Annotated in this window: 101 protein-coding genes, 2 tRNA genes and 1 riboswitch; of the genes, 56 read left to right on the top strand and 47 right to left on the bottom strand. The window is 59.1% G+C overall.

The genetic code is table 11. The annotated features are described in order from the left end of the window. Positions 1–114 precede the first annotated feature (114 nt). The 11 genes from VF684_RS03545 to VF684_RS03495 all read left to right on the top strand — a co-directional run bounded on the left by VF684_RS03545 (position 115) and on the right by VF684_RS03495 (position 13,818). Entirely contained in the window at positions 115–1,263 is a 1,149-nt protein-coding gene (locus tag VF684_RS03545; RefSeq protein ID WP_139441547.1) for an isochorismate synthase, read from the top strand. After that, the gene (locus VF684_RS03540) at positions 1,260–2,906 is read left to right on the top strand and encodes a (2,3-dihydroxybenzoyl)adenylate synthase (protein ID WP_139441546.1); all 1,647 of its coding nucleotides are present in this window, start codon (positions 1,260–1,262) and stop codon (positions 2,904–2,906) included. Before VF684_RS03545 ends, VF684_RS03540 begins: the two co-directional genes overlap by 4 nt. Continuing rightward, the gene (locus tag VF684_RS03535) at positions 2,903–3,826 is read left to right on the top strand and encodes an isochorismatase family protein (RefSeq protein WP_139441545.1); all 924 of its coding nucleotides are present in this window, start codon (positions 2,903–2,905) and stop codon (positions 3,824–3,826) included. Before VF684_RS03540 ends, VF684_RS03535 begins: the two co-directional genes overlap by 4 nt. Further along, on the top strand, positions 3,823–4,590 hold the full coding sequence (gene dhbA, locus VF684_RS03530) for a 2,3-dihydro-2,3-dihydroxybenzoate dehydrogenase (RefSeq protein WP_201998373.1): 768 nt from the start codon (positions 3,823–3,825) through the stop codon (positions 4,588–4,590). Before VF684_RS03535 ends, dhbA begins: the two co-directional genes overlap by 4 nt. 125 nt (positions 4,591–4,715) lie before the next feature. Beyond that, the gene (locus VF684_RS03525; RefSeq protein WP_201912511.1) at positions 4,716–8,705 is read left to right on the top strand and encodes a non-ribosomal peptide synthetase; all 3,990 of its coding nucleotides are present in this window, start codon (positions 4,716–4,718) and stop codon (positions 8,703–8,705) included. Next, the gene (locus tag VF684_RS03520; RefSeq protein ID WP_440173782.1) at positions 8,702–9,571 is read left to right on the top strand and encodes a hypothetical protein; all 870 of its coding nucleotides are present in this window, start codon (positions 8,702–8,704) and stop codon (positions 9,569–9,571) included. The genes VF684_RS03525 and VF684_RS03520 overlap by 4 nt, the downstream gene beginning before the upstream one ends. 268 nt (positions 9,572–9,839) lie before the next feature. After that, positions 9,840–10,928 (top strand): pyruvate dehydrogenase (acetyl-transferring) E1 component subunit alpha, encoded by a 1,089-nt coding sequence (gene pdhA, locus VF684_RS03515; protein ID WP_440173781.1) that lies wholly within the window; start codon positions 9,840–9,842, stop codon positions 10,926–10,928. Next, complete coding sequence (locus VF684_RS03510) at positions 10,921–11,907, top strand: alpha-ketoacid dehydrogenase subunit beta (RefSeq protein ID WP_139730548.1); 987 nt, start codon at positions 10,921–10,923, stop codon at positions 11,905–11,907. Before pdhA ends, VF684_RS03510 begins: the two co-directional genes overlap by 8 nt. Next, positions 11,904–13,004 (top strand): dihydrolipoamide acetyltransferase family protein, encoded by a 1,101-nt coding sequence (locus VF684_RS03505; RefSeq protein ID WP_139730547.1) that lies wholly within the window; start codon positions 11,904–11,906, stop codon positions 13,002–13,004. The genes VF684_RS03510 and VF684_RS03505 overlap by 4 nt, the downstream gene beginning before the upstream one ends. 208 nt (positions 13,005–13,212) lie before the next feature. Continuing rightward, positions 13,213–13,422: a cold-shock protein gene (locus VF684_RS03500; protein WP_005302803.1), complete on the top strand. Its 210-nt coding sequence runs from the start codon at positions 13,213–13,215 to the stop codon at positions 13,420–13,422. A gap of 90 nt (positions 13,423–13,512) precedes the next feature. Beyond that, the gene (locus VF684_RS03495; RefSeq protein WP_108540234.1) at positions 13,513–13,818 is read left to right on the top strand and encodes a hypothetical protein; all 306 of its coding nucleotides are present in this window, start codon (positions 13,513–13,515) and stop codon (positions 13,816–13,818) included. On the opposite strand, the gene VF684_RS03490 is transcribed toward VF684_RS03495, so the two are convergent. Continuing rightward, the gene (locus VF684_RS03490; RefSeq protein ID WP_005334209.1) at positions 13,805–14,053 is read right to left on the bottom strand and encodes a TIGR02647 family protein; all 249 of its coding nucleotides are present in this window, start codon (positions 14,051–14,053) and stop codon (positions 13,805–13,807) included. The two genes, VF684_RS03495 and VF684_RS03490, sit on opposite strands and share 14 nt — an antisense overlap. Positions 14,054–14,298: 245 nt before the next feature. Between VF684_RS03490 and VF684_RS03485 the strand changes: the two genes are divergently transcribed. Then, the gene (locus tag VF684_RS03485; protein ID WP_201912515.1) at positions 14,299–14,847 is read left to right on the top strand and encodes a hypothetical protein; all 549 of its coding nucleotides are present in this window, start codon (positions 14,299–14,301) and stop codon (positions 14,845–14,847) included. Between the two features lie 159 nt (positions 14,848–15,006). Beyond that, positions 15,007–15,399 (top strand): DUF2750 domain-containing protein, encoded by a 393-nt coding sequence (locus tag VF684_RS03480; protein ID WP_005334204.1) that lies wholly within the window; start codon positions 15,007–15,009, stop codon positions 15,397–15,399. Positions 15,400–15,493: 94 nt separating this feature from the next. Here the strand turns inward: VF684_RS03480 and VF684_RS03475 are convergent, their stop codons facing one another. The 4 genes from VF684_RS03475 to VF684_RS03460 all read right to left on the bottom strand — a co-directional run bounded on the left by VF684_RS03475 (position 15,494) and on the right by VF684_RS03460 (position 21,646). Beyond that, positions 15,494–17,344, bottom strand: a complete 1,851-nt coding sequence (locus tag VF684_RS03475; RefSeq protein ID WP_139441537.1) for an extracellular solute-binding protein — start codon at positions 17,342–17,344, stop codon at positions 15,494–15,496. A gap of 127 nt (positions 17,345–17,471) precedes the next feature. Next, positions 17,472–18,218: a DeoR/GlpR family DNA-binding transcription regulator gene (locus VF684_RS03470; protein ID WP_005350628.1), complete on the bottom strand. Its 747-nt coding sequence runs from the start codon at positions 18,216–18,218 to the stop codon at positions 17,472–17,474. Between the two features lie 94 nt (positions 18,219–18,312). Continuing rightward, the gene (locus tag VF684_RS03465) at positions 18,313–20,745 is read right to left on the bottom strand and encodes a formate C-acetyltransferase/glycerol dehydratase family glycyl radical enzyme (protein ID WP_139441536.1); all 2,433 of its coding nucleotides are present in this window, start codon (positions 20,743–20,745) and stop codon (positions 18,313–18,315) included. A 4-nt stretch (positions 20,746–20,749) separates the two neighbouring features. Further along, positions 20,750–21,646 (bottom strand): glycyl-radical enzyme activating protein, encoded by an 897-nt coding sequence (locus VF684_RS03460; protein ID WP_139441535.1) that lies wholly within the window; start codon positions 21,644–21,646, stop codon positions 20,750–20,752. A 128-nt stretch (positions 21,647–21,774) separates the two neighbouring features. Here VF684_RS03460 and fsa point away from each other — a divergent pair, with 128 nt between their 5' ends. Both fsa and VF684_RS03450 read left to right on the top strand, forming a co-directional pair. After that, entirely contained in the window at positions 21,775–22,428 is a 654-nt protein-coding gene (gene fsa / locus VF684_RS03455) for a fructose-6-phosphate aldolase (RefSeq protein ID WP_005334193.1), read from the top strand. Positions 22,429–22,559: 131 nt separating this feature from the next. After that, positions 22,560–22,739: a hypothetical protein gene (locus VF684_RS03450; RefSeq protein ID WP_005344504.1), complete on the top strand. Its 180-nt coding sequence runs from the start codon at positions 22,560–22,562 to the stop codon at positions 22,737–22,739. Positions 22,740–22,757: 18 nt separating this feature from the next. On the opposite strand, the gene VF684_RS03445 is transcribed toward VF684_RS03450, so the two are convergent. Further along, on the bottom strand, positions 22,758–23,957 hold the full coding sequence (locus VF684_RS03445; protein ID WP_005350638.1) for an HD-GYP domain-containing protein: 1,200 nt from the start codon (positions 23,955–23,957) through the stop codon (positions 22,758–22,760). Between the two features lie 168 nt (positions 23,958–24,125). Between VF684_RS03445 and rsuA the strand changes: the two genes are divergently transcribed. Then, positions 24,126–24,818, top strand: coding sequence for a 16S rRNA pseudouridine(516) synthase RsuA (gene rsuA, locus VF684_RS03440; RefSeq protein ID WP_064336826.1), 693 nt, complete (start codon positions 24,126–24,128; stop codon positions 24,816–24,818). A 19-nt stretch (positions 24,819–24,837) separates the two neighbouring features. Here rsuA and VF684_RS03435 read toward each other — a convergent pair whose 3' ends face one another. Beyond that, positions 24,838–25,737, bottom strand: a complete 900-nt coding sequence (locus tag VF684_RS03435; RefSeq protein ID WP_019446127.1) for a DMT family transporter — start codon at positions 25,735–25,737, stop codon at positions 24,838–24,840. A gap of 156 nt (positions 25,738–25,893) precedes the next feature. On the opposite strand from VF684_RS03435, the gene VF684_RS03430 reads away from it, so the two are divergent. Beyond that, complete coding sequence (locus tag VF684_RS03430; protein ID WP_162516413.1) at positions 25,894–27,531, top strand: peptide ABC transporter substrate-binding protein; 1,638 nt, start codon at positions 25,894–25,896, stop codon at positions 27,529–27,531. A gap of 10 nt (positions 27,532–27,541) precedes the next feature. Then, a complete protein-coding gene (gene yfcE / locus VF684_RS03425; RefSeq protein ID WP_139441533.1) occupies positions 27,542–28,084 on the top strand; it encodes a phosphodiesterase in 543 nt (180 codons plus the stop codon). A 36-nt stretch (positions 28,085–28,120) separates the two neighbouring features. On the opposite strand, the gene VF684_RS03420 is transcribed toward yfcE, so the two are convergent. From VF684_RS03420 to flgA, 3 genes are all read right to left on the bottom strand, one after another. Beyond that, entirely contained in the window at positions 28,121–28,537 is a 417-nt protein-coding gene (locus VF684_RS03420) for a flagella synthesis protein FlgN (protein WP_040066163.1), read from the bottom strand. Next, complete coding sequence (gene flgM / locus VF684_RS03415; RefSeq protein ID WP_005334177.1) at positions 28,534–28,854, bottom strand: flagellar biosynthesis anti-sigma factor FlgM; 321 nt, start codon at positions 28,852–28,854, stop codon at positions 28,534–28,536. The genes VF684_RS03420 and flgM overlap by 4 nt, the downstream gene beginning before the upstream one ends. Positions 28,855–28,945: 91 nt before the next feature. Continuing rightward, positions 28,946–29,629, bottom strand: coding sequence for a flagellar basal body P-ring formation chaperone FlgA (gene flgA / locus VF684_RS03410; RefSeq protein ID WP_081042809.1), 684 nt, complete (start codon positions 29,627–29,629; stop codon positions 28,946–28,948). Positions 29,630–29,773: 144 nt separating this feature from the next. Here flgA and VF684_RS03405 point away from each other — a divergent pair, with 144 nt between their 5' ends. The 14 genes from VF684_RS03405 (at position 29,774) to mgtE (ending at position 44,432) form a co-directional block, all read left to right on the top strand. Continuing rightward, entirely contained in the window at positions 29,774–30,685 is a 912-nt protein-coding gene (locus VF684_RS03405) for a chemotaxis protein CheV (protein WP_005334174.1), read from the top strand. A 17-nt stretch (positions 30,686–30,702) separates the two neighbouring features. Next, a complete protein-coding gene (locus tag VF684_RS03400) occupies positions 30,703–31,527 on the top strand; it encodes a CheR family methyltransferase (RefSeq protein WP_005350656.1) in 825 nt (274 codons plus the stop codon). Positions 31,528–31,823: 296 nt separating this feature from the next. Further along, positions 31,824–32,222 (top strand): flagellar basal body rod protein FlgB, encoded by a 399-nt coding sequence (gene flgB / locus VF684_RS03395; protein ID WP_005334169.1) that lies wholly within the window; start codon positions 31,824–31,826, stop codon positions 32,220–32,222. Further along, positions 32,222–32,641 carry a flagellar basal body rod protein FlgC gene (gene flgC / locus VF684_RS03390; RefSeq protein ID WP_005350658.1) on the top strand — a complete coding sequence of 140 codons (420 nt, stop codon included), beginning with the start codon at positions 32,222–32,224 and terminating at the stop codon, positions 32,639–32,641. Before flgB ends, flgC begins: the two co-directional genes overlap by 1 nt. Positions 32,642–32,656: 15 nt before the next feature. Continuing rightward, positions 32,657–33,397, top strand: coding sequence for a flagellar hook assembly protein FlgD (locus tag VF684_RS03385; RefSeq protein WP_107685153.1), 741 nt, complete (start codon positions 32,657–32,659; stop codon positions 33,395–33,397). Between the two features lie 10 nt (positions 33,398–33,407). Continuing rightward, the gene (gene flgE, locus VF684_RS03380; protein WP_374885251.1) at positions 33,408–34,793 is read left to right on the top strand and encodes a flagellar hook protein FlgE; all 1,386 of its coding nucleotides are present in this window, start codon (positions 33,408–33,410) and stop codon (positions 34,791–34,793) included. Positions 34,794–34,934: 141 nt separating this feature from the next. Further along, positions 34,935–35,681, top strand: a complete 747-nt coding sequence (gene flgF, locus VF684_RS03375; RefSeq protein WP_005334159.1) for a flagellar basal-body rod protein FlgF — start codon at positions 34,935–34,937, stop codon at positions 35,679–35,681. 14 nt (positions 35,682–35,695) lie between these two features. After that, positions 35,696–36,484 carry a flagellar basal-body rod protein FlgG gene (gene flgG / locus VF684_RS03370; protein WP_005334158.1) on the top strand — a complete coding sequence of 263 codons (789 nt, stop codon included), beginning with the start codon at positions 35,696–35,698 and terminating at the stop codon, positions 36,482–36,484. A 14-nt stretch (positions 36,485–36,498) separates the two neighbouring features. After that, positions 36,499–37,170: a flagellar basal body L-ring protein FlgH gene (gene flgH, locus VF684_RS03365; protein ID WP_005334152.1), complete on the top strand. Its 672-nt coding sequence runs from the start codon at positions 36,499–36,501 to the stop codon at positions 37,168–37,170. A gap of 8 nt (positions 37,171–37,178) precedes the next feature. Next, a complete protein-coding gene (locus VF684_RS03360; RefSeq protein ID WP_005350664.1) occupies positions 37,179–38,276 on the top strand; it encodes a flagellar basal body P-ring protein FlgI in 1,098 nt (365 codons plus the stop codon). Between the two features lie 43 nt (positions 38,277–38,319). Next, the gene (flgJ, locus tag VF684_RS03355) at positions 38,320–39,393 is read left to right on the top strand and encodes a flagellar assembly peptidoglycan hydrolase FlgJ (RefSeq protein ID WP_139441532.1); all 1,074 of its coding nucleotides are present in this window, start codon (positions 38,320–38,322) and stop codon (positions 39,391–39,393) included. 3 nt (positions 39,394–39,396) lie between these two features. Next, complete coding sequence (locus VF684_RS03350; protein WP_118853612.1) at positions 39,397–41,400, top strand: FlgK family flagellar hook-associated protein; 2,004 nt, start codon at positions 39,397–39,399, stop codon at positions 41,398–41,400. A gap of 4 nt (positions 41,401–41,404) precedes the next feature. Further along, positions 41,405–42,613, top strand: coding sequence for a flagellar hook-associated protein FlgL (gene flgL, locus VF684_RS03345; protein ID WP_118853613.1), 1,209 nt, complete (start codon positions 41,405–41,407; stop codon positions 42,611–42,613). 183 nt (positions 42,614–42,796) lie between these two features. Continuing rightward, positions 42,797–42,966: riboswitch (M-box (ykoK) riboswitch) on the top strand. Between the two features lie 122 nt (positions 42,967–43,088). Continuing rightward, positions 43,089–44,432 carry a magnesium transporter gene (gene mgtE, locus VF684_RS03340; protein ID WP_139441531.1) on the top strand — a complete coding sequence of 448 codons (1,344 nt, stop codon included), beginning with the start codon at positions 43,089–43,091 and terminating at the stop codon, positions 44,430–44,432. Positions 44,433–44,492: 60 nt separating this feature from the next. On the opposite strand, the gene ppx is transcribed toward mgtE, so the two are convergent. From ppx to VF684_RS03325, 3 genes are all read right to left on the bottom strand, one after another. After that, on the bottom strand, positions 44,493–45,983 hold the full coding sequence (gene ppx, locus VF684_RS03335; protein WP_139441530.1) for an exopolyphosphatase: 1,491 nt from the start codon (positions 45,981–45,983) through the stop codon (positions 44,493–44,495). Then, complete coding sequence (gene ppk1 / locus VF684_RS03330) at positions 45,973–48,042, bottom strand: polyphosphate kinase 1 (protein WP_279461887.1); 2,070 nt, start codon at positions 48,040–48,042, stop codon at positions 45,973–45,975. Before ppk1 ends, ppx begins: the two co-directional genes overlap by 11 nt. A gap of 71 nt (positions 48,043–48,113) precedes the next feature. Continuing rightward, a complete protein-coding gene (locus VF684_RS03325; RefSeq protein WP_118853615.1) occupies positions 48,114–48,629 on the bottom strand; it encodes a glycine cleavage system protein R in 516 nt (171 codons plus the stop codon). Positions 48,630–48,825: 196 nt separating this feature from the next. Between VF684_RS03325 and VF684_RS03320 the strand changes: the two genes are divergently transcribed. From VF684_RS03320 to VF684_RS03300, 5 genes are all read left to right on the top strand, one after another. Then, positions 48,826–49,704 carry a DUF2726 domain-containing protein gene (locus tag VF684_RS03320; protein WP_118853616.1) on the top strand — a complete coding sequence of 293 codons (879 nt, stop codon included), beginning with the start codon at positions 48,826–48,828 and terminating at the stop codon, positions 49,702–49,704. Between the two features lie 268 nt (positions 49,705–49,972). Continuing rightward, on the top strand, positions 49,973–51,394 hold the full coding sequence (locus VF684_RS03315) for a sigma-54 dependent transcriptional regulator (protein ID WP_162895325.1): 1,422 nt from the start codon (positions 49,973–49,975) through the stop codon (positions 51,392–51,394). Positions 51,395–51,500: 106 nt separating this feature from the next. Beyond that, entirely contained in the window at positions 51,501–52,535 is a 1,035-nt protein-coding gene (locus tag VF684_RS03310) for a sensor histidine kinase (protein ID WP_118853617.1), read from the top strand. Further along, complete coding sequence (locus tag VF684_RS03305; protein ID WP_279459272.1) at positions 52,532–53,875, top strand: sigma-54-dependent transcriptional regulator; 1,344 nt, start codon at positions 52,532–52,534, stop codon at positions 53,873–53,875. Before VF684_RS03310 ends, VF684_RS03305 begins: the two co-directional genes overlap by 4 nt. Before the next feature lie 141 nt (positions 53,876–54,016). Continuing rightward, positions 54,017–54,778: a Nif3-like dinuclear metal center hexameric protein gene (locus VF684_RS03300; RefSeq protein ID WP_440173764.1), complete on the top strand. Its 762-nt coding sequence runs from the start codon at positions 54,017–54,019 to the stop codon at positions 54,776–54,778. 222 nt (positions 54,779–55,000) lie between these two features. Here VF684_RS03300 and purN read toward each other — a convergent pair whose 3' ends face one another. Further along, complete coding sequence (gene purN / locus VF684_RS03295; protein WP_019446697.1) at positions 55,001–55,639, bottom strand: phosphoribosylglycinamide formyltransferase; 639 nt, start codon at positions 55,637–55,639, stop codon at positions 55,001–55,003. Continuing rightward, on the bottom strand, positions 55,636–56,673 hold the full coding sequence (gene purM, locus VF684_RS03290; RefSeq protein ID WP_021231046.1) for a phosphoribosylformylglycinamidine cyclo-ligase: 1,038 nt from the start codon (positions 56,671–56,673) through the stop codon (positions 55,636–55,638). Before purM ends, purN begins: the two co-directional genes overlap by 4 nt. Before the next feature lie 176 nt (positions 56,674–56,849). Here purM and upp point away from each other — a divergent pair, with 176 nt between their 5' ends. The 3 genes from upp (at position 56,850) to hda (ending at position 59,450) form a co-directional block, all read left to right on the top strand. Then, entirely contained in the window at positions 56,850–57,476 is a 627-nt protein-coding gene (gene upp, locus VF684_RS03285; RefSeq protein WP_005334115.1) for a uracil phosphoribosyltransferase, read from the top strand. A gap of 150 nt (positions 57,477–57,626) precedes the next feature. Then, a complete protein-coding gene (locus tag VF684_RS03280; protein ID WP_107685161.1) occupies positions 57,627–58,646 on the top strand; it encodes a DUF2066 domain-containing protein in 1,020 nt (339 codons plus the stop codon). A 102-nt stretch (positions 58,647–58,748) separates the two neighbouring features. Further along, positions 58,749–59,450 carry a DnaA inactivator Hda gene (gene hda, locus VF684_RS03275; protein WP_013723920.1) on the top strand — a complete coding sequence of 234 codons (702 nt, stop codon included), beginning with the start codon at positions 58,749–58,751 and terminating at the stop codon, positions 59,448–59,450. A gap of 192 nt (positions 59,451–59,642) precedes the next feature. Here the strand turns inward: hda and aceA are convergent, their stop codons facing one another. The 4 genes from aceA to VF684_RS03255 all read right to left on the bottom strand — a co-directional run bounded on the left by aceA (position 59,643) and on the right by VF684_RS03255 (position 63,765). Further along, positions 59,643–60,956, bottom strand: a complete 1,314-nt coding sequence (gene aceA / locus VF684_RS03270; protein ID WP_088869417.1) for an isocitrate lyase — start codon at positions 60,954–60,956, stop codon at positions 59,643–59,645. Between the two features lie 73 nt (positions 60,957–61,029). Beyond that, the gene (gene aceB, locus VF684_RS03265) at positions 61,030–62,637 is read right to left on the bottom strand and encodes a malate synthase A (protein WP_139441526.1); all 1,608 of its coding nucleotides are present in this window, start codon (positions 62,635–62,637) and stop codon (positions 61,030–61,032) included. Positions 62,638–63,324: 687 nt separating this feature from the next. Next, on the bottom strand, positions 63,325–63,465 hold the full coding sequence (locus VF684_RS03260; protein WP_162850464.1) for a hypothetical protein: 141 nt from the start codon (positions 63,463–63,465) through the stop codon (positions 63,325–63,327). A gap of 223 nt (positions 63,466–63,688) precedes the next feature. Next, positions 63,689–63,765 (bottom strand) — tRNA-Pro (locus tag VF684_RS03255). 249 nt (positions 63,766–64,014) lie between these two features. Between VF684_RS03255 and tadA the strand changes: the two genes are divergently transcribed. The 9 genes from tadA (at position 64,015) to VF684_RS03210 (ending at position 75,125) form a co-directional block, all read left to right on the top strand. Then, positions 64,015–64,560, top strand: a complete 546-nt coding sequence (gene tadA, locus VF684_RS03250) for a tRNA adenosine(34) deaminase TadA (protein WP_050498476.1) — start codon at positions 64,015–64,017, stop codon at positions 64,558–64,560. A gap of 204 nt (positions 64,561–64,764) precedes the next feature. Then, the gene (locus VF684_RS03245) at positions 64,765–67,002 is read left to right on the top strand and encodes an ABC transporter permease subunit (RefSeq protein ID WP_019446689.1); all 2,238 of its coding nucleotides are present in this window, start codon (positions 64,765–64,767) and stop codon (positions 67,000–67,002) included. A 32-nt stretch (positions 67,003–67,034) separates the two neighbouring features. Continuing rightward, a complete protein-coding gene (gene pstA / locus VF684_RS03240; RefSeq protein ID WP_005359546.1) occupies positions 67,035–68,684 on the top strand; it encodes a phosphate ABC transporter permease PstA in 1,650 nt (549 codons plus the stop codon). Positions 68,685–68,817: 133 nt separating this feature from the next. Further along, positions 68,818–69,636 carry a phosphate ABC transporter ATP-binding protein PstB gene (pstB, locus tag VF684_RS03235; RefSeq protein ID WP_005334102.1) on the top strand — a complete coding sequence of 273 codons (819 nt, stop codon included), beginning with the start codon at positions 68,818–68,820 and terminating at the stop codon, positions 69,634–69,636. A gap of 85 nt (positions 69,637–69,721) precedes the next feature. After that, entirely contained in the window at positions 69,722–70,432 is a 711-nt protein-coding gene (phoU, locus tag VF684_RS03230; protein ID WP_005334097.1) for a phosphate signaling complex protein PhoU, read from the top strand. Positions 70,433–70,622: 190 nt separating this feature from the next. Further along, positions 70,623–71,942, top strand: a complete 1,320-nt coding sequence (locus VF684_RS03225) for a hemolysin family protein (RefSeq protein ID WP_100654054.1) — start codon at positions 70,623–70,625, stop codon at positions 71,940–71,942. A gap of 19 nt (positions 71,943–71,961) precedes the next feature. Beyond that, positions 71,962–72,504, top strand: coding sequence for a hypothetical protein (locus tag VF684_RS03220; RefSeq protein ID WP_162516411.1), 543 nt, complete (start codon positions 71,962–71,964; stop codon positions 72,502–72,504). A gap of 293 nt (positions 72,505–72,797) precedes the next feature. Further along, complete coding sequence (locus VF684_RS03215) at positions 72,798–73,700, top strand: homocysteine S-methyltransferase family protein (protein ID WP_139441525.1); 903 nt, start codon at positions 72,798–72,800, stop codon at positions 73,698–73,700. Between the two features lie 9 nt (positions 73,701–73,709). Then, positions 73,710–75,125 (top strand): basic amino acid/polyamine antiporter, encoded by a 1,416-nt coding sequence (locus tag VF684_RS03210; RefSeq protein WP_139441524.1) that lies wholly within the window; start codon positions 73,710–73,712, stop codon positions 75,123–75,125. A gap of 83 nt (positions 75,126–75,208) precedes the next feature. Here VF684_RS03210 and VF684_RS03205 read toward each other — a convergent pair whose 3' ends face one another. Further along, positions 75,209–76,048 carry a sterol desaturase family protein gene (locus tag VF684_RS03205; protein WP_139441523.1) on the bottom strand — a complete coding sequence of 280 codons (840 nt, stop codon included), beginning with the start codon at positions 76,046–76,048 and terminating at the stop codon, positions 75,209–75,211. Between the two features lie 168 nt (positions 76,049–76,216). On the opposite strand from VF684_RS03205, the gene VF684_RS03200 reads away from it, so the two are divergent. Next, positions 76,217–77,008: a substrate-binding periplasmic protein gene (locus VF684_RS03200; RefSeq protein ID WP_162516410.1), complete on the top strand. Its 792-nt coding sequence runs from the start codon at positions 76,217–76,219 to the stop codon at positions 77,006–77,008. 107 nt (positions 77,009–77,115) lie between these two features. Here the strand turns inward: VF684_RS03200 and VF684_RS03195 are convergent, their stop codons facing one another. The 3 genes from VF684_RS03195 to VF684_RS03185 form a co-directional block, all read right to left on the bottom strand. Continuing rightward, positions 77,116–77,859, bottom strand: a complete 744-nt coding sequence (locus tag VF684_RS03195; protein WP_111899708.1) for an amino acid ABC transporter ATP-binding protein — start codon at positions 77,857–77,859, stop codon at positions 77,116–77,118. Further along, positions 77,843–78,802 carry an amino acid ABC transporter permease gene (locus VF684_RS03190; protein ID WP_139441522.1) on the bottom strand — a complete coding sequence of 320 codons (960 nt, stop codon included), beginning with the start codon at positions 78,800–78,802 and terminating at the stop codon, positions 77,843–77,845. Before VF684_RS03190 ends, VF684_RS03195 begins: the two co-directional genes overlap by 17 nt. 99 nt (positions 78,803–78,901) lie before the next feature. Then, positions 78,902–79,702, bottom strand: a complete 801-nt coding sequence (locus tag VF684_RS03185; RefSeq protein ID WP_162516409.1) for a transporter substrate-binding domain-containing protein — start codon at positions 79,700–79,702, stop codon at positions 78,902–78,904. A 513-nt stretch (positions 79,703–80,215) separates the two neighbouring features. Between VF684_RS03185 and VF684_RS03180 the strand changes: the two genes are divergently transcribed. Further along, complete coding sequence (locus VF684_RS03180) at positions 80,216–81,352, top strand: GGDEF domain-containing protein (RefSeq protein WP_139441520.1); 1,137 nt, start codon at positions 80,216–80,218, stop codon at positions 81,350–81,352. 18 nt (positions 81,353–81,370) lie between these two features. Here the strand turns inward: VF684_RS03180 and VF684_RS03175 are convergent, their stop codons facing one another. The 8 genes from VF684_RS03175 to VF684_RS03140 form a co-directional block, all read right to left on the bottom strand. Next, complete coding sequence (locus tag VF684_RS03175) at positions 81,371–82,705, bottom strand: MFS transporter (protein WP_021231028.1); 1,335 nt, start codon at positions 82,703–82,705, stop codon at positions 81,371–81,373. A gap of 21 nt (positions 82,706–82,726) precedes the next feature. Continuing rightward, positions 82,727–84,247 carry a signal transduction histidine-protein kinase/phosphatase UhpB gene (gene uhpB, locus VF684_RS03170; RefSeq protein ID WP_440173752.1) on the bottom strand — a complete coding sequence of 507 codons (1,521 nt, stop codon included), beginning with the start codon at positions 84,245–84,247 and terminating at the stop codon, positions 82,727–82,729. Further along, positions 84,244–84,834, bottom strand: a complete 591-nt coding sequence (gene uhpA / locus VF684_RS03165; RefSeq protein WP_040099798.1) for a transcriptional regulator UhpA — start codon at positions 84,832–84,834, stop codon at positions 84,244–84,246. Before uhpA ends, uhpB begins: the two co-directional genes overlap by 4 nt. A 192-nt stretch (positions 84,835–85,026) precedes the next feature. Continuing rightward, positions 85,027–85,422, bottom strand: coding sequence for a nucleoside diphosphate kinase regulator (rnk, locus tag VF684_RS03160; protein ID WP_139730529.1), 396 nt, complete (start codon positions 85,420–85,422; stop codon positions 85,027–85,029). 245 nt (positions 85,423–85,667) lie between these two features. Next, the gene (locus VF684_RS03155; protein ID WP_139730528.1) at positions 85,668–86,405 is read right to left on the bottom strand and encodes a substrate-binding periplasmic protein; all 738 of its coding nucleotides are present in this window, start codon (positions 86,403–86,405) and stop codon (positions 85,668–85,670) included. Between the two features lie 82 nt (positions 86,406–86,487). Continuing rightward, the gene (locus VF684_RS03150) at positions 86,488–87,174 is read right to left on the bottom strand and encodes a hypothetical protein (protein ID WP_139441569.1); all 687 of its coding nucleotides are present in this window, start codon (positions 87,172–87,174) and stop codon (positions 86,488–86,490) included. Positions 87,175–87,246: 72 nt separating this feature from the next. Then, entirely contained in the window at positions 87,247–88,638 is a 1,392-nt protein-coding gene (locus VF684_RS03145) for an alkaline phosphatase (RefSeq protein WP_139441518.1), read from the bottom strand. An 11-nt stretch (positions 88,639–88,649) separates the two neighbouring features. Continuing rightward, positions 88,650–90,047, bottom strand: a complete 1,398-nt coding sequence (locus VF684_RS03140; RefSeq protein WP_107685189.1) for an alkaline phosphatase — start codon at positions 90,045–90,047, stop codon at positions 88,650–88,652. 323 nt (positions 90,048–90,370) lie between these two features. Here VF684_RS03140 and ylqF point away from each other — a divergent pair, with 323 nt between their 5' ends. Next, positions 90,371–91,321, top strand: coding sequence for a ribosome biogenesis GTPase YlqF (gene ylqF / locus VF684_RS03135; RefSeq protein WP_005334061.1), 951 nt, complete (start codon positions 90,371–90,373; stop codon positions 91,319–91,321). 158 nt (positions 91,322–91,479) lie between these two features. Here ylqF and VF684_RS03130 read toward each other — a convergent pair whose 3' ends face one another. From VF684_RS03130 to dinG, 3 genes are all read right to left on the bottom strand, one after another. Further along, positions 91,480–92,376 carry a histone deacetylase family protein gene (locus VF684_RS03130; protein ID WP_201998354.1) on the bottom strand — a complete coding sequence of 299 codons (897 nt, stop codon included), beginning with the start codon at positions 92,374–92,376 and terminating at the stop codon, positions 91,480–91,482. A gap of 181 nt (positions 92,377–92,557) precedes the next feature. Then, positions 92,558–93,217 carry a YccT family protein gene (locus VF684_RS03125; protein ID WP_042655856.1) on the bottom strand — a complete coding sequence of 220 codons (660 nt, stop codon included), beginning with the start codon at positions 93,215–93,217 and terminating at the stop codon, positions 92,558–92,560. A gap of 142 nt (positions 93,218–93,359) precedes the next feature. Beyond that, positions 93,360–95,432 (bottom strand): ATP-dependent DNA helicase DinG, encoded by a 2,073-nt coding sequence (dinG, locus tag VF684_RS03120; RefSeq protein ID WP_139441514.1) that lies wholly within the window; start codon positions 95,430–95,432, stop codon positions 93,360–93,362. A 395-nt stretch (positions 95,433–95,827) separates the two neighbouring features. Between dinG and VF684_RS03115 the strand changes: the two genes are divergently transcribed. Then, the gene (locus tag VF684_RS03115) at positions 95,828–96,877 is read left to right on the top strand and encodes a porin (RefSeq protein WP_005344614.1); all 1,050 of its coding nucleotides are present in this window, start codon (positions 95,828–95,830) and stop codon (positions 96,875–96,877) included. Between the two features lie 557 nt (positions 96,878–97,434). Here VF684_RS03115 and tyrA read toward each other — a convergent pair. The 12 genes from tyrA to hinT all read right to left on the bottom strand — a co-directional run bounded on the left by tyrA (position 97,435) and on the right by hinT (position 109,890). Beyond that, the gene (gene tyrA, locus VF684_RS03110) at positions 97,435–98,562 is read right to left on the bottom strand and encodes a bifunctional chorismate mutase/prephenate dehydrogenase (protein WP_005344616.1); all 1,128 of its coding nucleotides are present in this window, start codon (positions 98,560–98,562) and stop codon (positions 97,435–97,437) included. A 135-nt stretch (positions 98,563–98,697) separates the two neighbouring features. Continuing rightward, entirely contained in the window at positions 98,698–99,771 is a 1,074-nt protein-coding gene (locus VF684_RS03105; protein ID WP_440173748.1) for a 3-deoxy-7-phosphoheptulonate synthase, read from the bottom strand. Positions 99,772–100,178: 407 nt separating this feature from the next. Next, positions 100,179–101,480: a glucose-1-phosphate adenylyltransferase gene (gene glgC, locus VF684_RS03100; protein WP_005334047.1), complete on the bottom strand. Its 1,302-nt coding sequence runs from the start codon at positions 101,478–101,480 to the stop codon at positions 100,179–100,181. Between the two features lie 289 nt (positions 101,481–101,769). Next, entirely contained in the window at positions 101,770–102,687 is a 918-nt protein-coding gene (secF, locus tag VF684_RS03095; protein WP_005334046.1) for a protein translocase subunit SecF, read from the bottom strand. Positions 102,688–102,837: 150 nt separating this feature from the next. Then, on the bottom strand, positions 102,838–104,640 hold the full coding sequence (gene secD, locus VF684_RS03090; RefSeq protein WP_139730518.1) for a protein translocase subunit SecD: 1,803 nt from the start codon (positions 104,638–104,640) through the stop codon (positions 102,838–102,840). Between the two features lie 158 nt (positions 104,641–104,798). Continuing rightward, positions 104,799–105,233: a hypothetical protein gene (locus VF684_RS03085; RefSeq protein WP_005334044.1), complete on the bottom strand. Its 435-nt coding sequence runs from the start codon at positions 105,231–105,233 to the stop codon at positions 104,799–104,801. Between the two features lie 96 nt (positions 105,234–105,329). Beyond that, positions 105,330–106,187, bottom strand: a complete 858-nt coding sequence (locus VF684_RS03080) for a DUF6279 family lipoprotein (protein ID WP_139730517.1) — start codon at positions 106,185–106,187, stop codon at positions 105,330–105,332. 3 nt (positions 106,188–106,190) lie between these two features. Beyond that, positions 106,191–107,015, bottom strand: coding sequence for a phosphotransferase (locus VF684_RS03075; protein WP_240037389.1), 825 nt, complete (start codon positions 107,013–107,015; stop codon positions 106,191–106,193). Between the two features lie 10 nt (positions 107,016–107,025). Next, positions 107,026–107,622 (bottom strand): penicillin-binding protein activator LpoB, encoded by a 597-nt coding sequence (gene lpoB / locus VF684_RS03070; protein ID WP_005334041.1) that lies wholly within the window; start codon positions 107,620–107,622, stop codon positions 107,026–107,028. Next, positions 107,622–108,020, bottom strand: coding sequence for a YcfL family protein (locus tag VF684_RS03065; RefSeq protein ID WP_139730515.1), 399 nt, complete (start codon positions 108,018–108,020; stop codon positions 107,622–107,624). Before VF684_RS03065 ends, lpoB begins: the two co-directional genes overlap by 1 nt. An 83-nt stretch (positions 108,021–108,103) precedes the next feature. After that, entirely contained in the window at positions 108,104–109,540 is a 1,437-nt protein-coding gene (locus VF684_RS03060) for a COG3014 family protein (RefSeq protein ID WP_162516039.1), read from the bottom strand. Continuing rightward, positions 109,540–109,890 carry a purine nucleoside phosphoramidase gene (gene hinT, locus VF684_RS03055; protein ID WP_005334033.1) on the bottom strand — a complete coding sequence of 117 codons (351 nt, stop codon included), beginning with the start codon at positions 109,888–109,890 and terminating at the stop codon, positions 109,540–109,542. The genes VF684_RS03060 and hinT overlap by 1 nt, the downstream gene beginning before the upstream one ends. Positions 109,891–110,142: 252 nt before the next feature. Between hinT and VF684_RS03050 the strand changes: the two genes are divergently transcribed. Beyond that, positions 110,143–112,155, top strand: a complete 2,013-nt coding sequence (locus VF684_RS03050; protein WP_100646263.1) for a methyl-accepting chemotaxis protein — start codon at positions 110,143–110,145, stop codon at positions 112,153–112,155. Positions 112,156–112,226: 71 nt separating this feature from the next. Here VF684_RS03050 and VF684_RS03045 read toward each other — a convergent pair whose 3' ends face one another. Beyond that, positions 112,227–113,102 carry a 6-pyruvoyl trahydropterin synthase family protein gene (locus VF684_RS03045; protein ID WP_042053203.1) on the bottom strand — a complete coding sequence of 292 codons (876 nt, stop codon included), beginning with the start codon at positions 113,100–113,102 and terminating at the stop codon, positions 112,227–112,229. An 80-nt stretch (positions 113,103–113,182) separates the two neighbouring features. Here VF684_RS03045 and VF684_RS03040 point away from each other — a divergent pair, with 80 nt between their 5' ends. Further along, entirely contained in the window at positions 113,183–114,526 is a 1,344-nt protein-coding gene (locus tag VF684_RS03040; protein ID WP_139730514.1) for a dihydroorotase, read from the top strand. A 112-nt stretch (positions 114,527–114,638) separates the two neighbouring features. Beyond that, a tRNA-Pro gene (locus VF684_RS03035) sits at positions 114,639–114,715 on the top strand. Positions 114,716–114,775: the final 60 nt, after the last annotated feature.

Raw genomic sequence — 114,775 nt, 5'->3', positions numbered from 1 at the left:
ATTGATCGTTATTTCGCTCCTTGTTAGGATGCCGTTCACCCTGACATCTGGTGAGTCAAATGACTCACCTCAAGTCGTGTCAGGCAGTGATTCATTCCAAGGAGTAGCACCGTCATGTGTGACCATGCACCGGAAGGAGAGTGGCCCGCAGCAACTGCCGGGCTGGATAAAGTGTGCTGTTTTGCCAGCGGTGACCGGGTTCTGGTCGCCTCCGGTATCAACGACAGTTTTACCGGCATCCCACCGGAGAAGCTGCTCGCCCATCTGCGTCAGTTGCGCCAGCAGGGAATGGCCAATCCCATCGCCATCGGCGCCATTCCGTTTGATACCCAATCCCCCTGGCATCTGGTGATCCCGGCGCAATCGCAGTGGGTCAAACGGGATGCACTGTTACCCACCCGCTGTTGCCAGCTCCATGGCGAGGTGAGCGAAGTAACGGGTGCTGCCCACTATCAGGGGGCGGTGCGGGCAGCGTTGCAGCAGTTCAGCGAGGGTCAGCTCGAGAAGGTGGTGCTGTCGCGCGCCATCGACGTGCAGAGCGCAGAGCAGACCTCACCCGCACACGCCTATGGCTCTCTGCTGGCCCAGAATCCGGGCGCCTATGTGTTCCAGATCCCGCTGCCGGAGGGGGAGACCCTGCTTGGTGCGAGCCCCGAGCTGCTGGTATCGCGCAGCGAGATGGCGGTGGTGAGCAATCCGCTGGCGGGCTCCCGTCCGCGCCACGCTTTTTCCGATCAACAGGCGGCCAGTGCCGAACTGCTGGGGGCGCAGAAGGATCGCTATGAACATGCGCTGGTGGCCGATGCGGTCGCAGAGGCCCTCGCTCCCTTCTGCCGCGAGCTGGACGTCCCCATTGAGCCGCAGGTGATCGCCACTCCTACCATGTGGCACCTCTCGACCCGCATCGCCGGATGGCTCTATGAACCCTCTCCCGTGCTGGCTCTGGCGCTGGCACTGCACCCGACACCGGCGGTGTGCGGCACGCCGCTCTCGGCAGCGCGTCAGGCCATCGCCCGGCTTGAGGGGTACGATCGCCGTTTCTACTGCGGCGCCGTTGGTTGGATGGATGCCGACGGCAATGGCGAGTGGGTGGTCACCATTCGCTGTGGCGTGCTGGCCGGTAGGCAGCTGCGGCTCTATGCCGGTGCCGGGGTGGTGGTGGGCTCCTCGCCGGAAGCAGAGTGGCAAGAGACCGCCGCCAAACTCGGCACCATGCTGCGGGCGTTTGGCCTCGAGAGCCGGGAGCCGGAGGTAACTGCATGAAGCCGCTGGTGCCCTTTACCCCCTGGCCTGTAGAGCTGGCAGCCCACTACCGTGCGCAAGGGTGGTGGCGCGGGCAACCGCTCACCGCCCTGCTCGATGACTCTGCAGAACGTTATCCCGAGCGCACGGCTCTGATCTGCGGCGAGCGTACCCTCAGTTATGGCCAGTTAAAGCGTGAGGTCGATGCGCTGGCGGCGCGGCTGGCAGCGCGCGGGCTGGGCCATGGCGATACCGCTCTGGTGCAGTTGCCCAACTGCGCCGAGTTCTATATCTGCTGGTTTGCCCTGATCCGCTGCGGAGTAGTGGCGGTGCATGCCCTCTACAGCCATCAGCGGCGCGAGCTGGTGGCCTTTGCCCGCCAGATTGAGCCCGCCTTGCTGGTACTCACCCCCTCCCATCCCGGCTTTGCCGGTGAAGCGGGGAGCTTGGCGGCCCTTGATGAGCTGATATCTCCCTCCTGCCAGACACTGCTGTTCGAGCAGGCAGAAGGCTCCGATCTTCAGTCAGGATTTGCATGGTGTCAGCCTGACCCGATAGCTCGTGCTGATGGTTCACCGCTGACGGCTATCGCGCCAACTCCTACCCCGGCCGATCAAGTCGCCTTTTTCCAGCTCTCCGGCGGCAGCACCGGCACCCCCAAACTGATCCCCCGTACCCACGATGACTATGGCTACAGCGTGCGCCAGAGCGTGGCGGTGTGCGGTTGGGATGAGCGGGTGATCTATCTATGCGCTCTGCCAGCGCCCCACAACTTTCCCCTGAGCTCCCCCGGGGCACTCGGAGTGTTTTATGCCGGTGGCTGCGTGGTGCTGGCAAAGGATCCCTCTGCGGCAACCTGTCTGCCGCTGGTGCAGCGCTATCAGATCAACTGGGCGGCACTGGTGCCACCGGCCCTGGCGCTCTGGCTGGAGGCGGCCAGCCACTATTCGCAGACCTCTCTGGAGTGTGTGCAGGTGGGCGGTGCGCGCCTCTGCCCGGCTCATGCCGATGCGGTAGCGAGCCGCCTTGGTTGCCGCTTGCAGCAGGTGTTTGGCATGGCCGAGGGGCTGGTCAACTACACCCGCATCGAGGATGACCAGTGGCACATCGTCAATACCCAGGGCCGCCCGATGAGCCCGGGCGACGAGGTCGAGGTGCGGGATAGCGACGGACGCCCCTTGCCAGATGGCGAGTGCGGCGAGCTCTGGACGCGTGGCCCCTACACCTTTCGCGGCTACTTCAAGGCCGATGTCCACAATCAGCGGGCTTTTGATCGGGACGGTTTCTACTGCACCGGCGATCTGGTCTGCCGCTTGCCCAGCGGTCATCTGATGGTGGTGGGGCGCAACAAGGATCAGATCAACCGGGGCGGGGAGAAGATCGACGCCCTCGAGATTGAAGAGCTGCTGCTGACCCACCCGGAGGTGCGGCAGGCGGCACTGGTCGCCATGCCCGATCCCATGCTCGGTGAGCGCAGCTGCGCCTTTTTGATATGCCGCGAGCCCCTCAATCTGCCCCGCTTGCGCCGTTTCCTGCGCGAGCAGGGGGTGGCCGATTACAAACTGCCCGATCGCCTGGTGCTGGTGGAGCAACTGCCCCACACCCCGGTCGGCAAGATAGACAAACAGACGCTGCGCGAGCAGCTCGCCAAGGAGTGTGCATGACCATTCAATCCCTCGCCGCCTATCCGCTGCCTACCGCAGAAGAGCTGCCAACCGGGCGGGTGAACTGGCCCTTCGAACCGGGCCGTGCAGCCTTGCTGGTCCACGATATGCAGCACTATTTCGTCGACTTCTACGGGCCGGACAATCCGCTGATCAATCAGGTCATCGACCATATCGCCACCCTGATCCGTCAGGCGCGAGCTCTTGGCATGCCGGTGGTCTATACCGCCCAGCCCGCCGAGCAGAGTCAGGCCGATCGGGCGCTGCTCAATGACATGTGGGGGCCGGGGTTGACCCGAGCGCCGGAGCGCCAACCAATCGTTCCGGCGCTGGCACCCGAGCCGCAGGATACGGTGCTGACCAAGTGGCGCTACAGCGCTTTTTGCCGTTCACCGCTGGCCGAGCTGATGGCCGGATGGGGGCGGGATCAGCTGGTGATCTGCGGCATCTACGGCCATATCGGGGTGATGCAGACGGCGGTCGATGCCTTTATGCGGGATATCCGTCCCTTCCTGGTGGCAGATGCCATCGCCGACTTCTCACGCGAGGATCATCTGCTGGCGCTCTCCTATGTCAGCCGCAATGCCGGTCGGGTGATTACCGTGGCCGAGGTGATGGCTGCCAGCAAACGCCCCCTGACTCGAGAGTCACTGCGTGATCTGGTGTTGGCACGGCTGCCCGCCGAGATGCAGCAGGAGCAGCCCACCGAGAATGACAACCTGCTCGACTACGGTCTCGACTCGCTGGCGGTGATGGGGCTGGTGGAAGAGTGGCGTCAGCAGGGGCTGGTGGTGGAGCTGGCCGAGCTGGCCCGCACGCCGACCCTGGCCCATTGGTGGGCGCTCCTCTCCCGTGTCAGTCAGGACACGGCTTATCAGGTCAACGAAGAGCACGTCAGCGAACCGGAGTGCACCCCATGAGCGAGTGGCAAGGCAGAACCGTCTGGGTAACCGGTGCAGCGCAGGGAATTGGTCATGCGGTGGCGCGCACCTTTGCCGAGGCAGGGGCCAGCGTGGTGGCGTTCGATCTGCAACTGGCCGAGGCGCCGCCCGGCAATGTGAAGGGGGTGACTCTCGACGTGAGCGACAGCGAGGCCGTGACCCGCTGCTGCGAACAGCTGCTGGACGAGGGGCTGGGGCCCGATGTGCTGGTCAATGTCGCCGGCGTACTGGCGACCGGCAGGCTCGATGAGGTGGATGACGCCCTCTTGCTGCGCACCTTCGCCGTCAACACCTTCGCCCCCTTCTACCTGATGCGGGCCCTGACCCCCTGGTTTCAGGGACGGCGCAGGGGCGCCATCGTCAATGTTTCCTCCAATGCCGGTCGGGTGCCGCGAGTGGGGATGGGCATCTATGGCGCCTCCAAGGCGGCGCTGACCAGCCTCACCCAAACGGCAGGGCTGGAACTCGCCCCCTATGGGGTGCGCTGCAATCTGGTGTCGCCGGGCTCGACCCGAACCCTGATGCTGTACGGCATGTGGCAGGAGGGGGAGGCGGAGCAGCGCGAGGGAGAGCAGCGCACCATCGCGGGTCTGCCTGGGCAGTTCAAGCTGGGTATCCCCCTTGGCAAACTTGGGACCCCCGACGAGGTGGCTGCCTGCGTGCTGTTTCTCGCCTCTGATGCCGCCAGCCATATCACCTTGCAGGATCTGGTGGTCGATGGCGGTGCCACTCTGGGGGTCTGATCTTCGGCCTGCCGGTGTGGAGGGTACGACTCTCTCTTTATCGAGGAGGCCTTGCCTCCTCGCTTTTCAGCCATGCGGGCAGGGGCAAGCCACTGCTCGCTCGATGTTTGCGCAAGGACATTCCCATGGAACAGACAATGGCGATGCGCGCCACCCACCAGCGTGGTGAGCACCCACGCTGGCCACTTACCACTGCTCAGGCGGGCATCTGGTTTGCCCAGCAAAAATACCCGCAGAGCCCCGCCTGCAATACCAGCGAGTACTGGCTGCTGGAGGGGGCGCTGGCTCCCCATCACTTCACCCGTGCGGTGCGCCAGACTATCGACGAGATCCCCGGTCTGCACTGCGCTTTTGCGGCCACTGCCGATGGCCCGCAGATGGTGGCCAACCCCGCCTGCTGGCAGCTGGCAGAGCGGGATCTGCGCAGCGAAGCTGATCCGCTTGCGGCCGCGCAGGTCGAGATGCGTGCGCAGTTGGCCGTCCCCTTCAATCTGGCCGGGGGGCCGCTGTTTGCCACCACCCTCTATCGCCTTGGCGAGGGGCGGTGGGCCTGGTTTATTGCCGTGCACCATATCGCCATCGACGGCTTTGGCTTGAGTTTGCTCTGCCAGCGGGTGGCAAATTGGTATGAGGCGCTCTGTGCCGGCGAGCAGCCAGCACCCTGCCGTTATGTGTCCCAGCAGGAGTTACTGGCAGAGGAGGCGGCCTATCAGGACTCGCCCCGCGCCGCGCGGGATCGCGATTTCTTCGTGCAGCAGCTGGCCGGGGTGGAGAACCCTGCATCGCTCTCCCGCCGTCCGGCGCAAGGGCCGGGCCCTACATATCGTCTTGAACAGCGTCTGGCTGGCCACCAGTGGCAGGCTCTGGTGGCACGGGCGAGTCGCTCGGCCTGCCACCCCTACAGCCTGCTGCTGGCGGCAGTGGTCAGCTATGTGCAGCGGATGAGCGGCGCTGGCGAGGTAGTGCTGGGTATTCCGCTGATGGGGCGGCTGGGCTCAGCGGCGGCCGATACCCCCTGCATGAAGGTCAATGTGGTGCCCCTGCGCATCGAGCTGAGCGGCACCAGCCGGGTAGGGGAGTTGCTGGCACAGGTCGAGCGGCAATTTGCCGCCCTGCGTCGTCATCAGGGCTGCCGTCAGGAGTGGTTGCAGCAGCGTCAGCCGGGCCATCCGTTGTTTGGCCCTCAGGTCAATTTGATGCCCTTTGCCCGCACCCTCAGCGTTGGTGAAGGACACAACCAGGTTCGTGGTGAGGTGCAGGTGCTGGCGGCGGGGCCGGTGGAGGAGTGCGCCTTCTACTTTGCCGAGGAGGCAGGCGCTATGACCCTGACCCTCGAAGCACATCAGGGGCGCTTCAGCCAACAGGAGAGTGAACGTCATCTGGCCCGACTGGTAGCCTATCTGGCCGCCTGGAGTGAGGTGGCTGACGAGACCCTGGCGGTGCGCTTGCCGCTGTTGCTGCCTTGCGAGCAGGCTGAGCTGGCGCGCTGGAACCAGACCGACTATCCGTTGCCGACTACCACCTTGAGCGCATTGCTGGCCGAAGGGCTGGCGGCGGCGGATCAGAGCGCCATCGCGCTGGAGTGTGGTGCCGAGCGCTGGCGTGTGGCCGAGCTGCGTCAGCGTACCCGCCAGCTGGCATGCTATCTGGCGGGGAGGGGCGTGGGCCCCGGTTGTCGGGTGGCGGTAGTGATCCCGCGCTCTCCCGAGCTGATTCTCGCCCAGCAGGCCATCATGGCGGTAGGTGCCGTCTACGTGCCCGTTGACCCGGACTATCCGGCGGAGCGGATCGGCTACATTCTCGCCAGCAGCGACCCTGCGCTGGTGCTGACCAGCCATACGCTTCAGATGCCGCTCGACGTGACGGCGCCACTTGTCTGCCTCGATGCCCCCGGTGTGGCAGAGCAGCTGGCGGCGGTAGAGTTGGCAACGACAGTACCTTGTGAGCTGGCAGCTCCCAAACCGGAAGATGCGGCCTACATCATCTACACCTCAGGTTCGACCGGTCGGCCCAAAGGAGTGGTGGTGAGCCATGGTTCCATCGTCAACCGACTGCTCTGGATGCAGCACATGTATCCCATCGGCCCGGCGGATCGGGTGCTGCAAAAGACCCCGGCCGGTTTCGATGTCTCCATTTGGGAGTTCTTCTGGCCCTTTATGACCGGTGCGCGGCTGGTGCTCGCCAAACCGGGCGGCCACAAGGATCCCGCCTACCTTGCCGATCTGATTGAGCAGGCCGGGATCACCACCTTGCACTTTGTCCCCTCCATGCTGCAGATCTTCGTCGCGCAAGCCGAGCCTGCACGTTGCCGCGCACTGCGGCAGGTCTTCTGCTCCGGCGAGGCGCTGCCCGCCGATCTGGTGCAGCGCTGGTATGGGACATTTTCAGCCCCCCTGCACAACCTCTATGGCCCGACCGAAGCGGCGGTGGATGTCACCTGGTATCCCTGCCGGGCAGACGAGGCGGTGACCAGCGTGCCCATCGGCCATCCGGTCTGGAATACCTGCATCCACATTCTCGACCCCTGGTTGCAGCCGGTGCCCCCCGGTGTGGCGGGGGAGCTCTGGATCGGCGGCGTGCAGGTGGCGGAGGGCTACTTTGGTCAGCCCGAGCTCACCGCCGAGCGCTTTATTGCCAATCCCTTCGGGGCGGGACGGCTCTATCGCAGCGGCGATCTGGCCGCCTGGCGCGAGGATGGCGCCATCGAGTATCTGGGGCGACTCGATTTTCAGGTGAAGATCCGCGGCCAGCGCATCGAACTGGAGGAGATCGAGCAGGTGCTGCTGCGCCATCCCCGGGTGGCGCAGGCGGTTGTGCTGGCCCCCGAATTTACCCCCGGCGATCGCCGTCTGGTGGCCTACGTGGTGGCCGCAGATAGCAGAGCGCTGACGCTGGCCGAGCTTACACCCGCCCTTGGCGCTGCCTTGCCTGACTACATGGTGCCGGGGCTCCTGGTAAACCTGGCCGAGCTGCCGCTCACCCCCAATGGCAAGCTGGATCGCAAGGGGCTGCCCCTGCCCGATATGGCGTCGGTGGTGGGTCAGTCACTGCCGAAAAACCTGCTGGAGGAGCGGCTCTGTCGCCTCTTCGCCGAGGTTCTGGGGCTGGCGCGAGTCGGCGCCGACGATAACTTCTTTGCCCTCGGCGGCCACTCCCTGCTGGCGGCGCAACTGGTGGTGCGCATTGAAGAGTCGCTCGGACAGGCTCTCACTCTGGCCAGCCTGTTCGAAGCACCGAGCCCCGCCCAGCTGGCGCGTCGTCTTGGCGGCGAGCGGGAGGCCATGCCCATGCTGTTGCCCCTGCGGGCGCATGGTGCGCAGTCTGGCACATCGTGCCCCACCCTCTTTTGCGTCCACCCCGCAGGGGGGCTCGGCTGGTGTTATGCGCCGCTGGTGCCCCATCTGCCGGCCGACATGGCGGTCTATGCCCTGCAGGCAAGGGCGCTCTGCCAGCCGGATGCCCCGCTGCCCGCCAGCTTCGACGAGCTGGCACTCGATTATGTGACCGAGCTGCGTCGTCAACAGAGCGAGGGGCCCTACTGGCTGCTCGGCTGGTCCCTCGGGGGCATGCTGGTGCACCGGATGGCCGCCATGCTGCAAGAGCAGGGACAAGAGGTGGCCATGGTGCTGCTGCTCGACGCCTACCCCTGCCAGCAGTGGCAGACCCAGCCGTTGCCCGACGAGCAGCGGATGCTCGATGCGCTGCTGCGAATGGGGGGGATTGCGGTTGCGGACGAGGCGCTCGATTCCCTTACTCGGGGCGACGTGGTGGCCCGACTGGGGGCAGAGGGGAGTGCACTGGCCATGCTCGACGAGCAGGTTGTGAGCGCCATGATTGAGCTGGTGGGCCACAACAACCGGCTGATCCGTCAGCCGGTCGACTACTGCTACCACGGGGAGGTGATCTTTATCGAGGCGTCAGCCTCCCGCCAGCCCTGGCTGGATGGACGTGGCTGGGAGCCGCTGACAAAAGGGGAAATCAGCTATGAGCGCTTCCCCTGCCTGCATCAGGAGATGGTGCATCCCGACTGGCTGGCAAAGATCGGCGCTTTTATTTGTGAGCGGGTCGATGGGGTCGGGCAACAACCGCACATCCGGCAGGAGGGGGACGCATGACCCCTGTTGCCGCTATCCGGGAAGCCTTGCTGGCGGGCAAGCTGGTGGGGCTGGGGGAGCCGCACTGGCACCCGGATTTTATCCGGCGCCAGCACGCCTGGCTCTGTGATCCGGCGCTCTGGGGAATCATGACCGATCTGGTGATGGAGTGCGGCAACTGCCGCCATCAAGGCTTGCTCGATGCCTGGTTGGCGGGGGAGGAGAGCTGGCAGGGGGAGCCGCTGACGCTGGGGCGGCTCTATCCGGTCTGGCTCGACTCCTGCGCCTTCTCCGCCTGGATGGCCCCCGAGTTTCCGGCCCTCTTCGCCGCCCTGCGCCAGAGCAATCTGGCGCGCCCCGAACATGTGCGGCTGCGGGTGCATCTCTGCGAGCCCTTATTCGAGTGGCAGGAGATGAGCCTGGAACAGTGGCAGCAGCACAACAGGGGGCGGGATCTGGCGCTGGCCGACTATCTTCTTGCACTTCCCCCGCGTGGCGTGGTGGTGCTGGCGGGGGCGCGCCATCTGTTCAAAGTCGCAGGGGATCCCCACTTTGCGCAGCCGACGCTGGGCCAGTTGCTGGAGGCAGCACGGCCGGGTTGGTTGCATGTCCTTCACCCCTGGCCAATGGCTGATGGAAAGGGAGATGAGGAAGAGGAGCGGGTGTGCGAGCTGGCCGGGATCGCGACTGCCGACCTCTATCCCCACTGGCCGACGCATCCGCCGCTGGAGACTCTTATCGACAGGTTGGTGCGCGTGACTGACCGGGGACGGGAGATGCGAATTTGCCCGACTTTGCTGGCCGAGCCCTGGCGCAGCCGCTTGTTGAGTCGCGCTCACTTGCTGCCAGTTGGCATGGCCCGCCAGCTGCAACATTGGCTGGCGTAACTGCTGGCTGGCGTAACCGCTGACTAGAGTAACAGAAGGGGGGCAAGGCTCCCCTTTTTCACATTTTGCATCCTGCATTCAGCGCTGCAAAGTTGCACTATTTACGGCATGTCTTGCCACTCATCGCCGAAAATTCAGCTCCTTCGCTACTTTAAAGAAGTTTCTACTGGTCTTACCTGAGTAAATTCCTTTGCTTTTTATTTAACAAGGTATTTACATCTAAGGTGTCACCAGCATCGGTGACGCCTACAACGGCAAGGAGCCAGTTATGACCCATGTCGACATCCCTTTCCTTCGTTACCTCGATGCGGCAGGGTGCCCGGTCGCCACCTTACCGACCTGGCTGGACAAGGCGATATTGCACACTTTCTACCGCAATATGGTGATGGTGCGCAGCTATGACAAAAAAGCGATTGCGCTGCAACGAACCGGCAAACTCGGTACTTTTCCCTCCCATCTCGGCGCAGAAGCCGTGGGGATTGGCATTGGTCTCGCCATGCAGCCGCAGGATGTCTACGTCCCCTACTATCGGGACATGCCCACCCTCTATGTGCGGGGCGTACCGATGGAGAAGAACTTGCAATATTGGGGTGGGGACGAGCGGGGGAGTTATTTTCTCAAACCTGATGGGATCCCCTCTGAAGATCTCCCCATCTGCGTTCCCATCGCCACCCAGATCACTCACGCCTGTGGCATTGCCTCTGCCTTCAAACTGCGTAATCAACCGCGTGTCGCTGTAGTCACTATCGGCGATGGCGGCACCTCCAAGGGGGATTTTCTGGAGGGGCTGAACTGCGCCGGTGTCTGGCACCTGCCGATGGTCATCATCGTCAACAACAACCAGTGGGCTATCTCGGTGCCGCGCAAGCTGCAATCGAGCGCTCCTACGCTGGCCCAAAAGGGGATTGGCGCAGGGGTGCGCAGCCTGCAGGTGGATGGCAACGATGTGGTTGCGGTCTACGATGCTGCCCGCAGTGCCGTCGAGCGGGCCCGCAGCGGCAAGGGGCCGACCCTGATAGAAGCGGTCAGTTATCGCCTCGGCGATCACACCACGGCCGACGATGCCACTCGCTATCGCGATGGGGCCGAGGTCGAGGCAGCCTGGGCGAAAGAGCCGGTCAAGCGGCTGCGCCAGTTTATGCATAGCAAAGGCTGGTGGGATGAAGAACAGGAGCAGAGCCTGCTGGCGGAGGCTACCCGAGAGGTCGAACAGGCGGTCGCCCGTTATGAGGCGATGGCGCCCCAGCCGCCGGAGGCGATGCTCGATTATCACTACGCCAGCCTGCCCGCCGAACTCTTGCCCCAGCGCGAGCGAGTGATTGCCAAGGGGATGAAGCAGGAGGTGGGCCATGAGTGAGATCAGTTTGCTGGAAGCGGTCAACATGGCCCTTCACTACGAGATGGAGCACGACCCGGATGTGGTGGTACTGGGCGAGGATGTGGGGGTCAACGGCGGGGTGTTTCGCGCCACCGTGGGCCTGCGCGACAAGTTCGGTTTCAAGCGGGTGATCGACACTCCGCTGGCCGAGGGGCTGATCGCCGGGGTGGCGGTCGGCATGGCGACCCAGGGGCTCAAGCCGGTGGCTGAGTTCCAGTTTCAGGGCTTCATCTTCCCCGGGATGGAGCAGATCATCTGTCAGGCGGCGCGGATGCGAAACCGCACCCGTGGCCGCCTCTCCTGTCCCCTCGTCTATCGCTCCCCGTATGGCGCGGGCATTCATTCGCCTGAACATCACAGCGAGAGCGTCGAGGCGCTGTTTGCCCATATTCCGGGGCTACGGGTGGTGATCCCCTCCAGCCCGAGACGCGCCTATGGCCTGCTGCTGTCGGCCATCCGCGATCCGGATCCCGTGATGTTTTTCGAACCGGACCGTATCTATCGCTCGATGAAATCCGAGGTGGTGGATGACGGTGTTGGCCTGCCACTGGATGTCTGTTTCACCCTGCGCCCGGGCCGGGATATCACGGTAGTGGCCTGGGGGGCCTGCATTCAGGAGGTGATGCGGGCGGCGAACCTGCTGGCCGAGCAGGATATCCAGTGCGAGGTGCTGGATCTGGCCACCATCAAGCCGCTGGATATGGAGACCATCCTCGCCTCGGTACGCAAGACCGGCCGCTTGCTGGTGGTACACGAGGCGTGCGGCAGCTTTGGGGTCGGGGCTGAAATTGTGGCGCGGGTGGCCGAGCAGGCACTTCCCTGCCTCAAGGCGCCGCCCAAGCGGCTGACCGGTGTGGATGCCGCCGTCCCCTACTATCGCAACGAAGCGTATTACCTCATCACCGAGCAGGATATCGCCGATGCCGCTCACCAGCTGATGGAGAACCAGTGGCTATGAAATTTTTCAAATTACCGGATCTGGGTGAAGGGTTGGCCGAAGCCGAGATCGTCGAATGGAAGGTGAGCGCCGGTGATACCGTTGCGGTCGATCAGGTGCTCTTGTCGGTGGAAACGGCCAAGGCGCTGGTGGATGTGCCCTCACCAGTGGCTGGGGTGATCGCCCGTCTTTGTGGCGCCGAGGGGGATATCCTCCATATCGGTGCGCCGCTGGTGGAGTTCGAGGGTGGGGAGGATGATGGCACCGTGGTGGGCAAGGTGAGCGCCCATCAGCAACATATCGAGGATCACTTCGTGGTGGGGGCCATTGCCCCGGGGGGATCGCTGGTGCAAGCCATGCCTGCGGTGCGACTGTTGGCACAAAAACTGGGTCTGGATATCGACCGGATCAAGGGAAGTGGCAGCGGCGGCATGGTGACCGAGCTGGATGTGCAGCAGGCATTCGAGTCACAGCAGAGCAGTGGCAACGAATTCCTCAAAGGGTCACGGCGTGCCATGGCCAAGGCGATGGAGCTCTCTCATCAGACTGTGGTGCCGGTCAGCATCACCGATGAGGTGGATTTGCGTCACTGGCGCCCTGATGAGGATGTGACGGTGCGCCTTATCAAGGCCATTGGCGTGGCGTGCCGCGCCGAGCCCTCGATGAACGCCTGGTTTGATGGTGAAACCCTGTCACGGCGGCTGTTCAAAGAGATCAATGTAGCCATCGCGGTGGATTCAAAGCATGGCCTTTATGTGCCGGTGATGGAGAACGTGGCCGAGCGGGAGGGGGCAGATATCCGGCAGGGGCTGGATCGGATGATCGCCGATGTGAAGGCGCGCGCCGTGCCGCGCGAGATGTTGCAGGGGGCGACCATTACGCTCACCAACTTCGGTGCCATCGCAGGCCGTTATGCCAGCCCCATCGTCACGCCGCCGCAGGTGGCCATCATAGGGGCAGGCAAACTGTTCGAAAAAGTGGTGTTCATCCACGGTGAAGCGCGTCCCGTCAGGGCATTGCCGCTGTCGATGACATTTGACCACAGAGCCTGCACTGGCGGGGAGGCGGCTCGTTTTCTCAGAGCGCTGGTCGAAGCGTTGGAAGCAGCCACCTTATAACGGTTTGTGCCCTGTCATTGGCAGGGCACAAATTTGTTTGCGTAATCTACAAAGCCACGTATAATCCAAACCAGCTTGAAAGGGCGATAGTTATGTCAATGAATACGATGTTTCACATCTTGTCCTGTTGTTCATAAGTTAATCCCGTTTTTTGAGCTTTACCCGCTGAAAAGCATAAGTAATTATTTTGAATACAGGTTTAAAAGATATGTCTAACATGATCACCGGTACCGTTAAGTTTTTCAACGAAACCAAAGGTTTTGGCTTCATCCAGCAAGAAAACGGCCCGGACGTTTTCGTTCACTTCAGCGCCATTCAAGGTAACGGTTTCCGTACCCTGGCTGAAGGTCAGCGCGTACAGTTCTCTGTGACCCAAGGTCAGAAAGGCCCGCAGGCCGAGAACGTAACCGCTCTGTAATTCTTACAGAATTTAAGAAAGCCGTGGTACCTCTGGTGCCACGGCTTTTTGTTTATATGGCTTTTGCTACTACTTCCTATGTGCTGAATCATGCTGCTATCGCTCCTGCTTGCTGCCACCTTGACTCCGACGTCCGATGCGCCGGTACCGGTTCAATCCGCGATGGAAGCGCAGGTGATCTGCCAGCAATTTGTCCAGGTCCGGATGGGCACTGCACAGCAACCCGATGAGGTGAATGCGCGACTGGTGCCTGAAAGGGAGGGGGAGTGGCTGGTGGATGGCAAAGTAAAAGGACCCGAAGGTCCTTTGCTGTTTGCCTGTCATCTTCACCAAGGGGAGCGCTGGGAGCTACTCAACTTTTCGCTCTGGGCACCACAGCCGGTCAAAGCGGTTTGAGTGCGACCAACAGATGTTGCAGGTGTTCAACCATGGTCATGCCAAACGGGGTGAGATAGCCGCCATCTTCTGCGCTGATGAGCCCCTGTTGATGCAGACGGGCTGCCGCTTGGCACAACTCTTCAGACATATCGCTGCGTAATTTAATCCCTAGGCTCATGTTGGCCGGATCAAAGCATGCCAGTATTTTCAAATCGTTCACGAATTCGTTAGAAACCTGGTCGATCCCAATCATGGATTTACTCCTTACGCTAAAGATGTATGCAAACTAGCATCCCCGGATCCACTTTAGTGGGCGCTGGCTCAAATTATTGATCTTTGGCTGGATGCTGCGTTTCAAATGCTGTTTTTTTCGGCGTAATCAGATGGTTGGCTGACAGCTTCGTCAAGGGCCGAGCCGGACCAAACGTGGTAGGATAGGGCACTTCTTTATATCGGACGGTCTATTGGTGGCTGTTCGCCCTGTTCAAGGTATCGCTCATGGTCAAGATCACTCTGGTATCCCTGCTGCATTCACTTTGTACCCGCTTTCCGGTTTACCCCGCTGTTTCGTTGACGTCCCTGTTGGATGCCCATCAGGGCGAGGTGTGGTTACCTACACGCAAGGGGGCCGACATTGCGCTGTTACGCAAGCATGCCAAGGGGGCTCATGAGCTGGCGTCACTCGATGCGGGCTGGTGTGATTTTGCCGCCAGCGACAGCGGTGATACACCCGAGCTGGATGCACTGGCCAACTACGACAGCGAGATGATGGATAACCTGCTGATGTACTGGCACACCGCCGCCAAGATCAACAGCCCGATCACCGATAACCTGTTCGAGCTGCGTCGCGAAGTGGTGGATGAAGCCCACGGTGCCAAACTTGCTGCCGCTTGGGAGCAACAGCAACAGCAGCGTTTTGAGCAGCTGATGGCTATGGTGGCCAATGGCCAGGATCTGCTCTGCTTTGTCGAAGTGGAGTCCGCCTACTGGCTGCGGCAAAAGCTGAGCGAGCAGCCTGATGTGGAGCTGATCACCCCTGCCTTGTAAAAGGGGCAATATGATGGCTGGCGGTCTCGCTATCGAGGAGGCTGCTCTATCCTTATTTGCGTCATTGTCCTCCCCATCCGGTGCCAAGGGGCTGCAAGCTGGACAAGCTGACGACAAGATGTGAACATGGCGCCCTTTATCGAGAGAGAGACTTGGCCAATGAGCTATGAACTGAGCGACACCGAGCGCAATGCCGCGCTGCAACTGAACGCTGATTACCGTTACGATCACTTCATCAGCAAGCTGGTCGAGCATGAAGAGCTGTTCGTCCTGACTGACGAGCATGGCGTCATGATGCTGACCACCGACGATGAAGATTGCATCCCGGTATGGCCGCACCCGGAGTACGCCAAGGCGTGGGCCGAAGGTGAGTGGGCCGATTGCAAGCCGCAGTCCATCACCCTGAAGGTGTGGCTGGAGCGCTGGGTTGACGGTATGGAGCAGGACGAGCTGTGTGTTGCCGTGTTCCCGACCCCGGATCAGGAAGGCATCGTACTGGAGCCGGCCGACGTGGCTGACGCCATTGCCGAGAAGCAGGCCAAACGCGGCTGATCACTGCGCGATTCGCAACACCGGTTGCCAACAAAGACCCCGCTATCTGGCGGGGTCTTTGTTTTAGGTCTGTTTGCCAAATGAGTTGTCGCTATCAAGGCTGGCGATAGGTGGTGTCGATGATAGGCTCGGCCGGGAAAGTCTTGCCACTCTTGATGGCTGCCCTGGTCTCGGATTTTAGCTCTTCATCAATCCATAGCAGACCGCCATAGCTGTAACCGCTGTTGTCGCCCCCAAGAGGCCAGTAAAGCTGCTCGCTCTTGGGTGTTGCAGGTACTTTTGGCAGTTTTATCCAGCGCCATGCCCCTTCCCGGGTGTAGGGTACCTGATAGGCAGGCACGAAGCTTGCCAGCTCATAGAGCCGCTGCTGGATCTGCCGTGACAGGGCCGCCTTTTTGGCAAAGTCGAACTCCTTGTCATACTGCTCCACCAGAGCCGTGATGGCATCGTCATCGATGTTCATGATGTTGTTGGTCTGGGGCTTGTTGGCGTTGACCTTGTGGAAGAACTCCCAATAGGCGGGATAGCGGCTGCCCGCCCAGGCCATCCAGGCGCTCTGGTGCTTTTTCTCCAGCATCGATTTGAAACCGGCCGATGCATCCATCAGGTTGAGCTCCAGATTAAGCCCCGCCTTCTTGGCCTCTTCCCGCAACAGCGTGAGCCGCTGGGCATGCTCTGCGGTGGTGTAGGTGATGGCGAGGGTCAGTGACTGCCCCTTGTCGTTTTGCAAAATCCCCTGTGGCCCTACCTTGTTAAAGCTTGCCTTGGCAAAGTATTCCCGTGCCAGTTTGGGATCGAACGGACGGGCCTTGATCTCGCTGTTGGTAAACTCACCCTGACCTGAGCCATAACTGTTGAGTCGCTGGTAATCCCCCCGCAGCAGGGTGGTGAGCATCTTGTCGAGGTTGAGGGCATGCTGGATCCCGAGCCGCACATCTAGATTATTCAGCAGCGGATCGGCGGTGTTGAGATAGAGCCCCATTGGCGATTGCGGGGTCTGGTTGTAGAACCAGGTACGCGCGATATAACCCTTCTCGAACTCCGCGGTTTTGGTCTTGTCGTGCCACCAGTTGGGCATCACCAGCGGGAAGGTGTCGAGATCGCCGCGCAGGAAGTGCTGCCAGGCGATGTTCAGATCCCTGAGCACCTTGATCTCGATCCGCGCAGGATTGAAGCGATGCTGGAAGTAGCGCTCGTCATCCCCCCACCAGTTTTCAATCCGCTTGAAGGTGACCGATTTACCCTTTTTCACCTGATCGATCTGATAGGGTCCGGTGACCGGCAACACCTTCCAGTTGTACTCATTGACCCAGTTGGCGGTGAGCTTGATGGCGTGGCTCGGCTCCGGGCTGATGGGCAGCGATTCGAGCAGATCCTGGCGGCTCTTTTCGGTGCCGCTGGTGATGGCCAGGGTGTGATCATCAAACTTGGTTATGTCTGCTATCTGGGTGCTGTAGTAGTTGTTGTACCAGGGGTCGTTGATCTCCTTGCTGCGCATCATCTTGAGGGTAAAGAGCCAGTCATTGGCGGTGACCGGTTGGCCGTCTGACCAGCGCGCTTTGGGATTGATGCGAAAATAAAGGGTCTTGTTGTCGGCGCCGAAGGCCCACTCGTTTGCCAGCATCGGCATGGGGTTGCCGGTGACGGGATGAGTGCTCAGCAGTGGCAGGTTGGTTTCCCGCACGTAACCGGCAAAGCCGCCGTTGGAGTCGGGGCCATATTTGCGCAAAGTCAGGGGGAAGCTGGTCATAAAGGTGCGAAAGGTGCCGCCGCGTTTGGCGGTCGGATCGGCATAGAGAGGATCCTGGTTGTTGCTCTCCCACTTCAAGTCGGCGGGCAGCGTGGCACTCCAGCCAAACGGGCTCCAGCACAGGGTCAGGGTGATGGCGGTGGCGCGAATGATAGGGGAGAGTCTGCGCTCCCCGGCGGTGATGGTCGATGGCATGTCCTTGCTCTCCTGAAGTCTGCTTCCTGCAGATCACGCACTGGTGATGTCAGTCCCGATGGGGACTGGCTCATCATGAAAATTTTATTCTGTCAGGTCAATGAAATAGCGTGAATTAGCGGGTGGCCTAGGCCGCAACGCAGTGCAGGGTGATCCCCTTGGCCGCAATGGCAGCCCGCATGGGGGCGGGCAGGGCATCGTCGGTAACCAGTACGTTGATCTGGCCCGGCGCGCCAAGCTGGCTCGGGTGGATGGCGCCAAATTTGCTGCTGTCGGTGATCACCACATTGGTCATCCCCTTGGCCAGCACGCTGTTGACCACGTCGGCCCGCATCATATCGCGGCCGGTGAAACCCATCTCGGGATGAAAACCGTCGACCCCGATAAAGGCCTTGGAGAAGTGCACCTGCTCGATACAGAGGCGCGTCAGCGGCCCCACCACGCTCTCGCTCTGATGCTGGAACAGCCCGCCAAGCAGCACCACCTGAGCCGGGGTGTCTTTGAGCAGATGGGCGATATAGCTGCTGATGGTGATGATGGTGACCCGTTTGTGCAGGGCCAGATGGCGCGCCAGCATGGCGTTGGCGCTGCCCCCCTCGATAAAGACCGTCTCGCCATCTTCCACCAGCTGGGCGGCCCGCTCGGCGAGGCGCTCCTTGAGCAGGTAATTGATGTTCATCCGGGCATCCGGGTCATCGGTCTCCAGCGCCATGGCCGAGCCGTGTACCCGTCTGAGCAGTCCCTGTTTCTCCAGCGCGGTGAGGTCGTTGCGCACCGTCACCTCAGACACGCCTGTGTGTCGGGAGAGTTCACTCACGCTCATCTTGCGAGCCTGATGGACCAGAGTGAGGATCAGTTGGTGGCGTGGATTCATGGTGCGCTCGCATGCAAGGTGGTGGATAGCGGCAAGCCACCCGAGGGTGGCTTGCCAATCATATGACGTCACAGGCGCCATGGGGTGCGCCCCGTCAGAGACTGTGCTCGGTGCGGGCGATGATATCATCTTGCGCATCCGGGGATAAGGCGGTGAAGAAGGCCGAATAGCCCGCCACCCGTACCACCAGATCCCGGTACTGATCGGGATGGGCCTTGGCTGCCAGCAGGGTCTCGCGCGAGACGATGTTGTACTGCACGTGCCACCCCTTGTGCACCTCGAAGAAGGTGCGCAGCAGGCTCATCAGCTTGGCCTTGTCCCGCTCGTTCTCAAGGCTCGCCGGGCTCAGCTTCTGGTTGAGCAGCACCCCGCCGAGAATGGCCGCCGTGGGCAGCTTGCCGATGGAGTTGAATACCGCCGTCGGGCCGAGACGATCCGAACCCGACGAGGGGCTGGCCCCTTCCGCCAGCGGCGTGCGGGCGTGGCGGCCATCCGGGGTAGCCATGGTGGCGGCACCGAAGGGCACGTTGGCGGAGATGGAGGAGGTGCCGGCATAGTAGGTGCCGCCGATGGGGCCACGGCCGAAGCGGGTATTGTGCAGCCCCTTGAGCTCGTCGATGTAGCTCTGGTAGGCCTGTACCAGCAGCATATCTACCTTGTCCAGATCGTTGCCATATTTGGGGGCGGCGTTGGTGAGGCGCTGGCGCAGCTGCTCCCCTGCCAGCCCGGCAAAATCTTGTTCGAGTGCTTCGGCCAGCTCTTGCTGATCCACAATCCCCTGCTCGAACACCAGTTTCTTCAGGGCTGCCAGGCTGTTGCCGAGGTTGGCAATTCCCACCTGTAGACCTGAGACCCAGTCATAGACGGCGCCCCCCTCCTTGATGGTCTTGCCGCGCTCGATGCAGTCATCTACCAGGGTGCTGCAGAGGATGTCATGGGCTTGGGCTTCCAGCACGCTGTCGACCACGCAGTCGATCTCGATGGATTTGCGGGTGAAGTAGCGCACCTGCTCATCCCAGCGGGCCATCACCTCGTCAAAGTTGCCAAAGTTACCGTCTCGCAGCGATTGGGTTTGGGGCAGGAAGACCTTGCCGGTGGTGGCATCGCGGCCGCCATCGAGGGAGGCCAGCAGGATGCGGGCGAAGTTGATAAAGCTCATGCCGGTGCAACGGTAGCCCCACTTGCCGGGCACGGCGGTCTCGATGCAGCCGATGGCGGCGTAGTGGTGGGCATCCTCCACGCTCACCCCGAGCTTGATGAACTCGGGGATCACCACCTCGTCGTTGTTGAAGGCGGGCATGCCAAAGCCGCAGCGGATCACTTGAATGCAGGCGTCGAGGAAATCCTCGCTCATCCCGGCGTGGTAGCGCACCGAGAGGTTGGGCTGGGTGGAGCGCAGCTGGCCGCAGGACTCCAGAATCGCGTAGGAGAGGCCATTGACCGCGTCATGGGCAGCGCCATCCCGCCAGTTCTGGCCGCCGATGGTGACGTTCTGGTAGAGCGGGCTGCCAGCAGAGGCCTTGGAGTGGGTGCCGGAGCGGATCTTGTTCACCTCCAGCAATTTCAGCCAGCACCCTTGCAGCAGTTCGATGGCGCGGGGGCGTGACAGGGATTCTGACAGCTCCACTTCGCGGCGATACCAGGGATAGAGGTACTGATCCATCCGGCCGAACGACACCGAGTGGCCGTTGGATTCGATCTGCAGAATGAGCTGGATAAAGTAGCAGAGCTGCAGTGCCTGCCAAAAGGTTTCGGGTGGCTGGTGGGCGATGTGGGCACAGTTGAGCGCTATGGTCTCAAGCTCGTTTCGGCGCTCGGGGCGAGATTCTTGTGCTGCCATATCATGGGCAAGTGCGGCGTAGCGCGAGATGTGAGCGCTGACCGCATCCAGAGTGATGGCGACGGCGTGCAGGAACTGCTCGCGCTGCAGGTCGGCCCAATCCGCCAGATCCAGCCGACTGCGCCGCTCGGCCACCTTGGCCTTGAAGCCATCGAGCCCCAGCGTGAGCAGCTCCTCATAGTTGACCGCGAGGTGGGCATCCCCCGAGGTCATGTTGCCCTCGGCCTTGATGATGCCGCTCTCCAGCAGCGCTTTCTGCTCATCGGTAAAGAGGCCAAAGCAGCGATCCTGCACCGTCTGGCCGCGCCAGAAGGGGGTGAGGGCGTGGATGATCGCCTTGTCGGTTTCGCTGACTGCAAAACCGGCACCGGGGCGGTCTGCCAGCTCGTCGATCTCCTTCTCAATCCAGCTCACAGTGTATTCGGGAAATAGCGGCGCCGCCCGTACCTGACTGGCCTGATTGCCGACGATAAGCTCGTCGTGCTTGATCCAGATGGTGCGCTCCTTGAGGTGATGAGCCAGCGCCAGGGCGCGGCGCACCGGCAGCGGGCGGGCGAGGTTAGCCTGATAGGCCTCGGTGTAGTGGCGGGCACGCTCGGTGCAAACCGGTGGCTGAACGATGTGGATCAGGCTCTCTTTGTGGGCGCGGATCCGTGGGCTGAGGGTATTGAGGTCGAGCTGGGTCATGATCTTATCCTCTGGTCACAGGGGTCAGCCCCTGACGTTGGGCGTATGCATGGGCAAAGTGGAGTAAATCGGGGTCGTCGAGCGGTGTCTCCGGCGCCTGATAGGGCAGATCCAGCAGGGCATATTTGCCCATCCCCAGGGTGTGGTAGGGGAGGAAGTGGATCTCCTGCACGGTGCCGAGGCTGGCGGCGGTGTCGGTGATGGCGCTGATCGATGCGCGGTCGGCATTGAAGCCGGGAATGAGCGGCACCCGGATCTGCATCGGCATGCCGTATTTGGCGAGGCGTTTGAGGTTCGCGATGGGCAACTCCACTTTGCCGCGGGTCCAGTGGAAGAATCGTTCTTTATCCACGTGTTTGAGATCTGCCAGCACCAGATCCAGTGAGGGGAGGCTTGGCTCAATCTGGTGCCATGGCACATGGAGGCAGCTCTCGACCGCGGTGTGCAGCCCTTCGGCCTTGCAGCGGGCCAGCAAAGCGGCGGCAAAGTCGGGCTGCATAAAAGGCTCGCCACCGGAGAGGGTGACGCCACCGCCGCTGCGCTCGAAGAAGGGGCGATCCCGCAAGATGGTGTCCATCAGGGTGTCCAGGGGTTCATCGCGGCCGCACACCTGCAGCGCTTCGCTGGGGCAGAGGCCGCGCAGCCGTTCCATATCATCGGCCTTGAGGGTAGAACGGCTGAGCTGGATGCCCTGGCTGTCACGCAAGATTGCCGGACAAGCCTGGCTGCAGAGCTGGCATCCCTCGATGCACTGGCGCCGGTCGAGTAGTATGTCCGGCTTGGGAGAGCGGCTTTCCGGGTTTTGACACCACAGACAGGCCAGCGAGCACCCCTTGAGAAACACCAGGGTGCGAATGCCGGGGCCATCGTGAGTTGAATATCGTTGCAGGTCAAAAATCATACCGCCTCCTTTTGTATTTGCATTCTATTTGCTTTCATTCGAAAGTTGATTTGATTTCGATCAAGCTATTTGCAGATGTTTTCTCGCTAGAATGGCGACATATTGAACATCCCGTTAAGGAGTTAGAGATGGAGCTGTATCTCGATACCGCTGATGTGGCGGCAGTGCGTCGCTGGTCACGGATCCTGCCGTTGGCCGGTGTCACCACCAATCCTTCCATTACCGCCGCCGGGGGATTGCCGCTCTGTGAGCTGCTGCCCGCCCTGCGCGACGTGCTGGGGCCCAAGGCGCGCCTGTTTGCCCAGGTGATGGCCAAAACCGAAACCGAGATGGTGCGCGAGGCATTTGCCCTGCGTGAGCTGGACCCGGATCTGGTGATCAAAATCCCGGTATGCGCAGAGGGGCTGGCGGCCATCAAGAGCCTGACCGCTAACGGTGTGCCGACTCTGGGCACCGCTGTCTATACCCCGCTGCAGGGTTGGTTGGCGGCGGTGGCGGGGGCGGAATATGTCGCGCCCTACGTTAACCGGCTGGATGCCCAGGGTGGCGATGGCATTGCTACCGTGCAGGAGTTGCAACAGCTGCTTGCGCTGCACGCGCCGAACAGCAAGGTGCTGGCAGCGTCATTCCGCACTCCCCGTCAGGCGCTCGACTGCCTGCTGGCCGGTTGCCAATCGATCACCTTGCCGCTTGATGTGGCCGAGCAGTTGCTGAATGTGCCTGCGGTGGATGCGGCGCTGGTGAAGTTCGATCAGGATTGGCAGCGCGCTTTCGGTCGCTGATCCCGGTGGCAAGCTGATTGCCGTGATTGAGGGGGGAGGGTGAAGAAGCGCGGGTGATGGGGATTGACCGACTAGACTGGAAAGAGGTGGCTACATTCGCTGGCCGCCTTGCAGTCTACCGGAGGTATCCCATGAGCGACCATCTGCTACTCCCCCATGGTGAAGATTTGCGTCGTGCGGTGCTTTGGCTCAGCGAGCATCATCAGCACGATATCGCCGCCATTGAAGAGGCCAGCCTGCGTTTTGATCTCTCGCCGCTGGATGAGGAGTTTCTGATCCGGCACTGGCTCGACAGCCAGCGCCAATCATGAATATCTGAGGTGATAGGTTTAGAAGAAGTTGGCGAGGTTGATGCCAAACTCTTTGGGGTCGACTGTATTCTCGATGCTCTCCTGCACCCCTGACTTGGCCAGATCCAGCCACTGTACGTCGAGGTAGTGACGCTGGGTGGCGTGATAGATCACCTTGACCACCGGCTTGAGCGGCTGCTGCTCGTTGCGCTGCATCACGATAGCCAGGCGCTGGTTTGAGAGCTGTACCAGAGTGCCCACCGGATAGACTCCCATGCACTTGATGAACTTGGTAACCAGTTCAGCATCGAAGTGCTGATTGATCCCCTTGAGCAGAATGCGGAAGGCCTGGGTCGGCTGCATACCTGCTTTGTAGACCCGATCCGCGGTGATGGCATCATAGACATCGACGATGCCGCTCATCCGGGTATAGAGAGAGAGCTGCTCCCCCTTGAGTCGCTGCGGGTAGCCGGAGCCATCGAGCCGCTCGTGGTGGTTGGCGGCCACCTCCAGCATGGTGGGGGTAATGCCAGGGGTATTGCTGAGGATCTCGTAACTGTGCACCACATGCTGACGCATGATGGCGAACTCCTCGTCGGTCAGCTTGCCCGGTTTGTGGAGCACCTCGTCCGGGGTCATGATCTTGCCCACGTCGTGCAGCAGGCCACCCAGGGTCAGCTCCTTGAGCACGCTGCGCTCCAGTCCCAGATAGCGGCCGAAGTTGGCCAGCAGAATGGCCACGTTCATGGAGTGCTCCATCAGGTAGGCATCCTTGGCGCGAATACGGGCCAGACAGAGCATGGCATCGCCGTGGGTGAACATGGTGTCCACCATCTCTTCGGCGACTTCGGCCAGCGGGGTGATGTCGATGGGTTCACCCGCTTTGAGATGGCGAATGAATTTGCCTTGCAGCTCGCGCGCTTCCTGATAGAGGCGGCGAATTTTAAGCTCCCGTCCTTCGCCGTTGGCACTGGCACGGCGCCCTACCTGGGCGCTGTTGGCATTGAGATCGGGGGAGGTAACGGCGTCACTTTCGGCACTGCCCAGTTTGCTGCGGGCCAGATCGATGCGTACCGTGAGCACCCCCTGACGCACCAGATTGGCAATTTGCGCCACGCTGGTCACCAAGCCCATCTGGGCGATCTCCATCCCACCTGTCTGGCTGGCGATAGCAATCACATACATGCCGGGTTTCAGCTGGTTGACGGGAATGACGGGATAGGATGCTTGAGACTTCATGAGGGCTTCCTGACTCTTATTATTATGAGTATCGTTCGGATGGGTCACACCGGAGAAGTGTAACATCGGATGACCAGTTCGTCATAATTGGTACCCCCTTAACAGTGGCGTTGTCGCCCCCGCCCGATATAATGACGCCCCTTTACTTGTTGGACTCCGAGGTTGTGAATGCGGCTTGATAAATTTCTGTGCGATTGTTCCGATTTGACCCGCTCGCTGGCAGGCAAACTGATCCGTCAGGGCGAGGTCATGGTGGATGGCATTGTGGTCAAGCAGCCCGCCTTTCATATCAATGAGCAGAGCCAGATCGAGTTTGACGGCGTGCTGCTGACACTGGAGCAGCGCAACCGCTATTTCATGCTGCACAAGCCGGAAGGTTATGTCTGTTCCAACGAGGATCCGGATCACCCGACCGTCTTCTTCCTGATGGATGAACCGGCGATGGGCAAGCTGCACGTAGTGGGTCGCCTCGACCTCGATACCACGGGGCTGGTGCTGGTGACCGACGATGGTCAATGGTCCCACCGCATCACCTCGCCTCGCCACGAGTGTGCCAAGACCTATCACGTCTGGCTAGCCGATCCGGTGAGCCCGGATGCAATCGCGCTGTTCGCCGAAGGGGTCTACCTGCGTAACGAGACCGATAAAACCCGTCCTGCCCAGCTGGAAATTCTCGGCGAGTGCGAGGCCCGCCTGACCATTCACGAAGGCAAGTACCATCAGGTCAAGCGGATGTTTGCCTCCATCGGCAACAAGGTCGTTGGCTTGCATCGCGAGCGGGTGGGCGGTCTGACGCTGGATGAAGATCTGGCCCCCGGTGAATACCGCGAGCTGACCGCTGAGGAGATTGCCCTGTTCTGATCTGGGATGGTGCCGGGTGTCAGTGAGTGCTGAAGCCCAGCACCAGCGCGGTGCCCAGGGTGGCAATCAGTGCCCCCGCCCAGGCGGCAATGGATGGCCGCTCCCCCGAGTGCCACCACAACAGCGGCAGCAGCAGTACCGGCGTGGTGGAGGAGAGAATGGCCACCATGCCCACCTCGCCCTGCCGCAACGCCATCAGGATCAGCGTCATCCCCAGCCCCATCGCCAGAAAACCGTTGGTGGCAATCATGGCGAGGATATGGCGATTGACCGGTTTGAGCGGCATGGCCAGCGGCAAGCGCCCCAGCCGCAGGACGCAGTGGGCCAGCAGGGCACTGCCCATCCGGATACCCGATGCACTCACCGCATCCACCTCACCACTCATCATCACCGGCTTGGCGATGATGGCTCCCACGCTTTGACACAGTGCCGCCGTCAGGCCAAGGCCAATTCCCAGCGCCAGATTGCCACGGATCTGCTCCCACTCGTTACTGCTACTGCGTCTGCCAAACAGGATTGCCAGCATCACGCCGGCAAAGACCAGCATGGCCCCCAGCAGTCGCCAGCCCGTCAGCTGTTCATTGAAGAGCCATAGCCCAAGCAGGGCGGAAAACAGCGCATGGCAAGAGAAGAGCAGGGCACTGCGTCTTGGCCCCAACCGGTTCATGCAGGCAAACAGCGCCGTATCGCCCACGAAGATGCCGACCAGCCCCGAGATGGCGAGCAGGGGCAGGGCGCTTGCGGTGAGGGTTTGCCAGCCACCGGTGAGCAGACTCATGGTGCCGAGCATCAGGCTGACCAGAAACATGCGCCAGCGGCTGTAGGCAAATGCGCCGAGATGACGGGCCGGTTTGACCGAAATTAGCGCTGCAACTGCCCATAAACTGGCCGACGCGAGGGCCAGCCACTCATAACCCATAAAAACTCCTGAAAAAATTAACCCGAAAGACTCCATCTCCCGGGCAAGCCCGATACAATACGGGGCGTTTTCGGGGATAACAAGAGCGGCATCAGGCATTCATCAGGCGCGCCGTCGGCCTTCCCCTCCTGCAGTGGTGTTATTCGAGGTTTGGTCATGAGGTATGGTTTCTTCCCCAAGCTGGCGCAACGCTGGCTCTCCCCGCTATTGCTTGCCGTGCTGGCAGGGCCCCTGGCCCATGCCACCACCGTTGAGCAGCAGCCCCTGCTTGCCGATCGGCAAACCCTGGTAAAGGGCAACGGTGCCGAGCCGGAGTCGCTGGATCCGGCGCTGGTGCGCTCCGGTTTTCCGGGGGAGGCGGTACTGGTCGATCTGTTTGAAGGGCTGGTCAGCGAAGATGGTCAGGGGCATATCGTTCCTGCTCAGGCACAGCGCTGGGAGGTGAGTGAAGATGGGCTGGAGTGGCGATTCTTCCTGCGCCCTCAACTGAAATGGTCCAATGGCGAGCCGCTGGTGGCCGCTGATTTTGTCTATGCCTGGCGCCGTCTGCTCGATCCGGCCATCAACTCCCCTTCTGCCGGATTGCTGCTGGCGACGGGGATCAACAATGCGCAATCCATCTATGCCGGTGCGCTGGAGCTCGGCAATCTGGGCATTGAAGCGCAAAGCGATCAGATCCTGAAAATCACTCTGGAGCGGCCGGCTCCCTATTTCCTGCAGCTCATCAGTCAGCGCCCCTTTGTGCCGGTCAATCAGAAGGCGATAGCCAAGTTTGGCAAACAGTGGACCGAGCCTGGCAAGCTGGTGAGCAATGGTGCGTACCGGCTGGCAAGCTGGACGCCGAACGAGCGGATCGAAGCCGAGCGCAATATCCACTACTGGGATGACCTTCACAGCCGTATCGGGCGGGTCACCTACCTGCCGATCACCTCGCAACATGCAGAGCGGCTGCGCTATGAGGCTGGTGAAATCCAGCTCACCAACAAGGTCTCCCTCGGCTATTACCAGAAGATGAAGCGCGAATCTCCGGAGCGGCTGTGGGGGTTGCCGCTGTTTGGCACCTATCTCTATGCGTTCAATTTGAAGCGCCCCGAACTGCAGGATGTGCGGGTGCGTCAGGCGCTCTCCATGGCGGTTGATCGACAGCAGCTCATTGGATCGGTGAGCGGGCAGGATGAACAGGCGGCATGGTCGCTGTTGCCGGAGATGCCGGGTTACCCCCGGGTGATATTGCCTGTGGCGCTTGAAGATATGCCAACCCGCCAGGCCAAAGCGGCAGCGTTGTTGTCAGCGGCCGGGTATAACAGTGCCAATCCACTCAAGCTGAGCATTACCTACAACAGCGCAGAAACCCACAAGCAGATGGCGATGGCCATTGCCGCCATGTGGCAGAAGCTGGGGGTACAGGTCACCCTCAACAGTCTGGAGTGGGGTGCCTATCAGGTGGCCAAGGATAGCGGTGATTTCCAAGTGGCCAGAAGCTTCCTGTTTGGCGATTACGTGGAGCCGTCTGCCATGCTGGGCAGCTTCCGTTGTCAGGATCTGCGCAACGAGAGCGGCTACTGCAATCCCGACTTTGATCTGTTGCTGGAGCAGGCAGCCAATACTCTGGACAGCGCGAGCCGGGTTGAACTCTACCGGCATGCCGAACAGTTGCTGCTTGAGGAGGCGCCGATCCTCCCCGTGTATCATTACAATCAGATGAGACTGGTCGATCCCACCCTGCGGGGACTGCCCAGCCAGAATTTGAAAGGGACGATTGCCACCAAGGATCTCTATTTCAGCCCGCAGTGAGGAGCATTTCATGAAACTTGCCATCATTTCCGACATCCACGGCAGCATCATTGCGCTGGAGCGGGTGCTGACACAACTTGAGCCCTGGCAGCCGGATCACTATCTGCTGCTCGGCGATCTGCTCAACCATGGCCCGCGCAATCCTCTGCCGGAAGGGTATAACCCGGCCGCTGTGGCCGATCGGCTTAACGAGTTGGCTCCGCAAATCATCGCGGTGCGGGGCAATTGTGATTCCGAAGTAGATCAGATGCTGTTGCGCTTTCCCATCACCGCCCCCTACAACCAGTTGCTGATCGATGAGCGGCGCTGGTTTGTCAGCCACGGCCATCTTTATCGCCCAGACGAGGTACAGCTACCGCCGGGTAGTCTGTTCCTGAGCGGCCACACTCATGTGCCGGTGCTGGAGTGGCAGGGGGAACGGATCTTGATGAACCCGGGGTCAATTTGTTTCCCGCGCGGCGAGTTGCCTGCCAGTTACGGGAGCTATGAGGACGGAGTACTGCGCGTCAATGCGTGTGAGGACGGGCGAGAGTTGTTGCGACTGGAGCTTTAAAACGGAGAGCAAAAATGCAAGGCCTGATAAGAGATATCAGGCCTTGATACCGTAGGATCGGGTGCCAGAGCGAGTATTACCCTTGGCGTCATAGGTCAGGCTGTTGCGATCGCGCAGCTGACTCAGAAAGGTTGCCAGACGACGGTTTGAGACGATGCTCAATTCAAGCAATCGACCGTTGATATCATTTTGTGCCTGGCAAGCATCCAGTTTTGCACGAAGCTGCGCCATCTCGTCGGGATAGGCTGCCAGCTGCAGTGCCAGTTCCGGCATCTCTGCCAGTGTCTTGTCCAGAGTTTCTATCGCAGCAAGCAACTGCTGTTTGCGCTCGGTCAGTGCGGGCAGGGCCAGTGCCTGATGCTGTTCGAGCAAGCTGAACTCCTCTTCCAGAATGCCTTGCATCTGGCTGAGGTAATCATCTTGGGTGTGCAGTAACGAAGGTAAGTCCATCATCCCAGAACTTTGTCCAGATTGGCCTCGAAACTGAACATCTTCTTGGCCACAGCGTCGCTGTTAACCTGATATTCGCCACTCGCGACGGCTTTTTTCAGCCGTTCGACCTTGCTCTCATTGCCGGTCGAGGCGGTATTGAGGTTTTGTTGCATCTTTTGCAATTGTTGCGCCTCACTGGTCAAGGAGACGGAGTCCAGCTTGACAGTAGCCGCTTTGTTTTCGGGCGATGAGGTGACTGACTTGCTGCCTGTCCCCTGGCTATTAGCGGTATTTTGCAACCGATTATTCGCCAAGTTGTTGATATTGTTGATGGCCATTTTAGTTACCTTCGTCTGCTTTAAGGTTTGCTTACCTGTTTATCGGTGCGGCAGATCAAAACTTTAGAAAAAAGTTGTCAAGGATCCGGATTTAAAAAGTGACCGATACGGCGCCTACCGCACTGACTTTACCCTCAACGGTTTTGCCGGAGCGAATATTGACGAGTTTGATGATCTCTCCGAAGCTGCCATCTTGCAAGGCTCGGGCCATGGTTTTGATCTGGAAGTTGCTATTTTCTGCCGTCAGGGTGACCTGATCCCCTTTGCACACTACACAAACCTGGCTCAAACGGATGGGTTGCCCAGGTTTTAGCTCCCGCTTGCTGCGTACTCCGACAAGAGGGGCGGTGTCAGTCAGGTAGTCGCCGCGGATCAGGGTCTGATCTTGATAGGCCAACACCAGCTGGCTTTCACTCAGCAGGTCCCCCTTGGCGATGGGGTTGGTCACAGTGACATAGGGTTTTTGAATGCTGACCCGTACCGGGAGATAGACGTCCCAGGGTTTGTCTTCCTCACATTTAAGGTAAACTGTTGTATTACGGCGAATTTCCATTTTTGCTGGTAAGCTGATAGTGAGCAGATCTTCGCAGCGGGTCAGTGGGAGCCGTTCATCCAGTGTGGCAGAGGTGACCTCGGCTCTGGCATCCAACGGAATATCCAGCTGGCTGTAAACGAACTCTTGTGCCTTTTCTTGCAGATAAGTAGTGACGTCCGAGGCGTAGCTGGAAGATATGCTGCCAAAAAAGAGGCTGATGAGTAAAAGTCGGTTAATCATTTTCGCTCGTTGGTCGATAAGTTGTTCACGCATATCACCATATTTAACTATGATTGCTTCAGAATCTGTTCGTTGTCACATCGATAGTCTGACGCAATCCATCACGCATGCATGATTAATGCCAAGCGTTTTTAGGGAGTGTTTATGGCCAGTATCCTGGACTCGGTCAACCAACGTACCCAGCTAGTGGGGCAAAACCGGCTGGAGTTGTTGTTGTTTCGTCTCAATGGACGTCAAAGATTTGGCATCAACGTATTCAAAGTGCGTGAAGTGTTGCAGTGTCCCCCCTTGACCGTGATGCCCAAACTGAACTCCTGCATCCGCGGGGTTGCACATATTCGTGGCCAGACTATCTCGGTCATCGATCTCAGCATGGCTGTTGGCAAACGCCCGATTGATGATCTGAGCAAATGCTTCATTATCATCTCCGAGTACAACCGCTCTATTCAGGGCTTCTTGGTGCATTCGGTCGAGCGCATCATCAATATGAACTGGGAATCCATCCTGCCTCCGCCCAAAGGTGCAGGTCGCATCAACTACATGACAGCCGTGACTGAAGTCGACGGCGAGTTGGTCGAAATTCTTGATGTTGAGCGGATATTGAACGAAATTTCGCCGGTTGCAACGGATGTGAGTGAGGAGTTGGTTCAGGCCAGTGTCGACCACCCGACTCTGGGGCGTCCTGTTCTTGTTGCGGATGATTCCTCAGTGGCACGCAAACAGGTACAACGTGCGCTTGAGGCTATCGGTGTCGAGTGCGTGTTGGCAAAAGATGGCCGCGAAGCATTGAACATGCTGCTGGAAATGACCAAAAATGGTCCTATCAAGGATCAGGTTGCGCTGGTTATTTCGGATATCGAAATGCCGGAAATGGATGGCTATACCTTCACTGCCGAGATCCGGAATAATCCCAATCTCAAGGATTTGCATGTTATTCTGCATACCTCGCTCAGTGGAGTATTCAACCAGGCAATGGTGCAGAAAGTTGGTGCGAACAATTTTATCGCCAAGTTCCAGCCTGATGAATTGGCCAAGGCCGTACAAAACGCACTCTAATAAAGAAGAACAGCTGCATGAAGACACTTTCGGACGACTTATACAAACAGTTCAGCAACTTTCTGGCGGTACAGAGCGGAATTGTGCTGGGGGATAACAAACAGTATCTGGTGAAGAGCCGTCTTTCACCTTTGATGGCGCAGTTTGGCATCGAGAGTCTGTCTGATCTGGTTACCCGTGCAATGAGTGTGCGAGAGCGTGACCTGAAAATGGCCGTGGTGGATGCCATGACGACCAACGAGACCCTCTGGTTTCGTGATACCTATCCGTTTCAGCTTCTTACCGACAAGATTTTCCCCGAGTTGGGGAAAAGTGGCCGCCCCATCAAGATCTGGTCGGCTGCATCCTCGTCAGGTCAGGAGCCCTATTCCATTGCCATGACGGCACTGGAGCAGCAGATGAAAAAGCCGGGGACCTTGCCTGGTGGCGTGCAGATTGTCGGGACGGATATTTCGACTACCATGCTCAATCAGTGTAAGGAAGGCGTTTACGATAGCCTTGCTCTGGCGCGCGGTTTGTCACCGGAGCGCAAGAAGATGTTTTTTGAGCCCTACGGTGATAACAAAATGCGGGTTGCTGAGCGAGTCAGAAAATTGACCACCTTCCGGCCACTCAACCTGTTGGAGAGTTATAGTCTGCTCGGCAAGTTTGACATTATTTTTTGCCGTAACGTGCTCATCTATTTTGCGCCGGAAGTGAAGTCGAAGATCCTCAACCAGTTTGCTGCCAGTCTCAACCCCGGTGGATATCTGATGCTGGGAGCGTCGGAGTCACTGGCCGGGTTGACCGACCGGTTCGAGATGATCCGTTGCAATCCGGGGATTGTCTACAAGGTCAAATAGGCCTCATAGCCTTGATATTCGGGGTTCTACCGGATATTGCCAGTTCATGCAAAGAGGGAAGCTACGAGCTTCCCTCTTTCTTTATCTACTGCTCGGTCTTTCTATTTACCTGCCATATCTCGCCACTGCAAAAGTGGTTGCAACCTTAAGGTGGCCAAATGATGCCGTCTGACTCAAGGCACGAGATGCTCCTGCCGTTTTCGGTCTGAAATGTGCTCATACCCAAACCATCGATCTGATAGATTTGCTTATGGCACACCTCTTGCAGGCAAAATAAACCAAGCAGGAGGTGTGCTATGGCTCTTTCATTTGACAAGGCATTCGGTGTGCATCAACACACTATAAGCGTTCGCGCCAAGCGTGCTGAGGTGCTTTCCAGCAATATTGCCAACGCAGATACCCCGGGCTTCAAAGCTAGGGATATCAATTTTGCTCAGGCATTGCAGGAGGCCCAGTCGCATCAGGGGTTTGGTTTGGCAACGACCAGCGAAAAGCACTTTGCCTTGAATATGGACGCCCCAGGTACCGTGCAATATCGCAACCCGCTGCAACCGGATACCGGTGACGGCAATACAGTCGATGTGCAGCAGGAGCGCAGCGAATTTCTGCGCAATAGCCTCGAGTATCAAACCTCCCTTGAATTTATGAATAGCAAGATCAGTGGCCTGCTCAAGGCCCTGAAAGGAGAGCAGTGATGAGTTTGTTCAAGGTCTTTGACATAGCAGGCTCGGCTATGAGTGCACAGTCAGTGCGCCTCAACACGGTTGCCAGCAACATGGCCAACGCGGACAGCGTCAGCTCCAGTGTGGAAAATACTTACCACGCCAGGCGGCCAGTCTTTGCCGCCCAGCTCGATCAGGCGATGTCTGACAAGCAGGGCTCGGTCGGGGTTGAGGTGAAGGGGATTGTCGAGAGCAAGGCGCCACTGCTCAAGGAGTACAACCCCAACCACCCGATGGCGGATAAAGACGGTTTTATCTTCAAGCCAAACGTCAACATGGTTGAAGAGATGGCCGACATGATCAACGCCTCGCGCAGCTACCAGACCAACGTACAGGTTGCAGATTCGGCCAAAAAGATGCTGCAGCAGACGCTCCAGCTTGGCAAGTCCTGATAGGAGGGATGCAGCATGGTCGATACAACCAACAGTGCTAACGGTATAAGCCGTACCACGACCCAGACGACAGGCATAACCACGACGCCCAAGAAAGAGCTGGATCAGGCTTCATTTATGAAACTGCTGACCATGCAGCTGTCATATCAGGATCCCTTCAAGCCGGTCGACAATGCCCAGATGCTTTCCCAGATGGCATCCATGTCGACATCCGAGGGGATCAGTAGTCTGTCTACCCAGATGGGCAAGCTTAATGACCAGATGATATCCAGCCAGGCTCTCCAAGCGTCTTCTCTGGTGGGCCAAAATGTATTGCTACAGGGCAATACAGGATTTTTAGACAAGGATGGTTCGTTATCTGCGGTCGTTGCTGTAGGCACAACGAATAAATATGCGGGCGTCAAAATTACCGTTGAGGATGAAAAGGGACAGGTTATCAAGGAGTTTCCCCTCGAAGGCGACCAAAAAGGTAATGTGGAAATTGCTTGGGATGGTAAAGACAAGGCCGGTAACCGAGTCGCCGCAGGCAAGTATGTCATCAAAGCCAGCGGCACTCTCGATGGCAAGTCGGAAAGTATTGCCACATTTGCTTATGCCAAAGTAGATAGCGTTGCTTTGGGCAATGCCACCAACCCGACTCGTCTCAACTTGAGAGGGCTGGGGAGCGAATATCTGAACAATATTCTGCAAATTTCAGGCACCAATTCAAATCCGACGGTTACACCGTCAAAAACCACGTCGACAGCATCGATCTAAGGAGCTGGATATGTCATTTAACAATGCCTTGAGCGGTGTCAACGCGGCACAAAAAGACTTGAACGTCACCGCCAACAACATTGCCAACGTTAACACCATGGGCTTTAAAGAGTCCCGTGCCGAGTTTGCGGATGTCTACGCCAACTCCATCTTTGTCAATGCCAAGACCCAGGTCGGTAACGGTGTGGCAACCGGTGCGGTTGCCCAACAGTTCCATCAGGGGGCGCTGCAATTCACCAATAACGCACTGGATCTGGCGATTCAGGGGAATGGATTCTTTGTGACCTCCGATGGCCTGACCAACCTGGATCGCACCTATACCCGTGCGGGTGCCTTCAAGCTCAATGAAAACAGCTATATGGTTAATAATCAGGGTCATTACCTGCAAGGCTATGAAATTAACGCCGATGGCACCCCGAAGGCGGTCAGTATTAACTCTACCAAGCCGATCCAGATCCCTGATAAGGCGGGTGAGCCTGTGAAAACGACCAAGATCGAGGCAAGTTACAACTTGCCAGCTAATACAAAGCCGCTTCCGGCCGGTGCTACGGCACCAACGGTTCCTGTTCCTAACCCGCCTGATGCATCTACATTTAATCGAAAAGACTCAAATACCTATTCTGCGTCCACGTCAATTACGGTTTACGATTCGCTTGGTGAGCCACATACCATTACCCAATATTTTGTTAAAGAAGCAGATCCTGCCAATCTTGCTAACCCAGCAAATCCTACAGCATGGCGCATGTATCTTTACCAGGGAGATAAGCCTATTGATATCGATGGTGCTGGTGCGGTTACTCCGACGATGGCACCTGGTTTGGATCAGGCTCCTGCTGGTGCGAGAATCACATTTGATGCTGATGGAAAAATGATTTCACCGACTGCACCGGCGGTTATCAAGACCGAAGCATTAGGAGCTGGCGCAGGGATAATCAATAATGGTGCAGACCCTACCCAAGTCATTGAAATTTCTTTAGGTAATCTTACCTCTTACGCTTCTCCTTTCGAGGCCTATAAGTTGACGCAAGACGGCTCGACAGTCGGTCGTTTGACCAAAGTTGAAATTACCCCTGACGGTATTGTGTCTGCAACTTATAGCAATGCGACTACTGTCAAAGTTGCCATGGTGGCAATGGCCAAGTTTGCTAATGCGCAAGGACTAACTCAGGTCGGAGATACTTCCTGGAGACAATCGTTGCTTTCCGGAGACGCGTTACCGGGTATGGCAAACTCGGGCACTTTCGGGACCATCAAATCATCGGCGCTGGAGCAGTCCAACGTGGATTTGACCTCGGAGCTGGTGGACCTGATCACTGCCCAGCGTAACTTCCAGGCCAACTCCCGTTCTCTGGAGGTCAACAGTTCGCTGCAGCAAACCATCCTGCAGATCCGTTAATCTCGCAATACATGATAATGAGAGGGGGCTTGGCCCCCTCTCTGTTTCTGTCGCATTCCCATCCTTATCCCCCCATATTTCTGCTATTGGCACTCTAATTGCATTTCTCCTGTCAGAGTCATCTGTTTGACGGAGAATTCCATGGATCACCTGCTTTATATCGCCATGTCCGGGGCCAAAGAGACCATGAACAGCTTGGCTGTTCGCGGCAACAACCTCGCCAATGCCAATACAACCGGCTTCAAGTCCGATTTTGAGCAGGCCAGAAGCATGCAGGCATTCGGAGAGGGCTTGCCAAGCCGGGTGTTTGCCATGGCTGAGCGCCCGGGTCAGAACCTGCAGCATGGCATGCTGATGACCACCGGACGGGATCTGGACGTGGCGGTAGATGGGCCTGGCTGGATTGCCGTGCAGGATCCCAAGGGGGGTGAGGCCTATACCCGCATGGGGAATTTGCAGGTCAATGCGACCGGCAACTTGCAGACCTCGACCGGTCTGAATGTGGTGGATGACGGTGGTCAGCCAATCGTGTTGCCTATGCCGATGGAGAAACTCGAGATCAATCGGGATGGCACCATCAGCGGTCGTCCTGAGGGGGCTGCCGCCAACTTGCCGGAAGATTTTCAGCGGATCAAGCTGGTCAACCCGGCCGCCGATGCGGTGGAGAAGGGGCAAGATGGTCTGTTTCGCCGCAAAGATGGCCAGAATGAACCCGCCTCTGCCAATGTCGGCCTGATTGCCGGCTCCCTTGAGGGGAGCAACGTCAATGTGGTGGATGAGATGACCAACCTGATCCGGCTGCAACGCCAGTTCGAAACCCAGGTCAAAATCATGAAGACGGCCGAAGAGAATGATGAAGCTCAAACCCAACTGCTGCGAATCAGCTAATCAAGGAGTTACCTATGAATCCCGCACTCTGGATCAGCAAGACTGGGTTGGATGCACAGCAGACCAATATTTCGGTCACCTCGAACAACCTGGCGAACGCCAGCACCGTGGGCTTTAAAAAGTCACGGGCCATCTTTGAAGATCTGCTGTATCAAAACATCAACCAGCCCGGTGGCCGCTCCTCTGCCGATACCGAGCTCCCCTCCGGCCTGATGCTGGGGGCGGGAGCCAAGGTGGTGGCAACCCAGAAAAACCACAGCCAGGGTAACGTACAAACCACTGACAACTCGCTCGATTTGATGATCAGTGGTCGTGGCTACTTTGAAATTCAGCTGCCGGATGGCAGTGCAGCCTATACCCGCAACGGTCAGTTCACCCTCAACGATGAAGGGACCATAGTGACCCCGGGTAATGGCTACCCGCTGCAACCGGAAATCCAGATCCCGGAAAACGCCCAGAGCGTTACGGTGGGTGAAGATGGCCAGGTCTCGGTGCAGCTCAAGGGCGATGGCGCTTCTCAGGTCGTCGGTCAGATCAACATCTCCGACTTCGTCAACGCCAGCGGCTTGCAGCCGATGGGGGAGAACATGTTTGTCGAGACCCAATCCAGCGGTGCTGCCGCTCAGGGGACGGCCGGTGCCGATGGCTTGGGGGTGATCAAGCAGGGGATGCTGGAGACTTCCAACGTCAACGTGACCGAAGAGCTGGTGAACCTCATTCAGGCTCAGCGGGTCTACGAGATGAACTCCAAGGTGCTCTCCGCCGTGGACGGCATGATGTCCTTCCTGATCCAGCGTACCTAATTAGGAGGTGCATGATGAAAGCCGTATGGATGCTGGGATTGCTGGTGCTGGGAGGGTGTAGCAGCACTCCCAATACGCCCAAGCCTGATGATCCCGAGTTTTCCCCCGTCTACGGGGAGTCGGAGCCGGTTTCGGTGCGGCCGACAGGGGCTATTTTCCAGCCGGATCAGGTCAATGGCATCTATTCGGATATCAAGGCGCACAAGGTAGGCGATATCATTACCATCGAGTTGTCGGAGTCGACCTCCGCCTCGAAAAAGGCCAATACCCAGAGTGGCAAGGACAATAAATTCAATCTGGATCCGGTCAAGCTGGGTGGCGTGCCAGTCACCGCCAGCCCCTATGATCTTTCGGCTTCCATTGGTCAGAACAGCGCGTTCAAGGGGCAGGCCAAAGCGGACCAGAGCAACAGCCTGCAGGGCAATATTTCGGTCAGCGTGGCCAAGGTGCTGCCCAACGGCAATCTGGTGGTGCGCGGCGAGAAGTGGATCATGCTCAACAATGGCAATGAATATATCCGGATCACCGGCCTTATTCGCCCGGAGGATGTGACGTCTGACAACAGCGTTTCGTCCCAGAAAGTGGCCAATGCCCGCATTTACTACGGTGGTACCGGCGATCTGGCCAATAGCCAGGAGCAAGGGTGGCTTACCAGCTTTTTCAATGGTCCCTGGTGGCCGCTCTAGGAGATGTTATGAAGTCACTCCGTCTTGTCACTCTGCTTTGCTGTCTGCTGCCCTTGGGTGTGGCCAATGCGGCCCGGATCAAGGACATCAGCTCGGTTGAAGGGGTGCGTAACAACCAGCTGATTGGTTACGGTCTGGTGGTGGGGTTGCCCGGCACTGGCGAGAAGAACAACGCATTCACCGAGCAGACCTTCCGTACCATGCTCAACAATTTTGGCATCAAGGTGCCGGATAACATCAAGCCCAAGATCAAGGATGTGGCGCCGGTGGCGATCCATGCCGACCTGCCCCCCTTCTCCAAGCCGGGCCAGACCATCGACGTGACGGTCTCTGCCATCGGCGAGGCCAAGAGCCTGCGGGGCGGCACTCTGCTGCAAAGCTTCCTGAAAGGGCTCGATGGGCGGGTTTATGCGGTCGCCCAGGGCAGTCTGGTGGTCGGTGGTCTGGGGGCCGAGGGGGCTGATGGTTCCAAGGTAGTGATCAATACCCCGACTGTCGGGCGGATTGCCAACGGTGCGACCGTGGAGCGGGAGGTGCCCAACTCCTTCAGTCAGGGGGACACTATCACCTTCAACCTTAACCGACCCGACTTTACTACTGCGCGCCGTCTGGCCGATGTGGTCAACGATCTGGTGGGGCCCAATACCGCTCAGGCGCTCGATGCCACCTCGGTCAAGGTCTATGCCCCGCGGGATCCGGGTCAGCGCGTCTCCTATCTAGCCACTATCGAGAATCTGGAGGTGGATCCGGCCAACGAGGCGGCCAAGATCATCGTTAACTCCCGCACTGGCACCATAGTGATCGGCAGTCAGGTCAAGCTCAAACCGGCGGCCATCAGCCACGGCGGGTTGACGGTGACCATCGCCGAAAACCAGCAGGTCTCCCAGCCCAACCCGCTGGCGGGAGGAGAGACGACGGTGACCAACAACTCGACCATCAATGTCCAGCAGGAGCCGGGGCGGATGTTCAAGTTTGATACCGGTGCGACCCTGGACGATCTGGTCCGGGCGGTCAATCAGGTCGGGGTCGCCCCGGGTGATTTGATGGCCATCCTTGAGGCGCTGCAGCAGGCAGGCGCCATCGAGGGGCAACTGGTCATATTGTAACAAGCGGCAAGTGGTTGCCACGGGTGGCAATGAGGTAAGCAAAATGGCGGAGTTTGACAGCAACAGCGGCATGAATCTCGGGATGGTACAGGACATCAAGAACCTGGACCGTCTGCGCCAGATGAGCCAAAGCAAAGAGGGACAGGCCGAAGCGCTCAAGAGTGCGTCGCGCCAGTTCGAGTCAATCTTTACCCAGATGCTGTTTCAGAGCATGCGTCAGGCCAACGGGGTGTTGACTCAGGACAACCCGATGAACAGCAGCTATACCCAGTTCTATGAAGGGATGCTGGATGAGCAGCGAGTTGCCGACATGTCCAGCAAGGGGGGGCTGGGATTGGCTGACATGGTGGCCAAACAGCTCTCTCCCGAGACCTTTACCCATCAGGATGGACGGGTGCTCAAGATGCCGCAGCGCACCGAACGGACCTACAAACCCTATCAGCCCCCTACGGCGGCTGCCGATGATTTGATCGCAGCATCAAAAGTTGGCAAAGATTTTGCTGAAAAAGAGATGGCCGAGGGAGCCAATGAGAGTCACGCACTCACTATGCCCCGTCGACCGCACCGCAGCATTCCGCCCATGGGACGCATGGCCAGCGAAGAGGGCTGTGCCACCGGTAGTGGGGGCAAAGAGTTCGATACGCCCGAAGAGTTCGTTAATCGCCTGATGCCGCTGGCCAAGAAAGCGGCCGACAAGCTGGGGTTAAGCCCGGCGGTACTGGTCGCTCAGGCGGCACTGGAGAGCGGTTGGGGCAAGCGGGTGATCAAGGATGGCGAGGGGCAGGTGACCCATAACCTGTTTGGCATCAAGGCCGATCCGCGCTGGGAAGGGCCCAAGGCGGTGGTCAGCACGCTCGAGTATGAGCAAGGCGTTGCCTCCCGCCAGAAAGCGGCATTTCGCTCCTATGAGTCGTTTGAAGAGAGCTTCAACGACTATGTGGACTTCCTCACTTCCGGCTCTCGCTACAAGGGAGCCCTAGCGAAGGTGGATAGCCCTGATCGCTACTTCGAGGCGCTGCAACAGGCGGGTTATGCCACCGACCCGCACTACGCCAGAAAATTGAAACAGGTATTGCGCAGTGATGCCATTGCCCAATACAACGAGATGGAGCTGTAACGTATGGCAAGCGACCTGCTTGGGATTGGTTCATCGGGCGTGCTGGCACAGCAACGCCTGCTGCAGACCACCAGTAACAACATAGTGAACGTCAATAGCCAGGGCTATGTGCGTGAGCGTACGCTGGTGTATACCAATACCATCGGTCTTGGGACCGGTGACATCAAGACCCAGCGGGTGATCAATGACTATATGCAGGGGGAGGTGCGCCGTGATACCTCCGCCTATCATGCCTCCCTGACCCATTATGAGCAGCTGGCTGGCGTTGACAGCTTGCTTGGGGATACCAGCAATAGCGTGGGGGCGGCCATCACCTCCTACTTCAAGTCATTTCACTCAGCCAATGAATCGCCTGCCGAGATCGGTGGGCGCAAGGTGGTGATGACGGAGTTGAGTGGCATGGTCAACCGTTTTCATACCCTTTCGGCGCAGCTCGACAAGCAGAGCGATACCCTCAACACCCGTATTGAAGATGAAACCAAGCAGCTCAACAGCCTGCTCACCAGCATCAATGATCTTAATCAGGCCATCATCCGCACCCAGGGGTCACCCGAAGAGAACCTGATGCTGTTTGATCAGAGGGATGAGGCGATCCGCCAGCTGTCGGAAAAGATGGATATTCGCACCGTAGCCCAACCCAACGGCAGCATGCTGGTCAATATGAGCACTGGCCATTCGTTGGTACTAAACGGCGGCGTGGCTCAGTTTAAAGTGATGCCCAGTGATCCTGATTCGAGAGATTTAGAGCTGCAATTAACTTTGGGTGATAATGAAGCGCTTATTGACAACGAGACCTTTGGTGGCGCCGTGGGAGGCCTCTTCAAAGCACGTAACGACCTTGAACCTACCAAGCGCGAACTGGGGCAGCTGGCCGTGGCGATGGCCGATGCAATGAACCAGCAGAACCGCCTCGGGATGGATCTGGATAATGAAATTGGCGGTGATATCTTCACCCTGCCAACCAGCAAGGGATTACCCTACGACGACAATACAGGAACTGTTGAGGCTAATGTCAGCTTCGTGCCGGGCAAGGGGACATCAGTGACCCCGTTTGATTACGAAGTGCGCTTTAGCAGCGCCACCGGTTATGAGGTGTTCTCGCTGGACAAGTCTGGTAATCGAACCTCTGTGGCGACTGGCACGACCCCTCCTGCAACGTTTGAACTCACGGGTCACGGAATTTCAATCGATCTCACCGGTACGCCGGCTGCGGGTGACAAACTGTTGCTGCAACCCACCAAAAGTGCGGCCGCCGGTCTGGGTCAGCTGATCACCCGACCGGAAGATTTGGCTCTGGCCTCTCCGCTTAAAGCGGAAAAGACCACCAATAATGGCGGCGGGGCAGATATCAAACTGGGTGGCGTATTCAATACAGGTGCAGGGTCAGGTTTTGGTACCAATAGTCTGAGCCCGACAGCGCCCCAGGTGGTCAAAATTGATGGCAGTGGTAACTATCAGGTGTTTCAAGCCGATGGTACTACCTTGATTGGCACTGCCCCTGCGAGCAGCAAAGGGCAAAACCTGATGTCTGCGATCGTCAACCCTTTTCCCGCCGGAGCCGCAGTCTATGCCAACCCGAAACAGGCCCCCGGCTACGAGTTCAGCATCACCGGGACGGTGGATGCCGGTGACAGCTTCAAGCTCAGTTACAACAGCAATGGCTTTGCCGATAACAGCAATGGCCTGGTTCTGGCCGAGCTGCAAAACAAGGATCTGGTGCGCAAGAGCACCAATGGTGGGACGACCAACGACAAGATGACCTTCAATCAGGCCTATTCCGGGTTGGTGATGGAAGTGGGTAACAATACCAGTCAGGCAAAAACGCTGCTCAAGGCCAATGAGTCCAAGCTTATCCAGAGCACCGGCATCTTTGAAAGCGTGTCTGGGGTCAATTTGGAGGAGGAAGCTGCCAATCTGATCCGCTTCCAGCAATCCTATGCGGCATCGGCGCAAATCGTCAGCACGGCCAAAACCATTTTCGATACACTGCTCTCTTCCGTGAGGTAACGTCATGCGCATCACCACCAACATGATCTACGACCGGAATTTATATTCCCTCAACAGTGCCAACGAGCGGTTGAATACTGCCTATCAACAGTTGCAAACCGGCAATAAATTTCAGACTGCCGGCGAAGATCCCGCAGGGATGAGCCAGAAGATGGCTCTGACCAAGGAGATTGACCTGTTCAAGCAGTACAGTGTCAATGGCAGCTTGCTGGAAAACAGCCTGGGGCATGAAGAGACAGTATTGGATTCTCTTAATACGGCAATGCTCAGTGCCCAGACCCTGATCCAGAAGTCAAATAACGGCTCTATCAGTGACGATGATCGCAAGGCCATCGCCAGCGAGCTTGAAGGGTTGCAGCAGCAGATGTTCGACCTGATGAATAGCAAAAACTCATCGGGTGAATTTATATTTGGTGGCAATCAGAGCAAGACCCAGCCATATATAAAAGACGTCAACGGAAAATATATTTATCAGGGTGATCCAGGTCAGCGAAATATTCAGGTCTCACCCACAGTACAAATCGCAGCCAATGATTCCGGGCAGGATCTGTTTGAAATCGTGGCGACCAGAAGAACCGCCAGTGCAACCACCGCAAATATCAAGGTCGGGGTCGGCGATCAGGGTAACTTTGATAATTTCTATAAGTCCAATTATAACTCGGCACTGCCCAGCAACACTTATACCGTATCAACCACCATAGGCCCGCCGGATACCTATGATATCAAGGATGCCGGTGGCAATACGTTGCAAACGGGTAACTATACTGCTGGCACCAAGATCCCCTTCAATGGTCTGGAGTTGACCCTTGATTTGCCTGCAGGTGGTGCGGCTCAGCAGTTTGACCTTAATCCACCGAAGAATGACAACATATTGAATGGTATGTCGGATTTTATTACCGCCTTGCGTGATCCTGCTATTACCGCTGACAACTTTGCGCTGGAAGTAGCCGATGCCACCGTTCATATGAAAAATGCCCGCCTGAATATTGACCATGGATTGGGTGAGTTGGGCGGCCGGATGAACAGTCTGGAGCAGGCTATGGGCTCCAATGAGGGATTGAGTACCCTCAACGCCGAGGCGAGAGCCAAGGTATCGGAAGCAGATCTCTATGAAGTGATTTCCGCGCTGTCAAAAGAGGATGCGGCATTGAGTGCCTCGCAACTCTCTTTCAGCAAAATAAGCCGTCTGACACTGTTTGACTATATTCGCTAATTAAAGAAGGGGCCCTTTGGGGCCTTTTCTTTTATCACTGTTCTGTAAATTGGTTCCGTCTCATCTCCTGTCAATTGTAACAAGCTGTTGCCGTTGCCCATTTAATGGTGGTTGCGGGGTTGACCTCCCTGCGGGATTGGATAATCATGCCGCCCGCACAACAGAGGGTTGTGCGAATTATTTGCAGCATCTCGTTAGGCGAGGCTCCTGTATAAACACAGGCCACTGATCTCACGACGTCCAGAGACGCCCAAGATCAGGACAGTTTTCATCGGATTAAGGTGTAAACCCAAGTGGCTTCCGGCATGCCGGATACGTTATACAGTGCTAAAGCTGGTACGTGGGGATGATGACACGCCGAACGGCGTCATTTCCTGCCTATTACTCGTCAATCAAATTGCTGTTTTCTTGTCGTTGCCTCCGGCTATTTCCGGAGGCATTCAGGCTCGCCTGAAATCACATGAGGATATCTGTGATGAAGAAAACACATACCATTCTTAACCGTCACCAACTGCTCGATCTGGCCGCCCTGCAGGGTTGGCTGGAACATAATCTGGATCCGGTTCAGCGCGCCGATCAACTGTTGACCCTGCGTCCGGAAGAGCTCAACTGTATCTTTGATACCCTGCCAATCCCGCAAGGTGCCGAACTGCTCGGCTCACTCTCGGCCGAGAGTGCCGGGCGCCTGTTGCAGCGGCTCCATGGCAGCATCGTCAGCGTGTTGCAGGAGGCCATTCCCCGCCGTGATATGGTCGCCATCCTGCGCAAACTGAGTCGTCAGGATCGCACCATGTTGCTGGCTCGCTTCCCGCCCCAGGTGCAGGCCATCTACTACTCCCTGCTGGATTGGCCCACCGAGTCGGTGGGGGCCAACATGCGCCACGAATATCTGGCGGTGCGGGAGGAGGACACGGTCGGTCACGCCAAACAGCTGATCCACGATGCCTGGGACAATGCCCAGCTGTTTCGCCATATCTATGTGGTCAACGGGGATGGTCGTCTGCAAGGGAGCCTCTCCCTCAAGACCTTGCTGATTGCCGACCCGCTGGCCAGTGTTGCGACCCTGATGGATCGGGAGACTGTGCGGATCAACGCCCGTGCGGATCAGGAGCTGGCAGCGCGCCTGCTGATCGACCGCGACCTGTCGGTATTGCCGGTCGAGGATCAGGGGCGACTGGTCGGTATTTTCCACGTCGATGATGCAGCGGATATTCTGGAGCTCGAATCCACCGAGGATGCCGAGATGCAGGGGGGCTCATCACCGCTCGATACCCCTTACTTGCAGGCGACGCCCTGGCAGCTGTGGCGCAAACGGGTGGGCTGGCTGCTTATCCTGTTTGTGGCGGAAGCCTACACCGGCACCGTGCTGCGGGCATTCGAGGAGCAGCTGGAAGCGGCCATCGCGCTGGCCTTCTTTATCCCCTTGCTGATCGGTACTGGTGGTAACAGCGGCACCCAGATCACCACCACCATAGTACGTGCCATGGCGGTCGGGGAGGTTAGTCTGCGCAATCTCGGTACCGTGCTGAAAAAGGAGCTATCCACCGGTCTGCTCATCTCGGGGGCCATTGCCATGGCGGCCTGGGTACGGGCATGGAGTCTCGGCGTCGGTCCCCAGATTGGTATGGTAGTGACCTTTACCATCATCGCCATCGTGCTCTGGAGTGCCACGGTCGCATCCATTATTCCCATGGTGCTGCGCCGTTTTCGCATCGATCCGGCGGTGGTCTCTGCGCCATTCATCGCGACATTGGTGGATGGCACCGGTCTTATGATCTACTTCGAGATGGCCAAGTGGTTGTTGCCCGAGTTGCAGTAACCGGGAGATTGAGATGCAAAAGGCAGCCAGTGGGCTGCCTTTTGCATTTATCTTTTCGGTTTAGCCGAGCTGGAACAACAGTGGCCAGCCCTGCTCCTGGCAATAACGATGCTCCTTCTCCAGATTCTGCATCAGGAGACGGTTCTCCTCGCACCAGTCGATCGGCAGGGTCACGACCAGCTGATCCCCTTGTATCGCGACTTTCCACTCGGGCAGCAGGTTGTCCTGGCGCTTGTGGTGAGCGGCGACTGCGAGGCGCAGGATGCGGATGCAGCGCAACACCGTTTGCATGTCGTGGTTGGGCAGGGGAGGCAGCTCGGAGAGCTTGAGCCCCTTGCGCTGAAAGCGTACTAGCGCGGCCAGCAGAGCCTGATCGTCCTGGTTGAAGCCAGGCAGGTCGGTGTGTTGCAGGATATAGGCTGAGTGGCGATGAATGCCGCTGTAGTTGATGGCAAGGCCAATTTCGTGCAGCCGCGCCGCCCAGCCGAGGATGGCGCGATAGGGCTCTATCTCCATCTGCCAGGGCTCTTGCAAGGCATCAAACAGGGTCAGCACGCTCTGCTCCACCCGGGCTGCTTGTTTGCGGTCCATCCGGTAGTGGGTGCCGAGCGCCTGTGCGGTGCGCTCGCGAATATCGTGGTGCTGCAAGCGCTCCTCGAACTCATACAGCAATCCTTCGCGCAGCGCACCATCGGAGTAGTCGAGCCGCTCGATGGGCAGCGAAGTAAACAGCCCGAGCAGGATGGCTACCGCAGCGGCAAACACCTCCTGACGCTCCTCGGTAAGCCCGACCAGTTTGAGGTTATCGACTCGCTTGCGCTCAATCATCAGCGCCTTGAGCCGCTCCAGCCCCTCCAGCGTAATGCTGCCGTCAGTCAGCCCTTCGCCTTGCAGTACATCCCGTACCGTACGAATGGAGCCTGAGCTGCCAAGGCAGCTCTGCCAGCCCAGCTTGCGGTACTGGTTGACGATGGGGGCGAGCTGGTGCTGCGCCTCCAGCACGGCATTGGTGAAGTGCTTGTCGCTCAGCTTGCCGCTGGCAAAGAAGCTCTGGGTAAAGCTGACGCAGCCCATCTTGCGACTGGTAAGGGCCTTGTGTTCAAACCCTTCACCGATGATGAGCTCAGTGCTGCCGCCGCCGATATCGATCACCAGTACCTGGCCCTCGATATGCTGGGTATGGGCAACCCCCTGATAGATGAGCCGTGCTTCTTCCTGCCCGCTGATGATCTCGATGGGGTGGTTGAGCACCTTGGCTGCTTCACTCACAAATTCGCGCGCGTTGCTGGCACGGCGCAGGGTATAGGTACCTGCGATGCGGATCTGATCCGGCTTGATATTGGTGAGTCGCTCGGCAAACAGCGAGAGGCAGGCGAGGCCGCGTTCCATCGCCTCCGGGCTCATCCGCTTCTGCTCATCCATCCCTTCCGCCAGACGCACCCGCTCTTTGATGCGATCGACGATGCGAAAACGCCCTTCGCTCAGATGGGCTATCACCATGTGAAAACTGTTGGAGCCGAGATCCACGGCGGCATAGAGACTATTGTCCATTGTTTGACTCGATACGTTTGAGATAGTCGTAAATCGCCACCTGAGAGCGGATCTTGCGGCGGTTGCCCCGCTTCACATATTCGTTCTGCTGGTCGGCATCAATGACCCGCGCCTTGCAGGTATCACTCAGTTGTAGTTCGAGAATGTCCATGATGCGCTGCTTGAGGCGCTCATCATAAATGGGGGTGCCCACCTCAATACGGCCGTCGATATTGCGGCTCATCCAGTCGGCGCTGGAGATATAGAGCTGGGGGTTGCCCTTGTTGTGGAACACCATCACCCGCGGGTGCTCGAGGAAGCGGTCGATGATGCTGATCACCTTGATGTTGTCACTGAGGCCCGGCACGCCCGGACGCAGGGCACACATGCCCCGGATGATCATCTGGATCGGTACTCCCGCCTGACCGGCGGCATAGAGGCGGTTGATGAGATCCTTGTCCACCAGATTGTTGATCTTGAGGATGATGCCGCTCGGCTGGCCCGCCTTGGCGTTGGAGAGCTCGTTGTCGATGAGGCGATAGAGCTGACGGCGGCTGTTGATGGGGGAGACCAGCAGGTGGTTGAACTTGTAACGCTTATAGGGGTACTCGATGTATTCAAACACCCCTTCCACTTCGGCGGTGATATCCGGATTGCGGGTCAGCAGCGAGAAGTCGGTGTAGGTCTTGGCGGTCTTCTCGTTGAAGTTGCCTGTGCCGATATGGGCATAGCGCACCGGCTCGCCATTTTCGTGGCGGGTGATGAGGCAGAGCTTGGAGTGGATCTTGAGGCTTGGTACCCCGAACACCACCTTGACTCCGGCATCGGTAAGGATGTTGGCCCAGTCGATGTTGGCCGCCTCGTCGAAACGGGCGCGCAGCTCGACCACCACGGTCACCTTCTTGCCGTTGTTGGCGGCATCGATGAGGGAGTGGATGATCCGCGACTTCTTGGCCACCCGGTAGATATTGATGCGAATGGCGCTGACCGCCGGATCGAACGCCGCTTGGCGCACCAGTTCGGTGAAGTGGTGGAACTTGTGATACGGGTAGTAGAGCAGAATATCCTGCTTGGTGATGGCATCGAAGGCGTTGACGAAGCCGTCAAAATCGCGGCAATCGAGGGCCGGCAGTTTGGGGTTTTCCAGATAGTCACGGCCCACATTGGGGAAACCGATGAAATCCTTGAAGTTGTGATAGCGCCCACCCGGCATGATGGCGTCGTAGGAGCTGATCTGCAACTTGAGCTTGAGGAAGCTTATCATGGCAGCGGGCATCTCCCGCTCGTAGACGAAGCGCACCGGCATGGCGGTAAGGCGCTGCTTCAAGCCGTCACTCATCTTGTCCACCAGGCTCAAGTCCAGCTGGTCGGAGAGATCGTATTCGGCATCCCGGGTCAGCTTCACCGCATAGGCGGCAATCTCGTCGTAGTCGAAGAAGCCTTTGAAAATCTCGTCGAGACAGAAGCGGATGACGTTATCCAGAATGATGATCTGCTTCTTGCGGCGGGTCCCTTCCGGCGGCAGCTGGAAGAAGCGGGGCAGGTCGTCGGTCGGCACTTCCACCAGGGCGTACTGGATCACCTGACCGTTCTTCTTCATCTCGATGGCCAGATAGGTGTACTCATCCTTGAGGAATTTGACCGGATTGACCTCCTTGTTGAGCAGGATCGGGATGATGTGACGCAGCACCTTCTCCTTGAAGAAGACCCGCAGCCACTTCTGAATGGCATCGGAGAGCTGGTTCTCGTTGACCAGGAAGATGTTGTGGCGAGCGAGCGCAATCAACAGCTCCTTGTAGGTGTTGTCGAACGCTTCACCGAGCGTCATCACTTTTTGCTGGATGGCACGCAGCAGCACTTTCGCTTCATCGTCGCCACCATGTACTTCATTGATGAGGATGCGGCGCTTGACGTCCGATACCCGTACCTTGAAGAACTCATCCTGGTTGGAGGAGAAGATCCCCAGAAAACGAACCCGCTCGATGAGGGGCACCGTCTTGTCCATTGCCTCTTGCAACACCCGTTCATTGAATGAGAGCCAGCTCAGCTCTTTCTCTTCATACTGCTTGTCGGTGCTCATCTTGTGCCTCTGTTTCAGGTCGCGTCTGCGCGGCAGTTATGGCGTTAATATATGACAAATAAATGACAGGATTATGACTCGCTGAACGCTTCGTCGATGTCGACCACCAGATCGTCGGAGAGGGATTCCAGCGCGGTGATAAGCGTATCCATCGCGAGCCCGTCGGGCAGGGCAACCAGCGCATGGGCATAGAAGAGCGGGGCGCCGGAGTGGGGAGCCGGTTCACAGCCGGTGGTGAGATCGGCCACGTTGATCTCGAGCTGGCGCAGGATGCTGGCTACTTCATGGACGATGCCGGGGCGGTCGTTGCCGGTCACTGTCATCATGACTTGATGAGCTGGCTCGGCGGTAGGTGTCCCTTCGGCAAAGCTGATGGTCAGACCCGGTAGCAGGGCCAGTGCTTCGCACAGGCTGCGATAGTGCTCATCGGGGACAGAGGCATGGAGGATACCGGCAAATTGGCCCGCCAGTTCGCTCATGGCGCTGCCCAGCCAGTTGCCCTGCTCGCGGCTGATGACTGCTGCCAGACTCTCGACGATCCCGGGTTTGTCTGCACCGATCACGGTGACCACCAATTGCTTTTGCATCCTGCTCTCCTTGAAATGGATTTTCTTACTCTATCCCTATTGTGCCTGCTGGGGCTGGTCATATGAACCCCCGCCTGCTGACAAATAGATAAAAAGACGGGACTTTTCACTTTCTATACACGGGTCTGCTGCCTTGCTCCGTGGCGGCTGTGGTAAAGTAATTCCCCTTTCGTGTCGTGAACTGGATCGTGCTCTCATGAATACCCTTGTCCTATCGGGATTGTTGTTGCTGGCGCTGCTTGTGCTGGCGATCTTCTGGAGCAGAGGCAGACAGCAAAAGCGCCTGCCCTATGATATGCAGGAGACCCTGTTCAGTCCTGCCGAACGATCGTTCCTTGGGGTGCTGGATCTGGCGGTGGGTGACAAGGCCCGGGTCTTTGCCAAGGTGCGGGTGGCCGATGTGCTGACGCCGCAGGCCGGGATCGGCAAGAGCAAATGGCAGCAGCACTTCAACAAGATCAGTGCCAAGCATTTCGACTATCTGCTTTGCCACCCCGCGGATCTCTCCTTTATCTGCGCCATCGAACTCGATGACAGCTCCCATCGTCACCAGAAGCGCAAGGCGCGCGACCTTTTTCTGAAAACCGCCTGCGACAGCGCCGGTCTGCCGTTGCTGCAGATCCCAGCAAGTGCCAGCTATCTGGTGGAAGAGCTGCGCGAACAGATCCTGCCGCTGCTGGTCAAAACCAGCGAACCATTGATCGACGATTTGCCGCACGGGGCGCGCCGCGAGCCGACGTTCAACCCTCTGCTGCTGGACGGTGTGGATGTAGGTGCCGGGATGCGTGGCCGTACTGCCCATGCCGAGGCGATCTCGCCTGCGTCGCTCCACGAGCCCGCCATCCAGCCCAAGGGGGTGATGGAGGCGCCACAGAGTGAGGGGGAGCTGGTCGATAGCCTGTTCGCCGATGTAGAGGATGACGAGGAGCATGAAGTACACCACTGCCCCCGTTGCAATGCGCCGCTGGTGGAGCGGGAGGCGAAAAAAGGCCCCCACGCCGGTCGACTCTTTCTGGCTTGCAGCCGTTTTCCAGAGTGTCGTTACGCGGCGCCGCACCACCATAATCGCCACTGAGTGCGCTTCACCGTGTTGCATGCTGCCCTCTGACGAGGGCAGTTTTCTTTCCGCCATTGGCGGCGTTTGTTAACGGCGCCAATGCAGAAAATTCCTCGGCAAAATTTATCTAATCTCCCGTTTCTGTCGATACACTTAGCCTGAATACGACAATTTTTGACAATGTGTCGGAATTTTGGCACTTTGTGTGCCAGCAAAAAGACAGTCGGTAGCTGTTTTATCATCAAATAAAACAATAAGTTAGTTCAGGACATCGCGAGGAATGGATATGGTGGAGATGGGCGTGTTGATTGTTGATGCCGATGCGCAGCGGCGCCAACAGTTGGGAACCGTGCTCTCGTTTATGGGGATCCCGTGGCAGGAGGTGGCACAAAGTGATCTGGATGTGGCCATCGAATCCTCCGGTCCGCTGCAAGGGGTGCTGGTGGGTGAGCTGACCGACCGTCCCTTGTCAGATCTGCTGGCCGCCTTCCCCCGTACCCCCTTCCTCTCGCTGGTTGAGGCCGATCTGCCCAACAGCAACTTTATCGGGGTCGCGATCTCGCCCTTTACCTATGAATCCCTTACTCGTCATCTGCACTTCTGTCAGGCCTTTGTATCCTTGCATCCCCGTCAGCAGACCCATGACAAGGGGCAGGCCCTGCTGCGTTTGCTGGTGGGCAAAGGGAAGGGGATCCAGGAGGTACGCCGCCTCATCAGCCAGGTGGCCGAGACCGATGCCAACGTGCTGATCCTCGGGGAGTCTGGCACTGGTAAAGAGGTGGTGGCGCGCGCTATCCATGAACTCTCTTCCCGCAGCAGTGGCCCCTTCGTGCCCATCAACTGCGGCGCTATTCCGGCCGAATTGCTGGAGAGCGAACTGTTTGGCCACGAGAAGGGGGCGTTTACCGGTGCCATCGCGGCTCGTCGCGGTCGCTTCGAGCTGGCGCAGGGGGGCACCCTGTTCCTCGACGAGATCGGCGACATGCCGATGCCGATGCAGGTCAAACTGCTGCGGGTGCTGCAGGAGCGGTTGTTCGACCGGGTCGGTGGCGGCAAGCCCATTCAGGCCGATGTGCGCATCATAGCGGCGACCCACCGGGATCTGGAGGCGATGATCCGCACTCAGGGTTTTCGTGAAGATCTCTACTACCGCCTCAACGTCTTCCCCATTGAGACGCCGCCGCTGCGGGATCGCATCGATGACATCCCGCTGCTGCTGCAGGAGCTGCTCAACCGCCATGCCGAGCAGCACCATGGCTTTATCCGGTTGACCCAGCGGGCGCTGGAGTCACTGATGCAGTACCCCTGGCCCGGCAACGTGCGCGAGCTCTCTAACCTGCTGGAGCGGCTGTTGATCCTCTATCCACACCAGATCGTCGATGTGGCGGATCTGCCGAGCCGTTATCGCCTGCTGCCGAGCGAGCCGCGGGATGAGCGGCTGACCGAGATGGATGAACGGGATGCGCTGGCGGCGGTGTTTCAGGATCCGCCCGAGCTGGATCACTCCCTCGCCTCGGCCCGCACCATGCAGCTGCCGGAGGAGGGGGTCAACCTCAAAGAGATGCTGGCCGACCTTGAAGTGGAGCTGATCCGTCAGGCGCTGGAGTCTCAGGACGGGGTGGTGGCCCGCGCCGCCGATCTGCTTGGCATGCGGCGTACTACCCTGGTGGAGAAGATGAAAAAGTACGGGATGAGCAAGGACGTCTAAGGGTCAAAGCCTTGACGCTAATGCGCAATTCATTGTTTTAATTCATATAATTTAGTGGCATGAAAATTGAATAACCTGACCCAATAGCCAGTTTGAGGTCAGGTTTATGACAATCCAGCAGCAGGACATGCCACTCCAGTCCCACGAAGTGAGCCAGCTCTATGCCATCTTCAAGGCGCTCCCCACCGGGGTGTTGCTGCTTGACGGGGCTGGAGTGGTCACCCGCGCGAATCCGGCGGCCATCTCCCTGCTGGGGGAGCCGTTGGAAGGGGAGCTCTGGCGCCACATCATTGCCCGCTGCTTCGAGCCGCGCGAGGATGATGGCCACGAGATCTCCCTGCGCGACGGGCGCCGGGTCCAGCTCTCGACCCAGCCGCTGCCGGATCAGCCCGGCCAGCTGGTCTTTATCAATGACCTGACCGAAACCCGTAAACTGCAAGACCGCATCAATCACATGAAGCGGCTGTCGGCGCTCGGCAATATGGCGGCCTCGCTCGCCCACCAGATCCGCACACCGCTCTCCGCTGCCATGCTTTATGCCGCAAACCTGGCCAACCGCACCCTCAAGCCGGAATCCCGCACTCAGTTTCAGCAAAAGCTGATGGCCCGTTTGCAGGATCTGGAGAAGCAGATCAACGACATCCTGCTGTTCGCCCGCAACGGTGACAATCAGGTGGTCACCCCGATCTCGGTACAAGGGCTGCTGGCCGAAGTGCAGGCCGGTGCCGAGGCCTTCTGTCAGCAACAGGGCTGCGAGCTGCACATGGAGGCGCCAGAGCCCGATCTCTGTCTGCTGGCCAACAGCAGCGCGTTGGCGGGAGCCATCAACAATCTGATTGCCAATGCCCAGCAGGCGGGGGCCACCTCACTCTTGGTCAGCGCGGTGCGCAGCGGTGCCCGGGTGGAGATGCGGGTCATCGATAATGGCAAGGGGATCCCTTCCCATCAGCTCGGTCAGGTATTCGAACCCTTCTTTACCACTCGCTCCCAAGGCACTGGTCTCGGACTGGCGGTGGTGCAATCTGTAGTGCGTGCCCATCAGGGGGAGGTCGGTGTGGCCTCGGTTCCCGGTGAAGGCACCTGCTTTACTCTGTCGTTCCCCCTGCACCAGCAAACGGTGCAGCTTGGAGGTGTAGCATGACACAGGCCAGGATCCTGGTAGTTGAAGATGACAATGGCCTGCGCGAAGCGCTGGTGGATACCTTGTTGCTCGGCGGTTATGAGTGCCGTGAAGCGGACAGCGGCGAGCGGGCTCTGCTGGCCCTCTCCCGTCAGCCGTTTGACATGGTGATCTCCGATATCCAGATGGGGGGGATGGACGGCCTCACCCTGTTGGCTACCATCCGCCAGCAATATCCACAGATACCTGTGCTGCTGATGACCGCCTACGCCAATATCGATGGCGCGGTGCGCGCCATGCGTGAAGGGGCCATCGACTATCTGGCCAAGCCATTTTCGCCAGAGGTGCTGCTCAATCAGGTCAGCCGCTATGTGCCCGCCCAGAAGGTGGAGAAGCGCGCCGTGGTCTACGGGGATCCCAAAACTGCCGAGCTGTTCCAGCTGGCGACCCGGGTGGCCAGAAGCGAAGCGACCGTGATGGTGACCGGCCCGAGCGGGACGGGTAAAGAGGTGCTGGCCCGTTACATTCACGATAACTCCAGCCGCGCCGAGCAGCCCTTTATCGCCATCAACTGTGCCGCCATTCCGGAAAACATGCTGGAGGCGACCCTGTTTGGCTACGAGAAGGGGGCCTTCACCGGTGCGGTGCAGGGGTGCCCGGGCAAGTTCGAGCAGGCGCAGGGAGGCACCCTGCTGCTTGACGAGATCACCGAGATGGATCAGGGGCTGCAAGCCAAATTGCTGCGGGTGTTGCAGGAGAAAGAGGTGGAGCGGCTCGGCAGTCGCAAGATGATCCCGCTGGATGTGCGGGTCATCGCTACCAGCAACCGGGATTTGAAAAAAGCGGTGCAGGATGGCCTGTTTCGCGAAGATCTTTACTATCGTCTCAACGTCTTTCCGCTGCGCTGGTCTGCCCTCTGCGAGCGGCCCGGGGATATTCTGCCGCTGGCGGAACATCTGCTGGCGCTTCATGCCAGTCAGCAGGGGTTACCGACACCACAGTTGACGGACGCCTCGCGGGAGCGACTGCTGGCCCACCCCTGGCCCGGCAATGTGCGGGAGCTGGACAACGTGGTACAGCGCGCCCTGATCCTCAGCCCCGATGGGGTCATTGATTGTGACCACCTTATTCTGGAAGAGCTGGACGAGCAGGAGATGGAGTTTGTCAGCGTGGAGCGCAGCTATGGCGGCGATCGCCTCGGCAGCGAACTCAAGCAGCAGGAGCACCAGATCATCCTCGACACCCTGCAAGATTGTAACGGCAGCCGCAAGGCGGTGGCCGACCGACTCGGCATCAGCCCGCGCACCCTGCGCTACAAACTGGCCCAGATGCGGGAGGCGGGGATCGATCTGCCAGCCTGAGGCCGGGAGGGAAACCGCACTGTGTGGGGGCTGTCATGGTCTTGATGGCCCGGCTCGATTATCATGGGGCCCTTGGCGCTTTGAGCCTGGGCCCTGTTTTTATTGGTAAAGCAGGGGACCGAGCCTTAATAAGGGACCCCTATGATCTCTCATCGAAAACTCGAAACCGTACTGAACCATCTGCTCGAACCGCACGCTATCAAGGATTACTGCCCCAACGGCTTGCAAGTGGAGGGGCGTGAGCGCATTCGCAAGGTAGTGACCGGTGTCACCGCCAGTCAGGCGCTTATCGACGCGGCGGTGGCTGCCGAGGCCGATGCCATTCTGGTCCATCACGGCTACTTCTGGAGCGGTGAACCGGCCCAGATCACCGGCATGAAGCAGCGTCGGCTCAAGACCCTGCTGACCCACGATATCAACCTGTTTGCCTACCACTTGCCGCTGGATGTTCACCCCGAGGTGGGTAACAACGCCCAGCTCGCCAAGCTGCTCGACATCAAGGTACGCCGTGGTCTGGAGCCGTGGAACAGCAAGAGCGTCGCCATGGTGGGCAAGCTGGAAGAGCCGATGAGCGGCGCCGACTTTGCCAAACTGATTGTCGAGCGCCTTGGCCGTGAACCACTCTATTGTGGCGACAGCGGCCCCGAGCTGATCCGCTCCGTGGCCTGGTGCACCGGCGGCGGTCAGAGCTACATCAATCTGGCGGCGGAGCAGGGCATCGATGCCTTTATCTCCGGTGAAGCCTCCGAGCAGACCATTCACACCGCTCGCGAGATGGGGATGCACTTCTACGCCGCTGGCCATCACGCTACCGAGCGTTACGGCGTCAAGGCGCTGGGGGAGTGGCTGGCGACTGTGCACGGGCTGGATGTGACCTTTATCGATATCGACAATCCGGTCTAAACCTGTCCACGATCTGGCTACGAAACCGTGATCAAGGCTCATGTGCTGCTCGGAATCCTCACGTATGTCTATACGCTCCGGTTCCTGGGCAGCTTGTAACCTTGTTGACGGTTTCTCGCTGCAGGTCGTGAACAGGTTTAAGCCTGTGCCTGTGGTGGGAAAATTCAGGAAATAAAAAGGAGGCCATCGGCCTCCTTTTTCACATTTCGACAAGACGTCTGCTTACTCGCAGGCGTAACCAGCGAGGCCCAGCAGGGCGCCATCCAGTTGCACAGCGCCGTCCACCATCTGCAGCCTGCCTTCGCAGAACCAGCGCACCACCAGCGGGTAGATGCTGTGCTCCTGCGCCTGTACTCGTGCCGCTACCTCGTCCGCCGTGTCTCCTTCAAAGATGGGCACGCGGGCCTGCAGGATCACCGGGCCGCCATCCAGTTCTTCGGTCACGAAGTGGACACTGGCGCCGTGTTCACTGTCACCGGCATCTATGGCGCGCTGGTGGGTGTGCAGGCCCTGATACTTGGGCAGCAGGGAGGGGTGGATATTGATCATCCTGCCGGCGAAATGGCGCACCAGATCGCCGCTCAATATCCGCATAAACCCGGCCAGCACCACCAGGTCAGGCTGATAGTCTGCCATCAGCGCCAGCAGGGCGGCGTCATACTCCTCCCGGCTGGCAAACTGCTGCTGGGCCAGAATGGAGGTCGCCACGCCAGCTTCTTTGGCGCGAACCAGACCATAGGCATCGGCCTTGTTGCTGATAACGCCGACCACTTCACCGGCAATCTTGCCGCTGGCGCAGTGGTCGAGGATCGCCTGCAGGTTGCTGCCGCTGCCAGAGATTAGGACGAGGATCCGCATCATTTGATGACGACCTGCTCCTCACCGTCTGCTGCCTTGGCGATATGACCGATGTGCCATGCGTTCTCGCCTTCCGCCTTGAGCAGGGTCAGCGCCTTCTCCAGCTGGTTGGCGGGCAGGGCGATGATCATGCCGACGCCGCAGTTGAAGGTGCGATACATTTCGTGACGGGTGACGTTGCCAGCCTGCTGCAGCCAGCTGAACACTGCCGGCCACTGCCAGCTCTGCTCGTCGATCACCGCTTGGGTGTTGGCGGGCAGGACACGGGGGATGTTCTCCCAGAAGCCACCGCCGGTGATGTGGGACAGGGCGTGGATCTCGCACTCCTTGATGAGCTTGAGCACAGGTTTCACATAGATGCGGGTCGGCTCCAACAGGGCGTTGGCCAGGGTGGTGTCACCCAGCGGCTGATGCACGTCGGCTTTGGAGACTTCCAGAATTTTACGGATCAGGGAGAAGCCGTTGGAGTGAGGGCCGCTGGCAGCCAGCGCGATCAGGGCATCCCCTTCACCGACCTTGCTGCCGTCGATGATTTCGCTCTTCTCCACCACACCGACGCAGAAACCGGCGATGTCGTAGTCTTCCCCTTCATACATACCCGGCATCTCGGCGGTCTCGCCGCCCACCAGGGCACAGCCTGACTGCTCGCAACCGGCACCGATCCCGGTGACTACCGCGGCTGCGGTGTCCACGTCCAGCTTGCCGGTTGCATAGTAGTCGAGGAAGAACAGCGGCTCGGCGCCCTGTACGATCAGGTCATTGACGCACATGGCCACCAGATCGATGCCCACGGTGTCGTGCTTCTTCAGGTCGATGGCCAGCCGCAGCTTGGTGCCCACACCATCGGTACCGGAGACCAGTACCGGCTCCTTGTAGCCCGCAGGGATTTGACACAAGGCCCCAAAGCCGCCAAGACCACCAAGGACTTCAGGACGACGAGTGCGCTTTGACACGCCCTTGATACGTTCAACCAGTGCATTGCCGGCATCGATATCTACGCCAGCATCCTTGTAGCTCAGTGAGGTTTTGTCAGTCACGAGTATTCCCCGTCATGTAAAGAAGTGGAGGGTAAAATTCGGGGCGTATTCTAACAGTGGCGGTGAAAAACCAGAAAGGAAATCGTTTGCGCGTTTTTGCGCGGAAATGCTCTACAAGCGGTGGCTTTTGTTGTATGATTCCGCGATTTTTTTGCGGCAGGTTAGAGGAGATAATAATGAAAGTCGTTGAAGTCAAACACCCCCTGGTCAAACACAAGATCGGTCTGATGCGCGAAGGCGATATCAGCACCAAGCGTTTCCGTGAACTGGCCAAAGAAGTGGGCAGTTTGTTGACCTATGAAGCGACCTCTGACTTCGAAACCGAGAAGGTTATCATCGATGGCTGGAATGGGCCAGTAGAAGTTGACCAGATCAAAGGCAAGAAGGTAACCGTCGTACCCATCCTGCGTGCCGGCCTTGGCATGATGGATGGCGTGCTGGAGCACATGCCGAGCGCCCGCGTCAGCGTGGTCGGTATCTACCGTGATGAAGAGACCCTGCAACCGGTTCCCTATTTCGAAAAGATCGTCAGCAACATCGAAGAGCGTCTGGCGCTGGTCATCGATCCGATGCTGGCCACCGGCGGTTCCATGATCGCCACCATCGATCTGCTGAAGAAGAAAGGCTGCCAATCCATCAAGGTGCTGGTACTGGTTGCCGCGCCGGAAGGGATCAAGGCGCTGGAAGCCGCACACCCTGACGTAGAGCTCTATTGTGCTTCTGTCGACCAGGGGCTGAACGAGAAGGGCTACATCGTGCCGGGTCTGGGCGATGCAGGCGACAAGATCTTCGGTACCAAGTAACTTAATGCTTTAACCTGCTTCCCATGTGGAAGGGGTGATCGGAGCCGGCGCATCGCCGGCTCTGCTGTTTGTGGCCGCTTGTGCCAGCCTTGCCGCAGGATGCGCCTTGCCGCTACCATAAGCACACTCTCCCATTTCGAGACTCTGTTCATGTTCAAACGTGTTGTGACCGCCCTCTGCTGCGGCTTGTCATTCATGGCCTCGGCCGCTCAGGTGACCGACCTCTATCAGGGCAAGGCCCCGACCAGTGGCGACATGGTGGCCGCTCAAGGGCAGGCACTGGGTCAGGTGCTGATCAAGGTGACCGGCAAGCGCGACATCCTCACCCAGCCGGTGGTGGTCAAGGCGCTGGCGGCCCCGGGCGATTATGTCAAAAGCTATGGCTATCAGGATCAGGACGCCGTCAAGTATCTGAAAGCCGAGTTCAAGAGTGATAAGGTCAACAGCCTGGTCTCCGAGAGCCAGTTTGCCCTGCTTGGCCCTGCGCGTCCCCAGATGGCCATCTGGCTGGTGGTGGATCAGGGTGAGCGTCGCTTGCTGGCGGATCAATCCAGCGATGGTTGGGCGCAAGCCTTGCGCGAGCAGGCCCAGACGCTGGGGCTACCCATCAGCATTCCGCTGATGGATCTCGATGACAACATGGCGGTCAGTGCCACCGACGTCTGGGGACGCTTTGCCGACCCGATTTTGCAGGCAAGCCAGCGCTATGGCGCCGAGATGGTGGTGTTGGGCAAGCTGACACCGGAAGGTGACAAGTGGAGCATCGATTGGGGACTCTACGGCCCCAAAGCGGCCGGTGAAGTGGCCGAGCTGACCCGTGGCAATAACACCGGCACTCAGGCCGAAGTGGCGCAAGGGTTCGCCGATACCCTGGCGGCCTGGCTGGTGAAAAACTACGGTGCCCGCATTTCGGGTCCGGCAACCAGCCAGACCCTGGTGGTGGATGGCCTCTCCGAAGTGGACAGCATGATCGCCGTGCAGAAGATGCTGCAGGGGATGGCCAACGTCAGCAAGGTGGCGATCGGCAAACTGGAGGGGGACCAGGTCACCTTCAACTTTACCCTGCAAGGGGAGCAGGCCGAGCTGGTGCGGGCGCTGCAGCTTGAGAGTCGTTTGCGCAAGGTTGACGATAATGGCAGCGGTTTGCGTTACCAATGGTCGCAGCCCTGATTTTATAAGGCTTTTGTAGACCGCCCGGCTTGCCCGGGCGGTTCTCTATCTGCCTTTGCGATGATACACTTAGCCACAAATGTCACAGTCAAAGCCCAACGAGTGAAGCAACCGGCCCAACTGTCTTTAGCCGTACAACTACCGGATGATGAAACCTTCGTCAGTTTTTATCCCGGCAACAATGCTCATCTGATCACCGCCCTCAAGAATGCGGCCATCGGTCAGGGATCGCCTTTCCTCTATTTCTGGGGAGCCAAGGGATCCGGACGCTCTCATCTGCTCCACGCCACCTGTGCTGAGGTCAACGCCCGCGATGCGGCGGCTGCCTATCTTTCTCTCGATCAGTTTGAACAGCTCGATCCCAGTATGCTCGATGCCCTCGAAAGCTTGCCGCTGGTCTGTCTCGACAGCCTTGAGGCGATCGCCGGCAATGCCGTGTGGGAGCGGGCGCTGTTCGATTTCTACAACCGCTGGCAGGAGAAGGGCGAGGGGACGCTGGTGGTCACCGGCTGCAGCGCACCGCGCAAACTGGGGCTGCAACTGCCGGATCTCGCTTCGCGCCTCGACTGGGGGGTGAGTTTCCATCTCGAAGAGCTGGATGACGAAGGCAAGCTCAGTGCCCTGCAGCTGCGTGCCGAGCTGCGGGGCTTCAAACTGCCCATCGATGTGGGCCGCTTCCTGCTCAACCGACTCTCCCGCGATATGCGAACCCTGCTCACCACTCTCAATCAGCTCGACAACGCCTCATTTCGCGCCAAGCGCAAGCTCACTATTCCCTTTGTCAAAGAGATCCTCGAGCTCTGAGAACCTAGCCACGTTCTTACTGCGAGGCCGTGAGCAAGGCTCATGTGCTGCTCTTCACCTTGCTGACGACCTCTCGTCACAGACCGTGAAGAGGTTCTATCGCTTTGTTCCTTCTCCCTTCGGGAGAAGGGCCTTTCAAAAAGAAACCCCGGCATCAGGCCGGGGTTTTGCTATTTCAAGGCAGCTCTCTTATTAGTGGAACTGATCTTCTTCGGTGGAGCCGGTCAGGGCGGTGACCGAGGATTGGCCACCCTGAATGACGGTGGTCACCTTGTCGAAGTAACCGGTACCGACTTCCTGCTGGTGGGCTACGAAGGTGTAGCCACGGCTGGCGGCGGCAAATTCCGGCTCCTGCACCATCTCGACGTAGTGCTTCATCCCTTCGCCACGGGCGTACTGGTAGGCCAGTTCGTACATGTGGAACCACATGTTGTGGATACCCGCGAGGGTGATGAATTGATACTTGTAGCCCATATCGGAGAGCGCCTGCTGGAAGCGGGCGATGGTGGCATCGTCCAGATTTTTCTTCCAGTTGAAGCTCGGGGAGCAGTTGTAGGCCAGGATGCGATCCGGGAACTTGGCCTTGATCGCTTCGGCAAATTTACGCGCCTCGTCCAGATCCGGCTTGGCGGTTTCACACCACACCATGTCGGCGTAGGGGGCGTAAGCCAGACCGCGAGCGATGGCCTGATCGATACCGGCCCGCACCTTGTAGAACCCTTCGGCAGTGCGCTCGCCAGTCAGGAAGTCTGCATCGTACGGGTCGGCGTCGGTGGTCAACAGATCTGCGGCGTTGGCGTCGGTACGGGCGATCACCAGGGTGGTGGTGCCGCACACATCGGCTGCCAGACGGGCTGCAACCAGCTTCTGTACCGCTTCCTGAGTCGGTACCAGCACCTTGCCGCCCATATGGCCGCATTTCTTCACCGATGCCAGCTGATCTTCGAAGTGCACGCCGGCGGCGCCCGCTTCAATCATCCCCTTCATCAGTTCGAAGGCGTTCAGCACGCCACCGAAACCGGCTTCCGCATCGGCCACGATCGGCAGGAAGTAGTCGATAAAGCCCTCATCCTGCGGCCCAACCTTGTTGGCCCACTGGATTTGGTCGGCACGGGCGAAGGAGTTGTTGATGCGCTCCACCACGGACGGTACCGAGTTGGCCGGGTAGAGGGACTGATCCGGATACATGGTGGAGGACAAGTTGTTGTCTGCAGCCACTTGCCAGCCGGAGAGGTAGATCGCCTCGATCCCCGCCTTGGCCTGCTGCACCGCCTGACCGCCGGTCAGGGCGCCGAGGCAGTTGACATAGCCTTTCTTGGCGTCGCCGTGGATCAGACCCCACAGCTTGTCGGCACCACGCTGGGCCAGGGTGTGCACCGGCTGCAAGCTGCCGCGCAGGTTTACCACATCTTCGGCGCTGTAGCCGCGCTTGATCCCTTTCCAGCGGGGGTTTTCCGCCCAGTCTTTCTCGATAGCCTGGATCTGTTGCTCACGGGTCAGTGCCATATCAGTTCCCTCTTTCATTGATTTCACGTTTCCATTGACTTGTTATTGGCGAGCCCCGCTGGGGGCCCGTGATTCAGAGCCGCTCGTAACCGGGCAGCGTCAGAAAATCGATCAGGGTGTCGGCGCAGGTGATCTCTTCCATCAGCTCGCTCGCCTCGGCAAAGCGTCCTGCCTGCCAGCGTGCGGCGCCCACCTCGGCTTTGACCACCTCCAGCTCCTCGGCCAGCATCTGGCGGAACAGCTCTTTGGTCACTACCTTGCCATTAGACAGGCTCTTGCCGTGGCGGATCCACTGCCAGATGGAGGTACGGGAGATCTCGGCGGTGGCGGCATCTTCCATCAGACCGTAGATGGGCACGCAGCCGTTGCCGTTGATCCAGGCCTCCAGATATTGCAGGGCAACCCGGATATTGGTGCGCATCCCTGCCTCGGTGCGCTCGCCCTCACAGGGTGCCAGCAGGTCGGCGGCGGTGATGGGGGCATCCTGCTCGCGCAGCACGCCGATCTGGTTCTTGGCACCAGCCGCAATGGTGGCGTTGAACACCGCCATGGCGGTGTCGGCAAGGCCGGGGTGGGCGACCCAGGTACCGTCGTGGCCGTTGTTGGCTTCGCGCTCCTTGTCGGCCTTGACCTTGGCGAAGACCTGCTCGTTGACGGCCGCGTCCTTGGCCGGAATAAAGGCGGCCATGCCACCCATCGCCAGCGCACCGCGCTTGTGACAGGTCTTGATCAGCAGCCGCGAGTAGGCGGAGAGGAACGGCTTGTCCATAGTTACCACCTGACGATCAGGCAGGACGCGATCCGGATGGTTCTTCAAGGTTTTGATATAGCTGAAGATGTAGTCCCAGCGGCCGCAGTTCAGCGCAACGATGTGATCCTTCATCTGATAGAGCAGCTCATCCATCTCGAATACGGCCGGCAGGGTTTCAATCAGCACGGTGGCCTTGATGGTGCCGCGGGGCAGACCGAACTTGTCCTCGGTCCAGGCGAACACTTCGCTCCACCAACGCCCTTCCAGATGGCTCTGCAACTTGGGCACGTAGAAGTAGGGGCCGGAGCCTTTGGCCAGCAGCGCCTGATAGTTGTGCAGGAAGTAGAGGGCAAAATCGAACAGGCCACCGGGGATCGGCTCGCCATCAAAGGTGACATGTTTTTCCGGCAGGTGCAGACCGCGCACCCGGCAGATGAGGACGGCCGGATCGGCGTTCAGGGTATAAGCCTTTCCTTCCGGACTGGTGTAAGAGATGGTGCCGTTGACCGCATCGCGCAGGTTGATTTGGCCCTCGATCACCTTATTCCAGGCGGGGGCCAGTGAGTCCTCGAAGTCCGCCATGAACACCTTGACGTTGGCGTTGAGGGCGTTGATCACCATCTTGCGCTCGACCGGGCCGGTGATCTCCACACGGCGGTCTTGCAGGTCGGCGGGAATGCCGCGAATGGTCCAGTCACCTTCACGGATGTGGGCGGTTTCCGGCAGGAAGTCCGGCAGCTCGCCGCCATCGATACGGGCCTGGCGTGCCACACGTTGTTTCAGCAATTCCCCTCTTTGGGGAGCAAAACGTTCCACCAGTTCGGAGACCAGAGCCACCGCGTCCGGCGTCAGAATTTGCGCGTATTCGGGCAGCATCTCGCCCTGGATGCGAAGGCGGGCGCTGCAGTGGGTCTGAGCCGGTGCCGACATAAGGTTCACTCCTTTGAGAATTACATTTTGAACTTACTAACTACGACTAAAGTCGAATCCCTGTTCCTGAAACGTTCCCGCAACAACGGGATAACACGATTGATAAGGTGCGAAATATTGTTGATTACGTCAACAGTTTTTTTAAACGCCTGTTTTTTCGATATGGTTAAGTTGATGTTTTTTATTGCTTTATTGGGTTGGTGTAAAAGCTCTACGCAGATGGTTATGCTCCTGCTTTTTTCCATCGGACAACGGCTAATTTGGGCCGTTACCCTGCCCCTCATTTTGTAACTTATTACGTAATAAAATTACAAATGCAAAAATAAATCCCGACCTAACTCCAGGCTTTGCCAAAACAGCCGTATAAATTGCGTTTGAATGTGGCAATGAATGTTTTGCTATTGCTGGACCTAGTTGGTGAACGTGCGTTTTAAACTTGGTGTGGTGATGCAGGCTCTGTTGGTACCAGCGGTTGCAACGATGAAAAGTGAAGCGCAATAACGTAGGTTTGTATCAATTGTCGGGGGGGATGCTGGAGAGGGAAGGGGGAGACGCATCAGTCAATAATACTGCCATCCTTGATAGAATTAGCAGTTTGTCGTTTTTTGCGGATTTCTCGCCAAGGGTGTGAAACTGAGTGTGTTGTACAGGCGATGCCCCAGTGATTGAGCGGCCATCTGGCCGGGCTCAATAGTCATCATCCGGTTCGGCCAGATCGATCACATCCAGCTGGATGACCTGTTCATTTTCGCTTTCGGTGTGGCAAGGGGTGTCGTGAGGAACGGAATAAAGCGTAATGACGGGTGCGAAATCGGTGTTCTGGTTCATGCCTGGTCCTGTGTTGCACGCAAGCCGGACAGTGATCCCTTCACTCGTGTTTCCACCTCCCTGTGTTGTCTACCGGCGGAAAGTTGCGCATCTTAATGAGTTTGGCAAAAAGATTCAAGTGGTTCTGAGTGTTTTTTGTTCTTGGTAGACTGGCGTTGTCAGGAGGATAAATCGGAGGCAAAAAAATAGCCCAGTCCTTTGACTGGGCTATTCTCGGGGAAAATGGTCGGTGTGAGAGGATTCGAACCTCCGACCCTCTACACCCCATGCAGATGCGCTACCTGGCTGCGCTACACACCGACGGAGTCAGACTCGGCTGACGGGGAGGAAGTCTAATAGCATGACCAAACGGGTGCAACTCCTTTTTTATCATAGAGATGCCGATTGCTTCTTTATTGCTCAGTCGGGATGCGGCTTGGGTCTGACGTGCAGATTTGGCATAATCGCCGCCCTGTCACTGCGAGCGATCATGCCTGCTATCTATGGATTCACCTGACAGGTATGAATAGCGAGAATGCAAACAGCACAATTGAACAATATAAAGAGGGGATGGGCGTGAAACCATCAGAGGTCCCAGAAATACCGAGTCAGACCGAGCAGGACGAACAGTGGATGCGCCATGCCATGGCATTGGCCGCCCGGGCCGAAGGGATTGGCGAGATCCCGGTCGGTGCCGTACTGGTGCTGGATGGTCAGGTGGTGGGAGAGGGGTGGAACCGCTCCATCAGCGAACACGATGCCTGTGCCCATGCCGAGGTGATGGCAATCCGGGCGGCGGGCAAGCAGCTGGCGAACTACCGGCTGCTCGACACCACTCTTTATGTGACGCTGGAGCCCTGCTGTATGTGTGCCGGTGCGCTGATCCATAGCCGGGTCAAGCGGGTGGTTTACGGCGCCCGAGATCTCAAGACCGGTGCCGCGGGGTCGGTGTTCGAGATCTTGCAGGACCCGCGCCACAATCACAGCGTCGAGCTGACCGGCGGTGTGCTGGCCGATGCCTGCTCGGCCCAGTTGTCGGCCTTCTTCAAGCGCCGTCGCGCCGAGAAAAAGGCGGCCAAACTGGCGCTGCAACAATCAAACGATACCCTTTCCTGAATCATTCGGGGGCAGCGCAGGCTGCCCTTGCTGATTATCAGCATAAATATCCCTTTATAAACAATATATTACGATCGACCGCCTTCGAGGGGATCCCCGCCCATTCTTCCGTTAACAACCTCAGTTAAAGCGTTCTCGATGTAACAAAACTGTCATGCAACCGCCATATAATGCCGCGAAGCCTAGCTTACATTGAGGTCTTGCATGTCATCGGAATCGTTAAACCTGGTCATGGCGGGCAGTAGAAAACGCCGGATCAAGGATAAATTGGCCAAATATGGCGTCACCACAGGCGGAGCCCTGGTACTGGTGGCGCTGCTGCTTATCTTCTTTTATCTGCTCTATGTGGTGAAACCCATCTTCAATGGCGCCTCCATGGAGCCGACCGCCTCGTTTACCCTGCCTGCCGCAGGGAAGACCGCCTGGCTCGGCGTGGAAGAGCAGAACGAGATCGGCTATCGCTTCAGCGATAAAGGGCAGGTCAACTTCTTTGCGGTGCAGGGAGATGACAAGATCAAGGTCGGCCAGTCACTGGGTCAGGCTCAGGTTGCTGGTGACATCACCACGGTAGCGACCCCGGCACCGGGCCAGCGGCTGATCGCTTACGGCTTTGCCGATGGCAAGGCGCAGGTCGTCCAGCCAGCGTTCAAGGTCTCCTATCCCAACGATGTGCGGGTGATTGAGCCCAGCCTGCAATATCCCTTCGGCGAAGAGCCGGTGGTGATCGACCCGCAAGGGAAGGCGCTGCAACTGATGGTGTTCGAAGCCACCAAGGACAAGATGGCGACCGCCGCCGTGACCGAAGATGGTCGTGGTGTGATGACGGTGATGAGCGGTGAGGAGAACTTCATCTCCGGGGAGATTGAGTGGAGCAGTGAAAACTACACGATTCCCTCCCTGCCGCGCCATGTGGATCAGATGTTGCTGACCCCCAATCTGCGGATCCTGTTCGTGCGCGAGGGCAATCGCCTCTCCGTCTATGACATTCATAACCTGAGCGAAATCTCCCTGCGCAACGTGCTGGAGATCAATGCCCCCAACGCCAATGTGACCCGGGTTCAGCTGCTCTCCGGCGCCTCTTCACTGCTGGTGGGTAATGACAACGGCGTGATTTCACAGTGGTTCGAAGTGGCGAAGGATGGCAAACGCCAGTTCACCCAAATTCGTGACTTCAAGGGCGATGGCGCGGTAGATCTGCTGACTCCCGAGCACTTTCGCAAAGGCTTCATCAGTGCCGACAAGGACGGCATCATCAGTTTCTTCCATGCCACTGGCGAGACCAAGCTGCTGACCGAGACGGTGGAAGGGGGCGAACTCTCTGCCCTGGCCATCTCCCCCCGTCACAACCTGTTGCTGATGCAGCAAGGGAACAGCTTCAAGCTCTTCTCGGTGGAGAACGAACACCCCGAAGTGACCTGGTCTGCCCTCTGGCAACAGGTGTGGTACGAAGGCTATCCGGAGCCCCAGTATGTGTGGCAATCCACCTCCGCCAGCAACGACTTTGAAGCCAAGCTGAGTTTGGTGCCGCTGGTATTCGGTACGCTGAAAGCCTCTTTCTACGCCATGGTGTTTGCTGTACCGCTCGGCGTGGCCGGTGCCATCTATACCGCCTACTTCATGTCGGCGGGGCTGCGCAAATACGTCAAGCCGACGGTCGAGATCATGGCGGCGCTGCCGACTGTTATCTTGGGCTTCCTAGCGGGTCTGTGGCTGGCGCCGATCATCGAGGGTGCGTTGCCCGGGGTGATCCTGCTGCTGATATTGCTGCCGATGGGGATGTTGCTGACTGCACTGCTCTGGAACTATCTGCCGGAGCGCGGCAAGTCCTGGCTGCCGGAGGGGTGGCACGCCATCCTGCTGATCCCGGTGCTGCTGCTGATTGGCTGGGGGGCCTTCGCCCTGAGCCCGCTCATCGAGAATGCCTTTATGCACGGCGATTCGCGCATCTGGCTGACCCACGAAATGGGTATCAAGTTTGACCAGCGCAACTCGCTGGTGGTCGGTATCGCCATGGGCTTTGCGGTCATCCCCACCATCTTCTCCATTGCTGAAGATGCGGTTTTCTCGGTGCCCAAGCATCTGACCCAAGGCTCGCTGGCACTGGGGGCCACCCCGTGGCAGACCCTGAGCCGGGTGGTGATCCTCACTGCCAGCCCGGGCATCTTCTCTGCGGTGATGATGGGGCTTGGCCGCGCCGTGGGCGAGACCATGATCGTGCTGATGGCTACCGGCAACACCCCCATCATGGACTTCTCCATGTTCCAGGGGCTGCGCACCCTCGCCGCCAACATCGCGGTGGAGATGCCGGAATCGGAAGTGGGCAGCTCCCACTATCGGGTACTGTTCCTCGCGGCCTTCGTCCTGTTTGTGTTCACCTTTTTGTTCAACACCCTGGCCGAGTTTGTCCGTCAGCGGTTGCGTGAAAAATACAGCTCGATGTAAGGGGCGACTCTGTAATGGACAAGGAATCGACAATGGGTAAGTGGTTTAAATCAGGGGCCCCCTGGATCTGGATGACCGGCGGTGCCGTCAGCCTGAGTCTGGTGGCGGTACTGGGTCTGCTGCTGCTGATCGGCTGGCGTGGTCTGGTCTACTTCTGGCCGCACCCCATCTATGAGTGGCAGCTGGAAGACGCCAGCGGCAACAAGAGCGTACTGATCGGCGAGATCAACGATCGCGAGCAGGTACCGGTGGAGCGACTGCGCGCCGCAGGTCTGGCGCTGGAAGGGGAAGAGCGCGAGCTGCTGACCCGCTATCTGGTCAAGACCGGCAACCGCGAGTTCGTTGACCTCGATTTTCGCTGGGTGCTGGAGACGGACATCAAGTCCCAGAGCCAGCCGGCTGAGCTGGCCATGGTTGAGCGTGCCACCAACGGCAACTTCTATGGCTATATCGTCGGGGTGAAAGAGGATGGCCGCGAGCTCACCTCTGATCTGCATCCTGCCCTGCAGCGGGTGCTGGCGCGAGCCAATGCCCTTTCAGAACAGGCCAACGATCTGCAAAAAGGGGACATCGGCAGCATCAACTATCAACTGGAGCGGCTGCGCCTGAAAGAGCGCAAGGCCGAGCTGGATGACAAGCTGACCGATCAGCTCAAAGCCGAACTGGCCAGCGAGCGTCAGGCCCTCAACGATCGCTATCAGGTGCTGGAAAAAGAGCTCTTCTCACTGCGTAGCCAAGCGGACCGCGACGCCATCACCGTCAAGGATATGCGTGGCGAGCTGGTGACCATGCCGATGTCCAAGGTACTGGACGTGGTATGGCCCAACGACATGAGCCTGCTGGCCAAGGTGGGTCACTGGTTCCACCAGATCGGCAAGTTCGTCTCTGACGATCCCCGTGAAGCTAACACCGAGGGCGGGGTGTTCCCGGCCATCTTCGGCACTGTGTTCATGGTGTTCCTGATGGCGATCATCGTGACCCCGCTGGGGGTGGTAGCGGCAGTCTACCTGCACGAATATGCGGGCAAGAACAGTCTGACCAAGATCATCCGCATTGCGGTGATCAACCTAGCGGGCGTGCCCTCCATCGTTTACGGCGTGTTTGGTCTGGGCTTCTTCGTCTACACACTCGGCGGTTCGTTAGACCAGCTGTTCTACCCGGAAGCGCTGCCGAGCCCGACCTTTGGTTCACCCGGCGTGATCTGGTCGGCGCTGACCCTGGCTATCCTGACCCTCCCGGTGGTGATCGTCTCCACCGAAGAGGGGCTGGCGCGGATCCCGAGCACCATCCGTCAGGGCTCGCTGGCACTGGGCGCGACCCAGGCCGAAACCCTGTGGCGCATCGTGCTGCCGATGGCGAGCCCGGCCATCATGACCGGCCTTATTCTGGCGATTGCCCGTGCGGCCGGTGAAGTGGCGCCGCTGATGCTGGTGGGGGTGGTGAAACTGGCACCGACCCTGCCGATGGATGGCAACTTCCCGTATCTGCATGTGGAGCGCAAGTTCATGCACCTGGGCTTCCACATCTATGACGTCGGCTTCCAGAGCCCCAACGTCGAGGCGGCCCGCCCGCTGGTCTACGCCACCTCCTTCCTGCTGGTGACGGTGATCGTGGGTCTGAACCTGACCGCTATCGGTATTCGTAACCACTTGCGCGAGAAATTCCGGTCGCTGGAGCATTAATCCGGCGCCGCTTGAGTGATACAAGAGTGAGATAACAGAGGGGCGGCCGAGCGCGAGCCGCCATCTCTCTGCACCAATACGTGAGGGGCGCCGGCAGCTGTCCGGCCACTCCAGATAGATTTTGAGGTAACAGATGATCAACGTAACGACCACGTCTACCCAGCACACCGCGCTGGACCTGCTCAACCTGACCCCGGAGCAGACCGCGCTGGAGGTGAAGGATCTCAACCTGTACTACGGCAGCAAGCAGGCGCTGTTCAACGTCAACATGAAGATCCCCAAAGGGCAGGTGACCGCCTTTATCGGCCCGTCAGGCTGTGGCAAATCGACCCTGCTGCGCTGCATCAACCGGATGAACGACCTAGTGGAGATCTGCCGCATCGAGGGAGAAATCCAACTGCACGGCCATAACATCTATGACAAGAGCGTTGATGTTTCCGCCCTGCGCCGTCAGGTGGGCATGGTGTTCCAGCGCCCGAACCCGTTCCCCAAGTCCATCTACGAGAACGTGGTCTATGGTCTGCGCCTGCAGGGGATCAACGATCGTCGCACTCTGGATGAAGCGGCCGAGCGCTCCCTGCGCGGTGCGGCCTTGTGGGACGAGGTGAAGGATCGTCTGCATGACAACGCCTTCGGTCTCTCCGGTGGTCAGCAGCAGCGTCTGGTGATCGCCCGTGCCATCGCCATCGAGCCGGAAGTGTTGCTGCTCGATGAACCGACCTCGGCGCTCGACCCCATCTCCACCCTCACCATCGAGGAGCTGATCAACGAGCTCAAGAGCCAGTTCACCGTGGTGATCGTGACCCACAACATGCAACAGGCTGCGCGTGTGTCGGATCAGACCGCCTTTATGTATATGGGCGAGCTTATCGAGTACTCGGATACCAACACCATTTTCACCACCCCGGCCAAGAAAAAGACCGAAGATTACATTACCGGTCGTTACGGCTAAGGAGAGGAGAGGATGAATCTCAGCAAACAGATTGGCAGTCGGTTCAACGGCTAAGGCATAATCGGAGCAATCAAGGATTATTTGTATGGACAATATGAATCTCAATAAACACATCTCCGGTCAGTTCAATGCCGAGCTAGAGAGCGTGCGCAACCAGGTGCTGGTGATGGGCGGTCTGGTAGAGCAGCAGCTCACCGACGCCATCGCGGCGATCCACGATCAGGATCTCGATGCGGCCCGCAAGATCGTGGCCAACGACCACAAGGTCAACGCGATGGAAGTGGCGATCGACGAAGAGTGCACCCGCATCATCGCCAAGCGTCAGCCGACTGCCTCCGACCTGCGACTGGTAATGGCCATTATCAAGACCATCACCGATCTGGAGCGCATTGGCGACGTGGCCGACAAGATCGCCCGCATGCTGACCGACAACGCCAACAAGCCGCAGCCGCCGCTGGTGTCGCTGGAGAACATGGGCCGTCGCACCATCAAGATGTTGCACGATGTGCTCGACGCTTTCGCCCGCATGGATCTGGATGCGGCGCTGGCGGTCTACAAGGAAGATGACAAGGTAGACCGTGAGTACGAGTCCATCATCCGTGAGCTGATGACCTATATGATGGAAGATCCCCGCACCATCCCCCAGGTTCTCAACGTCCTGTGGGCGGCGCGTGCCATCGAGCGGGTCGGCGATCGCTGCCAGCACATCTGCGAGTACATCGTCTACTACGTGAAAGGCAAGGATGTGCGCCACACCAAGGCGGATGATCTGGGCACCTTGCTGGGCAAGGGCTAACCGGAAGTGAATAAAAAGGCGCGTGAAGCGCCTTTTTTGTTGCATAACTGGTCGGAGTAAGATAAAGCCCCCAACTGGCTGTTTTCTGATAGAATACTCCCCCTGTGTGAGTCCCGGATGGGCTCACGGTCCGGTCTCCCGGGCCCAGTTTGCCGTCTTGTGCTAAGGCGGGTGTAGCAATAGGTTAATCATGAGTTTTGCCGATAGTTTGTTCTTTTTAATGCTGCTGGTTGGCGGCAGTGTGTTCTTCTCCCTCTCCGAGATCTCTCTCGCCGCGTCTCGCAAAATCAAATTGCAGGTGATGGCGGATGAAGGAAATCGCCAGGCCGAAAAGGTGCTGGCCCTGCAGGCCCAGCCGGGCAACTTTTTCACCGTGGTGCAGATTGGCCTCAATACCGTCGCCATTCTGGGCGGTATCCTGGGTGAGTCTGCCCTCAACCCCGCCATCAAGGGGATTGTCACCCAGTTCTACCAGGGCCCCTGGCTTGGCGAGATCAGCTCCGGTGCCTCCTTCGTGTTCGTCACCGGTATGTTTATCCTCATCGCCGACCTGATGCCCAAGCGTCTGGCCATGACCATGCCCGAGCAGATTGCCGTGGTGGTGGTGCGCCCCATGCTCTTCTTCGTCACCGTGTTGATGCCGCTGGTGTGGGTCTTCAACGGATTGGCGAACTTCCTGTTCCGTCTGATGCGCGTCTCCACGGTGCGTAACGACGAGATCACCTCCGACGATATCTATGCGGTGATGGATGCCGGTGCTGAGGCGGGGGTTATCCAGCGCGAGGAGCATCAGCTCATCGAGAACGTGTTCGAGTTGCAGTCCCTTGGTGTCACCTCTGCCATGACGGCCCGCGAGAGCCTCATCTACTTCACCCTTCAAGAGAGTGAAGAGAGCATCAAAGCGAAGATCGCCGAACATCCCCACAACAAGTTTCTGGTCTGTGACCACAACCTCGACAGCATCAAGGGCTTTGTCGATGCCAAAGAGCTTCTGATCCGCGTTATCGGCGGCCAGAGCATCGACCTGATCGGTGGCAACCTGGTGCAGAACGTCATCATCATCCCCGATACCTTGAACCTCTATGAGGCGATGGAGTACTTCAAGAATCATCGTGGCGACTTTGCCGTGGTGATGAACGAGTACGCGCTGGTGGTGGGGATTGTCACCATGAATGACCTGATGAGTACTGTCATGGGCGAGTGGGCGACTCACGTGGTGGAAGAGCAGATCGTCCAGCGCGACGAGAACTCCTGGCTGGTGGACGGGGTTACCCCCATCTCCGACGTGATGCGCGCCTTCGATATCGAAGAGTTCCCCGAGAACCAGAACTACGAGACCATCGCCGGCTTTATCATGTATATGCTGCGCAAGATCCCCAAGCGCACTGACTCGGTCAAATACGCCGGTTACAAGTTCGAAGTGGTGGATATCGACAGTTACAAGATTGATCAGCTGCTGGTTACCCGGGTCGAACCGGCGGTGGCCGAGAAGCCAGCTCAGGAATCGTAAAAGGAGCGACATAAGAGTCATGAAGATGCAGTCTCATTCCCGTGCGCTGGCCTGTGTCGCGCTCGCCCTGGCACTGGGTGCCTGTAGCCAGAGTGCGCCGCGTAAAGCCACTGTGGTAGCCAAGCCGGTTGCCCCCAAGCCTGCCGTGGTGGTGCCGCAGCCGGATCCCGATGCGGTGGTACAAAGCGGCATGGCCGAGCCGAGCCCGGTCTTTGACGAGCAGTATCACGGCCCGGATCAGGGGTCGCTGGAGTCGGTGACCGCCCTGTTTGCTCGTGGCTACATCGAGTCCGCCATGCGCGAGACCATGCTGGCGGCGGTGCACAACGACTATCCGCTGCTCGGCATGCGGGATGTGCGGTTGACCGATCCGGTCTCCAAATTCCTCACCTCCGAGCATGCGGCCACCACGGCCCATGACTACCTCTATGCGGGTGTGCAACGTCGCCTCGGTCGTCCGCTCAGCCCTGCCCAGTGGGAGCAGATCTGGCGCGGTTTGCCGCAGCAGGGTCGGGTCTCCGACTGGGTCAAACAGATTAAGCGAGTGCTGGCCGGGCGTTAAGTTACCAGCGGATCAAGATTGTGATGAGGCCACCTTCGGGTGGCCTCTTGCATTTCTGCGTTTGCCTCGCCGTTTGCACGCTGATTTCTGCTGATACTGATTGCCGCCCGTGGCGCTTTGCTTTATCTTGTTTTGGCCATCTAAACATCCATATGTTTTTATGGCTGTGTAATAAAAGGGCTTCCCAGGATGAAGCAGGACGATCTGCAGCGATTCGATGTGAAACCGCAGATCAACAAAACAAACAGAAAAATACGCAAATAAACAACGCACATAACTAAGAGACACGACAGATGGAAACCAGGAAATTGTGGGTGCTGGATGGGGGCATGGGGCGCGAGTTGGCACGGCGGGGGGCACCGTTTCGTCAACCCGAGTGGTCGGCGCTGGCCTTGATGGAGGCGCCAGAGACTGTGCGTGACGTGCATCAGGCCTATGTGGCGAGCGGTGCCCGGGTCATCACCACCAACAGCTATGCGCTGGTGCCATTTCATATCGGCGATGAGCGTTTCTTTGCCGACGGTGAGGGGTTGGCGGCGCTGGCCGGGCAACTGGCCCGCGAGGTGGCTGACGAGCAGAAGGGCGCCGTGCAGGTGGCGGGTTCCCTACCTCCGCTGTTTGGCTCCTACCGTGCCGATCTGTTCAAGGCGGACAAGGTGAGCGAGCTGGCTATCCCGCTTATCCGGGCACTATCCCCCCATGTGGATATCTGGCTGGCCGAGACCATGAGCCTCATCGCCGAGCCACTGGCCCTCAAAGCGCTGCTGCCTGATGACGGCAAGCCGTTCTGGGTCTCTTTCACCCTGGAAGATGAGGCGCCGGGCAACGAGCCGCTACTGCGTTCCGGTGAGCGGGTAGCCGATGCTGTGACTGCGCTGGTGGCGGCTGGAGTGGACGCCATCCTGTTCAACTGCTGTCAGCCCGAGGTGATCGAAGGGGCCCTCGAGGTTGCCCGCACCCGATTGCAGACGCTGGGCCGCGCTGACATTCGCCTCGGTGCCTATGCCAACGCCTTCCCGCCGCAACCCAAGGAGGCCACCGCCAACGACGGGCTGGACGAGATCCGCACCGACCTGAGACCGCTGGATTACCTTGGCTGGGCCGAACGCTGGCGTGCGGCCGGGGCGAATCTTATCGGTGGTTGCTGCGGTATCGGCCCCGAGCATATTCAGGCGCTGAGCAGCCGGTTGCGCTAAGGAGTCCCCATGAAAGAGAACAAGATTGGGCTCTGGTCTCTCACCGCGCTGGTGTTCAGCTCCATGGTGGGGGCGGGGATCTTCAGCCTGCCGCAGAACATGGCCGAGGTGGCAGGCGCGCGCGCCGTGCTGATCGGTTGGGGCGTGACCGGGGTGGGCATAGTGGCGCTCGCCATGAGTTTTCTCTATCTGTCGCGGTTAAGGCCGGATCTCGATGGCGGCATCTACAGCTATGCCCGCGCCGGTTTCGGCGATCTGGTGGGCTTCTTCTCCGCCTGGGGTTATTGGCTCTGCGCCACCATCGGCGTGGTGGGTTATCTGGTCATCGCTTTTGCGGCGCTGGGCAGTTTTATCGATACCCCCGAGCAGATCTGGTTTGGTGACGGCAATACCCTGGCGGCGTTTGTCGGCGAGTCCTGCATCCTCTGGGCGGTGCACCTGCTGGTGGCCCGCGGCGTGCAGCAGGCGGCGCTGTTCAATCTGGTGGCGACTCTGGCCAAGAGCCTGCCGCTGCTGCTGTTTATCCTGTTTGCCTGCTACTTGTTCGATCCGGTCACCTTCGCGGCGGATCAGCAGGGCAGTAGCCTGGCGGTGCCGGTTTCCGAGCAGGTGCGCAACACCATGCTGATCACTCTCTGGGTCTTCACCGGTATCGAGGGGGCAGCGGTGCTGTCGGCCCGCGCCAGAAACCGGCGGGATGTGGGCACGGCCACCGTACTGGGGGTCGTGTTGGCACTGCTGCTCTATGTGCTTATCTCGGTGCTGGCGCTCGGAATATTGAGCCGACCCGAGCTGGCGGCGCTGCCCAACCCCTCCATGGCAGGGCTGATGGCCCAGATGACCGGCTCCTGGGGCAAGCTGTTCATCAGCGTCGGCCTTATCGTCTCGGTGCTCGCCTCCTACGTGAGCTGGACCCTCTTCTCGGCGGAGGTACCGTTCAGCGCGGCCCGACACGGTGCGTTTCCCGCCATCTTCCGGCGCCAGAACCGCAACGGGACGCCTATCGCATCGCTCTGGCTCACCAGCCTGACGGTGCAGACTTGCCTGCTGCTGGTGTGGCTGCTCGGCAAGGGCTACACCAGCCTGCTGCTTATCTCTACCTCGATGATTTTGGTGCCCTACCTGCTGATCGGCCTGTTCTTGCTCAAGCTTTCGTTCAGCAGGAAGGGGGATCGCGGGCAGGGCCGAGGCCTGATGCGGGCGGTGGCACTGGTGTCGAGCAGTTACGGCTTCTGGCTGCTCTATGCCGCCGGGGTGGAGTATCTGCTGCTGTCGTTGTTGCTCTACGGGCCGGGTCTGCTGCTGTTTCTCTACAGCCGTCGTCAGCTGGGCGCAGATCTTTGCCTGAGTGGTCGCGAGCGGCTGTTGGCCGGAGTGACCTTGCTGAGCCTGATCCCCGCCGTCTGGTCGTTTGCCCATCTCTGATATCGAAGATATGACTGACCATAAAAGAGAGCGCCACCGTGGCGCTCTCTTGTTATCAGGGACTTGCTATCCGGTGCGAAGGCTCAGCTGCTGGCAGGTCCGGCCGGTTTGCCAAACAGCACCGCGAGTTTTTGTCGCCAGGGTAGGCCACGGGCGTCGCGCAGCATGTCGCGCCACTCGTGGAAGGTGAGAGTGAGGGGGTTGAAGCTGTGGATCGGCTTAGTGATGCCGAAGCGGCACGGCTCGGCAGGGTCTTCTTCCACAAAGGTGCCAAACAGCCGATCCCAGATGATCAGCACCCCGGCGAAGTTGCGGTCTATGTATTTGGCGTTGCTGGCGTGGTGCACCCTGTGGTGGGAGGGGGTGTTGAAGATCCACTCCAGCCAGCCGAGCTTGCCTACCACCTGGGTGTGGATGAAGAACTGGAAGCCCAGGCTCAGCAGCACGGTGGCGACCACCGCCTCGGGCGGGAAGCCGATGACAATCATCGGGATCCAGAACAGCCACATGCCGGAGATGGGATACATCAGGCTCTGGCGAAAAGCGGTGGAGAGGTTGAGCCGCTCCGAGCTGTGGTGCACCACGTGGGAGGCCCACAGCCAGCGAACATGGTGACTGGTGAAGTGGAACAGCCAGTAACAGAGATCCTGCAACAGGAACAGCAGTAGCACACTCCAGAGATTCAGCTCGATATCGAACAGTCGCCAGCCCCAGAGGGTGTCATACAGATAAGCAATGGCGATGGCGGCCAGCGCATCGCCCCCTTGGTGCATCAGGGCCAGCGCGGCGTTGGCGAACAGATCCCGCCACTGGTAGGTGGCGGTGGGAAAGGCCGCGCCATGTTTGCGCAGGTAGAGCATCTCCCAGCCGATAAAGGCCAGAAAAATCGGGGAGAGGTAGAGCAAAAGCAGTTGCACATCCATATGCGGCCATCCATTCAGAGCAATTGCTCTCCAGCATAAAGGATGGTTTTAATATTTCATTAACATTTTTCAGCCAACGAAGAGATGGCATGAAATATGGCGCGGCAGCAGAGGAAGGCGCGCTGGATGGCTATGCTTGATGCAGGCTTTTTCAGGAGGTGCTGGCTTATGCGCGTCTGGTGTTGCTTGTTGCTGGGGTTGTGCATGATGGCGCACGCCAAGACCCGGGTCGAGATCCTGGCGGATGCCGCCTATCCTCCCTACTCCTGGCAGGAAGGGGAGGAGGTCAGGGGGATCTATGCCGACATCATCCGAGAGGTAACCTCTGCCATGCCTGACTATGAGGTGGTGCTCAAGCCCATGCCGTGGCGGCGCGGTCTGAGCATGGTGGAGCAGGGGGCTGCCTTCGCCATTTTTCCACCCTACTACATGCCCGATACCCGCCCTTATATGTGGCCCTACTCCCAGCCGATGCTGGATGAGGAGCTGGTGGTGATGTGCGGCGCCAGTGTGGCGGCCAATACCCCGCAGGCCAGCTTTCCGCTCGACTATCATGGTTTACGCTTTGGCATGAACGCCGGTTTTGCCGTCGGCGGCGATGCCTTTTGGCAGGCAGTAAAAGAGAAGCAGATCGACGTGGAGGAGGTGAAAAGCAATCGGGAGAACCTGCTCAAGATTGTCCGCGGCCGGGTCGATTGCACCATCAATGATCGCCTCTCCCTGCTCTATGAGTTGCTCAACATGATAAAGGCCGATCAGCTGGCGGTGGCCGATATGTCCCTGCTCAAACAGGGGCCGGTGCTCAGCAAGGAGCAGGGGTTTCTCGGCTATAGCCGCAAGGGGGAGTACCCCTACAAACAGGCCTTTATCGACCAGTTTGACAAGGAGCTCTATCAGCTCAAAAAACGTGACGGGGTAAAAGTGATCGTGGAGCGCTATCTGGGAAAGTCCCCGCGCTGAGCCGATGAGATGGGCACTCGGGTTCAGCTGGGTTAAGCCTGCTCAGCGTGACACACAAGCAGAGGGACCTTGCGGTCCCTCTTCGTTTATCCAGCAGAGCGTGTTGGCTACAGCACCTGACTCAGGAACTGGCGCAGGCGCGGGGAGGGGGGATTGTCGAAGAAGTCGGCCGGTTTTTCATCTACCAGCAGTTCGCCACTCTCCATAAAGAGCACCCGATCCGCTACCTCGCGGGCAAAGCCCATCTCGTGGGTCACCACCACCATGGTCATCCCCTCGCGAGCCAGCCCCTTCATCACATCCAGCACTTCCCCCACCATCTCGGGGTCCAGCGCACTGGTCGGCTCGTCAAACAGCATGATGCGCGGCTGCATGGCAAGTGCCCGGGCAATGGCCACCCGCTGTTGCTGACCGCCGGAGAGTTGGGAGGGATAGCTGGCCGCTTTCACCGACAGCCCCACTTTCAGCAGCAGCGCCTTGGCCCTGTCTTCGGCCTCACGGCGTGACAGGCCACGCACCTTCTGCGGAGCGAGGCAGATATTATCCAGCACCGTCAGGTGGGGAAAGAGGTTGAAGGACTGGAACACCATGCCCACCTCTTCCCGCAGCTTGTTGACATCGCCCGGCTCGGTCAGGCAGATACCGTCGACCACGATATTGCCGTCGTTGATGGTCTCCAGCTGGTTGAGGGTGCGCAGGAAGGTGGATTTGCCCGAGCCGCTGGGGCCGACGATCACCACCACTTCCCCTTCGGCCACCTCGGTGCTGACATTTTTCAAGGCATGTACTTCGCTGCCGTAGAACTTCTCTACGCCGGTCGCCTTGATGATGGGATCAGTTGCTGCGCGCATATTTCACCTCGAGACGGCGTACCAGAAAAGAGAGGGTGCCGGTGAGCACCAGATAGAGCAGCGCCACGGTGAACCACACCTCGAACGGGCTGAAGGTAGAGCTGACCACCTCGCGTCCCGCCTTGGTCAGATCGGTGATGGAGATGACCGACACCAGCGAGGAGTCCTTGATCAGGTTGATGAACTGACCCGCCAGTGGCGGCAGCACCCGTTTGAACGCCTGCGGCAGGATGACGTAGCGCATGGTCTGGGCCGAGGTGAGGCCCAGACTGCGACCCGCCTCCATCTGCCCCTTGTGAATGGAGCTGATGCCGGCGCGGACGATCTCCGCCACATAGGCGCCGGTAAAGACGGCCAGCGCGGCGACCCCGGCAGTGAAGCGATCGAGGTTCAGCACGGTGCCGATAAAGAAGTAGACGATGAAGATCTGCACCAGCAGCGGGGTGCCGCGAATGAGCTCCACATAGGTGACGGCCAGATTGCGCAGGGCCGGGTTGGGGGAGAGTCGGGCCAGCCCGGCCAGGGTGCCGAGCAGGATGGCGAAGATGCCTGCTACCAGCGAGAGCTTGACGGTGACCCAGACGCCCCAGGCGATGGGGCCTGCGGTCCAGCTCAGTTGGGTGTCGAGGGTATCGCCACGAAAAACGGTATCCCCTTCGGCGACTTGTACGCCAGTGCTGGCGATGGCTTGCCGCACATTGGGGTCGAGATCGTCTTGCAGGAACAGCTTGCCCTTCTCGGCCTCACTGGTACCCGCGATCACGGTGCCGTCAAATTCGGCCAGATTCTTCTGCTCCGCCTGATAGGCGATGTATTGGGGAATGCGTTCCCAGCGCCAGGTGTAATCCACTGACTGGACAGCCTTGTAGATGCCGAATACGGCAACCAGCAGCATCAGCAGGAAAACCCCATGCCAGAGCAGCTGATTGGGCTGTTTTTCCATCTGTCTTGTCGGTTTGGGTGTGTGCACAGTCACAACCTCTTCTCGTTATTGTGTGGGGAGCTGCGTGGTGCAGGGGCGGCATGTGCCGCCCCCCGGAGGTTATTTGAGCTGATTCAGCCAGGCGTTGGATTCGAACCACTTCTTGTAGAGACGGTCGTAGCTGCCATCGCCCTTGATCTGGCGCAGGTAGTTGTTGAACCAGTTGAGAGTGTCCTGCTCCCCTTTGCGGATGGCCCAGGCCAGCGGCTCGAAGGTGAACGGCTTGTCGAGGTGCACCACGGCGCCCTGATTCTGGGAGGCAAAAATAGCGTTGTAGGGCAGGTCATAGACGAACGCATCGACCTTGCCGTTGATCACTTCCAGCTTGGCGTCATCCTGGGTTTCAAACTGCAGCAGGGTAGCTTTGGGGATCAGGCGCTTGACTGCCTGCTCGCCGGTGGTGCCGAGCTTGACCGCGATCTTGTATTTCGGGTCGTTGAGGTCGGTGAAGGATTTGATTTCGCCCGCCTTCTCTTTGCGCAGGACGATGGTCTGGCCGACCACGATGTAAGGATCGGCGAAGTTGACTCGCAGGTTGCGCTGGGGAGTCACGGTCATGCCGCCCATGATGACGTCGAACTTGTTGGTCAGCAGCGCCGGAATGATGCCATCCCAGGCGGTGTTGACGAACTCGACCTTCACGCCCATCTCTTTGGCGACCATCTTGGCGAGATCCACGTCAAAGCCGATGTACTGGCCCTGCTTGTTGGTCATCTCGAAGGGTTGATAGCCAGCGTCGAAGCCAACCCGCAGCACGCCGCGTTCGAGCACGGCATCCAGGGTGGAGGTGGGGGCAGGGGTCGGGGCCGCCGTGGCGATCCCGCAAAACAGCAGGGTAGAAAGAATCAGTTTTTTGATCATAAGTGACGTCTCTGTCGGTGGTGTGTTCGGCCTTGAACCTGATCCCGTGCGACTCCGTGGCACAAGAGACTGCTGCATCCGGCAACAGGCAAGACAGGATGAATGTCTTGTGCGGGACAAAAGCCCCATATGAGATGCTATGAATAGTGGTTGAGTGAAAAATGTACCAAAAACAGATTGTGTCAGAAGACTCAACAGGTTAGAGACATTTATTGCTCATGGCTTCATTCATAAAATCACACGAAAACAACATATCTATCTAATTGAGTGGGTTCAAGCCCAAATTATCCCCAAGACATTTTGTTACATAGAGAGGGGCTCGTATGTGGCTCGAGTCTGGTTGGGCTTATCTTTCTTGCATATCTCAAACCTGCTATAGCGGAATGGTGTGAGTTATCTGGTGGTGTGAAAAACAGACGAACAATATGTTTTTATTGTGAAAACAGTCAGGGTCTCTGGGTCTTGGCAAACGGTTCTCATATACTCACTTACCTCCCTCTGCCTGGTTTTGATATGCATGTCTCGTTGTTGCTGAAGCTGGATGTATTTACCCTGATGGTGATGGCATTGGGGGGATATAGCCTCGGGTTTATCACGCTCTCCATTATCTGGTCGACCCACCGGGAGATCCCGGGCATCGGGTTATGGTGGTGGTCCAGTCTCTGTGCGCTGGTGGCCCAGATACTTTTCTCGTTACAGGCATTTTTCCCCAGCCCCTCCGGCATCTGGCTGGCCAATACCCTGATCACGTTCTGCATTGTGTTGATGCCGCCGGCGCTGCAGCGCTTTTTCGGACAGCCCCCGAACTGGCGTGCCGGGGGGCTCTTCATGCTGGTCTATCTGCTGCTTCTGAGCTGGTGCATTGTGGAGGGGGGGATGGCATCCCGGGTGTTGCTGGCTTGCTTGAGTTACATGGTGCTGGGTGCTGTGATCGTCTATCTGGTCTGGCGCCACGGTTACCCCCACTATCTGCCGGCGGTGATGGTCTTTACCCTGGTCAACGTGCTGCTCTACGCCTTCTACTTGATGCGGCTCTGGTTCCTCTGGCAGGACAACGTACAGATGCTGATGGATAAGAGCGGGGTCAATGTGCTGCCCTTTCTCTCCATGCTGATGGGGAGCTATCTCTCCACCTTCGGGGTGCTGCTGCTCTGTACCCAGTACCGTGCGCTGGCTTTGCGCCAGCAGGCTAGCCACGACCCTCTTACCGGTCTGCTCAACCGGCGTGGCTTTATGGAGCAGCTGAAGCAGCAAAAGTGGGGTGACAGTGGCGCGCTGGCGGTGCTCGACATCGATGATTTCAAGCAGATCAATGACCAGCATGGCCATGAGGTGGGTGATCGGGTGCTGGCCGAGCTCGGTGCCTATCTGGGTAGTCAGCCCGATCTGGTGTGCAGTCGTTTCGGTGGCGAGGAGTTTGTGCTGCTCTTCTCGCAGCCCGGCGTGCTGGCCCTGCAGCGCTGCGAGGGATTGCTGGAGGAGGTCGCGAACCGCAACATGGGCGGCCTCTCCATCACGGTCAGCATGGGACTCTCCCACTGGCAAGGGGAGTGGCACTTTGACCCTCTGTTCACTCAGGCCGACCATGCGCTCTACAGCGCCAAGCGGCAAGGCAAGAACCGGGTCTGTCAGGCTGGTCGGGAGGTGTAACTCCCGTTAAGTCCGGTATTACGTTATCTCGGCAGGCTGGGGGCGCGGTGCCTGCGCCTTGAGGAAGGGGAGCAGCAGCAGTGCCGAGACACCCGCTGCCACCGAGATCACCACGAAGAAGCCGTTCCAGTGCCAGATCTCCATCACCTTGGCCAGCGGATAGCCCGACAGCGCCGCCCCCATGTAGGCAAAGAGACCGACAAAGCCGGTGGCCGCTCCCGCCGAGTTTTTGTGGGAGCACTCCGCCGCTGCCATGCCGATCAGCATCTGCGGGCCAAACACGAAAAAGCCGATGGTAAAGAAGCAGGCCGCCTGCATTACATAGCTGAAGAAGGGCATCAGCCAGAGTGACCCCACCGCCAACAGGATCCCCACCGCAAAGATGAGGTTCATCGGGCCACGGTTGCCGTTGAACAGCTTGTCCGATCCCCAGCCCGCCACCAGAGCACCGATAAAGCCCCCTACCTCGAACATGGATATGGCCGAGTTGGCGCTCATCAGATTGAAGCCGCGCTGCTCGGTCATGTAGAGATTGCCCCAGTCATTGATGGCGGTGCGCACCACATAGACCAGCACGTAACAGCAGGCGAGCAGCCAGATATAGGGGTTGCCCAGCACATATTTGCGCAGGATCTGGCGATGGGAGAGCCCCGCATCCTGAGTCTGCTGGGCCAGCTCCATCGCATCCTTGCGCCACTCGCCCACCGACGGCAACCCCATGGCGGCCGGGGTATCACGCAGCCGCCAGCAGAGGAATAACCCCGCGATGATGGCGATAAGGCCGGGCACTATCATGCCGTAGCGCCAGCCATGTTGCAGGGCGATGGTGCTGACGATAAGGGGGATGAGCGCGCCGCCGACGTTGTGGGCAGTGTTCCAGGCCGACCACCAGACGCCACGCTCGGTGCGCGAATACCAGCTGGTGAGCAGCTTGGAGCAGGGGGGCCAGCCCCAGCCCTGGAAGAAGGCGTTGGCGACCCAAAGGGCGGCAAACATCCAGAGTGCCGACGAGAGGCCGAACAGTATGTTGATAACGCCGGTGGCCATCAGCCCGACGCCCATGAAGTAGCGCGGGTTGGCGCGGTCACTGATGATGCCGGAGAAGAACTTGGAGCAGCCGTAGGTGATGTAGAACAGGGTCCACAGCATGCCAATGTCGGACTTGTCCAGCATGCCGCTCGCCAGCATGTCCGGCATGGCGAAGTTGAAACTCTTGCGGGTGAAGTAGAAGACCGCGTAGCCCAGATACATGGTCAGCAGCAGGTGCAGCCGCCAGTGGCGATAGGTGGCATCGATCTCGGCCTGATCCCGGATAAGGGGCCGGGGCGGCGCGCTTCTCATAAAACTCAGCACAGGCAGGCCCTCTGGTGGTGATTAGCCATGACTCTCTTCCCGTCTGCGACTGGGCAGGTTGACCGTCAGCTGGGTGCCGTGGATGCAGGAGAGTTGCAAACTGCCCCCGAGGGCCTGTACCCGCTCGCGAATGCCGAGCAGGCCATAGCCCTGTTGCGGGCGGCTTTCCGGCAGACCGCGGCCATCATCTTCCAGCACCAGTTGCAACTGCTCGCCGCTGGCACGGGCGCGAATGGTGACCGAGTGGGCGTTGGCATGTTTGACCACGTTGTTGAGCCCCTCCTGACAGACCCGAAACAGGGTGACCCGCTGGGCATCCGAGAGATTCCCATCCGCCAGCTGCCATTCCAGACGGGTGACGATGCCGTGACGTTCCAGCTCCAGCTCTCTGAGCAGTGCCCGTACCGCCTGTTCCAGAGTCATGTCGTCGAGCTGGCGCGGGCGCAGCCGCCCGAGCAGGCCGCGCACCGCGTCATAGATCCCGAGCGACAGTGTGTCGATCAGGGCACTGCTCTGACCGACACCTGCGTTATCGGGGGCGAGGCGGCGCACGATCCCGGCCTGGGTACGAATGGCTGTGATGGTCTGGCCGATGTCGTCGTGCAGCTCGCGCGCTACCTCCTTGCGGATGCTCTCCTCTGTCTCCAGCAGCCGCTCGGTGAGCTGGCGATTGTGGGCGAGCTGGCGGGTCAGCGCCTGATTGAGTTCGCGCTGGCGCTGGATCCCGGCGCCGAGCAGCAGGCCGGTGAGGCTCTGGGCCAGCAGGGAGAGCAGCAGATCCAGCGGGTGATCGTGCCAGGCCTGACTGGCCAGCAGGGCGATGGTGTTCATCAGGGTGGCGAGCAGCGCCCCTTGCCAGCCGTAGCGCCACGCCATGGCGATGATGGGGATGGCCAGACAAAACGGGGTGAAGCGTACCAGCGAGTTGGGCAATCCCAGTTGCAGCCAGAGGCTCAATACGAACAGCAGCAGATACCAGACCAGATGGCGAAAGCGCCACTCCACCGGCTGATCCACCAGCGCAGGCCCCAGTGGCACCCAAGTGGCGCGGGTGAGGTAGTGCCAGATCAGCATGCAGGTGGAGGTCAGCGTCAGCCCGCCGGTGAGGCTGAGCAGCAGGGCCGAGAGGCCATCTTCCCCGGCCAGATGCCAGAGCAGGGCTTGCAGCAGCGCCGCCGCCGTGACGGTGGCGAGCAGCAGCAACAGTTGCTGCCAGTCGTTGCGCACCTGCTGGCGGCGGGCAATCAGCAGCGGTATCAGGGTCAGCAGACTGCCCACGACCAGCCAAGGCCAGTGGGGCAGCCCCACTTCCAGATTGAGCCAGTAGAGCAGCAGCCCTTCGCACAGCAACAGCGGCGGCCAGTAGTGGCCGGGACTTTGCAGCAGCAACCCGAGGCGCAGGCCGAAGGGGAACAGCAGCACCGCCAGCGCCGGGCCACCCGCCAGATGCAGGCTGATGCTCCAGAGGCAAAACCAGCCGGCGGCAAAGATGAAACAGGCCGCCAGCGCGATGGCGACATAGCTGGCAAAACGGGAGATCACCAGCTATCCAGCATACGGTGGGCCAGCTCGACGTTGTTGCTGACCTTGAGCTTGTCCATCAGGTTGGCGCGATGGACGTGCACCGTCTTGGGGGAGAGGCCGAGCTGCTCGGCGATGGCCTTCACCTCCAGCCCCTGTGCCAGCAACTGGGCAATCTCCCGCTCCCGATTGGTGAGGGGATCCCGGCTGCTGCTGGCCAGTTTCTGGGCGATGTCCGGCGTAAGATAACACCCCCCCTGGGCGGCGGTGCGCACGGCAGCGATCAGCTCGTCCGGACTACAGCGTTTGGAGAGAAACCCCTTGGCGCCGGTTTGCAAGGCCTGCTCGATGAGGGCCGGGCTGTCGTGCACCGAGAGCATCACCACCGCAAGGCCGGAGGGGAGCAGCTTGAGCAGATCCAGTCCCGACTGGTCGGGCATCGAGATGTCGCAGACACAGACCCGCGCCCCGCTGCCGGGCAGACCGGCAAGGGCGTCGCTGGCGGAGCCGAATTCGGCGACCACCTGCAGGTCGGGCTCCAGATTGAGCAGTTGGGCAAAACCGGATCGGACGATCTGGTGATCGTCGATGAGGGCAATTTTTATCATGATGTCAGCCTGAAATTCGGTGCGTCATGACCATGACGCGGCCAACAAGATACCTGCCCCCCGAGTCAGGCTCAAGCAGCAGCAGGAAAAGGGGCTAAAAACCGGGGGCAAGGTGCGCAAAGCTTGATCGGGATCAGCTGGCAAGGGCGAGCAAGCGGGCTGATCAACAGGGGGATGACCAGCCCGAGGGACTCAGCGGTGCAGCTCGCCGGCGCGCTCCGGCTGATAGACCACTTCCAGAATTTCTACCTCGATGGTGCGACCTGCCGGGCCCGGCCAGGCGATGCTGTCGCCCACTTTCAGGCCGAGCAGGGCGCTGCCTACCGGCGCCAGTACCGAGATGTTGCTCTCGTCGCCCTCGGCATCGCGCGGATAGACCAGGGTGAGGCAGAACTCGTTGCCGCTGCTCTGCATCTTGAAGCGTACCTTGCTGTTCATGGTGACCACGTCCGGCGGCATGTCGGCCGGTTCGCGGATCTCGGCGCGGTCCAGCTCCTCTTGCAGGGCCAGATGTTGCGGGTGGTTGCCAAGCAGTTGTTCGATACGATCCAGATCAAGGCTGGAGATAACCAGATGAGGTTGTTTCATAAGATATTCCTTATCAATAGCGGATAGGCCCATACCGGCGGGTGCAGGTTGGCCATCACGCAAAGTGTTACAAAAATGGATTCAACAGGTTCAATCGATTGAAAATGCCATGCCCCCAAGCGACTCGCGGCCGAAGGAGCGAGGCGGGGGCTCAGCAGGGTGTGAGCAAATGCGAGGAAATAGCGAGTATTTTCATGGGGCTACCATAACCATTCTGGCCGGCCTTGGCAACCGTGATTGAGTGACTACTCAGGAGCCTGATAGTTGTACTGACGGATGATCCGCGCCAGTGTGCCATCATGGCGCATCTCGTCTATCACGGCTTGCCAGCGCTGCGCCTGTTTGAAGGGGAAATCCTTGTGAGCGGCCAGAAACAGTTGGGTGTTCATCAACACTTCCCCGCGAACCAGCTGTTGTGATGAGCGTTTGTCTTGTTGTTGGGCATACAGGATGACATTCCATGCGGCGACCCAGGCATCAATGCGACCGCGATGGAGTTTATGAGCGTTTAGTTGCTCATCTGCCACTGTCTCTCCCCGGATCCCGATGCGTTGCTTGAGTAGGTGTTGACCAAACGAGTAGCGCAGCACGCCCACATCAAGGTTTTTCAAATCGCTGCTTTTCAGTGCTTTTGGGTGAAACCGGCGATCGCTGACGATCAAAAACTGTTCATCGAGGATGGGCGTTACCCACTGATATAGGTGCTCTCGCTGACTGCTTCGCACGGGCGGTATCATCAAGACATCGGGGCGGTGAATTGTCTGGGTCAGTGCACGTGGAAGTGGCATCAGCTCGATAGTAAGCGGCTCGTCTAGACGGCGGGCTGCTTCCTCCATGATCTCGATACCCACCCCGCTGGGTTTACCATGGGAGGACTGAATGACGTAAGGGGGCAGCTCGGCCGCCACCAGTACAATAGCCTGGGCACCGGTGTGTACCAGCAATAACAGCAGGGCAAAAAAGGGCAGGCAGAGAGCGCGCATCAAGGTCGTGAGCCAGAGTCGAATATGCAGAGTGTAACATTCCTGCCTGCGTTGTCGTTGTGCCCGCTTAGGGGTTGGGATCTCAGTCGAAGAAATCCCGCAGATCGCGCACTTCGTAATCAGCGAGTTGCTGCCAGGGGAGCTGAGCAGGCAGCTTGCGCAGGGTTACCTCCATCCGGTAGCTGCGATAGCCGTCGAGACTGGCCGATTCGACTACCAGCGGGATCTGCCACTGACTCGACCAGAGAATGCGGGTTCGTTGCTGCCCTTCGCGCTTTTCATACCAGCGGGCCTGCTCGGGGGCGGCCTCATCCAGCGGGGTCATCCCCTCGATCAGCACCGGGTTGACGAGATGGCGGATCCGCAGCCAGTCGGGCTTGAAGGCCACCTGGCCATACTCTTCCACCGGCACCTCAACCAGCTGGTTGTGCCAGCTGTCGGCATAACGCAGCTGAAGTTCACCCTCATCACTGCGACTGACCCAGCGGGCCGTCATCTGGTGGGTAAAGTGCTTGTGGCCGGGCGTGGCGTCGTGAGTGGCGTGATAGGCACGGGCAAGGGGGAGGGGAATGAGCCGCTGGCTCCACACCTGATTGCCCACGCGCAGCCACTTCTCTTGCCAGACACTCTCTCTGGCGATGCCATCGCTGCCGGTGTTCCGGTCGTGATAGCTGATCCGGGCGGCGAGATCCGGGGGCGTGTCGTCAGCATGCAGGGGGAAGGCGAGGGGGCTGCCAAGCAGCCATAACGAAAGCAAAAGTCGCATCATCATCTGTCGCTCGAAAGAGCCGGGGCCCGGGCCGCTGAGTCAATTGCTCAGATGCACCCGGGCCCCTGCTGCTTACAGGCCGAGCGCCTCCCGCAGTTTGCCAAACACCTTGGTGTTATCCAGAGTGCCTTTGAAGCGGTTGCTGCCGGCGCCATCGGCAAACAGCATCACATCGCCGCCGCCGTGGGTTTCCGATGTCAGTTTGACGCCGGTCTCCTGCAGGTAGTCATTGGCCATCACCTGATCGCTGGTGAGGACGGGGCGCACATCGGGGCGGTTGGGGCCGTTACCGAACACCAGGGTGGTGAAGGGCTTGCCATCCACGTCGTTCTGGGTCGAGCCATCGCCATTTTTCACCAGATCCAGCACCGGATTGCCCTTGGCGGAGTAGCCGTTAATGGTCATGGTGTGGTCATGGTCGGCGGTGACCACGATCAGGGTATTGCTGAGATCCACTTTACCCAGCGCCGTCTTGACCGCCTCATCCAGTGCCACCGCGTCGGTGAGCGAGCGCTTGGCATTGGTGCCGTGCAGGGCATGATCGATCCGGCCGCCTTCTACCATCAGGAAGTAACCCTGACTGTTCTTGCTCAGCAGGTCGATCGCCTTGGCGGTCATCTCGGAGAGCGACGGCTGGGTATTGGCAGCCCCCTTGGCGACCCGATCCAGCTCGTAGTCGAGGTGGGATTTGCTGCTGAACAGACCGAGCACCTTGCCGCTGGTGACCTTGGCCAGTTCGCTTTGGGTGGTGACATAGCTGTATCCCTGCGCCTTCATCTCTGCGGTCAGGTCGCGGTTGTCATTGCGACCGCCCTTGTTACTGGCGCTGTAGGGGGTCCAGTGGTTGGCACCACCGCCCATCAGCACATCGACCCCATCCCCAAGCGCCTGGTTGAAACCAGCGCCTCCCGGAACAGCTTGTGCGGCGATGTCATAGGCGGCATCCCGATGGCAGATGTGGGCGTAGGTGGCCGCCGGAGTAGCGTGGGTCAGCTCGGTGGTGGTGACGGCCCCGACCGATTTGCCTGCCGCCTTGGCCAGCTCCAGGATGGTGGGCACCGGCTTGCCGTTGTCGCTGCTGCAATTGTTGACGGTTTTGTTGCCATTGACGTCTTTGCCGGGGGCGACGGCTTTGGTGTCGCTGCTCATGGCGATCACCTCGTTGTTCATCTTGACCCCGGTGGTGTAGGCCGCCATGGAGGGGGCCGAGTCGGTGGTCTGGGCATCGTTGGAGAAGGTCTTGATGCGGGCACTGCGCGGCAGTTTCATCATCTCCAGATTGCCCTCTTCCCCCACCTTGAACAGGCGGGTGGCGGTGAGCACGGTGGGGCCCATGCCATCACCGATAAAGAGAATGACGTTTTTGGCATCACCGGCCTGTGCCTGGGAGGTTGCGCCCAGCGCACTGAACAGGGCGGCGCAGACCAGCGTGTGCTTGATGGATGTGTTCATCTGTTTGCTCATGAAAGTGCTCCTTACAGCTTGGCCGCAGCCTTGATCTTGCCGAACACGGCGGTGTTATCGAGTGAGCCATGGAAGCTGTCAGCCCCCTTGCCGATGGCGCCGAGGAAGACATCTGTGCCGCCGTGGGTCTCGTTGCCGATTTCGCCTACCTTGACCACCACTTCCTGGTGGTAGTCATTGGCGGAGACGGTGGCATCGTCGAGCGGGGCGACGCTGCTGCGCGGGCCATCCACCCGGTTGTAGCCGTTGCCAAAACCTATGATGGTGTAGGGCATGCCCTCGCTATCCTTGCTTGGCTCGCCAGTCTCGTAGTTCTTCACCAGCCCGAGTACGCCGGGGTTGTCGGCGGTGGTCTTGCCAGTGCGCTTGGCATAGCCGTTGAGCACGAGCGTGTGGTCGTGGTCGGCGGTGACCACGACCAGGGTGTTTTTCAGCTCGGGGTCGCTCTTTTTCACCTCGTCGATGGCAGCCTTGATGGCGTTGTCGAAGGCGATGGTGTCCTGCAGCGCCCGCTTGGCGTTGGTGTCGTGCAGGGCGTGGTCGATGCGACCCCCTTCCACCATCAGGAAGTAACCCTTCTCCTTACCCTTGAGCTGCTTGATGGCGGCCAGGGTCATCTGGGCCAGTGACGGCTCGCTGGCAGGGCGGTCCAGGTCATATTTCATGTGACTGGAACCAAACAGTCCCAGCAGCGGCTTGCCCGCATCGGCCTTGTTCAGCTCATCCAGATTGCTGGCAAACTGGTAGCCCTTGGCCTGCATTTCGCTGATGAGGTTGCGGCCATCCTCCCGCTTGCCCTTGTCGGCTATGGGCAGGAAGAAACTGCTGCCGCCACCGAGCACCACATCCAGCCCCTCCTTGAGGGCGCTGTTGTAGCCTTTGCCGCCCGGTACCAGCTGGACGGCGATATCCGCTTCCAGATCCCGGTTGCAGATATGGGCATAGGTAGCCGCCGGGGTGGCGTGGGTTACCCGGGTACTGGTCACCACGCCGGTACCGCGGCCATCGGCTTTGGCCAGCTCCAGCAGGGTGGTCACCGGCTTGCCGGCGCTCTTGCTGCAGTCGCTCTCATAGGTGGCGTCGCCGTCCATGCTGATGACGCCGTTGTTGCTCTTGACCCCGGTCATGTAGGCCGCCATGGAGGGGGCCGAGTCAGTGACCTGGGCATCGTGGGAGAAGGTCTTGATAAAGGCCGTCTCTGGCAGGGTATCGATGGTGAGATCACCCTCTTCGCCGACACCGTAGATGCGGGCCGCCGTCAGGGTGTTGAGGCCCATGCCGTCACCGAGGAAGAAGATGACGTTGGTGGGTTGGGCTGCGGGCTTGGTCGCCACCGTGTCATTGTCTGATTTGCAGCCGGCAGCCAGGGCGGCGCCGATCATCACTGCAAGTCCTGCCATTTTTCTCATTGGGGTTCGCTCCTTGTAAAACCTGAGCGCAGCCTAGAGGGGGCAGATGACACTTTTACTGACTATCGGTGACGGTTGTGTGAAAAAGTGATGAAAATGTTACACTATATCAATGTGTTATCTATCAATTGAACCAGTTGGTCCGGTCGCTTCCGGCAAGGTTGCTCCGCCTCGGCGGTTTGCTGATTTGATGAAGTGATGGCTAGAATGACCTGTCAAAATGTGCCCGCAGCAGGTAAAATGCGCCCCCTTCGTTCGATGCCCGCGGCAGAGCGCCTGTTGTTTCATGCGCCCGCCCGCAGCCCCCACAGAGAGTAACGGATATGTCCATCAACTGGTTCCCCGGTCACATGCACAAGGCCCGCAAAGAGATTGCCGAGGTCATGCCCCAGGTCGATGTGATCATCGAGATGCTCGATGCCCGCATCCCCTTCTCCAGCGAAAACCCGCTGGTGCCCGAGCTGCGTGGTGATACCCCGGTGATCAAGGTGCTGAACAAGGCGGACCTGGCCGATCCGGCGATCACCGATCTGTGGGTGGCGCACATGGAAAAAGAGAAGGGGATCAAGGCGCTGCCGCTGACGCAACAAGAGCCGGAGAAGATCAAGCAACTGCTGACTCTCTGTCACGAGATGCTGCCGGAGCGCAATTTTGAGCTGCGCGGCGTGCGGGCGATGATCATGGGGATCCCCAACGTGGGCAAGTCCACTCTGATCAATACCCTGGCGGGGCGCATCATCGCCCGTACCGGCAACGAGGCGGGGGTGACCAAGTCCCAGCAGCGGATCAAGCTGGATAACAACGTTATCCTGACCGATACCCCGGGTTTTCTCTGGCCCAAGCTCAATCCGCCCTCCTGCGGTTATCGTCTGGCCATCACCGCGGCCATCAAGGACACGGTGTTCGACTATGCCGATATCGCCATGTTCGCCGCCGATTACTTCATCAAGGCCTATCCGGAGCGGATCAAGGCGCGTTACCAGATTGACGAGTTGCCCGAGACCGAGATCGAGCTGCTGGAGATGATCGCCCGCCAGCGGGCGTTTATGCGCAAAGGGGGGCTGGCCGACCTGCACAAGGCGTCCGAGATCCTGATTAACGAGTTCCGCTCCGGCTTGCTTGGCCGCATCTCGCTGGAGACGCCGGAGATGGTGAGCGTCGAGATTGTCGAAGCCGCGGCAGAAGCCGAGCAAAAAGCCAAAGAGAAGGCCGAGCGGGAAGAGGAGCGTCAGGCCCGCGCCCGTCGCAAGTACGCCCGCAAGCGTCAGAAATAGTTATCCTCAGGCGTCCCGAGCTTGCCTGACAACGAGCGAGCTTGTGTGACCGAGATGACGAAACACGAAGAGGCGACCCTAAGGGTCGCCTCTTCTGTTTTATCTGGTGAAGTGCCCGCCCACTTCTGATGGGGGGTCCGCGCTATAAAGCCATGCCATCAGCCAAAACGGTGGTGCGCTGTTTCAAACAGCGACATATGAAGCGGGATCAGCTGTTGCCAGTCGCGGCGATAGCCGCCACCGGGTACAGCGGCGACAGGCAACCCATGCTGGATTGCACAGTCAAATACCATGGCATCGCGCAGGCGAACCCCTTCATCGCTCAGGGATAGATAACCAAGCTCGTCGGCATGATGCACATCGACGCCCGCCTGATAGAGGATGAGATCCGGCGAATAGAGCCGCAGCGCCAGCGATAGCGCCTGTTGCAATGTGGTGAGGTAGGCATCGTCTGTCATGCCGCTTGGCAGTGGAAAGTCGAGGTGAGAGGTGATTTTGTTGTGGGGAAAGTTGTGCTCCCCATGGAGGGAGAGGGTGATGATATCGCGCCGTTCGGCGCACAGGGCCGCACTGCCATCCCCCTGATGCACATCGAGATCGACGATCAGCACCTGTTCACAGTGCCCCTCGTCGAGGCAAGCCTGGGCGGCAATCACCAAATCGTTAAACAGACAAAAACCGCTGCCGTGATCCCGATGGGCGTGGTGGTAGCCACCGGAGATCTGCAAGCCGCAGCCCTGCTCAAGAGCATGGTGGCTGGCGGCAACGGTGGCACCCACCGAGCGCAAGGTGCGCTCCATCAACATGGGTGACCAGGGAAAACCGATCTTGCGGATGGCGCGAGCTTCAAGCTGGCCGCTCAGGGCGGCCGCGACATAATCGGCATCGTGAATACGACAGATTTGCTCCCGGGTAGCGGCGGGCGCTTCGCCGAGGGGGTAACCCTGCACCTGCAGGCGTTCAAACAGCCCTTGATACTTGGCCAGCGGAAAGCGATGGCGCTCGGGTAGCGTCAGGGAGGAGTAGAGGGGGTGATAGAAAATGCGCAACGACATGGTGCCATTCTCCCTGGCAAGGTGGCGCTTTCTATATATGAAATCAGCAGATGAATCCATATATACACTCCCTATATAAAGGGGAAGTGGCAGCGCATAAATCAAGACGCGTCGTGAGTGAGACCGCAGGATATGGAAAAGGGGAGCTTGGCTCCCCTTTCAGTCAATCTCTCAGCCCGGCTTATTGCTGCTGGATAACCCAGATCTGGAAGGCTTTGCGGGTTTCAGCATCTGCCTTGTTGTACCAGTTTTGCAACTGGGTCAGCGCTTCCGGATTGCTTTGAGCCTTGCTGGGGGCAACCTGAACCGGTGCGCTGGCGGCAGCCATCACGGCAGCAGAGGAGACGGCAACCGCTTTGGGCTGGTTGAAGGCTTTACCCATGTTGATCAGCTCTTGCTGATAGTCACGGGTCAGCTGGAAGCCTTCTACTTTCGGCATCACGAACTGTTCGCTGCTTACCTGCTGGCCGCTGACCTTGTCTTTCAGCGCCACTTTCTGATCTTTGACAAACTGCTTGGCTTCGGCTTCGTTGCGGGGTTTTTTATAGTCCAGCACCAGCTGTTGGTTGTCGGCGGCAGTGAAGTTCAGCACCAGCGGCTCGGCGGTGACCAGCTTGATTTCGTTACGGCTGGAGTAGTTGCCTTCAAAGGCGACGACCAACTGGTGTTTGCCGGCAGAGAGGGGGAAGGTGCTGGTTTTGTCGAGCAGCTTGGGGTTGATGGATTGACCATCGATCAGCTGGACGACATACGGGGTGGTCACTTCCAGTTGAGCATCAGCCAGGGCGCTACCGGCCCACAACAGACCAGCCAGCGCCGGTACCAGAACAGTCAGTTTCATTTCATCTCCTTGAACAGTCAGGCGATTGCCCACTGAAAACAGGGGCTCATTTTTACAGGTTTGGCCTACTGCGGCAATGGCTCTTTCTGGTGGTCAACGTTCGTTCCGCTGTCAGTTTTTCTATCAATAATAACCGGCTTATTTATTCGATCCGCCGTGTAAACGGGGGGAGGGCGTCGAGCAGCCCCTTGCCATAACGTTTGGTTAGCAGGCGGCGGTCAAGAATGGTAACCCGTCCCCGATCGGCCTCCTTGCGGATGAGGCGGCCACAGGCCTGGATAAGCTTGCGCGATGCCTCCGGCACTGTCAGTTGCAGGAAGGGGTTCCCCCCTCGTTGCTCCACCCACTCGGCAGTGGCCTCCTCGACCGGTGAGTTGGGTACCGCAAAGGGGAGCTTGGTGATGACCAGATTGGTAAGGTAGTGACCCGGCAGATCCAGCCCCTCCGAGAAGCTGCCGGTACCAAACAGAATGCTGGCCTGACCGCCATCGCACTTTTGTTTGTGCAGGGTGAGCAGGGCATTGCGGGAGGCTTCCCCCTGCACCAGCAGTGACAGCCCCTTGGCTCGCAAGCCAATGGCCACCTCATTCATCTGGCGGTAGGAGGAGAAGAGCACCAGACTCGCCTCCTTGCCCGCCAGAATTCGTGGCAGTACGCTGATGAGTTCGTTGGTAAAGGCTGGCGAGTTGGGTTCGTGCTCCATCTTGGGCAGATAGAGCTCGGCTTTCTGATAGTCAAAGGGGGAGCGCAGGCGCAGATAGCGGGTACCATCGTGCTCCTTGAGCCCCACCTGATGGCGAAAATAACTAAAGGAAGAGAGGGCGGTGAGGGTCGCGGAGACCAGTACGGCACCCAGACATTTCGACCAGAGCCACTCCTCCAGCAGATACCCCACCTCTATCGGTGAGGCGTGCAGCCAGATATCGCCGTCATCGCTCTTGGCCATCCAGCGGGCGAGCGGGGTTTTACCGGTCGGCACATGGCGCCCCAGCATCTCCCAGAGGGCGCAGAAACTCTCCAGCCGTTGCAGATGAAAACCGCTCTCTGCCAGCAGAGGTTCAGCCTCCTTGCGGCGGATCTCGCCATCTTTCAGCGCTTCACCTATGGCCCCTTGCATCCGATCCAGCGCCCGCAGTGCCTTCTTGCTCGACTCCTTGAGATTCTCTGCCAGCCTGGGCAGGGGATCCGGCAATACCCCTTCGGCGAAGCGGTAGTGGGGTTCCGTGCCAAACAGCCGATCGTTGGCGCTGAGCCACTGCTCGACCGCCTTCAGATCGGGCTGGATGGAGGCCAGTGCATCCTGCAGTTTGAGTTGGGGGTCGAGCAGGCTCTCCTTATTAAGCGTCCGCGCCAGCTTGCCTGCACTTTGTACCAGCTTCTCCAGCCAGCGACGCGAGCCTTTGACGCTGGCCGACGCCGCGCCGTGATCCCGGGCGATGGTGGGCAGGTGATGGGCCTCATCCAGCACATAGATGCACTCATCAGGGGGCGGCAGAATGATGCCGCCGCCCATGGTGAGATCGGAGAGCAGCAGTGCATGGTTGACGACCAGCACATCGGCGCTCTCCATGTCGTTGCGGGCGCGATGAAAGGGGCAGTGCTGGTGATGGCTCAGCGCCTTGTTGCAGGTGTGGCGGTCTGCGGCGATGCGATCCCAGCAAGTGTCAGGAATGGGCTCCGGCCAGTTGTCCCGATCCCCGTCCCACTTGCCATTGGTGTAGGCCTGCCACAGAGCCTGGTAGCGATCTTTATCGCTGTCAGATGGTTTGGATTTGCTCAGACTGCCAAAGTCGAGCTCGAAGTTGGCCATCTCGGCACCACTGGCTGCCTGCTCCAGCAGATGCTCGCAGCAGTAGCGCTGACGCCCCTTGACCAGCATAAAGCGAAACGGCAGCTCGCTATGGCGGTGGTAAAACGGGAGGTCTTTGTGGATCAGCTGCTCTTGCAGGGCCACGGTGGCGGTAGAGATCACCAGCTTCTTCTGGGTGAGCCTTGCCACCGGAATGGCACCTTGCGCATAGGAGAGAGATTTGCCGATACCGGTTCCTGCTTCGGCAACCAGAATACGGCGCTGTTTGTCGTACTCGCCGGTCAGGGTTTTGGCTATCTCTGCCACCAGAAAGTTCTGCTCTTTGCGCGGCACAAAACCGGGTAATCCATCCGAAATCTGGCGATAGGTTTGACGAATGGTGGCTTTAAGGCGAGTAGAGAGCATGAAGAGAAGGCCAGTTAGGGGTTAATCGAAGAACAAGGATACCCGCAACCCCTCGGTGAGGTCGAGGCAACAGCCATTATCACGGCAGTTTTACGCTGATCAGACCACTTTGGTTGTTTATCAGGTAGTTAGCGTCATTTGCATGCAAAACAGACTATTTGAGTCCAAATAATCAGCAGGATTCATTGTAAACGTTTTCCTTTTGCCTTGCCGTCAGGTGAGACTTGGCTCACATTTTTGCCTCCATGACTATGGTTTCCGTAAAAAGTTCCAAGTTTTTTCATTGCGGTTCAAAAAATCCGGTGCTAGTCTCGGCGGCATAGTGATGCAAAGAACATCGCTAACACAGGGAATAACAACAACTTAGTGTTTAATTACAGTAGGCATTGGAAACTATGAAAAAGACAATTCTGGCTATTGCTATTCCGGCTCTGTTTGCATCCGCCGCTAACGCAGCAGTGATCTATGACAAAGACGGTACCACTTTCGACGTATACGGCCGTGTACAAGCTAACTACTACGGTGAACACGATGATACCGACGGCGAGCTGATTGGCTCCTCCCGTCTGGGTTGGTCCGGTAAAGTTGCTCTGAACAACACCTGGTCCGGTATTGCCAAGACCGAGTGGCAAGTAGCTGCTGAAAACTCTGACAAGGGCAGCGACGGTAAGTCTAGCAAGTTCGATGCTCGTCATATCTATGCAGGTTTTGACGGCACCCAGTACGGTAAAATCATCTTTGGTCAGACCGACACCGCTTTCTACGACGTGCTGGAGCCGACCGATATTTTCAACGAATGGGGTGACGCAGGTAACTTCTATGACGGTCGTCAAGAAGGCCAGGTTATCTACTCCAACACCTTTGGTGGTTTCAAAGGCAAGGTTTCCTACCAGACCAACGACGACGTAGCTGTCAAGATCACCGACGTAGGTCAGAAAGTTAAAGAAGATGCCATCTTCGGTTCCGATGTTAAGCGTAAGAAAGCCTATGCAGCTGCCGCTGGTTACGACTTCGACTTCGGCCTGGGCTTCAATGCCGGTTATGCCTACTCTGATCTGCAGAACAAAGTTAACGGCAACACTGGTAAGAAAGACGAGTGGGCTGTTGGCGCGCACTACGCTATCAATGGTTTCTACTTTGCTGGTGTTTACACCGAAAGCCAAGTTAAGAACAAGAGCCTGGGTATGAAAGATGACGGCCGTGGCTACGAGCTGGCTGCATCTTACAACGTAGACGCCTGGACCTTCCTGGCTGGCTACAACTTCAAAGAAGGCAAGGCCAACGCTCAAGCTGCCGGTTCTACTTACAAGGATCTGGTTGACGAAACTCTGCTGGGTGTTCAGTACGCCTTCACTCCGAAGCTGAAAGCTTACACCGAGTACAAGATCCAGGGTATCGAGAAGCATGACGACGAGTGGACTGTTGCTCTGCAGTACAACTTCTAATAAGTTGCACATGAGTAATATCCAGGCTTGAGTCTTTGACCAGGCTACGAATGGCCGAGATAATTTCTCGGCCATTTTCTTTTTTGGCGACAACGTATTGGCGCCATGATAAATCGCTGGATTGCTGTGTTAAGTGAGCTTTGGCAAACCATCTGTCTCGGTTAATCTCTCCTGCTTCCTGCTTCCTGCTTCCTGCTTCCTGCTTCCTGCTTCCTGCTTCCTGCTTCCTGCTTCCTGCTTCCTGCTTATCTCTTTGATGGGAGGCACTGTTCTCCTTTGCGTCGTACAGCCTTGCTCGCAGCCGTTTGGTTTGACCGTTAGAATCTGGCAGCCCTTGCAAGGGGCGGTGCTATTTGCGCGGATTGCGTGGATATTGAGGAGGCATACTTGCTGGATGTGAGGCAGCGCCAGATGAGGGCATTGAGGCCAGTCAGCGGTGGGGCTCGACGTAAGGCCGAGCGTGACTGACGTCAGTGTTTAAATATGTAACAAATAAAATGGGAAGATGCCCAGGCATCTTCCCATTCTGGCGATATGAGGTAGCTGCTTTTGCAGGATCAGCCGTGTTGGCGGCGGTCGTTGGCCTGTGCCAGCAGCATGCGGCTTTCACGCAGGAACTGGTCGGCATGCTCGCCGAAGAAACCGGAGACTTGCGAGAAGGCCTCGATGAAACCGTCCCTGTCCCCCCGCTCCAAGAGCCCCAGCGCTTCGCCGAAGTTTTGGTAGTAGCGGCGGATCATCGCCAGATTCTGCGGTGACGACAAAATAATGTCGGCATAGAGGTGGGGATCCTGGGCAAACAGTCGCCCCACCATGGCGAGCTCCAGCCGGTAGATGGGGGAGCTCAAACTCAGCAGGCGATCCAGATTGGCTTGCTCCCGTGAGAGGTGCCAGCCATAGGCAAAGGTGGCGAAGTGGCGCAGCGCCTGAATGAGGGTCATCGCCTCATCGTGGGCCTTGGCTTCCACCTGTTGCAAGCGGGCGCCCCAGATGGTCATCTGATCCAGCAGCCATTGGCTGGCGGCGGGGTCACGACCTTGGCAGCAGACGATCACCTGCTTGGCGAGGCTCGCCACATCTGGCCCGAACATGGGGTGCAGTCCCAGTACCGGGCCTTGGTGCACCGCCAGCATATGTTCGAGCGGCGCCGCCTTCACGCTGGTGACATCCACCAACAGGCAGTGGGGGGGCAGGTTACCGAGGCGGTCGATGATCTGGCAGGTGATATCGATGGGCACCGCCACCATCACCAGACCGGCTCCGGCGAGGATCTCGTCAGCGCGGGGCCAGTCGGCTTGTTCCAGCGTCTCGACCCGATAGCCAGAGAGACCGAACATATGACCGAACAGCCGACCAAGCTGGCCCTGACCACCGATGATGACCACCTTGCCAAGATCCGGCTTTATGCATTTGAAGCCGGTATCTTTCTCGCTGGCATACGATTCACGCATCACCCGGCGCAGCACGTCTTCGATGAGATCGCCGGGCACCCCCAACTGCTCGGCCTCGGCACGACGGCGGGCCAGCATGCTCGCTTCCCGATCCGGTGCATAGATGGGTAGGCCGTGGCGGCTCTTTACCTCACCCACTTCTCCCACCAGGGCCAGACGGGCGGCCAGCAGAGCGATCAGCTGCTTGTCCACCTCATCTATCTTGTCCCTGAGTACATTCAACTCTTCAGCCATATCCAGTCCCTGCTGGCGCCGCGAGTGGCGGCGCCCTGAAATTCAAGATGCAACAAGGTATCACGGCGTGAGCGGCTTGATGCCACCAGCGGTGATACCTCGATTGTTCAATAGGTTACGACAAGATACCACGGCTTACCGCGCAGTTCTGCCCTTGAGAGGGTCAGCCAGCTGGTTGTTGCAGCGGGCCAGCAGGGTGGCGGTGGTGTCCCAGTCGATGCAGGCATCGGTGATGGAGACCCCGTAGCGCATCTGCTGCTTGGGCTGCTCGCTGGACTGGTTACCCTCAAACAGGTTGGATTCGAGCATCACCCCGATGATGGAGCGGTTGCCCTCCTGGATCTGGTGGATGACGTTGTCGGCCACCTTGGGCTGCAAACGGTGATCCTTGCTGGAGTTGCCGTGGCTGCAATCCACCACAAGGCTCGGCAGCAGGCCCGCTTTCTCCAGCGCCTCTTCCGCCAGTGACACGTTGACCGAGTCGTAGTTGGGATGTTTGCCGCCGCGCAGGATCACGTGGCCATCCGGGTTGCCCTGGGTCTGCAGCAGCGCAACCTGGCCCTGCTGGTTGATCCCCATAAAGGCGTGAGGGGAGGAGGCCGCCTGCAGCGCATTGATGGCAGTCCCCAGGTTGCCGTCGGTGCCGTTCTTGAAGCCGACCGGCATGGAGAGGCCGGACGCCATCTCCCTGTGGGTCTGGGATTCGGTGGTGCGGGCGCCGATGGCTGACCAGGAGAAGAGCTCGGCCAGGTATTGCGGGCTGATGGGGTCGAGCGCTTCGGTGGCCAGCGGCAACTCCAGCTCCGCCAGCCAGCAGAGCAGCTCGCGGGCACGATGCAGCCCCAGCTCCACATCGAAGGTGCCATCCAGATTGGGGTCGTTGATAAAGCCTTTCCAGCCGACTGTGGTGCGCGGCTTCTCAAAGTAGACCCGCATGACAATGTAGAGAGAGTCCTGATAGGCATCATGCAGCGCTTTGAGTCTGGTTGCGTACTCTTTGGCGGCGTCCATGTCGTGGATGGAGCAGGGACCACAGATCACCAGCAGCCGGTGATCGCGACGGTGAATGATGTCGGCGATGGTATTGCGGGCCCCTTGCACGAATGCCAGCGCCTTGTCGGAGATAGGTAACTTCTCCTTCAGCTGGGCAGGCGTGATCATCACTTGTTCGGACTGGATATGGATGTTGTTCAGGGGGTCTCTTTGCATGATTTCATTCTCTCTACTGTATTAAGCCAAAAGCGACTGTACCGATATATTTACGTTGGTACCTGCTTTGTTACGCAACCGCCCTCACCTTACCAAGGAAAAACAAACAATCAAGTGAAACTAGCGGGTTTAAGCTAAAAAGTCAGATAAAGGAGCTGCTATATAGCGCAAACAGGAATAATACAGAGAGTTTTTCGGAGGAGTAATGGTTATTCTGTAATGCAACGTTTACGACTTGAGGCGTCAAGGCTGCATTATCCAGCTGTTCGACCACATTAAATGTCATCTCTGCAGCACAGCTACGCGATGGCAATGATGGTGTGAGGTGGCTATCTGGTAAGCCATAGAAAGAGGGAGCCATAATGGCTCCCTTTGCGGTAGGAAGGGGCATCCCGTCTGGCTGCGGATCAGCGCTTCTGTTTACCCTGCAGCTCTTTGTTCAGGCGGGTGAGCATCCCCTGGGTGACCAGCACTATGCCCTGCTCGGAGCGGTGGAAGCGGCGCGCATCTTCGTCGGCGTTTTCACCTATCACTGTGCCTTCCGGCAGTTTGCACCCCTTGTCGATCACCACCCGGCGCAGTCGGCAACCGGCACCTATCTCCACACCCGGGAAGATAACGGCCTGATCCAGGGTGCAGAAGGAGTCGACCCGCACATTGGTAAAGAGCACCGAACTCAGGATGAAAGAGCCACTGACGATGGTGCCTCCGGCAAACATGGAGTTGATGGTCATGCCGTGTTGGCCGTTTCTGTCCTGCACGAATTTGGCGGGAGGGGTCATGTTCTGGCTGGTCCAGATGGGCCAGTCCTGATCGTAGATATCGAGCTCAGGCGTGACGGAGGCGAGATCCATGTTGGCTTCCCAGAAGGAGTCCACGGTACCCACATCGCGCCAGTAGGGGCGGCGATCCGGACAGCAGCCGACACAGGACATGCCAAACGGGTGAGCGAATGCGGTGCCCTCTTTCACCACGCGGGGGATCACGTCCATGCCGAAATCGTGATGGGACTGCTCGTTGGCAATGTCCTCTTCCAGCAACTGATAGAGATACTCTGCATCGAAGATATAGACGCCCATTGAGGCCAGCGCGGTGTCGGCCTTGCCCGGCATGGCGGGCGGGTTGGCAGGCTTTTCGACGAAGGCATTGATCTTGCGATCATCATCCACCGCCATTACCCCGAAGGCGCTTGCTTCACTGCGTGGCACCTCGATGCAGGCAACGGTCACCTTGGCGCCCATATTGACGTGGTCGAGCAGCATGGCGGCGTAATCCATCTTGTAGATGTGATCGCCTGCCAGCACCACCACATATTTGGGAGCGTGATCGCGGATGATATCCAGATTCTGGTAGACCGCATCGGCGGTACCCCGATACCAGTTCACCTCATCCACCCGCTGCTGGGCAGGGAGCAGATCGATAAACTCGTTCATCTGGTAGCGCAGGAAAGACCAGCCGGACTGGAGATGGCGCAACAGGCTGTGGGATTTGTACTGGGTCACGACACCGACCCGGCGAATGCCGGAGTTGATGCAGTTGGAGAGCACGAAATCGATGATGCGGAATTTGCCGCCGAAATGAACGGCAGGTTTTGCACGGTTGTCGGTTAACTGTTTGAGGCGACTACCCCGCCCTCCTGCGAGTACCAAAGCCATGGTCTCGTTCAGCAACTGTCTGGATTTTGCTGTATTGGCAGGTTGTAACAACATCTCATATCCCTTTGTAGATAAATCACCACAATGTTGCCTCCTTTGAGCCCTCAAGAAAGTGCTTTCAGTCACATTTTATGGTTTCTGACGTAATAAAATGACCTTTTTGTTATTAAAAATGACGGGTTGATCCGTCATTGCTTTCAATATGGTCAGTTGTCAATTGAAGCGAGCCGAGCAACAAAAGGGGCGGCGAGAGACCGAGAGGAGGGATGGAAAAAGCCCCTGCCAATGGTTGGCAGGGGCCCGGTTCGTTGAGACCCGGTAAGCCGGGCCTGATTAACAAGGTTCAGGCCGCGTTGGCCAGTGGCTCCTCGCTCTTCTTCTGGTAGGCCTGCGGGGTGAGCCCAAGCAGCTCCTGCACGGTCGAGGCGACGGTAATGGAGGAGACGGTGCCCACCAGGATCCCGGCAAACAGGGTGAAGGAGAAGCCGTAGAGGGCGTCACCGCCAAACAGCAACAGAGCGCCCACGGTAAACAGGGTGGTGCCCGAGGTGATCATGGTGCGACTGAAGGTCGCCTTGATGGCCACATCGGAGCATTCGTGGATGCCCATCTGGGTACGCGAGCTCAGCAGATCCCGCAGCCTGTCCGAGATGACGATGCTGTCGTTGAGGGAGTAGCCGATCACCGCCATCAAACCGGCGATGATGTTCAGATCGAATTCGATCTGAAAGAGTGACAGCAGCCCCAGCGCTACGATGGCGTCATGCACTACCGAGAGCAGAATGCCGATGGCCTGACGCCACTCGAAGCGAAACGCCAGATAGGCCGACATCGCCAGCGAAGCGACCAGCACGGCCAGCATCCCCTGCTGGAACAGTTCGGCACCCACCTGAGGGCCGACGATGGTGGTGCGCAGCAACTCGACCGGCATCCCCAGCTGTTGGGTCAGCATGGTGGCGAGATCTGCCGCGGGCCAGGGCAGTTCGTGGGGGGGCAGCTTGATCAGCCACTCGCCGGGAATACCGGCCGAGCTCAGCTCAACGGCTCCCGCCAGCGGGGAGACCAGCATGGCATTGAGCTCATGGGCCTCTTTCAGGGTCTGGATATGAAACTCCAGCAGGATCCCGCCGGTAAAATCGAGCCCCAGTGTCAGACCGTTCACCAGCAAGATGGCGACGCTGGCCACGGTCAGCAGGATGGAAGCCCACAGGCCGATATAACGCCAACGGGTCAGCCCCATGGCAACGATCATTCTCAACATAATTCTCTCCTTGGCCAGCCAGCATCAGGCTGTTGGCCCATCACGACGTGCCGTGACACGCCGGGAAATAGTGTTCTGCTTTGGCCGCTCCGGTCATATCCATGGCCGATGGCGCAGCCAAAGCCGCTCATCAGAGGGACTGCTGTCCCGTTACACCTTCAGCGTGCGCTCGCTGCTGCGTCCCCAGAGGGGGTTGATGATGGCGCGCGTCCCCCAGATCCCGGTGATCATGCTGGAGAGCAGACCCAGAATGAGGGTGATGGAGAAGCCCTGCAGCGGCCCGGAGCCGATGGAGTAGAGCACCACAGCACAGATGAGCGTAGTGATGTTGGCATCGAAAATGGTGTGGAAGGCCGAGCGATAGCCAAAATCGATGGCGTTGGCCAGTGAACCACCCTCTCGCAGACGGTCCCTGATCCGCTCGAAGATCAGCACATGGGTATCCACCGCCATGCCCACCGTCAGCACCAGACCGGCGATCCCCGGCAGGGTCAGCACGGCGCCCGGCAGCACCGCCAGCATGCCGACCTGCATCAACAGGTTGGCGACCAGCGCCGTGATGGCAACCCAGCCGAATTTGCGGTACCAGGCCATCATGAACAGCATCATGCCCGCCATGCCGAAGGCCAGCGCGGTGAAGCCTGCCTCGATATTCTGCATCCCCAGCGTCGGGCCAATACTGCGTTCTTCCAGGATCTTGAGAGGGGCGGTGAGGGCGCCGGCACGCAGCAGCATGGCCAGCTCTTGCGCCTCCGGCAGACTGCCAATGCCGGTGATGCGGAACTGGTTGCCAAGGGCGGTCTGGATGGTGGCGACGTTGATCACCTCGCTCTGGGCGCGCAGTTTGCCCTGAGCGTTGGTCTTGTACTCGGTGAAAACGGTCGCCATCGGCTTGCCCACATGCTGGCGGCTGAACTGGTTCATCTTGCTGCCACCCAGGGTGTCGAGCACGATATTGACCTGGGGTTGACCCATTTCGCCCATGTTGGCGCGGGCATCGACGATGTGCTCGCCGGTCAGCACCGGCTTGCGTGCCATGCCGACGGCCTGACCGTTGCGATCGGCGATATAGAAGTGGCTGTCGGCTTTGGCCTCGTAGAAGGCCAGCGAGGCGGTGGCGCCGATCACCTCTTTCGCCTGTTTGGGGTTGTGTACCCCGGGCAGTTCGATACGGATGCCATCCTGCCCCTGACGCACCACCGAGGCTTCGACAATGCCGAGCTCGTTGATCCGTTTTTTCAGGATCGACAGGTTCTGGGTCACGGCGTTGTTGACCAGCAGGGTACGCTCCGCCTCGCTCAGCACCAGTTTCAGATCATTGCCGGAGCGGGTCAGCTTCCACTGATCCTGACGGGTACCGGCACTCTCTTTGATGATAGAGAGCCAGCTCTCCTGTTCGGCCACCTCCGGCAGGGTGACGGCTACGGCGCCCTGTGCGCTGCGCGTGACGCTGGCGCCGCGCAGATTGGCTTCACGGAAACGGGTGCGCAGGGTGTCGACCAGATTCTTGGTCTGATTGTCGATGACAAAGTCCACGTCCACCCCGATAAGCAGCTGGGAGCCGCCACGCAGGTCGAGCCCCAGCTTGATGGGATCGGCGCCGAGGCGAGTGATCCAAGCCGGCGCGTTGGAGTGAAACTCCAGGGTCAGGGCGGCACTGTCGACCCCTTGCAGCTCCAGCAACTGCTTGGCGCGCTGCTGATCGCCCTGACTGGCAAAGACCAGCTCGACCCGCTCAGGTTGCTCAAGGACCTTGAGCGGGGTCAGGTGCTTGTCGCTCAGCAGCATCTGTTGCTGGGGGGTCAGGCGCTGCTGTCCGTGCAGGCCGAGGGAGGGCTGCTCACCAAAAAAGGTGGGCAGGGAGTAAAAGGTAAAGGTCAACAGCATCAACAGCAGCAGTGCGTACTGCCACTTGCTCATGCGGTTGAGAACGGTGCGATTGCTCTTTCTCATGGCAAACAAGCCTCTGTCAGGAGAATGGTGCCTAGGCCGATAGCAACAAGGCTCGGCAAGGCGCAAAAAATGGGATGCATCAGATGCGGATCAGGCAGCCGCCGGATCCGTCAGGAAGAGGAGATGAGCAAACACTGGATGTGCCATCCCCTCCGGGGTCAGGCGCTCAGATAGCTCTGGGTGAAGCGATATTGCAGATGTTGGCGCTGTAGATGGCGCCGGTGGATCGCACCGAAGCGATCGCGAAAACTCTGTTTGTGATAGAGCTCGGGGGCCAGCATCAGCCAGCCGAGCAGCAACAGCAGGATGGCCTGGGCCGACCAGCTCTGGATCAGCTCGTAGACCACACTCTTGGGCTGGTTGTCACTGCGCAGGGATTGTTCGAGACGCAGCAGGTGATTCTGATGGCTGCCGACAAACTTGATGATGCCATCATCGCTGTCGCTAAGCTGATTGAACACCTGAGTCTGCTGCTGTTCACTCTGGGGAGATGCGGGTAGCAACGGGCCTTCCATTCGGGCGATGGAACAAAGCAGGGTGAGGGCGATAACCAGAGTTACCAGCACCAGTTTTACTTTGTCGATAAGGCGCAAAAAGTTAATTCCCGATAAATAGAAAGGGCAAATTACCATAAGCGCCCGGTTTGAACAAGGTTGCCCCGGGCGCATGGCACCATTCGATGCCGCTCGTCAGCTGCCGCTCATCTGCTTGAAGTCGCGGGCGTAGCCCTTGAGCAGGGAGTAGAGATGGGCCCGCTGGGAGATATCCAGCGACTGGCTCATGGCGCTCAGCCAGTTGACGGTACGCTGGCGTGACTGCTCGGTATAGCCGGTAAAGCGGCCATCCATCAGCCCATCCCCCTCGGCCAGCAGGTCAGTCAGCTCGCGGGTAAAGTCGGGACTCTGGCGCTGCTTCATCAGCCTGTCCAGCTCCTGGGTCCAGGACTCCTGAAACTCGAGCCAGGGGGGCATCAGCTCGTATTGCCATTCGGCCCACTGGGCCACCAGTGGCGCCTGTGCCGGTTTCACCTCGCCAATCCAGAACTCGAGCCGCTTGTTCATCTTGTCGCGAAACTCCGCCAGCATCTGCTCTTTGGGCTCAGTGGCAAAGTCCTTTTGCCGCTCCTGTTGCCGCTTGATCCGATCGGTCATAAAGCTGGCCACCTGCTCGTCGGTCAGGGTGCGCGCCAGCCTGACCGCACGGGGGATGGTGTTTTCCAGTGTGCGGGTCAGGCTCTGCTGCACCGCATCGAGGTTGGTCGAGATCTGCTCCGGCGTCATGGGGCTGGCCACTGCCTTGGCCAGCGCGTCGAGATCCTTGGCGTAGCGCGGCAGCTCGTGCTGGCGATGCCAGGCCATCAGCCCCTTCACTTCGCGGCTGAGCAGATCCTTCTGCGAATAGGAGAGGGCAAAGTAGTCATCCAGCTGCCAGATGATGGCGGTATCGAGCCAGTAGTAGATCACCCGGGTGGAGCAGCCGGTCAGCAGCAGGCCGATCAGCAGCAGACCCCAGGTTTTCGGCTTGTGCCAGCGCACCTTGTTTATCATCTGTTACTCCAGTCGTTGCCGGTTGATGGCGATCAGGGTGTCATAGTCGAGTGAGGGCTGTTGCTCTGCCATCAGCAGGGCCCAGAGCAGGCCGATATAGTCGACCCAGGGTAAAAATGCCTCGCTCTGAAAATCGGGCCACTGGTGGCGCGGCACAGCCTGCAGATAGTGCGCTTCCAGCTCGTCGCGCCGCTCGGCGGGCCACTCATGGGTGCGCTGGATGCTGGCGAGCTCAAAGCCGGGGTGACCTGCCGCGCCATACTCCCAGTCGATGACCCAGGGTTTGCTTCCCAACAAGTTAGCCGGATTGAGATCATGGTGGCAAGGGCGCCAGCAATCATTTGGCTCACTGCTGGCGAGCAAGCTCCGCTCCAGGGCGGGCAGCCAGGAGGGAATGCGGGCCAGTCGGGCGCGATAGCCCGCGGCGTGGGCCCGTACTGCCATCACCACCGCAGGCAGCGGCAGGCAATGGAGCTTGCGCAGCACCTCTGCCAGCAGACGGGGCTGATCGACTGCCGGTGGCGCTGCGTGTACCCAGTTTGGCTCATCGCACCATTCGAGCAGCATCAGACCGCTGGCGGGATCGCCATAGTGGCAAGACAGTGCCAACCCTTCGCCCATCGCCCCCTGATAAAGCTGCCACTCGGTGGGACGGTCGATACCAAGGCGCACCGGGTCGGAGTGGCCCTGACGCAAAAAGTAACTGCGCCCCGAGGGGAGGCGCAGTCGATAGTTGCAGTTGGTCAGGCCTAACCCGAGTGGTTCCAGCAGCCCCTCCCGCCAGGGGGCGGGCAGGCTGGCCAGTAGCGGATCACAGTTGCCTGTCACCAGGAGCCTGTTACCAGCCAAAGGTGGATTTCTTCGCCTGTTTGCGGATCTCTTTCTGATCGGCCCACAGCAGTTCGCCGTTTTGCAGATCCATCAGGTTCATGGTCATCTGGTAGTAGACATCCTTCACCTTGCCATTGTCTTTGACGATGCTGGCGAGGTTGCCATAGACCATGTAGCGGGCACCGGTCTGCTTGCCCAGACGCACCATGGAGGCAGGATCCACCATGCCGCTGCTCTGCTGGTATTCGAGCTGTTGCTTGACGGCGGCCACCTTGCTCATGTCGACGAAGCGGAACTTGCCGGCCCGCAGCAACTTGGTGCGGATGGTATCGGTGATGGCTTCGGTATCGATGTGCTCGGAGGTCTTGTTGCGGATAGAGTCCATAAACATCACCGGACGACCGCCAGCGGTGATCTCGCTGGTGGCGGGGGAGGCGAGCATGGAGTCCGCCATCTTGTCGGCGATGGCCTGCAGGTCGCTTGAGCCGTAATCGACGGTGACGGTTTCGGTTTCAGTGGGATCGCCATAGCTGACGGTGGTGCTGGAGCAGCCGCCCAAGAGCAATGCAGAGGTCAATATCAGCAGGGCATGATTCATTTTCATCAGTAGGATTCCTCAATCACTTCGCGTACGTAAATCCGGTAACCCTGCGCCGCCGGGCTGGGCGCCAGGGCCGAGAGGGTGCGGGTCTGATAGCCATGCAGCTTGATGGGAGTCCAGCCGCGGCCATCGCTGGCGACCTCCTGACCGGCCTCATCATACCAATAGAAGAGATATTGCAGCTTGTTATCGCCGCGCTGGGTGCTGGCGGCGGCCACATTGACCTGCAGCAGGCCATTTTGCTGGCGGCGGCTCAGCTCGGTCAGGGTGACGTTGACGTTTTGATGCTGCTCCGCCACCGCTACGGCGCCCGGTGCCCCATAGAGCGCCACGCCGGAGGTGTTGGTGGCGCAGCCGGTCAGCAGCAGCGCGAGCCCGAGGGCCAACCCGTATGCTTTCATCTTGCTCTCCTTAATCGGGGTGAGTGGGGCCGCGTGTGAGCCTGCCCGGTTAATTGTCTTGCTCATCTCTCTTCGCCATCTGCTCAGAGCGGCATCACCCGGGTGGTCAGACCGGCGCCGAGGCGCTGTACCCAGACCAGGGTGGTGCGTCCCTTGTGGATGGTGAGCGGCAATTGCCGCTGCGCCGCCCCTGCGCTCAGGGTGAGGTTGATGTCACCTGCCAGCACCATCCCCTGCCAGCTCGATGCCTGCGCTGGCAGCGTCAGCCAGCTGCGGGTATCGGCCCGCTCCGAGAGGGCGTTGAAGATCCCCACCAGAATATTGCCCACATCGCCCCCCTCTTTGGCGGCGGTGCGGCGCATCTGCTCCTTGGCCACCAGTCGCAGCGCCTGGCGGGTCAGCATGCCGGGCAGCCGCTCCTGCAGATCTTTGGCGGCCAGCGCTTCCAGCCTGACCAGCTCGCTGGTCTGCCAGGCCCGCTTGCCGACCTCCACCGTCAGCGGGCCGGTGTCGCTGGCCCGATTATCGTAATAGGGGATGGCGACGGTAAAGGTGCGAAAATCACCGCGGGAGGTGGAGATGGGGAGCGGCAGGAACAGTTCGCGCCGTGCCGGGATCAAACCATCTTCAAACAGCACCACCAGTTGGCCTTGATCTTTTGCAAGCGGCGGTGCTTTGCGGCCTATCTTTTTCTCGGTCTCGCGGATCTCGTCCGGTGAGCCACGCAGCCGCGCCAGACGCAGCAAGGCATCTTGCAGGCTGCGGTTGTCCGGCGCTATCTGGTAGCCACGCTGATAGTCGACCCAGGCATCGTTGAGATCCCCGGCCGCCTCATAGAGCACGGCGGAAAAATAGAAGGTGTAGGCGTTCTGAAAACCGTTTTTGACCTTGCCGATCAACCGGTCGAGATCCGGTGCGCCGCGCGACATCAGTTGGCGCATCTCGCCTTCTGCTTCGGCCTCTTCGCTCTCATCCTTCGCCTTGCGCACCTCATCGGCTCGCCGTTTCAGGGCCTGCTCCTGCACCTGATTGGCCCGGCGCACCTCCACCAGGGCACCATCGGCATCACCCCGTTGCAGGTAGTTGAGGGCCAGATAGTGGTGCAGCATGGTGCGTTCGTAATCGGGAGTACGATAGGCCATCGACTGATCGTTGGTGAGCAGACTGCCCACCTGATCCAGACCGTGGCTCAGCCGGTATTCGGCCTGATTGTCTTCCCACTGAAGGCGGCTGTCGGCGGCGGTGAACGCCAGCTTGCTGCCCGCATCCTGACCCGCCAGCCAGGCAATGCGCCCCTGTTCGAGCCGATCCAGCACAAAGGTGTCATCCCCAAGGGTGGAGTCGCGCACCTCGGGCAGCGCCTCGGCGGCATGGCCCAACAGCAGTTGGTTGCGCAGGGGCACCATCTGATCGGAGTAGGAGACAAACATATCCTGCCAGCGGGAGGCGCAGCCTCCCAGCAACAGCAGGGCGCCGCAGAGCAACAGGGCGCTGCGGCAGGTTGAGGCGTGGCGATTCATTACAGGCTGAGCAGCGGTCCCAGCGGCTGGCCACCGACCAGATGCATGTGGATGTGGTAGACCTCCTGCCCGCCGTGGCGGTTGCAGTTCATGATGAGGCGGTAGCCATCTTCGGCGATGCCAGCCTCGGCGGCCAGTTTGCGGGCCACGGTGAACATCCGGCCAAGGGCCAGTTCATGTTCGGCTTCCACGTCATTGACGGTGGGGATCAGTACATTGGGGATGATCAGAATATGGGTTTTGGCCTTGGGCTGGATATCCCGGAATGCGGTGACCAGATCGTCTTGATAAAGGATGTCGGCGGGGATCTCTTTACGGATGATTTTGCTGAAAATGGTTTCTTGCGCCATGGCTAACTCCCTTATATGAAACAGAAAATTGAACTAGAACCCCAAGCGGCTCCCGAAAGGGGGGCGAGCAGCACGCCAAGTGTGACACAAGCCGACATTTGACACAGCTGATGTCCCATTCCCTTCAGTTATTGTTAAAAATACCGATAGCCAGAGGGACGTCATCTGTAGCGCCTGTTCAGGGTGGTCTGCAGGGTATCAAAAGGACGGGGTACTCAGGCAAGGGACTTTTGCATATACAGCGGGACAATAATGAAACAAACAATGTCGGATCTCTCCATCTTGCAGCGAGTCTACCTTGGCTTCGCGATCCTGGTGGCCGTGATGGTGGCCAGTTCACTGCTCACATTTCGTAGTCAGGAGACCCTGGGGAACGCACTGGAGCAGGTGACCCAGCAGTCTATGCCGCTGGTGATTGCCAGCAGCCAGACCCAGATCACCCTGCTCAGCGCCAACAAGTGGCTGGGGGATGTGCTCACCGAGCAGGACCCCAAACAGCTGCCAGCCGAAGTGGCCGAACTGAAACAGGCCAAGGCTGCGGTGGGCAAGAGCCTTGACGTCTTGCGCCAGCAGGTGGCCCACCACCCCGAACTGCAAGGGGAGATGAGCAGCCTCAGCCAGCAGGTCGACAGCTACCTGCAACTGACCGATACCCTGCCCGGCGAACACGAGGCGCTGCTCACCCGGCTGCACAAGGTCAATCTGGCCAAGGGGCAGTTTCAGGTCAGTCTGCCCCAGTTCAAGAAAAGTCTGGGTGACATGATGGTCACCATCGACGACAGCTTTATCAAGATGCTCTCCGAGACCCTGACCACCAAGCTCTCCGCCATCGAACTCTCCACCATGGACGCCCTCAACCAGACCATTCCGGCTCCCATCGAAGGGGCGCTCAAGCGCAACAAGATGCAGATCGAGGGGTTCAACAGCACCATCAAGGATCTGCAGGGGGAGCTGAAGAACTTCGAGAACGACATGGGCCACTATGTTCACGGCTTCGTGCGCGACACCACCGCAAGCGAAGGCGTGCTCTCCCAGTATCTGGCGCTGATGAAGCAGCAGGAACAGATGCGGGAGAAGAGCAAGCAGGCCAGCGCCCTGATCGTCGAGATCCAGAACCGACTAGAGCGGATCACCGGCCAGAGTCAGCAGCTGATGAGTCAGAGCATTCAGCACGCCAAAGCCACACAGAGCCAGAGCACCCTGACCCAGGGAACCAGCATCGTAGTCGCCATCCTGATCGCCATGCTGGTGGCTTATACCCTGGGCAAGGCCATTCGCCGTCCGCTCAGGGAGTTGCTGCGGGTGCTGACCGAAGTGACCCAGGGCGACATGACCCAGCGCATCGGTTTTCAGAGCAAGAACGAATTTGGCCAGCTGGGCAGCCAGATCAACCTGCTGATTGCCCAGATGGGGGAGGTGCTGGCGCAGCTTTCACAAGCGTCGGCCCAGCTTAACGATGCCGCCCACGGCAATCGCCACACCACCGAATCAGTGCGGGCGGATCTGGAGAAACAGCGGCAGGAGACCGCCTCGGTCGCCGCCGCCATGACCCAGATGGAGGCCTCGGTGCGCGAGGTGGCGCAGGCTGCCAACCAGACCCTGGAGCGGGTGCAGGATGTGGAGAAGGCCTCCGAGATGGGACGCAAGGTGATGGCAGGCAATATCACCACCACTCATCAACTGGCGGGCAAGCTGCAACAGACCGGCAAGGTGATTGGTGATGTGAGTGCCATGAGCAGCCAGATCGGCAATATCCTCGATGTCATTCGCGGCATCGCCGAGCAGACCAACCTGCTGGCCCTCAACGCCGCCATCGAAGCGGCGCGGGCCGGCGAGCAGGGGCGCGGTTTTGCGGTGGTGGCGGATGAGGTGCGCAGTCTGGCGGGCCGCACCGCCCAGTCCACCAGCGAAATCCAGACCATGATCGAGAACCTGCAGCAGGGGGTAGCCAAGGCGGTGACCGTGATGCAGGAGTGCTCTCGCGAGATGGACAGTTGCGTGGATCAGAGCTCTCACGCCAACAACGCCATGGAGGAGGTGCAGGGGATTGTGGTGCTGATCAGCGACATGTCGAGCCAGATCGCCTCTGCCGCCGAGCAGCAACAGGCCACCAGCGCCGATATCGCCACCAACCTCAACCGCATCTCCGATATCTCGGATCTCAACTATCAGGGGATCGAGCGGGTGGCCGAGACCAGCCAGCAGCTGGACTCCCTTGCCGAGCAGCAGGAGAGCCTAGTCAAGCGCTTCCGCCTCAGCGCCTGATGGTCGAGAGTTGAAACAACAAGGCCCCGCAGATGCGGGGCCTTCTCTTTATTGCGGCAGTGACAAGGGGATCAGGCGTAGGCGATAGCACCCTTGCCGACCCCTTCATAGGCGACAATCTTGACGAACTTGTCGCCCACCATCTTCTTCACTTCGCGGGCGATATAGCAGGCCAGCAGCTCGACTGTGGTGTCGGTGTCGATCATCTCTACCTCGGCGGTGGGGATGGCCAGCTGGAACAGCCCTTGCGGCGCCACATATTTGAAGCCGCAGTGATGCTCGCCAAGCTGGGCATTGGCGCGAGGGCTCAAAGCGAGTTCGGTCAGCGCCACCTTGTCCTCCTCGGTGCCGAGGTAGATATCGCCCCAGCGCTCGGCCCAGTTGAGCTCAAGCTCTTGGTCGCGCTCGCCATCGACGTGGATCTCGATGGGAGAGCGGTGGCCGTGGGCGATACGCTGGCAGTTGCCATCGTGCTTTTTCAGGCCGTGGCTGTAGTGGTAGAAGGCACCGGTGATCGCCTCCTGACGCAGGGTCAGGGAGAGATCCTTGATATTGCCCGGCAGCCGTTTGGCCAGTACCGCCAGCAGGTAGCGGGTCACCGACTCTTTATCAACTTGCGGGGCCGGGATAAAGGCAAAGCCCTGGGATGGGCAGCGCAGGTGGATGGAGCGACCCGGGCGCAGCAGATCCACAGTGCTTTCGTCACCATCCAGTGTCTCGACGTGGATCAGCGGGCACTCGGTCGGCACCAGCAGCTTGTGGTCCACCTCTTCATCGATGATCGATTTGATCAGCTTCTTTACCCGGCCAAAGTCCAGCAGCATGCTCATTTCGTTGAGCTCACCGCTCATTTCGATATCTACCAGCCAGCTCTCGCCCACCATGCCGCGGCGTTCGCACAGGTAGCTGGAGTCGATCACGGTCAAATCTCTTACAAATAACTTCATCAGTCAGGCCTTGCTACAGAGAAAGGGCAGTTTTGCGCTATTATGACCCGCGATTATCGGCAAAGGAACTGGAACCCCCCATGAACAAACTGCTTATCAAGAATGCCACCCTGGTCAACGAAGGCCGTATCTATGCCTCCGATGTGTTGATCGAGGGGGAACGGATTGCCCGCATCGCCCCGGATATCGAGGCGCCCGATGCGCTGGTGATCGATGCCGCAGGTCGCCATCTCATCCCCGGAATGATCGATGATCAGGTCCACTTCCGGGAGCCGGGATTGACCCACAAGGGGACTATCGCCAGCGAATCCCGCGCCGCCGTCGCCGGTGGCACCACCAGTTTCATGGAAATGCCCAACGTCAATCCCCAGACCACCACCCTCGACGCCCTCGAAGCCAAATACCAGATCGCCGCCAACTCCTCCGTCGCCAACTACAGCTTCTATCTCGGCGCCACCAACGACAACCTTAAAGAGATCAAGCGTCTCGACCCCAAGCAGTCCTGCGGGGTCAAGGTGTTTATGGGCTCCTCGACCGGCAACATGCTGGTGGACAATCAGGAGACCCTGGCGGCCATCTTCCGCGAAAGTCCGGTGATGATCGTGACCCACTGCGAAGACACCCCGACCATCGCCAAGGCGGAAGAGGCGGCGCGGGCCAAGTGGGGCGAGAATGTGCCGATGGGCGAGCACGGCCGCATTCGCAGTGACGAGGCGTGCTACAAATCCTCCAGCATGGCGGTGGCGCTGGCGAAAAAATACGGTGCCAAGCTGCACGTGCTGCATCTGACCTCGGCCAAGGAGCTGTCGCTGTTTACCGCCAGCCATGATCTGAGCGAGCTGAAGGACAAGAACATCACCGCCGAGGTGTGTGTGCACCACCTCTTCTTCAATGATGCCGATTACGAGACCCAGGGCAGCCTGATCAAGTGCAACCCTGCGGTGAAGAGTGCCGCCGACCAGCAGGCGCTGCTGGATGCGGTACGCAACGATGTACTCGACATCATCGCCACCGACCACGCGCCCCACACCTGGGAAGAGAAGCAGAACAGCTACTTCAAGGCGCCGTCTGGCGTACCGTTGGTGCAGCACTCTTTGCAGGCGCTGCTGGAGCTCTACCACAACGGCGTGTTTACCCTGGAGACTATCGTCAAGAAGACCTCCCATGCGGTGGCCGAGCGCTTCCAGGTGCAGGATCGCGGTTATATCCGCGAGGGCTACTTCGCCGATCTGGTGCTGCTGGATCTGGGCAAGCCCTATGTGGTCAACGATGACAACATCCTCTACCACTGTGGCTGGTCGCCATTCAACGGCTACCGCTTCCACAGCACGGTGGAGATGACGCTGGTGAACGGCCAGATCGCCTGGCAAAACGGGCAGGTGACTGACCAGATCCTGGGCAAGCGGCTGACCTTTAACCGCTGATTGTTCGCAAAGCAGGCGAACGCACCGTGGCCGAGGAATTGGCGGCGTTTCCCTGTTGACAGGGCAGGGTCATCTCCATAAACTCTGCCCCCGTCAGCCGAGCTGACTCCGTCGGTGTGTAGCGCAGCCAGGTAGCGCATCTGCATGGGGTGTAGAGGGTCGGAGGTTCGAATCCTCTCACACCGACCAAATTCCCCGGTAAAGGCCTTGTCAAACGACAAGGCCTTTTCTTTTGGCTCTGTCCCGTCC

The organism is Aeromonas sp. Lyrl_2, from assembly GCF_051948815.1.
GTDB classification, from domain to species: Bacteria; Pseudomonadota; Gammaproteobacteria; order Enterobacterales; family Aeromonadaceae; genus Aeromonas; species Aeromonas veronii.
The sequence above is the reverse complement of the archived record's forward strand: the minus strand, read 5'-3'. Positions and strand labels throughout refer to the sequence as shown.

What these genes read in the sequence shown, in the direction of transcription:
- fsa (WP_005334193.1), top strand. Translation starts at nt 21,775, where the DNA reads ATGGAGCTGTATCTCGATACCGCTGATGTGGCGGCAGTGCGTCGCTGG.
- yfcE (WP_139441533.1), top strand. Translation starts at nt 27,542, where the DNA reads ATGAAACTTGCCATCATTTCCGACATCCACGGCAGCATCATTGCGCTG.
- VF684_RS03145 (WP_139441518.1), bottom strand. Translation starts at nt 88,638, where the DNA reads ATGAGCAAACAGATGAACACATCCATCAAGCACACGCTGGTCTGCGCC.
- VF684_RS03210 (WP_139441524.1), top strand. Translation starts at nt 73,710, where the DNA reads ATGAAAGAGAACAAGATTGGGCTCTGGTCTCTCACCGCGCTGGTGTTC.
- VF684_RS03495 (WP_108540234.1), top strand. Translation starts at nt 13,513, where the DNA reads ATGCTGCTATCGCTCCTGCTTGCTGCCACCTTGACTCCGACGTCCGAT.
- VF684_RS03185 (WP_162516409.1), bottom strand. Translation starts at nt 79,702, where the DNA reads ATGATCAAAAAACTGATTCTTTCTACCCTGCTGTTTTGCGGGATCGCC.
- VF684_RS03150 (WP_139441569.1), bottom strand. Translation starts at nt 87,174, where the DNA reads ATGATGCGACTTTTGCTTTCGTTATGGCTGCTTGGCAGCCCCCTCGCC.
- purN (WP_019446697.1), bottom strand. Translation starts at nt 55,639, where the DNA reads ATGATGCGGATCCTCGTCCTAATCTCTGGCAGCGGCAGCAACCTGCAG.
- mgtE (WP_139441531.1), top strand. Translation starts at nt 43,089, where the DNA reads ATGAAGAAAACACATACCATTCTTAACCGTCACCAACTGCTCGATCTG.
- VF684_RS03460 (WP_139441535.1), bottom strand. Translation starts at nt 21,646, where the DNA reads ATGATTTTTGACCTGCAACGATATTCAACTCACGATGGCCCCGGCATT.
- upp (WP_005334115.1), top strand. Translation starts at nt 56,850, where the DNA reads ATGAAAGTCGTTGAAGTCAAACACCCCCTGGTCAAACACAAGATCGGT.
- VF684_RS03445 (WP_005350638.1), bottom strand. Translation starts at nt 23,957, where the DNA reads ATGAAGTCTCAAGCATCCTATCCCGTCATTCCCGTCAACCAGCTGAAA.
- VF684_RS03315 (WP_162895325.1), top strand. Translation starts at nt 49,973, where the DNA reads ATGGTGGAGATGGGCGTGTTGATTGTTGATGCCGATGCGCAGCGGCGC.
- VF684_RS03360 (WP_005350664.1), top strand. Translation starts at nt 37,179, where the DNA reads ATGAAGTCACTCCGTCTTGTCACTCTGCTTTGCTGTCTGCTGCCCTTG.
- flgE (WP_374885251.1), top strand. Translation starts at nt 33,408, where the DNA reads ATGTCATTTAACAATGCCTTGAGCGGTGTCAACGCGGCACAAAAAGAC.
- VF684_RS03225 (WP_100654054.1), top strand. Translation starts at nt 70,623, where the DNA reads ATGAGTTTTGCCGATAGTTTGTTCTTTTTAATGCTGCTGGTTGGCGGC.
- VF684_RS03430 (WP_162516413.1), top strand. Translation starts at nt 25,894, where the DNA reads ATGAGGTATGGTTTCTTCCCCAAGCTGGCGCAACGCTGGCTCTCCCCG.
- VF684_RS03450 (WP_005344504.1), top strand. Translation starts at nt 22,560, where the DNA reads ATGAGCGACCATCTGCTACTCCCCCATGGTGAAGATTTGCGTCGTGCG.
- aceB (WP_139441526.1), bottom strand. Translation starts at nt 62,637, where the DNA reads ATGTCGGCACCGGCTCAGACCCACTGCAGCGCCCGCCTTCGCATCCAG.
- flgC (WP_005350658.1), top strand. Translation starts at nt 32,222, where the DNA reads ATGAGTTTGTTCAAGGTCTTTGACATAGCAGGCTCGGCTATGAGTGCA.
- VF684_RS03405 (WP_005334174.1), top strand. Translation starts at nt 29,774, where the DNA reads ATGGCCAGTATCCTGGACTCGGTCAACCAACGTACCCAGCTAGTGGGG.
- VF684_RS03220 (WP_162516411.1), top strand. Translation starts at nt 71,962, where the DNA reads ATGAAGATGCAGTCTCATTCCCGTGCGCTGGCCTGTGTCGCGCTCGCC.
- VF684_RS03205 (WP_139441523.1), bottom strand. Translation starts at nt 76,048, where the DNA reads ATGGATGTGCAACTGCTTTTGCTCTACCTCTCCCCGATTTTTCTGGCC.
- ppx (WP_139441530.1), bottom strand. Translation starts at nt 45,983, where the DNA reads ATGGACAATAGTCTCTATGCCGCCGTGGATCTCGGCTCCAACAGTTTT.
- ylqF (WP_005334061.1), top strand. Translation starts at nt 90,371, where the DNA reads ATGTCCATCAACTGGTTCCCCGGTCACATGCACAAGGCCCGCAAAGAG.
- pstB (WP_005334102.1), top strand. Translation starts at nt 68,818, where the DNA reads ATGATCAACGTAACGACCACGTCTACCCAGCACACCGCGCTGGACCTG.
- VF684_RS03510 (WP_139730548.1), top strand. Translation starts at nt 10,921, where the DNA reads ATGAGTGAGATCAGTTTGCTGGAAGCGGTCAACATGGCCCTTCACTAC.
- VF684_RS03200 (WP_162516410.1), top strand. Translation starts at nt 76,217, where the DNA reads ATGCGCGTCTGGTGTTGCTTGTTGCTGGGGTTGTGCATGATGGCGCAC.
- VF684_RS03310 (WP_118853617.1), top strand. Translation starts at nt 51,501, where the DNA reads ATGACAATCCAGCAGCAGGACATGCCACTCCAGTCCCACGAAGTGAGC.
- VF684_RS03180 (WP_139441520.1), top strand. Translation starts at nt 80,216, where the DNA reads ATGCATGTCTCGTTGTTGCTGAAGCTGGATGTATTTACCCTGATGGTG.
- rsuA (WP_064336826.1), top strand. Translation starts at nt 24,126, where the DNA reads ATGCGGCTTGATAAATTTCTGTGCGATTGTTCCGATTTGACCCGCTCG.
- phoU (WP_005334097.1), top strand. Translation starts at nt 69,722, where the DNA reads ATGGACAATATGAATCTCAATAAACACATCTCCGGTCAGTTCAATGCC.
- VF684_RS03320 (WP_118853616.1), top strand. Translation starts at nt 48,826, where the DNA reads ATGAATACCCTTGTCCTATCGGGATTGTTGTTGCTGGCGCTGCTTGTG.
- flgA (WP_081042809.1), bottom strand. Translation starts at nt 29,629, where the DNA reads ATGATTAACCGACTTTTACTCATCAGCCTCTTTTTTGGCAGCATATCT.
- VF684_RS03520 (WP_440173782.1), top strand. Translation starts at nt 8,702, where the DNA reads ATGACCCCTGTTGCCGCTATCCGGGAAGCCTTGCTGGCGGGCAAGCTG.
- flgH (WP_005334152.1), top strand. Translation starts at nt 36,499, where the DNA reads ATGAAAGCCGTATGGATGCTGGGATTGCTGGTGCTGGGAGGGTGTAGC.
- VF684_RS03260 (WP_162850464.1), bottom strand. Translation starts at nt 63,465, where the DNA reads ATGAACCAGAACACCGATTTCGCACCCGTCATTACGCTTTATTCCGTT.
- rnk (WP_139730529.1), bottom strand. Translation starts at nt 85,422, where the DNA reads ATGAAACAACCTCATCTGGTTATCTCCAGCCTTGATCTGGATCGTATC.
- tyrA (WP_005344616.1), bottom strand. Translation starts at nt 98,562, where the DNA reads ATGGCTGAAGAGTTGAATGTACTCAGGGACAAGATAGATGAGGTGGAC.
- VF684_RS03545 (WP_139441547.1), top strand. Translation starts at nt 115, where the DNA reads ATGTGTGACCATGCACCGGAAGGAGAGTGGCCCGCAGCAACTGCCGGG.
- VF684_RS03435 (WP_019446127.1), bottom strand. Translation starts at nt 25,737, where the DNA reads ATGGGTTATGAGTGGCTGGCCCTCGCGTCGGCCAGTTTATGGGCAGTT.
- VF684_RS03155 (WP_139730528.1), bottom strand. Translation starts at nt 86,405, where the DNA reads ATGCGCGCTCTCTGCCTGCCCTTTTTTGCCCTGCTGTTATTGCTGGTA.
- VF684_RS03140 (WP_107685189.1), bottom strand. Translation starts at nt 90,047, where the DNA reads ATGAGAAAAATGGCAGGACTTGCAGTGATGATCGGCGCCGCCCTGGCT.
- hinT (WP_005334033.1), bottom strand. Translation starts at nt 109,890, where the DNA reads ATGGCGCAAGAAACCATTTTCAGCAAAATCATCCGTAAAGAGATCCCC.
- secF (WP_005334046.1), bottom strand. Translation starts at nt 102,687, where the DNA reads ATGTTGAGAATGATCGTTGCCATGGGGCTGACCCGTTGGCGTTATATC.
- VF684_RS03475 (WP_139441537.1), bottom strand. Translation starts at nt 17,344, where the DNA reads ATGCCATCGACCATCACCGCCGGGGAGCGCAGACTCTCCCCTATCATT.
- pdhA (WP_440173781.1), top strand. Translation starts at nt 9,840, where the DNA reads ATGACCCATGTCGACATCCCTTTCCTTCGTTACCTCGATGCGGCAGGG.
- VF684_RS03305 (WP_279459272.1), top strand. Translation starts at nt 52,532, where the DNA reads ATGACACAGGCCAGGATCCTGGTAGTTGAAGATGACAATGGCCTGCGC.
- VF684_RS03535 (WP_139441545.1), top strand. Translation starts at nt 2,903, where the DNA reads ATGACCATTCAATCCCTCGCCGCCTATCCGCTGCCTACCGCAGAAGAG.
- ppk1 (WP_279461887.1), bottom strand. Translation starts at nt 48,042, where the DNA reads ATGAGCACCGACAAGCAGTATGAAGAGAAAGAGCTGAGCTGGCTCTCA.
- VF684_RS03505 (WP_139730547.1), top strand. Translation starts at nt 11,904, where the DNA reads ATGAAATTTTTCAAATTACCGGATCTGGGTGAAGGGTTGGCCGAAGCC.
- lpoB (WP_005334041.1), bottom strand. Translation starts at nt 107,622, where the DNA reads ATGAAAATGAATCATGCCCTGCTGATATTGACCTCTGCATTGCTCTTG.
- tadA (WP_050498476.1), top strand. Translation starts at nt 64,015, where the DNA reads ATGGGCGTGAAACCATCAGAGGTCCCAGAAATACCGAGTCAGACCGAG.
- dhbA (WP_201998373.1), top strand. Translation starts at nt 3,823, where the DNA reads ATGAGCGAGTGGCAAGGCAGAACCGTCTGGGTAACCGGTGCAGCGCAG.
- VF684_RS03540 (WP_139441546.1), top strand. Translation starts at nt 1,260, where the DNA reads ATGAAGCCGCTGGTGCCCTTTACCCCCTGGCCTGTAGAGCTGGCAGCC.
- VF684_RS03190 (WP_139441522.1), bottom strand. Translation starts at nt 78,802, where the DNA reads ATGGAAAAACAGCCCAATCAGCTGCTCTGGCATGGGGTTTTCCTGCTG.
- VF684_RS03470 (WP_005350628.1), bottom strand. Translation starts at nt 18,218, where the DNA reads ATGAATCCACGCCACCAACTGATCCTCACTCTGGTCCATCAGGCTCGC.
- VF684_RS03195 (WP_111899708.1), bottom strand. Translation starts at nt 77,859, where the DNA reads ATGCGCGCAGCAACTGATCCCATCATCAAGGCGACCGGCGTAGAGAAG.
- VF684_RS03500 (WP_005302803.1), top strand. Translation starts at nt 13,213, where the DNA reads ATGTCTAACATGATCACCGGTACCGTTAAGTTTTTCAACGAAACCAAA.
- uhpA (WP_040099798.1), bottom strand. Translation starts at nt 84,834, where the DNA reads ATGATAAAAATTGCCCTCATCGACGATCACCAGATCGTCCGATCCGGT.
- aceA (WP_088869417.1), bottom strand. Translation starts at nt 60,956, where the DNA reads ATGGCACTGACCCGTGAGCAACAGATCCAGGCTATCGAGAAAGACTGG.
- VF684_RS03215 (WP_139441525.1), top strand. Translation starts at nt 72,798, where the DNA reads ATGGAAACCAGGAAATTGTGGGTGCTGGATGGGGGCATGGGGCGCGAG.
- VF684_RS03485 (WP_201912515.1), top strand. Translation starts at nt 14,299, where the DNA reads ATGGTCAAGATCACTCTGGTATCCCTGCTGCATTCACTTTGTACCCGC.
- VF684_RS03350 (WP_118853612.1), top strand. Translation starts at nt 39,397, where the DNA reads ATGGCAAGCGACCTGCTTGGGATTGGTTCATCGGGCGTGCTGGCACAG.
- VF684_RS03300 (WP_440173764.1), top strand. Translation starts at nt 54,017, where the DNA reads ATGATCTCTCATCGAAAACTCGAAACCGTACTGAACCATCTGCTCGAA.
- glgC (WP_005334047.1), bottom strand. Translation starts at nt 101,480, where the DNA reads ATGTTGTTACAACCTGCCAATACAGCAAAATCCAGACAGTTGCTGAAC.
- VF684_RS03065 (WP_139730515.1), bottom strand. Translation starts at nt 108,020, where the DNA reads ATGAAAGCATACGGGTTGGCCCTCGGGCTCGCGCTGCTGCTGACCGGC.
- pstA (WP_005359546.1), top strand. Translation starts at nt 67,035, where the DNA reads ATGGGTAAGTGGTTTAAATCAGGGGCCCCCTGGATCTGGATGACCGGC.
- flgL (WP_118853613.1), top strand. Translation starts at nt 41,405, where the DNA reads ATGCGCATCACCACCAACATGATCTACGACCGGAATTTATATTCCCTC.
- VF684_RS03245 (WP_019446689.1), top strand. Translation starts at nt 64,765, where the DNA reads ATGTCATCGGAATCGTTAAACCTGGTCATGGCGGGCAGTAGAAAACGC.
- VF684_RS03125 (WP_042655856.1), bottom strand. Translation starts at nt 93,217, where the DNA reads ATGAAACTGACTGTTCTGGTACCGGCGCTGGCTGGTCTGTTGTGGGCC.
- flgM (WP_005334177.1), bottom strand. Translation starts at nt 28,854, where the DNA reads ATGGCCATCAACAATATCAACAACTTGGCGAATAATCGGTTGCAAAAT.
- VF684_RS03115 (WP_005344614.1), top strand. Translation starts at nt 95,828, where the DNA reads ATGAAAAAGACAATTCTGGCTATTGCTATTCCGGCTCTGTTTGCATCC.
- VF684_RS03465 (WP_139441536.1), bottom strand. Translation starts at nt 20,745, where the DNA reads ATGACCCAGCTCGACCTCAATACCCTCAGCCCACGGATCCGCGCCCAC.
- VF684_RS03280 (WP_107685161.1), top strand. Translation starts at nt 57,627, where the DNA reads ATGTTCAAACGTGTTGTGACCGCCCTCTGCTGCGGCTTGTCATTCATG.
- VF684_RS03130 (WP_201998354.1), bottom strand. Translation starts at nt 92,376, where the DNA reads ATGTCGTTGCGCATTTTCTATCACCCCCTCTACTCCTCCCTGACGCTA.
- VF684_RS03525 (WP_201912511.1), top strand. Translation starts at nt 4,716, where the DNA reads ATGGAACAGACAATGGCGATGCGCGCCACCCACCAGCGTGGTGAGCAC.
- dinG (WP_139441514.1), bottom strand. Translation starts at nt 95,432, where the DNA reads ATGCTCTCTACTCGCCTTAAAGCCACCATTCGTCAAACCTATCGCCAG.
- flgF (WP_005334159.1), top strand. Translation starts at nt 34,935, where the DNA reads ATGGATCACCTGCTTTATATCGCCATGTCCGGGGCCAAAGAGACCATG.
- flgG (WP_005334158.1), top strand. Translation starts at nt 35,696, where the DNA reads ATGAATCCCGCACTCTGGATCAGCAAGACTGGGTTGGATGCACAGCAG.
- flgJ (WP_139441532.1), top strand. Translation starts at nt 38,320, where the DNA reads ATGGCGGAGTTTGACAGCAACAGCGGCATGAATCTCGGGATGGTACAG.
- VF684_RS03420 (WP_040066163.1), bottom strand. Translation starts at nt 28,537, where the DNA reads ATGATGGACTTACCTTCGTTACTGCACACCCAAGATGATTACCTCAGC.
- VF684_RS03060 (WP_162516039.1), bottom strand. Translation starts at nt 109,540, where the DNA reads ATGAATCGCCACGCCTCAACCTGCCGCAGCGCCCTGTTGCTCTGCGGC.
- VF684_RS03400 (WP_005350656.1), top strand. Translation starts at nt 30,703, where the DNA reads ATGAAGACACTTTCGGACGACTTATACAAACAGTTCAGCAACTTTCTG.
- secD (WP_139730518.1), bottom strand. Translation starts at nt 104,640, where the DNA reads ATGAGAAAGAGCAATCGCACCGTTCTCAACCGCATGAGCAAGTGGCAG.
- VF684_RS03045 (WP_042053203.1), bottom strand. Translation starts at nt 113,102, where the DNA reads ATGAAGTTATTTGTAAGAGATTTGACCGTGATCGACTCCAGCTACCTG.
- VF684_RS03050 (WP_100646263.1), top strand. Translation starts at nt 110,143, where the DNA reads ATGAAACAAACAATGTCGGATCTCTCCATCTTGCAGCGAGTCTACCTT.
- VF684_RS03385 (WP_107685153.1), top strand. Translation starts at nt 32,657, where the DNA reads ATGGTCGATACAACCAACAGTGCTAACGGTATAAGCCGTACCACGACC.
- VF684_RS03325 (WP_118853615.1), bottom strand. Translation starts at nt 48,629, where the DNA reads ATGCAAAAGCAATTGGTGGTCACCGTGATCGGTGCAGACAAACCCGGG.
- VF684_RS03080 (WP_139730517.1), bottom strand. Translation starts at nt 106,187, where the DNA reads ATGATAAACAAGGTGCGCTGGCACAAGCCGAAAACCTGGGGTCTGCTG.
- VF684_RS03040 (WP_139730514.1), top strand. Translation starts at nt 113,183, where the DNA reads ATGAACAAACTGCTTATCAAGAATGCCACCCTGGTCAACGAAGGCCGT.
- VF684_RS03105 (WP_440173748.1), bottom strand. Translation starts at nt 99,771, where the DNA reads ATGCAAAGAGACCCCCTGAACAACATCCATATCCAGTCCGAACAAGTG.
- VF684_RS03490 (WP_005334209.1), bottom strand. Translation starts at nt 14,053, where the DNA reads ATGATTGGGATCGACCAGGTTTCTAACGAATTCGTGAACGATTTGAAA.
- VF684_RS03480 (WP_005334204.1), top strand. Translation starts at nt 15,007, where the DNA reads ATGAGCTATGAACTGAGCGACACCGAGCGCAATGCCGCGCTGCAACTG.
- flgB (WP_005334169.1), top strand. Translation starts at nt 31,824, where the DNA reads ATGGCTCTTTCATTTGACAAGGCATTCGGTGTGCATCAACACACTATA.